The organism is Bradyrhizobium sp. USDA3010 (assembly GCF_056429065.1).
Window position 1 is genome coordinate 113,745 of record NZ_JBWJZD010000006.1, and the last position, 112,756, is coordinate 226,500.

The 112,756-nt window shown below is 65.1% G+C and carries 104 protein-coding genes (1 of these 104 running past the window's edge); 61 read left to right on the top strand and 43 right to left on the bottom strand.

Annotated elements, in window-relative coordinates:
• Window positions 1–41: the final stretch of an FAD-dependent oxidoreductase gene (locus AC066Y_RS12170; RefSeq protein WP_478274066.1), read on the top strand. 1,048 nt of this gene lie to the left of the window's left edge; only the last 41 of its 1,089 coding nucleotides appear in the window; its start codon lies off the left edge, out of view; its stop codon occupies window positions 39–41.
• Between the two features lie 9 nt (window positions 42–50).
• Complete coding sequence (locus AC066Y_RS12175; RefSeq protein WP_478274067.1) at window positions 51–1,520, top strand: FAD-binding oxidoreductase; 1,470 nt, start codon at window positions 51–53, stop codon at window positions 1,518–1,520.
• A 15-nt stretch (window positions 1,521–1,535) separates the two neighbouring features.
• Here the strand turns inward: AC066Y_RS12175 and AC066Y_RS12180 are convergent, their stop codons facing one another.
• Window positions 1,536–3,371, bottom strand: coding sequence for a di-heme-cytochrome C peroxidase (locus tag AC066Y_RS12180; protein ID WP_478274068.1), 1,836 nt, complete (start codon window positions 3,369–3,371; stop codon window positions 1,536–1,538).
• Between the two features lie 260 nt (window positions 3,372–3,631).
• On the opposite strand from AC066Y_RS12180, the gene AC066Y_RS12185 reads away from it, so the two are divergent.
• Complete coding sequence (locus tag AC066Y_RS12185; protein ID WP_478274069.1) at window positions 3,632–4,312, top strand: alpha/beta hydrolase family protein; 681 nt, start codon at window positions 3,632–3,634, stop codon at window positions 4,310–4,312.
• 105 nt (window positions 4,313–4,417) lie between these two features.
• On the top strand, window positions 4,418–5,149 hold the full coding sequence (locus tag AC066Y_RS12190; RefSeq protein WP_478274070.1) for an aspartate/glutamate racemase family protein: 732 nt from the start codon (window positions 4,418–4,420) through the stop codon (window positions 5,147–5,149).
• Here AC066Y_RS12190 and AC066Y_RS12195 read toward each other — a convergent pair.
• On the bottom strand, window positions 5,141–5,923 hold the full coding sequence (locus AC066Y_RS12195) for an SDR family oxidoreductase (RefSeq protein ID WP_478274071.1): 783 nt from the start codon (window positions 5,921–5,923) through the stop codon (window positions 5,141–5,143). The genes AC066Y_RS12190 and AC066Y_RS12195 overlap by 9 nt on opposite strands.
• Before the next feature lie 40 nt (window positions 5,924–5,963).
• Complete coding sequence (locus tag AC066Y_RS12200) at window positions 5,964–6,938, bottom strand: ketopantoate reductase family protein (RefSeq protein ID WP_478274072.1); 975 nt, start codon at window positions 6,936–6,938, stop codon at window positions 5,964–5,966.
• 178 nt (window positions 6,939–7,116) lie between these two features.
• Here AC066Y_RS12200 and AC066Y_RS12205 point away from each other — a divergent pair, with 178 nt between their 5' ends.
• Window positions 7,117–7,917: an enoyl-CoA hydratase-related protein gene (locus AC066Y_RS12205; RefSeq protein ID WP_478274073.1), complete on the top strand. Its 801-nt coding sequence runs from the start codon at window positions 7,117–7,119 to the stop codon at window positions 7,915–7,917.
• 15 nt (window positions 7,918–7,932) lie between these two features.
• Here AC066Y_RS12205 and AC066Y_RS12210 read toward each other — a convergent pair whose 3' ends face one another.
• Together AC066Y_RS12210 and AC066Y_RS12215 are read right to left on the bottom strand one after the other, a co-directional pair.
• Entirely contained in the window at window positions 7,933–8,184 is a 252-nt protein-coding gene (locus AC066Y_RS12210; protein ID WP_478274074.1) for a hypothetical protein, read from the bottom strand.
• A 73-nt stretch (window positions 8,185–8,257) separates the two neighbouring features.
• Entirely contained in the window at window positions 8,258–9,142 is an 885-nt protein-coding gene (locus AC066Y_RS12215; protein WP_478274075.1) for a LysR family transcriptional regulator, read from the bottom strand.
• 113 nt (window positions 9,143–9,255) lie between these two features.
• Between AC066Y_RS12215 and AC066Y_RS12220 the strand changes: the two genes are divergently transcribed.
• The 4 genes from AC066Y_RS12220 to AC066Y_RS12235 all read left to right on the top strand — a co-directional run bounded on the left by AC066Y_RS12220 (window position 9,256) and on the right by AC066Y_RS12235 (window position 13,491).
• Complete coding sequence (locus AC066Y_RS12220; protein ID WP_478274076.1) at window positions 9,256–10,617, top strand: FAD-dependent oxidoreductase; 1,362 nt, start codon at window positions 9,256–9,258, stop codon at window positions 10,615–10,617.
• Between the two features lie 115 nt (window positions 10,618–10,732).
• Window positions 10,733–11,737 carry an ABC transporter substrate-binding protein gene (locus AC066Y_RS12225; RefSeq protein ID WP_478274077.1) on the top strand — a complete coding sequence of 335 codons (1,005 nt, stop codon included), beginning with the start codon at window positions 10,733–10,735 and terminating at the stop codon, window positions 11,735–11,737.
• Window positions 11,738–11,897: 160 nt separating this feature from the next.
• A complete protein-coding gene (locus AC066Y_RS12230) occupies window positions 11,898–12,671 on the top strand; it encodes an ABC transporter ATP-binding protein (RefSeq protein WP_478274078.1) in 774 nt (257 codons plus the stop codon).
• Window positions 12,664–13,491 (top strand): ABC transporter permease, encoded by an 828-nt coding sequence (locus tag AC066Y_RS12235; protein WP_478274079.1) that lies wholly within the window; start codon window positions 12,664–12,666, stop codon window positions 13,489–13,491. The genes AC066Y_RS12230 and AC066Y_RS12235 overlap by 8 nt, the downstream gene beginning before the upstream one ends.
• Before the next feature lie 183 nt (window positions 13,492–13,674).
• Here AC066Y_RS12235 and gtdA read toward each other — a convergent pair whose 3' ends face one another.
• Complete coding sequence (gene gtdA / locus AC066Y_RS12240; RefSeq protein WP_478274080.1) at window positions 13,675–14,715, bottom strand: gentisate 1,2-dioxygenase; 1,041 nt, start codon at window positions 14,713–14,715, stop codon at window positions 13,675–13,677.
• 105 nt (window positions 14,716–14,820) lie between these two features.
• On the opposite strand from gtdA, the gene maiA reads away from it, so the two are divergent.
• Genes maiA through AC066Y_RS12255 form a run of 3 tightly spaced genes read left to right on the top strand, consistent with a single transcriptional unit; the run spans window position 14,821 to window position 17,139 of the window.
• Entirely contained in the window at window positions 14,821–15,453 is a 633-nt protein-coding gene (gene maiA / locus AC066Y_RS12245; protein WP_478274081.1) for a maleylacetoacetate isomerase, read from the top strand.
• Entirely contained in the window at window positions 15,443–15,955 is a 513-nt protein-coding gene (locus AC066Y_RS12250; RefSeq protein WP_478274082.1) for a MarR family winged helix-turn-helix transcriptional regulator, read from the top strand. Before maiA ends, AC066Y_RS12250 begins: the two co-directional genes overlap by 11 nt.
• Window positions 15,955–17,139 (top strand): 3-hydroxybenzoate 6-monooxygenase, encoded by a 1,185-nt coding sequence (locus AC066Y_RS12255; protein ID WP_478274083.1) that lies wholly within the window; start codon window positions 15,955–15,957, stop codon window positions 17,137–17,139. Before AC066Y_RS12250 ends, AC066Y_RS12255 begins: the two co-directional genes overlap by 1 nt.
• A 187-nt stretch (window positions 17,140–17,326) precedes the next feature.
• On the opposite strand, the gene AC066Y_RS12260 is transcribed toward AC066Y_RS12255, so the two are convergent.
• The 5 genes from AC066Y_RS12260 to AC066Y_RS12280 all read right to left on the bottom strand — a co-directional run bounded on the left by AC066Y_RS12260 (window position 17,327) and on the right by AC066Y_RS12280 (window position 21,537).
• Window positions 17,327–18,937: a benzoate-CoA ligase family protein gene (locus AC066Y_RS12260; protein ID WP_478274084.1), complete on the bottom strand. Its 1,611-nt coding sequence runs from the start codon at window positions 18,935–18,937 to the stop codon at window positions 17,327–17,329.
• Window positions 18,934–20,064, bottom strand: coding sequence for an FAD-dependent monooxygenase (locus AC066Y_RS12265; RefSeq protein ID WP_478274085.1), 1,131 nt, complete (start codon window positions 20,062–20,064; stop codon window positions 18,934–18,936). The genes AC066Y_RS12260 and AC066Y_RS12265 overlap by 4 nt, the downstream gene beginning before the upstream one ends.
• Window positions 20,065–20,179: 115 nt before the next feature.
• Window positions 20,180–20,392, bottom strand: coding sequence for a hypothetical protein (locus AC066Y_RS12270; protein ID WP_478274086.1), 213 nt, complete (start codon window positions 20,390–20,392; stop codon window positions 20,180–20,182).
• A 110-nt stretch (window positions 20,393–20,502) separates the two neighbouring features.
• Window positions 20,503–20,724, bottom strand: a complete 222-nt coding sequence (locus AC066Y_RS12275; RefSeq protein ID WP_478274087.1) for a cysteine rich repeat-containing protein — start codon at window positions 20,722–20,724, stop codon at window positions 20,503–20,505.
• Between the two features lie 39 nt (window positions 20,725–20,763).
• Window positions 20,764–21,537: a cysteine rich repeat-containing protein gene (locus AC066Y_RS12280; protein ID WP_478274088.1), complete on the bottom strand. Its 774-nt coding sequence runs from the start codon at window positions 21,535–21,537 to the stop codon at window positions 20,764–20,766.
• A gap of 248 nt (window positions 21,538–21,785) precedes the next feature.
• Between AC066Y_RS12280 and AC066Y_RS12285 the strand changes: the two genes are divergently transcribed.
• A complete protein-coding gene (locus AC066Y_RS12285; protein WP_478274089.1) occupies window positions 21,786–22,943 on the top strand; it encodes an efflux RND transporter periplasmic adaptor subunit in 1,158 nt (385 codons plus the stop codon).
• 10 nt (window positions 22,944–22,953) lie between these two features.
• A complete protein-coding gene (locus AC066Y_RS12290; RefSeq protein ID WP_478274090.1) occupies window positions 22,954–26,124 on the top strand; it encodes an efflux RND transporter permease subunit in 3,171 nt (1,056 codons plus the stop codon).
• 235 nt (window positions 26,125–26,359) lie between these two features.
• Here AC066Y_RS12290 and AC066Y_RS12295 read toward each other — a convergent pair whose 3' ends face one another.
• Window positions 26,360–27,361 carry an NADP-dependent oxidoreductase gene (locus AC066Y_RS12295; RefSeq protein ID WP_478274091.1) on the bottom strand — a complete coding sequence of 334 codons (1,002 nt, stop codon included), beginning with the start codon at window positions 27,359–27,361 and terminating at the stop codon, window positions 26,360–26,362.
• A gap of 318 nt (window positions 27,362–27,679) precedes the next feature.
• Between AC066Y_RS12295 and AC066Y_RS12300 the strand changes: the two genes are divergently transcribed.
• Entirely contained in the window at window positions 27,680–28,969 is a 1,290-nt protein-coding gene (locus AC066Y_RS12300) for a dicarboxylate/amino acid:cation symporter (RefSeq protein WP_478274092.1), read from the top strand.
• A gap of 12 nt (window positions 28,970–28,981) precedes the next feature.
• Window positions 28,982–29,938 (top strand): amino acid ABC transporter substrate-binding protein, encoded by a 957-nt coding sequence (locus AC066Y_RS12305; RefSeq protein WP_478274093.1) that lies wholly within the window; start codon window positions 28,982–28,984, stop codon window positions 29,936–29,938.
• A gap of 143 nt (window positions 29,939–30,081) precedes the next feature.
• On the opposite strand, the gene AC066Y_RS12310 is transcribed toward AC066Y_RS12305, so the two are convergent.
• The 3 genes from AC066Y_RS12310 to AC066Y_RS12320 form a co-directional block, all read right to left on the bottom strand.
• The gene (locus AC066Y_RS12310) at window positions 30,082–30,309 is read right to left on the bottom strand and encodes a hypothetical protein (protein ID WP_478274094.1); all 228 of its coding nucleotides are present in this window, start codon (window positions 30,307–30,309) and stop codon (window positions 30,082–30,084) included.
• Between the two features lie 71 nt (window positions 30,310–30,380).
• Window positions 30,381–30,527, bottom strand: coding sequence for a hypothetical protein (locus tag AC066Y_RS12315; RefSeq protein WP_478274095.1), 147 nt, complete (start codon window positions 30,525–30,527; stop codon window positions 30,381–30,383).
• A gap of 218 nt (window positions 30,528–30,745) precedes the next feature.
• Window positions 30,746–31,000: a hypothetical protein gene (locus AC066Y_RS12320; RefSeq protein ID WP_478274096.1), complete on the bottom strand. Its 255-nt coding sequence runs from the start codon at window positions 30,998–31,000 to the stop codon at window positions 30,746–30,748.
• 200 nt (window positions 31,001–31,200) lie between these two features.
• Here AC066Y_RS12320 and AC066Y_RS12325 point away from each other — a divergent pair, with 200 nt between their 5' ends.
• Both AC066Y_RS12325 and AC066Y_RS12330 read left to right on the top strand, forming a co-directional pair.
• Window positions 31,201–31,557 carry a response regulator gene (locus tag AC066Y_RS12325; protein ID WP_478274097.1) on the top strand — a complete coding sequence of 119 codons (357 nt, stop codon included), beginning with the start codon at window positions 31,201–31,203 and terminating at the stop codon, window positions 31,555–31,557.
• 20 nt (window positions 31,558–31,577) lie between these two features.
• The gene (locus AC066Y_RS12330) at window positions 31,578–31,778 is read left to right on the top strand and encodes a hypothetical protein (RefSeq protein WP_478274098.1); all 201 of its coding nucleotides are present in this window, start codon (window positions 31,578–31,580) and stop codon (window positions 31,776–31,778) included.
• A gap of 33 nt (window positions 31,779–31,811) precedes the next feature.
• On the opposite strand, the gene AC066Y_RS12335 is transcribed toward AC066Y_RS12330, so the two are convergent.
• On the bottom strand, window positions 31,812–32,747 hold the full coding sequence (locus AC066Y_RS12335; protein WP_478274099.1) for an ATP-grasp domain-containing protein: 936 nt from the start codon (window positions 32,745–32,747) through the stop codon (window positions 31,812–31,814).
• Between the two features lie 297 nt (window positions 32,748–33,044).
• On the opposite strand from AC066Y_RS12335, the gene AC066Y_RS12340 reads away from it, so the two are divergent.
• The 3 genes from AC066Y_RS12340 (at window position 33,045) to AC066Y_RS12350 (ending at window position 37,300) form a co-directional block, all read left to right on the top strand.
• On the top strand, window positions 33,045–33,818 hold the full coding sequence (locus AC066Y_RS12340) for a ferredoxin--NADP reductase (protein ID WP_092119813.1): 774 nt from the start codon (window positions 33,045–33,047) through the stop codon (window positions 33,816–33,818).
• A gap of 249 nt (window positions 33,819–34,067) precedes the next feature.
• The gene (locus AC066Y_RS12345; protein ID WP_478274100.1) at window positions 34,068–34,937 is read left to right on the top strand and encodes a patatin-like phospholipase family protein; all 870 of its coding nucleotides are present in this window, start codon (window positions 34,068–34,070) and stop codon (window positions 34,935–34,937) included.
• A gap of 737 nt (window positions 34,938–35,674) precedes the next feature.
• Window positions 35,675–37,300 (top strand): FMN-binding glutamate synthase family protein, encoded by a 1,626-nt coding sequence (locus tag AC066Y_RS12350; RefSeq protein ID WP_478274101.1) that lies wholly within the window; start codon window positions 35,675–35,677, stop codon window positions 37,298–37,300.
• 10 nt (window positions 37,301–37,310) lie between these two features.
• On the opposite strand, the gene AC066Y_RS12355 is transcribed toward AC066Y_RS12350, so the two are convergent.
• The 5 genes from AC066Y_RS12355 to AC066Y_RS12375 all read right to left on the bottom strand — a co-directional run bounded on the left by AC066Y_RS12355 (window position 37,311) and on the right by AC066Y_RS12375 (window position 43,691).
• Window positions 37,311–38,777, bottom strand: a complete 1,467-nt coding sequence (locus tag AC066Y_RS12355; RefSeq protein ID WP_478274102.1) for an FAD-dependent monooxygenase — start codon at window positions 38,775–38,777, stop codon at window positions 37,311–37,313.
• A 255-nt stretch (window positions 38,778–39,032) separates the two neighbouring features.
• Window positions 39,033–41,024 (bottom strand): carbohydrate porin, encoded by a 1,992-nt coding sequence (locus AC066Y_RS12360; RefSeq protein WP_478274103.1) that lies wholly within the window; start codon window positions 41,022–41,024, stop codon window positions 39,033–39,035.
• Between the two features lie 307 nt (window positions 41,025–41,331).
• Entirely contained in the window at window positions 41,332–41,571 is a 240-nt protein-coding gene (locus AC066Y_RS12365; RefSeq protein WP_478274104.1) for a hypothetical protein, read from the bottom strand.
• Window positions 41,568–43,211, bottom strand: coding sequence for an NRAMP family divalent metal transporter (locus AC066Y_RS12370; protein WP_478274105.1), 1,644 nt, complete (start codon window positions 43,209–43,211; stop codon window positions 41,568–41,570). The genes AC066Y_RS12365 and AC066Y_RS12370 overlap by 4 nt, the downstream gene beginning before the upstream one ends.
• Before the next feature lie 177 nt (window positions 43,212–43,388).
• Window positions 43,389–43,691, bottom strand: coding sequence for a hypothetical protein (locus tag AC066Y_RS12375; protein ID WP_478274106.1), 303 nt, complete (start codon window positions 43,689–43,691; stop codon window positions 43,389–43,391).
• Window positions 43,692–44,028: 337 nt separating this feature from the next.
• Here AC066Y_RS12375 and AC066Y_RS12380 point away from each other — a divergent pair, with 337 nt between their 5' ends.
• Window positions 44,029–44,298, top strand: a complete 270-nt coding sequence (locus AC066Y_RS12380; protein WP_050403822.1) for a metal-sensing transcriptional repressor — start codon at window positions 44,029–44,031, stop codon at window positions 44,296–44,298.
• Between the two features lie 194 nt (window positions 44,299–44,492).
• On the opposite strand, the gene AC066Y_RS12385 is transcribed toward AC066Y_RS12380, so the two are convergent.
• Entirely contained in the window at window positions 44,493–44,756 is a 264-nt protein-coding gene (locus tag AC066Y_RS12385; RefSeq protein ID WP_173640237.1) for a hypothetical protein, read from the bottom strand.
• A gap of 147 nt (window positions 44,757–44,903) precedes the next feature.
• The gene (locus AC066Y_RS12390) at window positions 44,904–45,710 is read right to left on the bottom strand and encodes a creatininase family protein (protein WP_478274107.1); all 807 of its coding nucleotides are present in this window, start codon (window positions 45,708–45,710) and stop codon (window positions 44,904–44,906) included.
• Between the two features lie 145 nt (window positions 45,711–45,855).
• On the opposite strand from AC066Y_RS12390, the gene AC066Y_RS12395 reads away from it, so the two are divergent.
• From AC066Y_RS12395 to AC066Y_RS12435, 9 genes are all read left to right on the top strand, one after another.
• A complete protein-coding gene (locus AC066Y_RS12395; protein ID WP_478274108.1) occupies window positions 45,856–46,887 on the top strand; it encodes an ABC transporter substrate-binding protein in 1,032 nt (343 codons plus the stop codon).
• Between the two features lie 16 nt (window positions 46,888–46,903).
• Window positions 46,904–47,707, top strand: a complete 804-nt coding sequence (locus AC066Y_RS12400) for an ABC transporter ATP-binding protein (protein WP_478274109.1) — start codon at window positions 46,904–46,906, stop codon at window positions 47,705–47,707.
• A complete protein-coding gene (locus tag AC066Y_RS12405; protein WP_478274110.1) occupies window positions 47,704–48,492 on the top strand; it encodes an ABC transporter permease in 789 nt (262 codons plus the stop codon). Before AC066Y_RS12400 ends, AC066Y_RS12405 begins: the two co-directional genes overlap by 4 nt.
• Entirely contained in the window at window positions 48,492–49,475 is a 984-nt protein-coding gene (locus AC066Y_RS12410) for a 2-hydroxyacid dehydrogenase (RefSeq protein WP_478274111.1), read from the top strand. The genes AC066Y_RS12405 and AC066Y_RS12410 overlap by 1 nt, the downstream gene beginning before the upstream one ends.
• Entirely contained in the window at window positions 49,475–50,170 is a 696-nt protein-coding gene (locus tag AC066Y_RS12415; protein WP_478274112.1) for an AprI/Inh family metalloprotease inhibitor, read from the top strand. The genes AC066Y_RS12410 and AC066Y_RS12415 overlap by 1 nt, the downstream gene beginning before the upstream one ends.
• 198 nt (window positions 50,171–50,368) lie before the next feature.
• Window positions 50,369–50,740 (top strand): YciI family protein, encoded by a 372-nt coding sequence (locus AC066Y_RS12420; protein ID WP_478274113.1) that lies wholly within the window; start codon window positions 50,369–50,371, stop codon window positions 50,738–50,740.
• An 18-nt stretch (window positions 50,741–50,758) separates the two neighbouring features.
• Window positions 50,759–51,109, top strand: coding sequence for a YciI family protein (locus AC066Y_RS12425; protein WP_028341793.1), 351 nt, complete (start codon window positions 50,759–50,761; stop codon window positions 51,107–51,109).
• A gap of 16 nt (window positions 51,110–51,125) precedes the next feature.
• Entirely contained in the window at window positions 51,126–52,424 is a 1,299-nt protein-coding gene (locus AC066Y_RS12430) for an RNA polymerase sigma factor (RefSeq protein WP_478274114.1), read from the top strand.
• A gap of 71 nt (window positions 52,425–52,495) precedes the next feature.
• Window positions 52,496–52,873 (top strand): hypothetical protein, encoded by a 378-nt coding sequence (locus tag AC066Y_RS12435; protein ID WP_478274115.1) that lies wholly within the window; start codon window positions 52,496–52,498, stop codon window positions 52,871–52,873.
• A 91-nt stretch (window positions 52,874–52,964) separates the two neighbouring features.
• On the opposite strand, the gene AC066Y_RS12440 is transcribed toward AC066Y_RS12435, so the two are convergent.
• Window positions 52,965–53,402, bottom strand: a complete 438-nt coding sequence (locus AC066Y_RS12440; RefSeq protein ID WP_478274116.1) for a styrene oxide isomerase — start codon at window positions 53,400–53,402, stop codon at window positions 52,965–52,967.
• A 247-nt stretch (window positions 53,403–53,649) separates the two neighbouring features.
• Here AC066Y_RS12440 and AC066Y_RS12445 point away from each other — a divergent pair, with 247 nt between their 5' ends.
• The 4 genes from AC066Y_RS12445 (at window position 53,650) to AC066Y_RS12460 (ending at window position 59,221) form a co-directional block, all read left to right on the top strand.
• Entirely contained in the window at window positions 53,650–54,678 is a 1,029-nt protein-coding gene (locus tag AC066Y_RS12445; protein ID WP_478274117.1) for a putative zinc-binding metallopeptidase, read from the top strand.
• On the top strand, window positions 54,675–55,709 hold the full coding sequence (locus AC066Y_RS12450; protein ID WP_478274118.1) for a D-alanine--D-alanine ligase family protein: 1,035 nt from the start codon (window positions 54,675–54,677) through the stop codon (window positions 55,707–55,709). The genes AC066Y_RS12445 and AC066Y_RS12450 overlap by 4 nt, the downstream gene beginning before the upstream one ends.
• Before the next feature lie 892 nt (window positions 55,710–56,601).
• The gene (locus AC066Y_RS12455) at window positions 56,602–57,534 is read left to right on the top strand and encodes a L,D-transpeptidase family protein (protein WP_478274119.1); all 933 of its coding nucleotides are present in this window, start codon (window positions 56,602–56,604) and stop codon (window positions 57,532–57,534) included.
• A gap of 130 nt (window positions 57,535–57,664) precedes the next feature.
• The gene (locus tag AC066Y_RS12460) at window positions 57,665–59,221 is read left to right on the top strand and encodes a serine hydrolase domain-containing protein (RefSeq protein ID WP_478274120.1); all 1,557 of its coding nucleotides are present in this window, start codon (window positions 57,665–57,667) and stop codon (window positions 59,219–59,221) included.
• A 440-nt stretch (window positions 59,222–59,661) separates the two neighbouring features.
• Here AC066Y_RS12460 and AC066Y_RS12465 read toward each other — a convergent pair whose 3' ends face one another.
• On the bottom strand, window positions 59,662–59,838 hold the full coding sequence (locus AC066Y_RS12465; protein WP_478274121.1) for a hypothetical protein: 177 nt from the start codon (window positions 59,836–59,838) through the stop codon (window positions 59,662–59,664).
• Window positions 59,839–60,186: 348 nt separating this feature from the next.
• Between AC066Y_RS12465 and AC066Y_RS12470 the strand changes: the two genes are divergently transcribed.
• Entirely contained in the window at window positions 60,187–60,330 is a 144-nt protein-coding gene (locus AC066Y_RS12470; protein WP_375786535.1) for a hypothetical protein, read from the top strand.
• A 121-nt stretch (window positions 60,331–60,451) separates the two neighbouring features.
• Here the strand turns inward: AC066Y_RS12470 and AC066Y_RS12475 are convergent, their stop codons facing one another.
• From AC066Y_RS12475 to AC066Y_RS12490, 4 genes are read right to left on the bottom strand one after another with little or no spacing between them, the layout of a single operon-like run.
• Entirely contained in the window at window positions 60,452–61,207 is a 756-nt protein-coding gene (locus AC066Y_RS12475) for a GntR family transcriptional regulator (protein WP_478274122.1), read from the bottom strand.
• A gap of 6 nt (window positions 61,208–61,213) precedes the next feature.
• A complete protein-coding gene (locus AC066Y_RS12480) occupies window positions 61,214–62,194 on the bottom strand; it encodes a Gfo/Idh/MocA family protein (RefSeq protein ID WP_478274123.1) in 981 nt (326 codons plus the stop codon).
• Complete coding sequence (locus AC066Y_RS12485) at window positions 62,191–63,078, bottom strand: NAD(P)-dependent oxidoreductase (RefSeq protein ID WP_478274124.1); 888 nt, start codon at window positions 63,076–63,078, stop codon at window positions 62,191–62,193. Before AC066Y_RS12485 ends, AC066Y_RS12480 begins: the two co-directional genes overlap by 4 nt.
• Before the next feature lie 19 nt (window positions 63,079–63,097).
• Window positions 63,098–64,057 carry a Bug family tripartite tricarboxylate transporter substrate binding protein gene (locus tag AC066Y_RS12490; RefSeq protein WP_478274125.1) on the bottom strand — a complete coding sequence of 320 codons (960 nt, stop codon included), beginning with the start codon at window positions 64,055–64,057 and terminating at the stop codon, window positions 63,098–63,100.
• A gap of 137 nt (window positions 64,058–64,194) precedes the next feature.
• On the opposite strand from AC066Y_RS12490, the gene AC066Y_RS12495 reads away from it, so the two are divergent.
• The 3 genes from AC066Y_RS12495 (at window position 64,195) to AC066Y_RS12505 (ending at window position 67,381) form a co-directional block, all read left to right on the top strand.
• Complete coding sequence (locus AC066Y_RS12495) at window positions 64,195–64,584, top strand: carboxymuconolactone decarboxylase family protein (protein ID WP_478274126.1); 390 nt, start codon at window positions 64,195–64,197, stop codon at window positions 64,582–64,584.
• A gap of 60 nt (window positions 64,585–64,644) precedes the next feature.
• The gene (pcaB, locus tag AC066Y_RS12500) at window positions 64,645–66,006 is read left to right on the top strand and encodes a 3-carboxy-cis,cis-muconate cycloisomerase (RefSeq protein WP_478274127.1); all 1,362 of its coding nucleotides are present in this window, start codon (window positions 64,645–64,647) and stop codon (window positions 66,004–66,006) included.
• 118 nt (window positions 66,007–66,124) lie between these two features.
• Window positions 66,125–67,381 carry an aminopeptidase gene (locus AC066Y_RS12505; protein WP_456759403.1) on the top strand — a complete coding sequence of 419 codons (1,257 nt, stop codon included), beginning with the start codon at window positions 66,125–66,127 and terminating at the stop codon, window positions 67,379–67,381.
• Between the two features lie 162 nt (window positions 67,382–67,543).
• On the opposite strand, the gene AC066Y_RS12510 is transcribed toward AC066Y_RS12505, so the two are convergent.
• The 6 genes from AC066Y_RS12510 to AC066Y_RS12535 form a co-directional block, all read right to left on the bottom strand.
• A complete protein-coding gene (locus tag AC066Y_RS12510) occupies window positions 67,544–68,476 on the bottom strand; it encodes a GNAT family N-acetyltransferase (RefSeq protein ID WP_478274128.1) in 933 nt (310 codons plus the stop codon).
• Between the two features lie 11 nt (window positions 68,477–68,487).
• A complete protein-coding gene (locus AC066Y_RS12515) occupies window positions 68,488–69,537 on the bottom strand; it encodes an amidohydrolase family protein (RefSeq protein ID WP_478274129.1) in 1,050 nt (349 codons plus the stop codon).
• A gap of 83 nt (window positions 69,538–69,620) precedes the next feature.
• Window positions 69,621–71,009 (bottom strand): MFS transporter, encoded by a 1,389-nt coding sequence (locus AC066Y_RS12520; protein WP_478274130.1) that lies wholly within the window; start codon window positions 71,007–71,009, stop codon window positions 69,621–69,623.
• A gap of 34 nt (window positions 71,010–71,043) precedes the next feature.
• Complete coding sequence (locus tag AC066Y_RS12525) at window positions 71,044–71,505, bottom strand: MerR family transcriptional regulator (protein WP_478274131.1); 462 nt, start codon at window positions 71,503–71,505, stop codon at window positions 71,044–71,046.
• A complete protein-coding gene (locus AC066Y_RS12530) occupies window positions 71,505–72,500 on the bottom strand; it encodes an aldo/keto reductase (RefSeq protein ID WP_478274132.1) in 996 nt (331 codons plus the stop codon). The genes AC066Y_RS12525 and AC066Y_RS12530 overlap by 1 nt, the downstream gene beginning before the upstream one ends.
• A gap of 121 nt (window positions 72,501–72,621) precedes the next feature.
• Window positions 72,622–73,437, bottom strand: coding sequence for an MBL fold metallo-hydrolase (locus AC066Y_RS12535; RefSeq protein WP_478274133.1), 816 nt, complete (start codon window positions 73,435–73,437; stop codon window positions 72,622–72,624).
• A gap of 173 nt (window positions 73,438–73,610) precedes the next feature.
• Between AC066Y_RS12535 and AC066Y_RS12540 the strand changes: the two genes are divergently transcribed.
• Window positions 73,611–74,549 carry an alpha/beta fold hydrolase gene (locus AC066Y_RS12540; protein WP_478274134.1) on the top strand — a complete coding sequence of 313 codons (939 nt, stop codon included), beginning with the start codon at window positions 73,611–73,613 and terminating at the stop codon, window positions 74,547–74,549.
• An 8-nt stretch (window positions 74,550–74,557) separates the two neighbouring features.
• Here the strand turns inward: AC066Y_RS12540 and AC066Y_RS12545 are convergent, their stop codons facing one another.
• Together AC066Y_RS12545 and AC066Y_RS12550 are read right to left on the bottom strand one after the other, a co-directional pair.
• Window positions 74,558–76,078, bottom strand: coding sequence for a permease (locus tag AC066Y_RS12545; protein WP_478274135.1), 1,521 nt, complete (start codon window positions 76,076–76,078; stop codon window positions 74,558–74,560).
• Complete coding sequence (locus AC066Y_RS12550) at window positions 76,075–76,827, bottom strand: ABC transporter ATP-binding protein (RefSeq protein WP_478274136.1); 753 nt, start codon at window positions 76,825–76,827, stop codon at window positions 76,075–76,077. Before AC066Y_RS12550 ends, AC066Y_RS12545 begins: the two co-directional genes overlap by 4 nt.
• A 293-nt stretch (window positions 76,828–77,120) precedes the next feature.
• On the opposite strand from AC066Y_RS12550, the gene AC066Y_RS12555 reads away from it, so the two are divergent.
• From AC066Y_RS12555 to AC066Y_RS12580, 6 genes are all read left to right on the top strand, one after another.
• Window positions 77,121–77,996 carry a branched-chain amino acid ABC transporter permease gene (locus tag AC066Y_RS12555; protein ID WP_478274137.1) on the top strand — a complete coding sequence of 292 codons (876 nt, stop codon included), beginning with the start codon at window positions 77,121–77,123 and terminating at the stop codon, window positions 77,994–77,996.
• 10 nt (window positions 77,997–78,006) lie between these two features.
• Window positions 78,007–79,158, top strand: coding sequence for a branched-chain amino acid ABC transporter permease (locus AC066Y_RS12560; protein WP_478274138.1), 1,152 nt, complete (start codon window positions 78,007–78,009; stop codon window positions 79,156–79,158).
• Window positions 79,155–79,913 (top strand): ABC transporter ATP-binding protein, encoded by a 759-nt coding sequence (locus AC066Y_RS12565; protein ID WP_478274139.1) that lies wholly within the window; start codon window positions 79,155–79,157, stop codon window positions 79,911–79,913. The genes AC066Y_RS12560 and AC066Y_RS12565 overlap by 4 nt, the downstream gene beginning before the upstream one ends.
• 10 nt (window positions 79,914–79,923) lie before the next feature.
• Window positions 79,924–80,703, top strand: coding sequence for an ABC transporter ATP-binding protein (locus tag AC066Y_RS12570; protein ID WP_173640269.1), 780 nt, complete (start codon window positions 79,924–79,926; stop codon window positions 80,701–80,703).
• Window positions 80,704–80,882: 179 nt separating this feature from the next.
• Window positions 80,883–82,721 (top strand): AMP-dependent synthetase/ligase, encoded by a 1,839-nt coding sequence (locus tag AC066Y_RS12575; RefSeq protein WP_478274140.1) that lies wholly within the window; start codon window positions 80,883–80,885, stop codon window positions 82,719–82,721.
• A gap of 136 nt (window positions 82,722–82,857) precedes the next feature.
• On the top strand, window positions 82,858–84,057 hold the full coding sequence (locus AC066Y_RS12580; RefSeq protein ID WP_092119682.1) for an ABC transporter substrate-binding protein: 1,200 nt from the start codon (window positions 82,858–82,860) through the stop codon (window positions 84,055–84,057).
• A gap of 125 nt (window positions 84,058–84,182) precedes the next feature.
• Here the strand turns inward: AC066Y_RS12580 and AC066Y_RS12585 are convergent, their stop codons facing one another.
• The gene (locus tag AC066Y_RS12585; RefSeq protein ID WP_478274141.1) at window positions 84,183–84,920 is read right to left on the bottom strand and encodes a transglutaminase-like cysteine peptidase; all 738 of its coding nucleotides are present in this window, start codon (window positions 84,918–84,920) and stop codon (window positions 84,183–84,185) included.
• A 594-nt stretch (window positions 84,921–85,514) separates the two neighbouring features.
• Here AC066Y_RS12585 and AC066Y_RS12590 point away from each other — a divergent pair.
• On the top strand, window positions 85,515–89,678 hold the full coding sequence (locus AC066Y_RS12590; RefSeq protein ID WP_478274142.1) for a VCBS domain-containing protein: 4,164 nt from the start codon (window positions 85,515–85,517) through the stop codon (window positions 89,676–89,678).
• Window positions 89,679–89,770: 92 nt separating this feature from the next.
• Window positions 89,771–92,005 carry a CHASE2 domain-containing protein gene (locus tag AC066Y_RS12595; protein ID WP_478274143.1) on the top strand — a complete coding sequence of 745 codons (2,235 nt, stop codon included), beginning with the start codon at window positions 89,771–89,773 and terminating at the stop codon, window positions 92,003–92,005.
• Between the two features lie 207 nt (window positions 92,006–92,212).
• Here the strand turns inward: AC066Y_RS12595 and AC066Y_RS12600 are convergent, their stop codons facing one another.
• Window positions 92,213–93,820, bottom strand: a complete 1,608-nt coding sequence (locus AC066Y_RS12600; RefSeq protein ID WP_478274144.1) for an ABC transporter substrate-binding protein — start codon at window positions 93,818–93,820, stop codon at window positions 92,213–92,215.
• 210 nt (window positions 93,821–94,030) lie between these two features.
• On the opposite strand from AC066Y_RS12600, the gene AC066Y_RS12605 reads away from it, so the two are divergent.
• The 7 genes from AC066Y_RS12605 to AC066Y_RS12635 all read left to right on the top strand — a co-directional run bounded on the left by AC066Y_RS12605 (window position 94,031) and on the right by AC066Y_RS12635 (window position 101,436).
• Window positions 94,031–95,683, top strand: a complete 1,653-nt coding sequence (locus tag AC066Y_RS12605) for an ABC transporter substrate-binding protein (RefSeq protein WP_478274145.1) — start codon at window positions 94,031–94,033, stop codon at window positions 95,681–95,683.
• Window positions 95,684–95,881: 198 nt separating this feature from the next.
• Window positions 95,882–96,835, top strand: a complete 954-nt coding sequence (locus AC066Y_RS12610; protein WP_176528672.1) for an ABC transporter permease — start codon at window positions 95,882–95,884, stop codon at window positions 96,833–96,835.
• Between the two features lie 74 nt (window positions 96,836–96,909).
• Window positions 96,910–97,788, top strand: coding sequence for an ABC transporter permease (locus tag AC066Y_RS12615; protein ID WP_478274237.1), 879 nt, complete (start codon window positions 96,910–96,912; stop codon window positions 97,786–97,788).
• Window positions 97,789–97,791: 3 nt separating this feature from the next.
• Window positions 97,792–98,865: an ABC transporter ATP-binding protein gene (locus tag AC066Y_RS12620; RefSeq protein WP_478274146.1), complete on the top strand. Its 1,074-nt coding sequence runs from the start codon at window positions 97,792–97,794 to the stop codon at window positions 98,863–98,865.
• Window positions 98,862–99,053, top strand: coding sequence for a hypothetical protein (locus AC066Y_RS12625; RefSeq protein ID WP_092119665.1), 192 nt, complete (start codon window positions 98,862–98,864; stop codon window positions 99,051–99,053). The genes AC066Y_RS12620 and AC066Y_RS12625 overlap by 4 nt, the downstream gene beginning before the upstream one ends.
• Window positions 99,050–100,462 (top strand): amidase, encoded by a 1,413-nt coding sequence (locus AC066Y_RS12630; protein WP_478274147.1) that lies wholly within the window; start codon window positions 99,050–99,052, stop codon window positions 100,460–100,462. Before AC066Y_RS12625 ends, AC066Y_RS12630 begins: the two co-directional genes overlap by 4 nt.
• Entirely contained in the window at window positions 100,459–101,436 is a 978-nt protein-coding gene (locus AC066Y_RS12635) for an ABC transporter ATP-binding protein (protein ID WP_478274148.1), read from the top strand. Before AC066Y_RS12630 ends, AC066Y_RS12635 begins: the two co-directional genes overlap by 4 nt.
• Here AC066Y_RS12635 and AC066Y_RS12640 read toward each other — a convergent pair.
• Entirely contained in the window at window positions 101,433–102,341 is a 909-nt protein-coding gene (locus tag AC066Y_RS12640) for a LysR substrate-binding domain-containing protein (RefSeq protein ID WP_478274149.1), read from the bottom strand. The two genes, AC066Y_RS12635 and AC066Y_RS12640, sit on opposite strands and share 4 nt — an antisense overlap.
• A gap of 112 nt (window positions 102,342–102,453) precedes the next feature.
• Here AC066Y_RS12640 and AC066Y_RS12645 point away from each other — a divergent pair, with 112 nt between their 5' ends.
• From AC066Y_RS12645 to AC066Y_RS12655, 3 genes are all read left to right on the top strand, one after another.
• On the top strand, window positions 102,454–103,254 hold the full coding sequence (locus tag AC066Y_RS12645; RefSeq protein ID WP_478274150.1) for an acyl-CoA thioesterase domain-containing protein: 801 nt from the start codon (window positions 102,454–102,456) through the stop codon (window positions 103,252–103,254).
• Between the two features lie 143 nt (window positions 103,255–103,397).
• The gene (locus AC066Y_RS12650; RefSeq protein ID WP_478274151.1) at window positions 103,398–105,149 is read left to right on the top strand and encodes a type I secretion system permease/ATPase; all 1,752 of its coding nucleotides are present in this window, start codon (window positions 103,398–103,400) and stop codon (window positions 105,147–105,149) included.
• Window positions 105,146–106,468, top strand: coding sequence for an HlyD family type I secretion periplasmic adaptor subunit (locus AC066Y_RS12655; RefSeq protein ID WP_478274152.1), 1,323 nt, complete (start codon window positions 105,146–105,148; stop codon window positions 106,466–106,468). The genes AC066Y_RS12650 and AC066Y_RS12655 overlap by 4 nt, the downstream gene beginning before the upstream one ends.
• Before the next feature lie 315 nt (window positions 106,469–106,783).
• Here the strand turns inward: AC066Y_RS12655 and AC066Y_RS12660 are convergent, their stop codons facing one another.
• Entirely contained in the window at window positions 106,784–107,260 is a 477-nt protein-coding gene (locus tag AC066Y_RS12660; RefSeq protein WP_478274153.1) for a CinA family protein, read from the bottom strand.
• 173 nt (window positions 107,261–107,433) lie between these two features.
• Between AC066Y_RS12660 and AC066Y_RS12665 the strand changes: the two genes are divergently transcribed.
• The 3 genes from AC066Y_RS12665 to AC066Y_RS12675 are packed head-to-tail and all read left to right on the top strand — an operon-like array spanning window position 107,434 to window position 110,030.
• Window positions 107,434–108,510 carry an amidohydrolase family protein gene (locus AC066Y_RS12665; RefSeq protein ID WP_478274154.1) on the top strand — a complete coding sequence of 359 codons (1,077 nt, stop codon included), beginning with the start codon at window positions 107,434–107,436 and terminating at the stop codon, window positions 108,508–108,510.
• Window positions 108,507–109,616, top strand: coding sequence for an amidohydrolase family protein (locus AC066Y_RS12670; RefSeq protein ID WP_478274155.1), 1,110 nt, complete (start codon window positions 108,507–108,509; stop codon window positions 109,614–109,616). The genes AC066Y_RS12665 and AC066Y_RS12670 overlap by 4 nt, the downstream gene beginning before the upstream one ends.
• Window positions 109,617–110,030, top strand: a complete 414-nt coding sequence (locus tag AC066Y_RS12675) for a Rieske (2Fe-2S) protein (protein WP_076832577.1) — start codon at window positions 109,617–109,619, stop codon at window positions 110,028–110,030.
• Window positions 110,031–110,190: 160 nt separating this feature from the next.
• Here the strand turns inward: AC066Y_RS12675 and tcuB are convergent, their stop codons facing one another.
• Complete coding sequence (tcuB, locus tag AC066Y_RS12680; RefSeq protein WP_478274156.1) at window positions 110,191–111,294, bottom strand: tricarballylate utilization 4Fe-4S protein TcuB; 1,104 nt, start codon at window positions 111,292–111,294, stop codon at window positions 110,191–110,193.
• Window positions 111,295–111,310: 16 nt separating this feature from the next.
• Window positions 111,311–112,711, bottom strand: coding sequence for an FAD-dependent tricarballylate dehydrogenase TcuA (gene tcuA / locus AC066Y_RS12685; RefSeq protein WP_478274157.1), 1,401 nt, complete (start codon window positions 112,709–112,711; stop codon window positions 111,311–111,313).
• Between the last annotated feature and the right edge of the window lie 45 nt (window positions 112,712–112,756).

Genomic DNA, 112,756 nt, shown 5'->3' on the forward strand with positions numbered 1-112,756 from the left:
TCCACGCGCCGATCGTCAACCCGGCAATTCCCGAGGTCTGAGGGTTCGCCATGGAACATCCGCTTCGCGTCGACGAGTTCTTGCCTTCCGATGCGCCGGTTGCCGCCGCCGACGCCGAGATCGCCGCGCCGCCGGCGGAGGGCGTGGCACCGCTGCCGCCATTGCCGAACCTGCCGGCGACCGACGTTCAGTTCCTGCGGCCGCAGGACGCGCACTATGCGGACTACCTGCCTGCCGCGAGCAAGCGCAAGCAATTGGCGCCGGCGCTGCGTGCGGTCTGCAAGACCGAGCACGCGGTTGCCGTGATGGTCGACTGGGTGCGCAGCAACGGATTGAGCTTCGCCGTTCGCTGCGGCGGGCATTCCTATGAAGGCCTGTCGCAATCGTCCGGGGTTGCGATCGACGTGCGCGGATTGCAGCAGATTGTGGTCGACAAGGCCTCGAACCTGGTCACGGCAGGCTCCGGCGTATCGCTGTACGAGCTCTATTCCGCGTTGGCCGCCCAGGGCCTCGCACTGCAGGCAGGGAGTTGCCCGACCGTCGGTATCTCCGGCCATCTCACCGGCGGCGGCCACGGCCTGCTCGCGCGCTCGCATGGACTGACCTGCGACGGCCTGCTGCAGGCGAATGTTGTCGACGCCCAGGCGCGTGTGCTGCAGGCCAATGCGACATCCGAGCCGGACCTCTGGTGGGCCTGCCGCGGCGGCGGTGGTGGCAGCTTCGGTATCGCGACCGAGTTCAGGATCGAGGTGTTTCCCTTGAAGACGACGCGGGTGTTCGGTGTCTCCTGGAAACTGTCGCAGGCCCACGCCGCGCAATTGTTCGCCGCCTGGCAGGACTGGGCGCCGAATGCGCCGTCGAACATCACCTCGATCATGAAGGTCGGCCCGGCCGGCCACGGCCTGATCACGATGCGCTGCATTGGCCAGTCGGTCGGCAGCGAGAGCGAGCTGCGCAGCGAACTCCGGCGATTGACGGCGGTGCGGCCGCCGTCATCGGCGCTGTCGGTGCAATCGCTCGCCTTCCTCGATGCGGTCAAGCACTTTGCCGGACCGCTTGCCTATGAGTCGGTGCTGATGAAGGCGAAGTCGGACTATGTGCTGACGCCGCTCGCCTCCGATGGCATCGAAGCCATGATGGCGGCGGTCGCGCCGATCGCGCCAGGCGGCATCGTGCTGCTGTGCGATTCCTATGGCGGTCGGATCGCCGATGTTGCCGCCGACGCCACCGCATTCCCGCGCCGCGCCGGCACGCAGTACTGTATCCAGTATTTCTCGAGCTGGAGCCGATCCGCCGACACCGCGGCGCATCTCGGTGACGTCGCAAGGATCTATGCGGCGATGCGCCCATTCATGCCGGGCGCGTCCTACGTCAATTATTGCGACCTCGACCTCGACGACTATGCGTCAGCCTATTGGGGCGACAACCTCGCCCGCCTGGTTGCGGTGAAGCAGCAATACGATCCCGATGATTTGTTTCACCACGCCCAAAGCGTGCCGCCCAGCGTCCCGACGGCATGAGGAGCAGGCCGAAGCTCAAAGCGTCTTGATGAACTCGATCAAGGCGCGGCGCTGGTCTTCCTTCAGCTCCGGCCCGATCACGCCGAGGCGCTTCTCGTTCGAGAATTCGTGCCCGGAATTGCTGTTGCCGCGTTTGCTGGTGTCGAGCACGAAGGCGTTCTTGATGTTGTCCTTCCAGACATGGCCGAGATCCTTGGGGTCATACTCCCGGTTGCCGAGATAGAAGGTCGAGGGACGATCCTTCACCGGCGACAGCAGCGCGTAGATGGACGGCACCGATCCGTTGTGCAGATAGGGCGGGGTCGCCCAGATGCCGTTGAGCGGCCGGACCTTGTAGGCGAGCGGCGCCTGGATCTCGTTCGGCCGGTAGCCGTTGATGCGCTTGCGGTCCTCCGGCGGGGTCTTGTTCTGGTCGTACCAGTAGTCGACGGTCTTCTCGACCAGTTCGCCGAGTGCCGGTCCGAAACCACCGTCCTTGATGTTCAGATTGGCGGGCGTCTCGACGGTGCGGCTCGCAAGGCCTTCGGCCTGCGCGCTGTCGGTACCGATATGGCTGATCGGAATCATCTCGACGTCGAGCAGCGGCTGGCCGGCGTCGTTCTTGATCCAGCGCTTCTTGTCCTTGAACAGCGCAAAGGCTTCGCTGGCTGGCAGCGCCTTGCTGTCGATCGCCGGGCCATGGCAGCCCTGACAATGCGTCTTGTAGAGTTCGCCGCCCTTCTTCGCGAGATCCACGTTGATCTGCCCCAGGATATTCTCCGGCCATTTCGGCGACGCCAGGCCGCCAAAACCCTTGTCCTCGCTGGGCGGCTCGCCAGCGATCATCCGCTCCATCTCGTGCAGCACGTCGATCCGCGCGCTGGATTTGAACAGGCCCTTGGACTCGTCGAGCAGATTGAGCTCGGCGCTGACGCCGAGCGCCTCGCCGGCATTGCGTACCATCGGCTGCATGATCGAGCCGTCATACTGCACCCAGCTGAACCACGGCGCGTTCCAGATCCGCGGGAAATGCACCGGCGCCGAATGCGCGGCGTAATTGTTCGGATTGTTCAGGTCGATCGAGAACACCTGGTTGCCGATCCGGTTCAGCGCGTCGAGCCGTGCATAGCCTTCCTCGACGCTGTTGGCGGCGACCTTGTTCTCCAGCGAATTGATGTTGGCGTATTGCTTCAGCACGAGATCGAGCTGGCCGCGCAGCGCCATGCGCTCGTCGAGGCTGGCATCCTTGCCGAGGATCTCGTCGGCGAAGCGCGAGAAGCGGCCCGGCCAGAACCGCGTCAACAGCAGCGAGACGCCGACGCTCTTCTGGAATTCGAACAAATTGGTGTTGGCGGGCCCGCCGTCGATCACGATCTCGGTGCCGCGGTAGCTGAAGCTTCCGGTGTGGCAGGCGGAGCAGGTCAGCCCGACCCCGTTCATATCAGCCTTGCTATGCGGGTTGCGCCAGGGCGCGCCGTTGGCGTCGGCCATCGGGCCGCTCGGCGCAAAGCCGATCGGCAGTGCATCGGGGCTACCCGGAATCACGGTGTCGGGAATAAAGCCGAAGCGGCCGAGATAATTGGTCTCGCTGAGCCGCGGTGCCGCAGTGAGCAGCGGCCAGACCGTCGGCTGCTCCAGCGCCATGAACCATTCAAGGGGAATGCCGAAAGTCCGCGTGCCCTGGTCGGCGTGATAGAACCAGCGCAGCCGTTCGGCGCTGACATTCTGATCCAGCCACACCGTCTTTGCCGGCGGCTGGTAGTCGACGACCTTGACGCGGAAGCCGCTCGCCACCGTCTCGATATCGTCCTTGAGGTAGAGGACGCCGGCGACAATCAGCAGCCCGATGAAGAAGATCGTCTTGCGAGGCATGCCCCGTCCCCCAATTCGCGGTACCCGCGCGTCATATGGATGAGATATTAAAAATCGCCGAAACAGGTTCGCGTTAAGCGTGTGATGCGCTGCGCGCCATCCTACAGTGGCGGCTGTTGGTCTAACAACGGAAATGTTGCAGAGGAAATCTCGATTGGCTGTGAGCCAGTTCACTTGCGGCGTGCTCTCCTCGGCGGCATTTGCGCGCATGGCTGCCTGCGGCTAGAAATGACGGAGCAACTATTCCTCGAGATGTCATCTTGAACGCGCCAAGTGCACAACCGCTCACCATCACGGTTTCGGACGACAGCGCGGTGTCCGCACTGCTGCTGCGCCCGGCGCAGGCCCGTAGCGCCTATGTGTTTGCGCATGGCGCCGGCGCCGGCATGGCGCATGCCTCGATGGAGACGATTGCGGTCGGCCTCGCCGAGCGCGGCATCGCGACCTTGCGCTATCAATTTCCCTACATGGAGAAGGGCAGCAAGCGGCCCGATCCGCCCGCTGTCGCGCAGGCGACGGCGCGTGCCGCGGTCGCGGAGGCCGCGCGCCGTTGCGGCGAACTGCCGCTGTTCGCCGGCGGCAAGTCGTTCGGCGGACGCATGACCTCGCAGGCGCAGGCCAAAGCGCCGCTCGCCGGCGTGCGCGGGCTGGTGTTCCTCGGCTTTCCCCTGCATCCCGCCGGCAAGCCGTCGAGCGAGCGGGCCAAGCACCTCGCCGAGGTCAAGGTCCCGATGCTGTTCCTGCAGGGCACGCGCGACGCCTTGGCGGAGCTCGATCAGCTCGAACCGGTGGTGAAGGCGCTGGGTGCGCGTGCCACGCTGCAGTTGGTGCAGGAGGCGGATCACTCCTTCCATGTCCTGAAGCGCTCCGGCCGCAACGACCGCGAGGTGATGGCCGAGGTGCTCGATGGCTTCGCGGCCTGGGTCGCGAAGCATGTGTAGGTGCGTAAGCCCGGATGCAGCGAAGCGAAATCCGGGGCCGGCCTTTCCGCTTGTGACACCGTTCCGGATTGCGCTTCGCTGCATCCGGGCTACTAATCTCGTTCCATGACCAAAATCCTGATCGTCAATCCCAACACCACCGCGTCGATGACCGCTACGATCGCGACCGCCGCGCGGGCGGTTGCCGCTGATGGTACCGAGATCGTGGCCGTCACATCGTCGATGGGACCCGCCTCGATCGAAGGCTTCTACGACGAGGCGTTCGCCGTTCCCGGGCTGATCGAGGCCTTCCTGAAAACGCCCGACGCCGATGCCGGCATTATCGCCTGCTTCGACGACACCGGGCTTGACGCCGCGCGGTCGCTGGCGCGTTACCCGGTGGTCGGCATCTGCGAGGCGGCGCTGGTCACGGCCGGACAGATCGCAAAGCGCATCGGCATCGTCACCACGCTGCCGCGCTCGATCGTGCCGCTGGAGGAACTGGTCCGCCGCTACGGCTTTGCCGACCGCGCCACGGTCACCGCCTGCGACGTCGCGGTGCTCGATCTGGAGAAACCGGGTTCGGGTGCGAGGGAGAAGCTGGAGGCGGAGATCGCCCACGCGTTGGAGAAGGGCGCCGACGCCATCGTGCTCGGCTGCGCCGGCATGGCTGATCTCGCCCATGAGCTGTCGGCGCAATTCGGCGTGCCTGTCGTGGACGGCGTGGCCGCCGCGGTGAAGCAGGCGGAAGCGCTCGCCGGCCTCAAGCTCACGACCTCGCGCCGCGGCGCCTACGCTACGCCTGCGGCGAAGACCTATTCCGGGCTCTTAGGGAAGTTCGCTCCGCCGTCAGCCTGACGCCGCACCGCCATAGATCCGGTCGCGCAGGCGGCGCATGCCGGACAGCCAGCGCTCGCGATTGGTGGCCTTGCGCTGCATGTATTCCTGCACCTGGGGATGCGAGAGAATCAGGAAGCGTTCCTCGGCCATCGCCTCGATCACCATCCGTGCCACTTCGCCGGGCTGCAGCACGCCGTCGACGCGCTCCGCGCTCGGGCCCGGCGTGGTCATCCCCGTCTGCACCGATTGCGGGCAGAGCACGGAGACGCGGATGCCGCGATCGCCATACTGGATGGCGAGATGCTCGGCGAGCGCGACCGCGGCGTTCTTGGTCACGCCATAAGGCATCGAGTTCAGCGAGGCCAGCAGCCCCGCCGCGGACGCCGTATTGAGCAGATAGCCGGAGCCGCGCGCGAGCATGCCGGGCACCAGCGCGCGCGCCGCAAACACGTGGCTCATCACATGGACGCGCCAGCTCACATCCCAGTCGGCATCGGACGCGGCTTCCTGTCCCTTGCGCGACAGCCCGGCATTGGAGAAGAACACGTCGACCGGACCATACTTGTCCTCGGCTGCGGCGATCAGCGCCTTGACGTCCTCCTCGAGCCCGACATCGGCGGTGACCGCAAGCCCGTCGATATCGCCGGCGACGCTGGCGAGCCGGTCGCGCGAGGTTTTGAGGTCGGCGACCACGACGCCGCGAGCGCCGGCGTCGGCATAGGCCCGCGCCACCGCTTCGCCGATCCCGCTCGCGCCGCCGGTGACGATGCAGACCTTGTCCTTGACTTGCATGGTTCGATATCCCTGCTTGTTAGCGTCATGGGGCGGATTGTCAGCTCTGATGGAGCCCCTTGTCACGCGCCTTCTGGATCGCGAGCGCGGCCATCAGGTCGAGCATCGGGGTCGGAAGGTTAGCTGCGCGGGCAAACGCCGCCGGTGCACGCACCAGCACATCGATCTCCATGGCGCGGCCGAGCTCGTAATCCTGCAGGATCGACGGCTTGTGGTCCGGCGCCGGCCCTGAGCGGGTGACGCGCTTGACCTCCGGAATGTAATGCGTCGCCACCGCATTGGCCTCGTCGAGCAGGCGCGGGATCACGTCCTGCATGTCGGGATCGTCGCGGACGCCGCGTGCGGTCAGCCCGGTCAGCAGGCAGAGCACCGACATCGACATGTTGGTGAGTAGCTTCGACCAGATCGTCTCGCGGATCTCCTTGACCTCGGGCGATTCGATCGCGGCGTCATTGAGCGCCGCACGCAGAGTGGCGATGCGCGCTCTCTGGCGATCGTCGCATTCGCCGATCAGGAGGCGGTTGCGATCTGGCGACAGGTTCGCCACCACGCCGGGCGCAACCACTTCATTGGAGGAGAAGATCACGCCGCCGATGATCCGCTCTTTCGGGATCGCGCTGCGCAGGCGCCCGCCGGGATCGAGGAAGCCGAGATCGGGGATGGCGGGATGCTGCGGCGGCAGGCCGAGATCGTACCACCAGGGAATGCCGTTCTGCGCGAACACGATTGATGTGTCGCGCTGAAGCAGCGGCGGAAGCCCCGTTGCGAGCGCGGTGATGCCGGTGGCCTTCAGCGTGCTGATGACGACGTCCTGCGGCCCCAGCTCGGCAGGATCGGCCGACGCCTTCACCTGCGCGGTCACGCTGCTCTCGCCGACCTTCAGCGTCAAGCCGTTGGACCGGACCGCGTCGAGATGCGGTCCGCGCATCACGCAGGACACATCATGGCCGGCGCGTGCCAGCCGGACTGCGAAGTGGCTGCCGACGGCGCCCGCGCCGAAAATGCAAATACGCATGAGTGGAACAAGTCCTTGCAACGTGCCGCGTCAGTTTCCACAAGCGCAGGGCATTGCGCAACCCGCCATGCATGCGGCGCGGCCGCGCGCGCTCGAAAGTGATGGATCAAGCCAGCTCCTCTCGCCATAGTGCAAGGCTGGTACAAGGCAACAGCAATGCCGAACGAGGGAGAACGTCATGTCGGCCAGCCCAGTCCTGTGGAGCCTCGATGCGCGCGGGGTCGCGACCGTCACGCTGAATCGCCCCGAGGTCAACAACGCCTATGACGGCGCGCTGATTGCGGGCGTGCTCGCCGCGATCGACGATCTCTCGAGCAAGCCGGTGCGCGTCGTCGTGCTGAACGGCAACGGCAAGCATTTCCAGGCCGGCGCCGACCTGAAATGGATCAACGGCGTGCGGCCGAAATCGTCGGAGGAGAACGAGGCGGCGTCGCGCGCCACCTTCGAGGCAGTGCAGTGCCTCAACACGCTGCCGGTCCCGACCGTGGCGCTGGTGCAGGGCGGCTGTTTCGGCGGCGGCACCGGCGTGATCTCGGCCTGCGATATCGTGATCGCGGCCGATAACGCGCTGTTCTCGATCACCGAGGTGCGCTGGGGCCTGACGGCTGCGATCATCATCCCGCAGCTCTGTGATGCGATCGGCGTCCGCCAGGTGCGCCGCTACGCGCTGACCGGCGAACGTTTCGGCGCTGAGGACGCCCGCCGCATCGGCCTGGTGCACGAGGTGGTGCCGCTGGCCGATCTCGAAAGCGCGGGCGCCAAGGTCGTGGAGCAGCTGCTCGGCAACGCGCCGGATGCGATGGCCGAGACAAAGAAGCTGGCGATGGAAAGCTCGTTCGGCGGCATGGGCGTCGACGATGAGGCCTACAAGCGTCTCGTCCAGCTGCATTCCGCCAGGCGGCAGACCGCCGAGGCCGCCGAAGGGCTTGCGTCCTTTGCCGAGAAGCGCGCGGGCCGCTGGGGTAGCGGCGGGGCATAGGCCCGGCCGCCCAGCTCAACAACCCCGGCAGATGCCGCGCATGCTGCGATAGACCTCTTCGTCGTCGCGATGCATCTGCTGCAGCGATTCGAATGTCCTGGATTCGCTCGACTGGGTGATCGTCGGCTCGGGCTTGCGCTTGGCCGCCAGTTCCTGCTCCTGGCGATGGTAGCAGGCTTCGCGTTCCGGCTTGGCCTCGATGAACCGGCAGGTCTCGATCGCCGCCGCCGGTCCAGCGGCGAGGATGAGGCCAAGCGACACTGACATCAGGAGTTTCAAAGCGGGCGATCCTTTCGTCCTTGTCTCGGGTCGGCGTGCAGGGGGCAAGACTGCCGCCGCATCAAAGCGATTGCGACAGCGACTTTTTCAGTGTCTTCAGCAGTGCCTGCACCGCGGCGGCATTGATGCGGCGCTCGGGAACGGCGGCCTTCACCCACAGTTCCGGGATCGGAAACTCGGTGAGGATCGGCTGCAACGCACCGTCGCGCAGCGCGTCCGCGACCAGATAGTGCGACAGCAGCGCGATGCCGTTGCCGGCGATCGCGCTTTGCGTCAGCACGCGGCCCTCGTTCGACGAGAGAATCGGGCGGACCTGGACATTGATGCGGCCGCGCGGTCCCTCGAACGGCCATTCCGGCCCGGTCGGCAGGAAACTGAGGCAGCGGTGATCGACCAGGTCGCGCGGATGTTTCGGCGTGCCGTGCTTCTTCAAATACGCCGATGAGGCGCACAACAGCCGCGGCAGCCGGCACAGCGGCTCGTCGACGACGCCGCCGAAGGAATGCGGGAAGGCGCCGATCGCGATGTCGAAACCTTCGGTCACCGGATCGACCGGACGGTCGATCATCACGATCTGGAGCTTCACGCTTCTGTTCTGTTTCTGAAAGACCGTGAAGGCATCGGCGAGCCGCGCGACCGTCAGCGAGGTCGGCGCCTTGACGCGCAGATGATCGGTGAGATCGCGCTGCTTCTCGCCCATCCGCGACAGCAGATCGCCGACATCTGCAACCACGCCGCGGGCGCGATGCACATATTGCTGCCCGGCCTCGGTCAGCCGCAATTGGCGGGTCGAGCGGTGGAACAGCGCGGTGCCGATCCGCTCCTCGAGCTGGGTGACGCGCTTGGCGACGACCGACGTCGCGACGTTGAGCTTGCGCGCCGCGGCGGAGAAGCCGCCGGCGTCGGCGGTGGCGAGGAAGGCTTCGAGGTTGACCAGCGTATCCATCTGCCGTCTGACTTTTCTCGATTCGCGAAAGCTGATTACAGTATTTGGTGGATTGTACTGCAATCCGCATCAATTCATAGTTGGCCCAATCAACTTTGTTCAGGGCGGAAATGATGCGAGCGAGCACGATCGAAGAACCTGCGCGGCAGGTCCCGGTCTATGGCGAATACGACGTGGTGGTGCTTGGCGGCGGTCCGGCCGGCATCGCGGCAGCCGTCGGCGCGGCGCGCGCCGGACGGCGGACCCTCTTGATCGAGCGCTACGGCTTTCTCGGCGGCATGGGCACCGCGGCGGGCGTGACCAATTTCTGCGGGCTGCACGCCAACATCTTCGGCGAGATGCATCGGGTGGTGCAGGGCATCGCCTCCGACCTGCTGGCGCGGATCGACCGGCTCGGCGGGTTGAACGCGCCGCATCTGATCCTCGGCAAGATCCTTGCGCAGGCCTATGACACCGCGGCCTACAAGATCGCGGCCGACGATCTGCTGGCGCATCACAAGGTCGATATCCTGTTTCACGCGCTCGGCGCCGGTGTCGTGATGGATGGCGCACACATTCGTGCGCTGATGGTGGAAACCAAGGCCGGCCGACGGGCGGTGCGAGCCGGCATCTTCATCGACTGCTCCGGTGACGGCGACCTCGCGGTGTGGGCCGGCGCGCCCTATGAGGTCGGCGACAACCAGGGCGGCATGCTCTATCCCTCGATGATGTTCCGCCTCAACGGCATCGATCCGGCCAAAGCAGGCGATGCGTGGCGGACCATCCCGGCGCTGATGGCGCAGGCCGAGGCCGCCGGCACGCATAAATTCCCGCGCAAGTCCGCGATCGTGCGGCCGCAGAAATCGCAGATCGAATGGCGGGTGAATTTCACCCAGGTGACACGAAGCGATGGCGGCGCCATCTCGGGCATCGATCCTGATGAGATGACGCGCGGTGAGATCGAGGGCCGCCGTCAGGCGGTCGAGGCCTTTGCGTTCCTGCGCACGGTGCCCGGCTTCGAGAATTCCTACATCGTCGATCTGCCGCCGCAGCTCGGCATCCGCGAGACGCGCCGCGTGATCGGCGGCTACATGCTGTCCGGCGAGGACGTGCTGGGGTGCGCCTCGTTCGAGGACTCGATCGGTGTCAACGGCTGGCCGAAGGAATCGCACGTGCCGGGCGACGTGATCTTCGAGTTTCCGCCGATCCCGGAAAGCCGCGGCTATAACGAGTTGCCGTACCGCATGCTGGTGCCTGACGGCGTCGACAATCTCCTGGTCGCCGGCCGCTGCGCCTCGATGACCCATGAAGGGCAATCGGCGGCGCGCGTCTCCGGTGCCTGTTTCGTGATGGGCGAGGCGGCGGGAACCGCGGCGGCGATGGCACTGTCGGGCAATACGATTCCGCGCGACATTTCTGTCGAAAAGTTGCAACAACAGCTTGGCAAGCAGGGCGCGTTCATCGGCCGCGATCAGGCCGTGCCTGAAGGAATCTAGAGCGCTTTCAAGCGAAGTGGACACCGGTTCGCGTGAAGAAGATGCGTCAAGACAGGAATCTGGAGCCCCGTTCCGATCTAGTCGGAACGGAAAGGGCTCTCGGCGGAGGACGGCAATGAAGGGTTGGGCGCGGCTCGCACTCGCGGGTCTCTTGGTGTGGGCCGCGAGTGGCGTCGCGCGGGCCGATGATCTCCTGAAGGCGAGGGTCGGCGTGTTGCGTCTGTCGTCGTCGGCGCCGGTGTTCATCGCGCAGGACAAGGGCTATTTCCGCGACGCCGGGCTCGATGTCGAGCTGAAGTTCTTTGACGCGGCACAGCCGATCGCGGTCGCGACCACGTCGGGCGATGTCGATTTCGGCATCACCGCGTTCACCGCGGGGCTCTACAATCTCGCCGGCAAGGGCACGCTGAAGGTGATCGGCGGCATGAGCCGCGAGAAAGCCGGCTATCCCCTGATCGGCTATTTCGCCAGCAACAATGCCTATGCCGCAGGCCTCAAGACCCCGAAGGATCTTGCCGGCAAGCGCGTCGCGGTGACCCAGGTCGGCTCCAGCTTCCACTATTCGCTCGGCCTGCTCGCCGACAAATACGGCTTCAAGCTGTCCGACGTGAAGATCGTGCCGCTGCAATCGCTGTCGAATGCGGCCGCTGCGCTCAAGGGCGAAACCGTCGACGCCGCGCTGCTGCCGGTCTCGACCGCGCGGACGCTGATGGATTCGGGCGGCGCGAAGTTCCTCGGCTGGGTCGGCGACGAGACGCCATGGCAGTTAGGGGCCATCTTCGCTTCGCCGAAGACGCTGACCAACGCGCCGTTGGTGACCAAGCTGCTCAACGCGCTCACCCGCGCCGACCATGAATACCACGACGTGATCCTGACCGCGATCAAGGACGGCGTGGTGCCGATCAACGAGAGAACAAAACCGCTGCTCGAGATCATCGCCAAATACACCAATCTTCCGGTCGATCAGGTGGTCGGCAACTGCGCCTATGTCGATCCCGACGGCAAGCTCGACGTGAAGAACGTCGACAACCAGATCAAATGGCTGCAGGAGCAGGGTTTTGTGGACAAGGGCTTCGACGCCGGCACGATCATCGCCAAGGATTACGTGAAGGCGGATTGATGGTAGACCGCACACACCACTCTATCACCGTCACCCTGAGGAGCGCGCACTTGCGCGCGTCTCGAAGGGTCGACGGCCCGGCTGCATCGGGGCCGTGCATCCTTCGAGACGCGCTTTGCGCTCCTCAGGATGACGGTTCGAGCTGGGAAAGCGGGGCAATATGGACCTGATCGCCGACCATATCAGCCATCGCTTCGGTGCACTCGACGTGCTCGACGATGTCTCCTTCACGGTTCGCGCCGGCGAGATCGTCGCGATCGTCGGGCCGTCGGGCTGCGGCAAGAGCACGCTGCTGTCGATCCTCGGTGGCCTGCTGCGGCCAGCCGCGGGCGCCGCCGAGTTACGCGGTGCGCCGCCGGCCGGCAGCCTCAATCCGTTGACTTTCGTGTTCCAGGATTTTGCTTTGCTGCCGTGGAATACGGTCGAGGAGAACGTCGCGTTTCCGCTGCTGCACACGGCCTTGAGCGCCGGCGAGCGTCGCGGCGTGATCGACGACGCGCTGCGCCGCACCGGACTGTCGGACTTTCGCGCGGCCTACCCGAAGCAGCTGTCCGGCGGCATGCGTCAGCGCGTCGGCATCGCGCGTGCGCTCGCGGTGCGCCCGGCGATCCTGCTGATGGACGAGCCGCTGTCGGCGCTGGATTCGCAGACCCGCGAGCTCCTGATGGAGGATTTCGTCGGTCTGCTCGCCGACGGCGCGATGGGCGCGGTCTATGTCACGCATAATCTCGAGGAGGCTGTGCGGCTTGCCGACCGCGTCGTGGTGCTGTCGCGCCGCCCCGGCCGCATCAGGGAGATCGTGACCATCCCGATGACGCGCGCCGAGCGCGGCGCGCCGGATGCCCGCGCGCAGTTGGCCGCCTTGCAGGGCGAATTGTGGTCGCTGATCCGGAAAGAAGCGATCGATGCCGAGCGCGAGGTCCAGCATGCTTGACCGCTCCCCGCAGGAGACGAAGCCCCAATCGGCGGAAGCGACGCGGCCGGTCGCGTTTCGCGGCGCCGGCTTCACGCCTGGCGGCAGCCGCTATGCCGGCTGGATCGCGCTCGCGCTGGTCATCGCGGTCTGGCAGCTCGCCGGCAGCGCAGGATGGGTCAATCCATTGTTCCTGCCGGCACCGTCGGCGATCGCGGTTGCGATCACCAAGCTCGCGATGTCGGGGGCGCTGTGGCAGCACCTCTCGTGGTCGATCATGCGGATCGGCACCGGCTGGATCATCGGCACGGCGGCGGGCGTCATTGTCGGCTTCGCGATCGGGCTGTCGACCATGGCGCGTGGCGTCGGCATCACCTTCATCTCGGCGCTGTTCCCGATTCCGAAGATCGCGCTGCTGCCGCTGCTCATCCTGTGGCTCGGGATCGGCGAGGAGCCGAAGATCGCGACCATTGCGCTCGGGGTGTTCTTCTCGACCGCGATCTCGGTCTATAGCGGCGTCGACGCGGTGCCGCGCAATTTGATCCGGATGGCGCAAAGCTTCAATGTGCCGTTCCACGCCATCGTGCGCCGCGTGATCTGGCCGGGCGCGCTGCCCTCGATCCTCGCCGGCTTCCGCATCACCGCGTCGGTCGCGCTGTTGCTCGTCGTCAGCGCCGAGATGATCGGCGCGCAATACGGCATCGGCGCCTTCGTGCTGCAGGCCGGCAATCTGATGCAGACCGATCAGCTGCTCGCCGGCGTCGTGATCCTGTCGCTGTTCGGGCTTGCGGTGGGGAAGCTGATCAATCTGCTCGAGACGCGGCTGCTGCACTGGCGGTGAGACGCACTCTGCGAACCACAATGCACGCTGTCGTCCCTGCGAAAGCAGGGACCCATATCCACAGGATGTCGTTGTTAGAAGCGGCTGTGGCCCCAGCACCTCGAACAACAAAACCCTGTGGTTACGGGTCCCGGGTCGCGCTCCGCTTGCCCGGGACGACAGCATTACACTTTGCTGCGCCTCTTACGCGTTGCCCCTGTCCTCGCGGAACAGATCGAGCTTCTGCTGCACCGGGCGGTCGGAGAACGAGAACAGCACGGAGTCGGCGTCGGCCTCGTGGGTGACCCAGTGCCAGCTCGGCACCACGAACAAATCGCGCGGTCCCCACTCGAAAGTCTGGTCGCCGACCCGGGTGCGGCCCTTGCCCTCGATCGCGGCGAACACGGTGGCATCGGTCGACCGATAGCGCGCGGTCTTGAAGCCCTTCGGCAGCAGCTGGATGAAGGTGCCGATGGTCGGCATCGCAAAATCGCCGGTCTCGGGGTTGGAGAATTTCAGCTTGAGGCCGTGGCAAGCGTCCCATTCGTCGCCGACCCTGGCCTTCTCCAGCGCCTCGCGGGTGTATTCATAGGGATAGTTGAAGATCGGCGAGGTCTTCGAGGTCCGCTTCTGGTCGATCGGCAGCAGATTGTGGCCGTAGCACGCGAAGCTGGCACCGGCGGGCTTCGAGATCGACTGCTGATCCTCCTTGGCGCCTTCGGCGAACGAACAGTCGAAGAACTGCACCATCGGGATGTCGAGCCCATCGAGCCAGAACATCGGCTCACTGGTTTCGTTGGAATGGTCGTGCCACGTCATCGACGGCGTGATGACGAAGTCGCCCGGCGCCATCGCGGTGCGTTCGCCGTCAACGGCGGTGAAGGCGCCCTTGCCCTCGAGCACGAAGCGCAGCGCGGACTGGGCGTGACGATGCGCGGGGGCGATGTCGCCCGGCACCACCATCTGCACGCCGGCGAAAAGCGAGGTCGTGATCCTGGACTGGCCGCGCAGCCCCGGATTTTCCAACACCAGCACGCGGCGCTCGGCTTCCTTGGCCGTGATCAGCCTGCCGGCCTCGTTCATGTAATCGCGGATCTGGTCGAACTTCCACAGATGCGGACGGCAGGCGCTCCTTGGCTCCGGCGTGATCAGATCGTTCATCACGTTCCAGAGCGCCGAGAGGTTTTGGCCGTCGATCTTCTTGTAGAACGCCTCGCGCTCGGGCGTCTTCTGCACGGCTTCCATGGCAAGCCTCCCATCATTCTTGTCGGTTCAGTTGATTGACAGTATACTTACAATATGGCTAGCGTCAACGAACCAAGCCAATGAGGAAATGCAAGGGAGGTTCCGATGAAGCTGCATGGCTATTTCCGGAGCAGCGCGTCCTACCGGGTCCGGATCGCCCTCAATCTGAAGGGGCTGACGCCGGAGCATCTGCCGCATCATCTGCGCAAGGGCGAGCAATGCGCGCCGGCCTATCTCGCGATCAATCCGCAGGGGCTGGTGCCGACGCTGGAGAGCGATGCCGGCGCGATCCTCACCCAGTCGCTCGCGATCATCGAGTGGCTCGACGAGACCCATCCCAATCCGCCGCTGCTGCCGAAGGATCCGCTGCGGCGCGCCAAGGTGCGCGCGTTCGCGCAGGCGATCGCCTGCGACACCCACCCGGTACAAAATCTCAAGGTGCTGGCGCGGCTGCGCCAGCTCGGCCTGCCCGAGGCACAGGTGACGGAATGGGCGGCCTGGGCCAATCGCGAGGGCCTGTCGGCCTGCGAGACCCTGATCGCTGAGGAGGCCGGGCCGTTCTGCTTCGGCGATCGGCCGACGCTCGCCGATCTCTGCCTGGTGCCGCAGCTCGCCAATGCGCGGCGCTTCGGCGTCGACGTGTCGGCCTATCCGCGCCTGCTCAAGGCCGAAGCGGCCGCAAAACAAGTCAAGGCGTTCGCCGATGCCGCCCCGGACAAGCAGCCCGATGCCGAATAGCAAGCCAAGACCCGTCACCATGGACGCGGTCTACACCGCGCCCGGCTATCTGTTCCGGCGCATGCAGCAGATCGCGGTCGCGCTGTTCATCGAGGAGTGCAAGGCGTTCGACCTGACGCCGGTGCAATATGCCGCGCTGGTCACGATCTCGACCCATCCCGGCATCGACGCCACCCGGCTGTCGGCGGTGATCGCGTTCGACCGCTCCACGCTCGGCAATGTGATCGAGCGCCTGCAGGCCAAGGAATACATCGTGCGCAAGCCGGCGCCCGAGGACAAGCGCGTCAAGCTGCTCTATCTCACCAAGGCCGGCGCTTCCGTGCTCAACGACATCATGCCATCGGTCGACAAGGCGCAGGCGCGGATGCTGCAGCCGCTGAAGCCAGCCGATCGCAAGACGCTTCTCTCGCTCTTGACCCAACTTGTCGACCTCAACAACGAGGCCTCGCGGGTGCCGTTGCGCGCCGAGGATGCGCTCGAACATCTGGGGAGGTCGGTTTGATGGCTGAGACGAGACCTGTCCTGATCGCGGGCGGCGGCATCGGCGGCCTCGCCGTGGCGCTCGGGCTCGCGCAGAAGGGCATTCGCTCCATCCTGCTGGAGAAGGCGGCCGTGCTCGGCGAGATCGGTGCCGGCATCCAGCTCGGGCCGAACGCGTTCCACGCCTTCGACTATCTCGGCGTCGGCGAGGCCGCGCGCAACATGGCGGTCTATATCGACCAGCTGAGGCTGATGGATGCGCTGACCGCCGATGAGATCACCCATATCGATCTCGGCGATGCCTTTCGCACGCGGTTCGGCAATCCCTATGCCGTCGTGCATCGCGGCGACCTGCACGGCGTGTTCCTGCGCGCCTGCCAGAATCATGAATTGATCGAGCTGCGCGTGTCCAGCGAGGTGACAGGCTACGAGCAGGATGGCTCGTCGGTGACTGCAAAGCTCGCCAGTGGCGAGCGCATCACCGGACGCCTGCTGATCGGCGCCGACGGGTTGTGGTCCAACATCCGCAAGCAGGTGACGGCAGATGGGCCGCCGCGTGTCTCCGGCCACACCACCTATCGCTCGGTGATTCCGACCGAGCAGATGCCGGAGGATCTGCGCTGGAACGCGGCCACGTTGTGGGCCGGCCCGAAATGCCACATCGTGCATTATCCGCTGTCGGGCTGGAAGGTGTTCAACCTCGTCGTCACCTATCACAACGATGCGCCGGAGCCGGTCGCCGGCAAGCCGGTCTCCGAAGACGAGGTGATGAGGGGCTTTACCCACGTCCATGAGCGGGCGCAGAGCATCATCCGCCATGGCACCAACTGGAAGCTCTGGGTGCTATGCGATCGCGATCCTACCGAACGCTGGATCGATGGCCGCGTGGTGCTGCTCGGCGACGCCGCGCATCCGATGCTGCAATATTTCGCGCAAGGCGCCTGCCAGGCGATGGAGGACGCGGTGTGCCTGTCGCACATGCTGGCCAATCACGACGATCATGCGGTCGCGCTGGATGCCTACCGTGCGCAACGCTTCCCGCGCACCGCCCGCGTGCAGCTGATGTCACGCGCGATCGGCGAGCACGTCTACCATCCCGCTGGCGACCACGCCCGCATCCGCAACGCGATCATGAGCGCGAAGTCGCAGGCCGAGTGGTGCGACGATATCGCGTGGCTGTACGGCGGGACGGGGTTGGGTAGCTAGCTGCTCGATGTGAGATACGCGACACGCGCCACATTCCTGGTGTCGTCCCGGACAAGCGAAGCGCGATCCGGGACCCATAACCACCGATGGCTGTTGTCATAGCAGGCTGAGGCCCCAGCCTTCGCGCCACAGACATTTGTGGTTATGGGTCCCTGCTTTCGCCGGGACGACAGCGAGTGTGTGGCTGTCACATCCGCATCACCGCCTGGCGATCGATCTTGCCGGTGCCGGTTTTCGGCAACTCGTCGATGAATTTTACCTCGCGCGGATATTTGTACGGCAACAGCTTCGCCTTGACGTAGTCCTGCAGCCGCCGCGTCGCCTCATCGGTGTCGAAGCCGCCTTTGTTCATCACCACCACGGCGCGCAGCGTCATGCGGCGGTCAGGCAATTCGGCGGCGTAGACGGCGCATTCACGGACGTCGGGGTGATCGGCAAGACACAGCTCGACTTCCAGCGGATAGACCCACTGACCGGAGATCTTGATCAGATCGTCGGCGCGGCCGCGGAAGAAGTGGAAGCCGTCGCTGTCGCGCACAAAACGGTCGCCGGTGTAGATCCAGCCGTCCTCGCGCACGGTCTCGGCGGTCTTGTCCGGCCGGTTCCAGTACAGCGGGGTCGCGGAATCGCCGCGCACCCACAGGATGCCTTCCTCATTGTCGCCAACCTCGCGGCCGTCGCTGTCGCGCAGCATGATCTCGTAGCCGGGCACGCGCAGGCCCGCGGCGCCGAGCTTCTTCTGCTCCGCGCGATTGCTGAGATAGACGTGCAGCACCTCGGTCGAGCCGAGCCCTTCGATGATCTCGAGCCCGGTGAGCCGCCTCCAGCCGTTGAACACCTCGGCCGACAGCACCTCGGCGGCCGAAACCGCCATCCGCAGCGAGGAGAAGTCGGCTTGCTCGGCGCCTTCGGCCTTGGTCAGGGTGATGTAGAGCGTCGGCAGGCCGAAGAACACGGTCGGCCGGTACTGCGCGATGGCAGCGAAGATCGCCGCGGGCTTTGGCTGGCCCGGCAGCAGCAGCGTCGCGGCGCCGACGGAGAAGGGAAACGTGATCGAATTGCCGAAACCGTAGGCGAAGAAGATCTTCGGCACCGAGAAGCAGATGTCGCCGGGCTTGAGCTTCAGCACGTTGCGGGCAAACGCCAGCTCGCTATAGGCCATGTCGTGCTGCAGATGCACGATGCCCTTGGGGCGGCCGGTCGAGCCCGACGAATACATCCAGAACGCCATCTCGTTGCGGTGGGTGTCGGCCGCGTTGAGCTCGGTCGGAAACGCATGCAGCCAGTCGCCGGCGTTGCGCGTTTCGGCAACGGCGTGATCGCCGGCGGCACCATTGACCACGACCAGCGTGCGCAGCGGTGTGTCCTTGCAGGCCTCGGCGCTGAAGCGCGAACAGAACTCGGCATCGGCGACGGCGACCTGCGCGCCGGCGTCGGACAGATAGAATTGCAGCAGCTCCGGCGTCGTCAGCGTGTTGATGAGCAGCGGCACGAAACCGGCGCGCACCGCGCCGAAGAACGCCGCCGGATAGGCCGGCGTGTCGTCGAGGAACAGCAGCACGCGGTCGCCGCGCTTTAGCCCGAGCGATTGGAATGCATGGCCCCAGCGCGCTGCGTCAGTGCACAGCTCGCGATAGGTCCGCGTGCCGGCGGGACCGGTCAGCGCCAGGCGGTCTGCATTGCCGTTGCCGAGATTGTCGAACAGGATGCGGCTCGCATTGTAGCGCTCGGGGATCGCAAAGCCGATCTCGCGCGCACCGGGGTTGTCCTGCGGAACCAGGTCGGCGATCCCAGTCATGAGCGTCCCTTTGCGGCCTCAAAACGGGCCATGAAGGCGGGAGACATCGCGCGCAATCGCGCGTCGTCGATCCGGCCGGAACGGGTGATGTAGCTGTAGGCGAAATCCATCAGGTCGCGCTTCATGTGCGCGGGGAAATGCTCGTACCAGTCGGCGCTGGTCCGCGCCGCGGTAACGAGCTTCTTCACGATCGGCTTGCGCTCGGCCTCGTAGCGGGTAAGCGCAGCGGTAACGCCGGTCTCCGTCTCCAGCGCCTTGGTCAGCGCGATCGCATCCTCGATCGCCAGCCGGGTACCCGAGCCGATCGAGAAATGCGCGGAATGCAGCGCGTCGCCGATCAGCACCATGTTGCCGTGCGACCAGCGCTCGTTCCAGATCCACGGGAAATTGCGCCACACCGATTTGTTCGAGATCAGTCTGTGACCGTCCAAGGTCGCGGCGAATACGTCTTCGCAGATCGCCTGCGATTCCTCGATCGTCTTGTCGGCGAAGCCGTAAGCTTCCCAGGTCGCCGCGTCGCACTCGACCAGGAAGGTGCTCATGTCCTTCGAATAGCGATAGTGATGGGTGTTGAAGTTGCCGCGGTCGGTCGCCACGAAGGTCTGCGACAGCGTCGCGAAGGGCTTGGTGGTGCCGTACCAGGCGAACTTGTTGGTCGAATGCGTAACCGACGCGCCGAATGCGGTCTCGAAGCCGCGGCGAACCATCGAGTTCAGCCCGTCGGCGGCGACGATCAGGTCGTAACCCCTCAGTTGCTCGACCGATTGCACCACGGTGTCGAAGCGCGGCGTGACACCGGTGCTGCGCACGCGCTGCTGCAGGATCGTCAGCAGCGCCAGCCGGCCGATCGAGGAGAACCCGACGCCGTCGATCTCGACGCTCTCGCCGCGCAGATTGAGCGTGATGTTCTTCCAGCTCTCCATCTTTGGGGTGATGGCGTCGACCGTCTCGGGGTCGTCGGCGCGCAGGAACTCCAGCGCCTGCTCGGAGAACACCACGCCGAAGCCCCAGGTGGCGCCGGCGGCGTTCTGCTCGAACAGATCGATCTCGGCGTCAGGATGACGCTTCTTCCAGAGATAGGCGAAATAGAGCCCGCCGGGCCCTCCGCCGATCACGGCGATCCGCAACGTCTGCCTCCCAGATTGACAGTGTACTTACAATTTGGGTCCACACTAATCGCCCTCTGGCGGGAACGCCAGAGGGAAAATGTACGCGGCGACTACAAGCGTGGCGGCGAACGCCTCAGTAGCAGCGGCGGACCTTGACCCCGTCGACCCAAATCCAGCGGCAGCCGGCGACGACGGGCTTGCGGACGACCACCGCGCCGCGCGTGCTCGCGCATCCGGCACGATAGGGGCCGCGCCCGCACACGACGGCGTTGGCATCGGAGGTCTCGAAGATCATGGTCGCGGCAAAGGACAGCAGGGCCGCGGCGATCAGCAATAATGAGCGCATGATATTCCCTCTCCCGGGGTGAGGTTTCGTTGGCCTGTGGGCGACAACAAGGTGCTGCGGCTCCGTGCCCGGCCAATCGCCGGGCACCTATCGTCTCACCGCCTGCGCGGCTATTTCTTTTCCGCTGCCGCCAGCACTTTCTTGCAGGCCGGCGTCAGCTTGTCGCTCTCCTTGGCAAGACAGGCGATGATGCGCCCGCCGCCGGGCTCCACGCTCTTGCAGAACTTCTCGTAGTCACCCATGCAGGCGTCGCGTTGCGCTGACGTCAGCTCCTGGGCGTAGACGGCGGATGAGCCGCAGAGCATCGCGGCGGTCAGGACAAGACGCAGCATTGATCGCTTCCTTTTCCGATCAGTCGCGTGACAACAGGATCACCGCGCCGCGAACGGCGCCAGCACATCGCGGCACGCCGGCGACAGCGAGGCGGCATTGGTCGCCAGGCATTGCACGATCCGCCCGCCGCCCGGCTGGACGCCGCCGCAGATCGAGCGGACGTCGGCGCCGCAGGCCGAGCGCAGCACGAAAATCTCTTCGCGCGGTCGCAGCGGCCGCAACGCGATCACCGCCGGCGCGGCCGCCGGAGCCGCGGCCGGTGCTGCCGTTGTCGCGGCACCCGCGGCGCCACCGCCGCCGGCGGCCGCCACGGCCTTCTCGCAGGCCGGCGAAAGCTTCTCCTTGTTCTTCTCGAGGCACTGCAGCGCCGGCGCACCGCCGGTCGGCACGCCCGCACAGACCTTGGGATAATCGGAACGGCAGGCGCTGCGGATCGCGGAGATCTGTGCGCTGCTTGGCTTTGCTGCCGCGGCCTTCGGTGCCGCCGTCTCCGCAGGCTTGGCCGCCGTCGCCGCCGGAGCCGCGTCGGTCTTGGCTGCTGCGGGCGCAGCGGCCGGTGCTTCCACGGCCTTCACGGCGCTGGCGCAGCCGGGCGCAAGGCTTGCCATGTTCTTCTGCAGGCATTGCAGTGACGCTTCGCCGCCGGGTGGAACGCTGGAGCAGTGTGCGATGTAATCGTTGCGGCATTGCGACTTGATGGCGTCGCGCTGCGCCTGGGTCGGCGCCTGCGACAAGGCCGGTGCGGTGCTCATCAATGCCGCAAGCGCGAGCCATGCGGAGAGCCTCGTTGCACGTGTCAACGCGTTGATCATTTGAATAAATCCTCTCGTCGGGCCGCAAGCTTCCGGCTCAACTGAATTGCGTTCTGAAAAAGTCTTGCTGTAACAACCTCGGCGAGCGCCATCATTTTCGCTTTCGAGTTCCGCCGCAAGCGGATTGTTGCTATGGATGATGCAGGCGAATTCTTTGCTCGCCACGACGTCTTTGAATTAAGTCATTTGAATCGAGGCTCGAAATGAGGCATGCGCGCGCATCGGCACATTTCAGTCAGAGCGATTTTGTGCGGCTGCGAAATGCACCGCTTCCGCGCATCGCCTTCGTCGTATCGGCCTTTGTCAGTTTAAGTGCCTGCGAGCAAAACAGTTTTGTTGCGCCGCCGCCGCCCAAGGTCGAGGTCGCGCCGCCGGTTCAGCGCGCCATCACGCGCTACCTGGACGCCACCGGAAACACCGCGCCGATCAAGACCGTCGACCTGGTCGCGCGTGTGCAGGGCTTTCTGCAGTCGATCAACTATCAGGACGGCTCGCCGGTGAAGGAGGGGACCACCCTGTTCACGATCGAGCCGGAGACCTACAAGCTGAAGCTGGAGCAGGCGCAGGCCGCGGAAGTAGGCGCGCAGGCGACGCTCAAGCAGGCCGAGGCCGACTTCAAGCGCCAGGTGGATCTGGTGCAGCGCCAGGCGGTCTCGCAGGCGACACTCGATACCTCGACCTCGACCCGGGACAACGCCCAGGCCAGCCTGCAGCAGGCCCAGGTCAACACCAAGATCGCCGCGGTCAATTACGGCTACACCAACGTGGCCGCGCCGTTCGACGGCATCGTCAGCAACCATCTGGTCTCGGTCGGCGAGCTGGTCGGCGTGGCCTCGCCCACCCAGCTTGCCACCATCGTGCAGCTCGACCCGATCTACGTGAATTTCAACGTCAATGAGCAGGACGTGCAGCGGGTGCGGGACGAGGCGCGCCGCCGCGGCATGACCTTCAACGATCTCAGGCAGTTGCCGATCGAGGTCGGGTTGCAGACCGAGACCGGCTATCCCCACAAGGGCAAGCTCGATTATCTCTCGCCGACGGTCAGTCAGTCGACCGGTACGCTTGCCGTTCGCGGCCTGGTGCCGAATCCGGATCGCGTGCTGCTGCCGGGCTTCTATGTCCGCGTTCGCGTCCCGATCGACAAGCAGGACAATGCGCTGCTGGTGCCTGACGTTGCGATCGGCAGCGACCAGGGCGGCCGCTACGTGCTGGTCGTCAATGCCGACAATGTGGTCGAGCAGCGCAAGGTGACGACCGGTCCGCTCGACGAGGGGTTGCGCGTCATCGAGAGCGGGCTGAAGGCGGACGACCGCGTCGTAACCGCCGGACTGTTGCGCGCGATCCCCGGGCAGAAGGTCGATCCGCAGGTGCAGAAGGCCGAGACGGCGCCGGCACCGGCCAAGTGAGGGGCGCGCCATGATCTCGAAATTCTTCATCGAGCGGCCGGTTCTTTCCAACGTCATCGCGATCCTGATGATCCTGATCGGCGGCGTCGCGCTGTTCAATCTTGCGGTCGCGCAATATCCCGATGTGGTGCCGCCGACGGTCCAGGTGACGACGCGCTATCCCGGCGCGTCGGCAAAAACCGTGATCGACACCGTGGCGCTGCCGATCGAGCAGCAGGTCAACGGCGTCGAGGACATGCTCTACATGCAGTCCTACAGCGGCGCCGACGGCACCTACACGCTGACGGTGACCTTCAAGATCGGCACCGACCTCAACTTCGCGCAGGTGCTGGTGCAGAACCGCGTCTCCTCGGCATTGTCGCAACTGCCGACCGCGGTGCAGAACCAGGGCGTCACGGTGCAGAAGCGGTCGACCTCGATCCTGCTGTTCGTGACGCTGACCTCGCCGAACAAGACCTACGACAGCCTGTTCCTGTCGAACTATGCCACCATCAACATTCGCGACGAGCTGTCGCGCCTGCCGGGCGTCGGCAACGTCACCGTGTTCGGCGCTGGGCAGTATTCGATGCGGGTGTGGCTCGATCCGAACAAGCTGCAGGCACGCGGGCTGATGCCGCAGGACGTCATCCAGGCGATCCAGCAGCAGAGCCAGCAGGTCACCGCAGGTCAGGTCGGTGCGCCGCCCGCGCCGCAGGGGCAGGCGTTCCAGTATACGCTGAACGTCAACGGCCGGCTCGACGATGCGAGCCAGTTCGAGAACATCATCGTCAAGACCGGCAATGTCGGCGACGTCATCCGTGTCCGCGATCTCGGCTCGGTCGAGCTCGGCGCGCAGACCTACAGCCAGGTGTTCTCGCTCAACCAGAAGCCGGCCACCGGCATCGGCGTGTTCCTGTCGCCTGGCGCCAACGCGCTGCAGGTCGAGAAGGAAGTGCAGAAGAAGGTGGCGCAGCTCGCCAGGCAGTTCCCGCAGGACATCAAATACGACACGCCGTTCGACACCACCAAATTCGTCCAGGCCTCGATCGACGAGGTCTACCGGACGCTGATCGAGGCCGGCCTGCTGGTGCTGGTGGTGATCCTGGTGTTCCTGCAGGACTGGCGGGCGATGCTGGTGCCTGCGACCACGGTGCCGGTCACCATCATCGGCGCGTTCGCGGCGATGGCCGCCCTCGGCTTCACCATCAACCTCTCGACCTTGTTTGCGATCGTGCTGGCGATCGGCATCGTGGTCGACGACGCCATCGTGGTGGTCGAAGGGGCCGCGCACAATATCGAGCGCGGCATGTCCGGGCACGATGCCGCGATCAAGGCGATGGACGAATTGTTCGCGCCGATCGTTGGCATCACGCTGGTGCTGATCTCGGTGTTCCTGCCGGCGGCCTTCCTGCCGGGGCTGACCGGCCGGATGTACGCGCAATTCGCCCTGGTGATCGCGGCGACCGCGCTGCTCAGCGCCGTCAATGCCGCGACCCTGAAGCCGACGCAATGCGCGCTATGGCTGCGCCCGCCGGTGCCGCCGGAGCAGCGCAATTTCTTCTACCGCGGCTTCAACGCGGTCTATGACCGGGTGGAGCGGGGCTACGCGCGGATGATCGGCGGCATCGCCGGTCACGCCAAGACCTCGGTCCTCGTCGCGCTGATCCTGATCGGAATTGCCGGCTACGGGCTGTCACGGGTGCCGACTGGCTTCATTCCGATCGAGGACCAGGGCTATCTGCTGGGCGCGGTGCAGTTGCCCGACGGCGCCGCGATCGATCGCACCCAGCGGGTGCTCGATCAGGTCACCGAGATCGCCCGCAAGACACCGGGTGTCGAGCAGGTGGTCGCCATCGCCGGCATCTCCGCGCTCGACAACTCGTCGAGCCTGGCCAACGCCGGCGTCGCCTATGTGATCCTGAAGGATTGGGGCGCGCGCGGCCCCGGCGAGGATCTGCGCTCGCTGGTCTACGGCCTCAACGACAAGCTTGCGGTGATTCCGGAGGCACGGATCCTGGTGATCCCGCCGCCGCCGATCCAGGGCATCGGCAACGCCGCCGGCTTTGCCATGCAGGTGCAGCTCCGTGACGGCAACGCCGACTACGGCAAGCTGCAGGCGGTCACCGGCGCCATCGTCGGCAATGCGCAGACGCAAAGCGCGCTGCAGCGGGTGCAGTCGTCGTTCCGCTCGATGGTGCCGCAGTTCGACGTCCAGGTCGACCGCGTCAAGACCGAGACGCTGCACGTCACCACCGACCAGATCTTCTCGACGCTGTCGTCGTATCTCGGCGCGAGCTACGTCAACCAGTTCACCAAGTTCGGCCGCACCTTCCAGGTCTACACCCAGGCCGATGCGCAATACCGCCTGACGCTGCGCGACATCGAGAACATGATGGTGCGCAACAGCAATGGCGACATGGTCCCGCTCGGTACCGTGGCGAAGATCACCCCGTCGGTCGGGTCGTCGCTGATCAGTCTCTATAACCTCTATCCGTCCGCGACCATCATCGGCCTGCCGTCGCAGGGCTACAGCTCCGGCCAGTCGATGACGCTGATGGAGGAGATCGCCGCGAAGACGCTGCCGCCGGGGACCGGCTATGAGTGGACGGCGATGTCGTACCAGGAGAAGGAGGTCGGCAGCCAGATCTACCTCGTGTTCGCACTGGCGCTGCTGCTGGTCTACCTCGTGCTCGCCGGACAATATGAGAGCTGGTACGCGCCGATCTCGGTGATCCTGGCGGTGCCGCTGTCGCTGCTCGGGCCCATGCTGGTGCTGACGTCACTTCGGATCGAGAACAATCTCTACACCCAGATCGGCACCATCCTGCTGATCGCGCTGTCGGCCAAGAACGCGATCCTGATCGTGGAGGTCGCGCTCGAGCATCACATCCGCGACGGCAAGCCGGTGCTAGAGTCGGCGATCGACGCGGCGCGCGCCCGGTTCCGGCCGATCCTGATGACGTCGTTCGCCTTCATCCTCGGCGTGCTGCCGCTGGTGCTCGCGACCGGCGCCGGCGCCAACGCCCGCAAGTCGATCGGCATCACCGTATTCTCGGGCATGATCGCCTCGACCTGCCTCGCGGTGCTGTTCGTGCCGGCGTTCTTCGTCGTGGTGCAGAATTTCGAGAACAGGCGCAAGGCGAAGAAAGGCAAGGCGCCCGCGCCGCAAGCGGCCCCGCAGGCATCGGGCACGGTGCATTAGGGCCGCGCGCGAATCCTATCCCCGTCACCCTGGGGAGGCCGCGAAGCGGCCGTCTCGAAGGGTCGACGAGCCACCCGCCGGGCCGTGCATCCTTCGAGGCGCGCAAGTGCGCGCACCTCAGGATGACGGGATTAGCTGCGTAGGGTGGGTTAGCCGGAGGCGCAACCCATCGTTCTCGGTCCGGACGATGGCGGGTTACGCTTCGCTATCCACCCTACGGCATCGCGCTCAGCGGCTACACCCTCACCATGCGCTTGCCGCGGTTCTCGCCGGCCAACAGCCCGATCAGCGCCTGCGGGGTGTTCTCGATGCCGTCGATGACGTCTTCCTGGACCTTGAGCTTGCCCGAGGAGACCCAGGATTGCAGGTCGGCGAGCGCGGCATCGCGCTGGTCCATGTAGTCCATCACGATGAAGCCCTGCATGATCAGCCGCTTCACCACGATCAGGCCGGGCACGCCGCGCGGGCCGTGCGCGGAGGGCACGCCGTCATATTGCGAGATCGCGCCGCAACAGGCGATCCGGCCGCGATTGTTCATCTGCGCCAGGCAGGCTTCCAGGATGTCGCCGCCGACATTGTCGAAATAGACGTCGATGCCCTTGGGCGCCGCTGCCCGCAGCGCCTTGTAGGTGGCGCCGTCCTTGTAATCGACCGCGGCGTCGAAGCCGAGCTCCGAGGTCAGCCAGTGGCACTTGTCCTTGCCGCCGGCGATGCCGACCACGCGGCAGCCCTTGATCTTGGCGATCTGGCCGACGATCGATCCGACCGAGCCGGCGGCCGCCGACACCACCACGGTCTCGCCCTCCTTCGGCTTGCCGACATGGAGCAGGCCGAAATAGGCAGTCAGGCCGGCAATGCCGTAGACGCTGAGCAGATGCGTCATCGGCTCGAGCTTAGGCATCCTGGCCAGGTGCTTGGCGGGCACGGCGGCATAGTCCTGCCAGCCAGTGTCGCCGAACACGATATCGCCCGGCTTCAGGCCGGGGTCATTCGACGCCACCACTTCGGCGATGCCGCCACCGGCCATCACGGTGTTGGCCTCCACCGCAGCGCGGTAGGTGGCGCCGTGCATCCAGGCGCGGTTGGCGGCGTCGAGCGAGATGTAGCGTGTCCGCACCAGCGCCTCGCCGTCCTTCGGCGCGGGGACCGTGCCCTTGGTCAGGCGAAAATGCTCGGGGCCAAGCTTGCCGGTCGGCTTTTCAACAAGCAGGATCTGGCGATTGACGGTGTCGTTCATTGGCGGTGTCTCCCCTCGCGTTGGTCGTTTCGCATGCATTTTGACTGCGACGCGCGCAGCGTGTTGCACAGATTGTGCGCTGCACGAACGCTAGAGCATTTTAGAGCGAAGTGGAAACCGGTTCGCGTAAAGAAAATGCGTCAAAACATGAATCTGGAGCCCCGTTCCGATTCATCGGAACGGAAAAGGCTCTGGTCCGCGCGCTGGCATTCCACAACGGGAACATATCGGCAAAGTCCCGCGCGGCGCGAAGCGTGTTGCGTAGCTGCGTAAATCTGCCACACTTGCCCTTCGCCGGGAACTTACGGGGGTAAGAGAATGTCGAACAGGTTTACGCAATACATCCTGCTTGCGATGGTCCTTGGCATCGCAATGGGAACGATCGTCTTCAACTACTTTCCTGACAGCCGTGCCGAGATCGCAGCCGACGTCAACCTGATCGCAATGCTGTTCCTGCGCCTGATCAAGATGATCATCGCGCCACTCGTGTTTGCAACCCTCGTCGGCGGCATCGCCCATATGGGAAGCGGCGCCAAGCTCGGGCGCATCTTCGCCAAGACCATGGGCTGGTTCGTCTCCGCCTCCTTTGTCTCGCTGCTGCTCGGCCTCGTGATGGTCAATTTGTTGCAGCCCGGCGCCAATTTCCCCGGCACGCTGCCCGACAAGGCGCAGTCGACCGGCCTGCCGGTCTCGGCCTTCTCGATCGAGAAATTCCTGACCCATCTGATCCCGACCTCGATCGCGGATGCGATGGCGCAGAACGAGATCCTGCAGATCGTGGTGTTCGCGGTGTTCTTCGCGGTGGCGCTCGGCGCCATGCCTGAGCGCGCCAAGCCGATCATGAGCCTGATCGACGATCTCGCCCACATCATGCTCAAGGTCACCAGCTATGTGATGCTGTTCGCACCGATCGCGGTGTGGGCCGCCATCATGGCGACCGTTTCCAAGAACGGCCTCGGCGTGCTCTGGAAGCTGATCGTCTTCATGGGCGGCTTCTATCTGTCGCTGCTGATCCTGTGGGGCATTCTGGTGATGGTCGGCTTCGTCGTGATCGGGCCGCGCTACAGCCATCTGCTGCGGCTGATCCGCGAGCCCCTGATGATCGCGTTCTCGACCGCCTCCTCGGAGGCGGCCTACCCGAAAACGCTGGAGGGGCTGAACAGGTTCGGCGCCTCCTCGCGGATCTCGGCCTTCGTGCTGCCGCTCGGTTATTCCTTCAACCTCGACGGCACGATGATGTACTGCACCTTCGCGAGCATCTTCATCGCGCAGACCTACCACATCGAGATGTCGCTCGGCACGCAGTTCGCGATGCTGGCGACCTTGATGATCACCTCGAAGGGCGTGGCCGGCGTGCCGCGCGCGTCGCTGGTGGTGATCGCCTCGACGCTGTCGCAGTTCAACATCCCCGAGGCCGGTTTGCTGATGATCATGGGCATCGACACCTTCCTCGACATGGGCCGCAGCGCCACCAACGTGATCGGCAACTCGCTGGCCACCGCCGTGGTCGCGAAGTGGGAGGGCGAGCTGAAGGCCGAGCACGAGCTCGGGCCCGACGACGCGGTGCCGCAGGATGCGGTGCCCGGCGCCGTGATGGCCGGTCATTGACGGGAGGGATGCATGCATCGCGCCCGCTGGAGGCCGATACGGGCTGAGGCGCCTCTCCTGCCGACAGGCCTGCTGTCAGCATGTCTGCTGGCGGCAAGCCTGCTGATCGGACCGGTGTCCGCCCAGCCGGCGGGCGAGGGGCTCAGCCCCACGCTCGCCAACATCAAGGCCACGCACGCGGTGCGGATCGGCTATCGCGAAAGCTCGCCGCCGTTCTCGTTCCTCGATCACTCCAACCGGCCGATCGGCTACAGCCTCGAGCTGTGCGATGCGATCGTCGACGAGATCGCGGCCGAGGTCGACGACGCCAATCTCAAGATCGAGTACGTCAAGGTGACCTCCGACGACCGCATTCCCGCGGTCGTCGACAAGAAGATCGATCTCGAATGCGGATCGACCACGGCGAATGCCGAGCGCGGCAAGCAGGTCGCATTCTCGCCGCTGATGTTCGTGGCCGGCACCAAGCTGATGGTGCCGAAGGCCTCCGGCGTCAACCAGGTCGCCGACTTGAAGGGCAAGGCGGTGGTGGTGACCAAGGGCACCACCAACGAGCAGGCGATGCATAATGTCGACGCCAAGCAACAGCTCGGCCTCAACATCGTGACCGCCGGCGACCATGAGCAGTCCTACCAGATGCTGGTGGACGGCAAGGCGGATGCGTTCGCGACCGACGACATCCTGCTCTACGGCCTGATTGCGCGGCACAAGTCGCAGGATAAATTCCGCGTCACCGGCGACTATCTGTCCTACGATCCCTACGGCATCATGTACCGCAAGGGCGAGCCGCAGATGAAGGACGTGGTCGAGCGCGCGTTCCGCAAGCTCGCCTCGAACCGCGACATCATCCCGCTCTACAACAAGTGGTTCGTCGCCCGCCTGCCGACCGGCGAGAAGCTCAACGTGGCGCTCTCACCGCAGCTCGAAGACGCCTTCAAGGCGCTCGACGATTCTGCGGGCGGAGCGAACTAGCCTGAAGTCCGGCCTCTCTCCTTGCGGGAGAGGCCGGATTGCGTTGCAGACGCAATCCGGGTGAGGGGTCTTGCGCAACGCGCGCGGCTTTCCAAGTGGTTTTCCAAGTGGTCCCGAACTGTCCCGACGAAGCGCGACTTCGCTCACCGCCAATAGCGATGCGACAAATCCAGGCACTGCCGGACCCAGAACCCGTTCACATGGATCAGCTGGCATGGGCTCGGCGGCGGCTCCTTGATGATCGGATAGCCGTGGATGTCGATATTCGTCGGGGCCGTGACGCCGCGCCAGAACACGGCGTTGGCGGCCGGAGGATCGAAGGCGGCGACGAACGCCGTGATCGCGAGGAAGCTCAAAACAAGTTTGCGCATAATCTGTATCCGGATCGATTAATGCGCATCAGCGTACTCCCTTGAGCGGGATGGGCAAGCCGCTGAATGGATCAAAATGACGGCGAGAATTTCGCGGCAAGCTGCACCGCCGCACGCGCGTAGCCGCCGTGGACCGCCATAGAAGCGAGGGCAACGATGCCGACCGCCGCCAGAACAACCATGACCTGGAAGATCGCGCGTCCAAGGATCGCTCCCATCAAAACTCCATTGATCCGGCGGGCATCCTGGCTCGAGTTTCCGCGCCGCGATCTCTGGAGCATCATCGGCAGGCGAGATTCCGCTGTTGAAGTCTGCGAACTCGTCGCTTCACCAGCTAAAGCGCGATGAGATCGGGTTGAATCGTCATCGCGCTTTAGCTCTTTATTTGAGCATGATTCTTTTCGGAAAACCGCTTCACACTTTTCCGGATCATGCTTTAGTGTCGCTCCGCGACAAGCCGATCGACCTGCTGCTTGAGCTCTGCTTCCATCTCGGAAACGATATCGTGCGGCAGGCGAGCGCCGAGCGAACCGGTCGTCGCTCGCTCCATCGCCTGATGCCGCATGTCATTGGCATCCGGGACCGGGTCTTCGACCCGTCGTCGAGAGGATAGATAGCTGGGCGCGCCGGCCGCCGCGTCGGCTTTGTAGGGTTCAGAAGAATCCTGATCCGACCGTACAACGTTCTTCATCAGCTTTGCCTCCTGGCAAGACTTCCTTTCCCCAGGCCCGAACCATCCGGCTCGCCCCTCATCAATGACTCGGCGACCTCGAATGTTGTTCCGCTCGGAACTTGCAAACGTCCGCCGGAACCTGCCGTTTATCGAGCCCGGAACCAGAACAATAAGCGTCCTCAGTCATTGACACTGGGGTTGACCGTTTGGAGGTTGCCATGGGCTACGCGAGGTCAATTCACCAAACCGCAATTGTGGTCGAAGACGACACAATCCAGCGCGACATGATTGCGCTGTTGTTGAAAGAGGGGCATTTCGACGTCATCCAGTGCGAAGATGCCGAGACGGCAGCGCTGGCCATCAAGATGCGTCACCCGTCGCTGCTGGTCACCGATATCAAGCTCACGGGCAGAATGAACGGCATCGAACTCGCACAATTGGCCCTCGATTGCGACCCACGCGTGCGCGTGCTCGTGATTTCGGGTCTGGCTCCGCCCAGCGATCTGCCGGACGGCGTCAAATTTTTTGCCAAACCGGTTTATCCAGCCGCCCTGCTGCGCGAGCTGACGTCGTAAGCCCTGTCCGACAGAGACATATGCAAGACGATCCCGAGATCGATTGGCACCGCGAGCAGATCACGAAGAATCGTGAACTGCTCGCGGAGTTGCAATCCGGAAATAGGGCAGGTGCTGACGTGTTTCCGGAGACGCAAGCCGAGATCGACCGTCTCACGGCGCAGATCGAGCAGTCGGAACTGATCGTCGCCGCCTACGAGAAAGAGCACCCGCGAGAATGATCGGGGGCTCAAGGGAAACGCGCCGCACGTCGCTTAGGCGAACACGGCGTCCAGCGCCGCCGAATACGCCGCCTCGACCAGCGCCGGATGGCGGCGGCCCAGTGCCTCCATCTTCACGCCCGAATTCACTTCCAGCACCTGCCACGCGCCATCAACGTGCACGACGTCGATGGAGGCGAAGCGGATGCCGACGGCCTGCGCGGCCTCGATCGCGAGCGCGACGCAGGCCTCGCGTGTCGCAACATCGGTGAGCAGCACCGGCTCGGCGCCGGCATCGAGATTGTGCCGCCAGTTCAGCAGAAGCCGTTCGCCGGCCGGCGGAACGGCGTCGAGCGCGGCGGCATCGAAATCCTCGGAGAGGGCCTTCAGCTGTTCGGCCGTCGCGGTCGCCTGCGCCAGCGCGCGCAGCGAGTGGACGCCGTCGCCGACCACCGACGGCCGTGTCTTGCGGTAGACGATCAGCGCGCGATCATCGAGCAGCACGACGCGCACCTCGTCCTTGATCTCGACGTAAGGCGAGATCGCAAGGCTCGGATGCGCGGCGAGGATGCGGGCGACCGCCGTCTCCAGCTGCGTTCGCGTCGTCACGCGGAAGACGAGCTCGCCGGATGTCCCCTCATTGGGTTTGACGACGAGGCCGTGCGGATGCTGCGCGAGCAGGAGCGACATCGCATCCAGCGAGTCCGATCCGGGGATGTGCTTGCTGAGCTTGCTGCCGAGAAACAGGCTGTGCGGAATGGCGGATATGCCGGCCGATGCCAGCACTTCGGCGCAGGCCGACTTGTCGTTGGCGACCTGATGCGCGACCGCGCTGTTCAGCCCGATATCGTAGCCGATCGCGAGCCGCCGCGTGTCGCGCTTGGTCATGATGACCAGCCAGCCGCCGGACCGCACCTCGACGGCAATGGCGTGCGCCAAACAATATTTTTTGATGGTTTCCAGGAAGATTCGCTGGCTGATCAGGACCACGAGATCATTTTCCCTTCACCGCGGCTTTCGCAGCAATTAATTGCCAGATCGGCGCCGATCTCAGCAAGTAAATTACCTGCAGCATGACGTGTTAACGATGTCGCGGTTGAACCTCCGCGCGAAATCGAACGACTGCCATTCTGAGATCGCAATTGCACGCCAGTTGATCTTGACTATCTCATGCATTGGCGCAATGGACACGCGAGATCTTCAATGATTTCGGCCACTTCAGCGCCGTCGCGAGCAGTCTAGAAATCAAATCATTCTAAATCTGATCAGTCGAGAAAACGAAAACCCATGAGCGCGTTCTATCGAGAGAAAGTTCTTTCTGTTCAGCACTGGACCGATACGCTTTTCAGCTTCCGAGCGACCCGCGATTCCGGTTTCCGCTTCCAGAATGGCCAGTTTGCCATGATCGGCCTCGAGGTCGATGGCCGGCCGCTGCTGCGCGCCTATTCGATGGCGAGCGCCAATCACGAGGAAGAGCTCGAGTTCTTCTCGATCAAGGTGCAGGACGGCCCGCTCACCTCCAAGCTGCAGAAGATCCGCGAGGGCGACACCATCCTGGTCGGCCGCAAGGCGACCGGCACGCTGATCACCGACAATCTGATCCCCGGCAAGCGGCTGATGCTGCTGTCGACCGGCACCGGCCTTGCGCCGTTCGCGAGCCTGATCAAGGACCCCGAGGTCTATGATCGCTACGATCAGATCCTGCTGGTGCATGGCTGCCGCCAGGTCTCCGAGCTCGCCTATGGCGAGGAGCTGGTCGCCAAGCTGCGCGACGACGAGCTGTTCGGGCCGCTGCTGTCGGAGAAGCTCTCCTACTATCCGACCGTGACGCGCGAGCCGTTCCGCAATCGCGGCCGCATCACCGACCTGATCACGTCGAACCAGCTGTTCACCGACCTGCATCAGGGGCCGCTCGACATCGAGACCGACCGCATCATGATGTGCGGCAGCCCGGCGATGCTGGACGAACTGAAGCAACTGTTCGAGACCCGCGGCTTCAAGGAAGGCAGCGGCAACACCCCCGGTCACTTCGTGATCGAGAAGGCGTTCGTCGAGCGCTGATCTCTGTCGTCCCGGGCAAGCGAAGCGCGACCCGGACCCATAACCACCGTTGCTGATTGGACGAAGGCTGGGGCCCCATCGAGCTCCAGCCTTTTGCATTTGTGGTTATGCGTCCTGGCTCCTGTGCGCAATTGCGCACTAGGCCGGGACGACGGCGGTGTTTGTGGTGCGCACCATTCCCCGACTGCTATAAATCCCACCAACGTCGCGCAGCCGTATCCTGAACGCGGCGATCCAGGGAGCAGCACCTTGTCCATCACCGATCCGGATGCCCCGAAGACCGCCTTTGTGTTCGCCGGCGGCGGCAGCTTTGGCGCGGTTCAGGTCGGCATGCTGCAGGCACTGGCCGCGCATGGCGTCGCCGCCGACATGGTGGTCGGCTCCAGCGTCGGCGCCTTGAACGGCGCGTTCTATGCCGGCGACCCGACGGTGTCGGGCGTGGCACGGCTGGCCGAGATCTGGCGCGGCCTGAACCGGCAGGACGTGTTTCCGGTGAGCTGGCGGACGCTGGTGGGCTTCCTGTGGCGGCGCGACTTCCTGATCCCGCATGACGGCGTCCGCAAGTTGATCGACGATTACATCCCGTTCCGCAATCTCGAGGACGCGCGGCTCCCGATCCATATCGTCACGACGGACATCATCAGCGGCGACAGCGTGGTGCTGTCGGAAGGCTCGACCGCGGAGGCGATCATCGCATCGACCGCGATCCCCGGCGCATTCACGCCGGTGCACTACCGCGATCACTACCTCGCCGATGGCGCGATCTCCAGCAACACACCGGTCCGCGTCGCCGTGAAGCATGGGGCAAAGCGCTTGATCGTGCTGCCGACCGGATATGCCTGCGCCAACCAGGCGCCACCGGTCGGCGCGCTCGCCAATGCGCTGCATGCGCTGACGCTGTTGATCGCCCGGCAGCTCGTCAACGAGCTCGAGAATATCAGTCCCGATGTCGAGTATTTCGTGGTGCCGCCGCTCTGCCCGCTGGTCGGCTCGCCCTACGATTTCTCCCGGACATCCGATCATATCGCCCGGGCCCTCGACACCACCAACGCGTGGCTCGCCAGCGACGGCCTGAAGGCGGGGCATATCCCTCACGAAATGCGGCCGCACGACCATTGATGCGAACAGTGCACTCTCCTCACTCTCCCGCTGTCATCGCCCGGCTCGACCGGGCGATCCAGTACGCCGCGGCTCCTCGGCTCAAGCACTGTAGTCTCTGGAATACTGGATCACCCGCATGCGCGGGTGATGACACCGCGCGGTGTGACGCCTTGAATCGCGAGCCGTCCTCATCGTCGTCCCTGCGAAAGCAGGGACCCATAACCACAAATGCTAGTTGTTGGGCGATCCTGGAACGAGTCCCTGCAACAAGGTCCGCCGCGGCGTATGGGTCCCTGCTCCCGTGCGCAATTGCGGACTAGGCAGGGACGACGTGTGGAGGGGCCGCGGACTCAATGGCGGGCGTCTCGAAGGATGGCCGCAGGGAATCGACGCGGCAGGGCTTTCCCATATGCGATAGCCGCGGGCGTCTGCACGATTTCTGGATAATGGAAGAATGCCAGTGATTTGCCCGACGAGTCAAGTTGCCGTGTCCGCCGGCTACTGTGCATGGGGTTGTTTTCGATATTTTGGCAGTGCGCCCTGCCCGCAAGCGGGGGAGGGGGTGCAGTCTTTGTGGAGCTCCACTGCGTTGCACTGCAAAAGGCGATTTCGTTTCAATTTGACTGGTGCCGTACCCGCCCATCCGGGCGGTTGTCACATCTGTGACTGCTCGGCCGTATAACCGTAGTGCACTTGTTCCGCGAGTTGGATTAGCTTACGGCCGACAGGGTATTCAAGGCAGACCGGGGGATTTGATGGATACGTTGCTGCTTCCGTTCTCGCCGCGCTTCATCGTGCTGACGATCTGCGCCGTCGTCACCGCGCTGCTGCTGCTGGTCGGAATTTTCGACCACAAGGTCTTCAAGATCGTTGTGATCCCGCTGGCGATCTTCGGCGCGCTGACATTGCTCGGCATCCGCGACCTGACGCAGAAGAACCACGCGGTGCTGCGCAACTACCCGATCTCGGCGCATGTCCGCTTCCTGCTCGAGGAAATCCGCCCCGAGATGCGGCAGTATTTCTTCGAAAGCGAGAAGGACGGCATGCCGTTCTCCCGCGACACCCGCGCGGTAGTCTATCAGCGCGCCAAGGCGGTGCTCGACAAGCGGCCGTTCGGCACCCAGGAGGATGTCTATCGCGAGGGCTACGAGTGGATGCACCATTCGGTGGCGCCGAAGCCGCGTGCCGACGAGAAATTCCGCATCACCATCGGCGGCCCCGACTGCACCAAGCCGTACTCGGCCTCGGTCTTCAACATCTCGGCGATGAGCTTCGGCGCGCTCAGCCCGAACGCGGTGCGGGCGCTGAATGCCGGCGCCAAGAAAGGCGGTTTCGCCCACGACACCGGCGAGGGCGGCGTCAGCCCCTATCACCGCGAGATGGGCGGCGACATCATCTGGGAGGTCGGCTCCGGCTATTTCGGCTGCCGCAACCGCGACGGCACCTTCAATCCGGAGCTGTTCGCAAGCGTCGCCGGCGACGACCAGATCAAGATGGTCGAGCTCAAGATCAGCCAGGGCGCCAAGCCCGGCCATGGCGGCGTGCTGCCGGCAGCGAAGGTCTCCGAGGAGATTTCCAAGATCCGGGGCGTGCCGATGGGCGAGGACTGCATCTCGCCGGCCTATCACAAGGCGTTCTCGACGCCGCTGCAGATGATGGAATTCGTGGCGCAAATGCGCAAGCTGTCCGGCGGCAAGCCGGCCGGCTTCAAGATGTGCATCGGCCATCCCTGGGAATTCCTCGCGATCTGCAAGGCGATGAAGGAGAGCGGGCTCTATCCCGACTTCATCGTGGTCGACGGCAATGAAGGCGGCACCGGCGCTGCGCCGCTCGAGTTCATGGACCATCTGGGCATGCCGATGCGCGAGGGCGTCAGTTTCGTCCACAACGCGCTGATCGGCATCGGCGCGCGCGACCGCATCAAGATCGGCGCCTCCGGCAAGATCGCGACCGCTTTCGACCTGGCGCGCGCGATGGCGATCGGGGCCGATTGGTGCAATTCGGCGCGCGGCTTCATGTTCGCGCTCGGCTGCATCCAGTCCCTGAGCTGCCACACCGATCGCTGCCCGACCGGCGTCACCTCGCAGGACCCGATCCGCAACCGCGCGCTCTACGTGCCCGACAAGATCGAGCGCGTGTACAACTACCACCACTCGACCCTGCACGCGCTGACCGAGCTGCTCGCCGCCGCCGGCCTCGAGCACACCAAGGATCTGCGCCCGATCCACTTCTCGCAGCGGAGCTCGACCACCGACGTCCGCACCTTCGCACAGCTTTACCCGGCGCTGCGCCCGGGCGAACTGCTCGAAGGCACCCAGGATCCCCGCTTCCGCGACGCCTGGGCGATGGCGCGCGCGGATTCGTTCCAGCCGGCGGGGTAGAGGCGCCCAGCTACGCTGGCGCGCCGAACCATTTGGTCAGCGCCTCGGCGAGGCCCGACTGACTCCGGTCTCCGACCCACGCCACGTAGCCATCGGGCCGGACCAGCACCGCGCCGGGCGCCGCAACCGTTCCGAGCGCCGGCAGCTCCCACGTGCCGGCGCAACCGGCGTCGACCAGCTGAACCCGGTCAGCCCATCCCGTGATGTCGAAGCTGCCGGGCTCGCCAAAGTTGAGCAGCACCGGCCGCGCGCCGTGCAGCAGCGCGAAGACCGGCAGCGGGCCGCTCGTCGTCACCAGATCGAGATCGGGCATGCGGCGTCCGAGCAGCGGATGGCCGTCGCCGAGATCGTAGTGCAGGTCGAGGCCCGACATCATCGCGGCGAATTTTCGGCGCGGCTCGTCCATGCGCAGCAGTTCGGAGACGATCTCGTGCAGCGCCTTGCTGCGCGCGTCGGTCCGGTTGAGCGCGACATGCGCCATGGTGTTGCGCAGCACGCGGGCCGCCACGGGATGCCGCTCGGCCTGATAGGTGTCGAGCAGGCCGTCCGGCGATGTCAGCTTGACCACCTGGGCGAGCTTCCAGCCCAGGTTCACTGCGTCCTGCACGCCGATATTGAGACCCTGTCCGCCCATCGGCGGAAGCACGTGGGCGGCATCGCCGGCCAGCAGCACGCGCTGCTTGCGATAGGTCACGGCCTGCCGCGTCATGTCGGTGAAGCGTGATATCCAGACCGGGCTGTGGATGCCGAAATCGGTGCCGTACACCGCGACCAGCCGCTCGCTGACGTCACCCAGGGTCGGCTCCCTGTCGGTGCCGAGTTGCCGCTCGGTCAGTACGAGCCGCACCCGTTCACCGTCTTCGACCTTGCCGATGGCATAGATGCCGCCGTCGTCCTGGCGAAAGCCCCATTCCGGTTCGTCCGATGTCTCGGCCTCGGCGATCAGCCAGCTCCTGGTCGGATCCCATCCGGCGAATTCGATGCCGGCCGCCTCGCGGACGATGCTGCGGCCGCCGTCGCAGCCGACCAGATACCGTGCGCGGAGCACCTGGCCATCCGACAGCGCGACGCCGACGCCATCCTCGTCCTGCGTGAAGCCGGTCACCTCGCGCCCGTGATCGATCGGCACCTCCAGTTCGTCAGCCCATTCGCCGAGCACGCGCTCGATATGGTTCTGCCGCAGCCCCAGCGTGAAATTGCGCCGGGTCGGGAAGTCGCTGATCCCGAGCGGAACCAGATGGGAGTGGAACAGCACCGCCGGATGGCGCGTCCCCAGCGCGACGAAGCGGTCGCCGATGCCGCGCTGATCGAGCACCTCGATGGTGCGCGCGTGCAGACCGCCTGCTCGCGCGCCGATCAGGTCCGGATTCTCGCGCCGCTCGACAATCGCAACATCAACACCGGCCAGCGCCAGCTCGCACGCCAGCATCAGCCCGGTCGGCCCTCCGCCGGCAATCACCACAGCATGTTCCCGCATCGCGCACTCCTCCGTTCGATTGGGCGGGCGTTCTACGGGATGACCCCGGGCTTGCGGCAAGCCCGGGGGGTCTACATATATCTGAGTGGGGAGAGGGCGCTGGCCGTCCGAACCAATTCAGCCGTCATTGCGAGGAGCCCGCGACGAAGCAATCCATGCTTCTGCGTGCGCGGAGCTATGGATTGCGCGCAGCTGGCGACGCAAATTCACTGTCGTCCCGGCGCAGGCCGGGACGACGTTGGGAGGTGGCGCGCCTCAGAACTCGCCGTGGATGCGGCCGGAGAAGATGTGCACCGGGCCGCGATCGGCGTTGTAGGCGGGGTTGGTGATGAACTGATAGTCTGCGGTCAGCGTCAGGCTCTTGTTCACCTGGTAGGCATAGTAGGTCTCGAAGATCCGCTCCGGACTGTAGTTGAGCGCGCCGTCGCCGATCAAAAGGCCGAGGCCGCCGGCGGCGATGTAGTCGCGATGCGCTGACGACAGTCCGTTGACCGCGCCGCCGATGCCGATCGTGTCGTTCGCCCGGCCCCAATAGCTGCCCTTGATCGACACGCCGCCGGAGACGCTGCGGTCGACGTCGGTGAACGACAGGATCTCGTTCTGGCCGTCGTTCCAGCTCAGGCGGCCGAACAGGCCGACATCGGTTGCGATCTGCTGCTCGCCGTTCAGGTAGAAGCCGTATTTCAGGTTGTCCTTGCGGATGCCCGCCATCACGGTGTTGATGTCGAGCGACGGGTCAGTGGCTTCGATCGCAAGCGCCTGGCTGTAATTGCCGGTGTTGCCGCGATTGCCGAACACGCCGACGCGCAGCTTGCCGGGCTGATCGAAGACCGAGTAGCGGCCCTCGAATTCCACCACTGCACCGCCGGTCTTGAACGTCAGCACGTCGGTGTTCGGTGCATTGGGCACCTGGAACACGCCGGCGCGCACCGCCCAGTCCTTGCGGTTGAGCTCGACCACGGCGCCGCGGGTGTAACCTGGCAGATCGGCCGGGAAATCGTAGGCGGCCGAGGCCCACATCGCCCAGTTCATGAAGTCCGCGCGCGGGTCCTTGGCGTAGGAATTGCCGTCGAAGAAATCGCCGACCGCAAAGCGTCCGGCGACGACCGTGAGGCGGTCGATGTCGCGCTTGCCCGCGATCTGGTTGGGACCGTCGGGGACGTCTTCCTGCTCGCCGCCGAAGCCGAAGGTCTGCTTGAGATAGTAGCGTTGCGGCCGGATCCTCGGATATTCGGCGCCGGCCTTCTGAGCCTCGCCGTTCGGGAAACCGGCGAGGCCGAGCGTGCCGTTGAGGCCGAAGCCCTGTGCGGTCTCCGGATTGAAATAGAGCTCGCCGCCTTCCCAGAGCCGCACGCCGAGAAACGCCGTCGTGGTCCAGGTTTGTTGCGCTTGCCCTGCGCCCGGAAGGCTGTTGGTGCCGCTATAGGGCGCGCGGAACGACGGATAGCCCTGGGCGATCAGCGTGGTCTGCCCATGCACGCTCCAGTCGCCGGAGTCCGGCAGCACGGACCGCGTCGGCGTCGCCGACCAGGGTGAATCGCCGAGCTGGTAGTTCAGGCCGAATTTCAACAGATGCAGCCGCGGGTCGATACTGACGCCGGGCATGCCGAAATCGTTGAGACCGAGCGTGCGGCGCGACAGGTCGACGTAGTCGTATTCGAGCTTGGCCGTCCAATTGCCGCTTAGCGCAAATTCGGCGCCGGCGCCGACAGTCCAGCCGGTCTGATACTGGCCGGGCTCCGAGATCACGTTGCCGGCGGCATCGTTGACCCTGACCTGGCTGCGTCCCCAGGCGAAGCCACCCGTGATGTACGGCATCCAGCTACCAAAGCTGTAACCGGCGCGGCCGCGCACAGTGCCGACATAGTCGATCGACGAGTTGAAGGGGCCGAGCCTGCGCCGCGGCAGATCGACCGGGCCCACGAATGTCGCATCGGCCTCGACGCCGAGCACGAAGCGGTTTGCGAACTGGTGATTGTATCCGACCTGGAAGCCGCCGATCCCTCCCGTGACACTGTGAGGAAAGAAGACGCCCTGCAAGGGAAGCGGATTGGTATCGGGACCGAGGCTGCCGTCGCCATAGCCGACATGGCCGCCAACGTAAAAGCCGGTCCAGCTATAGACCGCCGCGTTCATGGCCGGTGACTTGACGGCCATATCGGCCGCGGCTGCCGGCGTGCCGAATGCCGCCGCGCCGAGCGCTGCGCCGGCGGCGATCCGAACCCGGAAGAGACGGACGCAGGTCATGACGCGGCTTTCCGCGAACGGTTGGCGGTTTCGCCCGGCATTGCAGATTTGGCGGCCACTTGCCACCCAAGATTTGAATTCATCGCCCGCCGTCCCCGGTCCGATCCGTGTCGTCCCATCCAAAGCCAGATCAGCACCTAGCATCCCCTGTGGCTTGTTGCAAGTAATTCGCAATAGCAACTGAGGCGCGCCGGATACCTCTCCGATTTGCACGCCGCTATGACAGTCGCGTAACACGCCGAGGCTGTGGGCCTCATCCGCTGCGAACGCCCGCGCATCTGTGGCAAATCGGTCGAGAACCGACCGTTCAATCGACGCCACCATTGTCTTTGTCCCTTGTCTTGATGAATGCCGGCTGCGATGGCCTGCCGAGCACGACCCTTGCGCCGGCCCGTTCGACACATCGCGCCATCGACAGCGCCGTCCGCAGCTCGGCGCCTGAAATCTTGCGTCGCTGATAAAGCGCGGTTGCGCCGCGCAGGATGGCGCTTGCCAGCCTGAACAACACGATCGCGCCCCATCTCCGGCCGCGGCCAAGCGCCGTCACGCCCCCACCGTGGCGAGCTGGACGATGCGCAGCAGCACGAGGCCGGCAGCGACGACCAGATAGCCGCGCAGCACCAGCATCCAGATCCGGCTCAGCGGGCTGAGCCGTGCCGGCGGCAGCCGGTCGAGCGGCGGCATCCGCCAGGTGTCGCGGTCGAACAGCGGCGGCTTGTGCGTGAAGCGGGAGGACGCGCGACCGTGCGACAACATCTCGTACAGCTTGACTGCCGCAGTGACCGCGAGCGCGAGCAGGCTGCCGCCGACCAGGATGCCGATGATCCAGTGCTCGCTGAGATCCGGGAACAGCACCGCGGCAGTCAGGATCACCGACAGCATCACGAGGCCCGCCACCACCGCGCCCGTGAACAGGTTCAGCCAGGTCGAGTTGATCCAGGGCCCGAGGATGTGGCGGTCGTTGCACAGCAAGAGCAGGAACACGGTCGCGCTCGGCAGCAGCACGCCGGCCAGCGTCTGCACCGCGTTGGTGAGCAGTCCGAGCGGCGTGCCCGGCGTCAGCACCAGCACGGCGGCGAGCACGATCAGCCCGCAATAGACGCCGTAGAAGCCCTTCGCATCCCATGGCTTGCGGTGCAGCGAGTGCTTGACCGCGAACACGTCGCCGATCGCATAGGCCGTCGAGAGGGAGACCGCGGCCGCGCCGATGATGCAGGCATCGAGCAGTGCGAAGGCAAACAGCACCGCCGGCAGCCGGCCGGCATATTTCTCCAACCCGACCGCTGTCCCCAGCGCGTCGGTGTAATTGCCGAATTCGGGCTTTCCGGCGAATACCTCGGCGCAGAACGAGATCATCGCCACGGCGCCGACCACGACCAGCACGATGCCGATGCACAGATCCATCCGCTCATAGCGGATGAAGCGCGGCGTGATCCGCTTGTCGACGATGTAGCTCTGCTGGAAGAACAATTGCCACGGTGCCACCGTGGTGCCGACGATGGCGACGATCAAAAGCATCACCTCGCTGAGCTTGGCGTCCTTGGGCATCTTCGGTACGAAGAAATCAGCCGCGATCTGCCCGACCGGCGGATGCACCATCAGGATAATGGGCACCAGCAGCAGGCTGCCTGCGACCAGCACGATGCCGAAGCGTTCGAAACGGCGGAAGTCGCCGGTCGAGACCGCGAGCATCACGATAACAGCCGAGGCCAGCACGCCCCAGAACTGCGAGACGCCGAGAAAACGAAGCGCGAAGGTGATGCCGATGAATTCGGTGACGATGGTCAGCGCGTTCAGCACCAGGAGATCGATGACGCTGAAGGCGCCCCAGAACTTGCCGAAGCGCTCGAAGATCAGCCGCGCATGGCCGACGCCGGTGACGGCGCCGAGCCGCACCACCATCTCCTGGTTGACGTAGAGCACGGGGATCAAAAGCAGCAGCGTCCATAGCAGCGTGGTGCCGTAATTCTGACCGGCCTGGGTGTAGGTGCCGAACGCGCCGGCGTCGTTGTCGCCGACCATCACGATCAGGCCGGGGCCGACGATCGCCAGCAATGTTTTCAGCCGGGCCAGCAGCGTCGCGCGCGGCGCAGTGTCGGCGCGCGCGATGCTGCCGAGCGCGCCGTGGATGTCGCCGGCATGCGCGCTATCGAGAATGGCGGTCTGGGCGGTCTTGCTTTCGGTCATTTCGCGTCTCCTCGCCGCCGTTCGGGCACGGCGGGAGGGACGCAGGCGTCGTCAGGCGCGCACGTCTCCGCTGCCGTGAGCAGCGGCATTTCCAGGTGTGGTGCAGTTCAGGAATCCCGTTGCAGCGCCCGACAGCCGCGCAACGGGGCAACTAGGTCCTTCGTCCATATCGGCCTCCTAAGCGCACAGCCGCGGCTTCGCCGCGGCGCGACGCGCGCTTGTTGCACGCGGGCCAAAATGCCGGCCCGCGCGTCGCTGCTGTTCAAAGTCGCCGCCGGTGTCGTCGATGGTCCACCGGCACTCCAGGCGGCCGTCGATCAGGACCCAATGACAGGCCGGGGTTGGACGCCGGCGATCCGCCGGGCGGCGAAAACCCGGCAGGTTGTCATTGGAATAGGTGGCCGCCCGCGGCGGGATCTGCCGCGGCTCGACAACGCGCCGCGGGCGCGCTTGCCGGAATTTTGCGAGCTTTTCGAACATCGCTCACCTCCACTTCCGCTGTCGCGCGGCAGGCCGGTGAGGAGCAGGCGGTTACGTGAGACGTGACCACCCATCCACGCAGGCGAAATCTGCGCGATCAGTCTTGCTGTGTTGCGGCGTCAATAGTCCCGTCAGCGGTCTACTGTCGCCTGAGTTGCTACTGCCCATGTGCCTTCTGTGTTGGCTCGTGGTCGGGTTGGTGTCCGGGGTCAGACCCCGGTGCGGAACGCATGTTCCGACAATTGGGCACTACGCCTGCCACAATGGCCTGTCAAGCCGATTCCGCTATCCTCCGGGGAGGATCACGATTATCCTCCAGGGAGGATAGGAGAACCGAATGTCAGACGACCATCCGCACGCTGCGATCGCCCGGCGCCTGAAGCGCGCCAACGGCCATCTCGAGACCATCGTCGAGATGATCGAGCAGGGCCGGCCCTGTGCGCAGATCGCCCAGCAATTGCAGGCGGTGGAGAGCGCGATCGAGAGCGCCAAGAAGGCGCTAATCCACGATCACATCGGCCACAGCCTGGAGGAGACGCTGAAGGCATCGGGCCCGAAGGGCCGCAACGTGCTGCGCGACTTCCGGCTGATCGCAAAATATCTGTGATCGCCGCGTTCAAGAATTGACCCGCCCGGGGGATCACCGGACGGGTCGTGTGCGACACGGGGTGGATGAGGACCCGTGCCGAACGCAGGACCCGCAGCCCTAGAGCCTATTCGGCTCTAGATTCTTGTTTGACGTGTTTTCTTCACGCGAACCGGTGCCCACTTCGCTCGAAAACACTACGAAAATCCCGTCGATCAGTAGCAGGAGCGCACGCGGCCGATGTAGTTGCCGTAGGCGTCGAACTGGCGCACCCAGGCGCAGCGCCGATAGCCGCCGTCGTAATAGCCGTCACTGGCCGCGATCGCGCTGCCGACGATGGCGGCGCCGACGAGGCCCGCGCCAACGCCCCAGCCCCAGCCATACGGCTTGGCGTTGGCCTGCGACGTCGTGGACGCGATGGTGCCGGTCACTGCGAGCGCGGTGAGGGCGAGGGCGGCAAACTTGGTCTTGATCGACATGGGATACTCCATCCTGTTTGAGCGCGGCGCCGGTGTGGTCCGCATGCCCGTTGGACGGAGGCTTTTCGGTTCCGGTTCGAAGGCCGTGACGGAAATATGGTTTCGTGGATTGTTTCGTCGCCTCTGCCAGGACGAAGGAATTCCGGGTCAGCTGGCGCGAAATAAGCCCGGATCGAACCGGTCGACGTCGGCCAGCAGCTCGCAGAACGCGCGCGCGCCGTGCTCGAGCAGCTGCTCGCCCTTCGCGGCCGAGGCCTTGGTCGCATCGCCGATCGCGCCGCTCGGATTGAGGTCCTGCGCCTGCCAGGCGAACGGCGCCGGCCGCTGGGTCGACAGGAAGCGGTGGTCTTTCTCGATCTGCACGCTCGCGGGCTTGAAATCCGCGATCGCATCCTTGCGCACATGTTGCGGATACTTCGCCAGCATGATCGAGGTCTCGACCGCGCCGCCATGGATGCCGTGACGCAATTCGTCGGCATCGAACAGCCCGTCCGGCGTGCCGAAGCGCGACCAGCTCGTGGTCACCACCAGCATGCCATGTTGCGCGCGCAAATCCTGCGCCACCAGCTGCATCGCGGCGGAATTGCCGCCATGGCTCGTCACCATCACGAGCTTCTTGATCCCGGCGCGCGCCACGCTATCGCCGAGCGCCATCCAGCTGTTCAGCGCCACCTTGGTCGGCAGGGTCAGCGTGCCCGGAAAATCGATGTGCTCGGTGGAGATGCCGACCGGTTGCAGGGGCAGGAACGTGGCCGGGATGGCCGCCGGCAGCAGCTCCTGAACCCGCGCCAGATACGCCTCGCCAATCATGACGTCGGTTCCGAGCGGCAGATGCGGCCCGTGCTGCTCGGTCGCGGCCAGCGGCAGCACCGCGATCCAGCGCGCGGCCGCACCCTTGGCGAGGTCGGGCCAGTGGATGGCGGTCCAGTCACGGGGCGGAAGCGTCGAGGTCATCAAGCCAGTCGTTTCAATACAAGCGTTTCATGGGATGGATTTGCAGGCTAGTTTGTTTAACATCGGTGAGGCGTTCGCGTCTCCGGGCGCGACCTACGTCTTCCCGCCTTCCATCATGGGCCATAATGATCGACGGAGTCCAACCATGATCCCGGCCTTTTTGTCGCGAGCGTTAACCGCGGCCCTTCTGGCCGCCACCCTCGGCGTTTCCGTGGGCCTCCCTCCGGCGCGAGCGCAGACTCTGGACAAGGTCTCGTTCGGCACCAATTGGGTCGCCGAGGGCGAGCATGGCGGGTTCTTCCAGGCGCTCGCCGACGGCACCTACAAGAAATACGGCCTCGACGTGTCAATCGTGCCCGGCGGTCCCAACGAGAACAACCGCATGCTCTTGATCGCGGGCAAGCTCGACTTCTTCATGAGCGCGAACTCGCTGCAGACCTTCGACGCCGTCACCAACAACGTGCCGCTGGTCGCCGTCGCGGCGATGTTCCAGAAGGACCCGCAGGTCTTCCTGACCCATCCCGAAGTCAAGGTCAGCAAGATCGAGGATCTGAAGCCGCTGACGCTTTTGATCTCGAAGGAAGGCATCACCAGCTACTTCCAGTGGCTGAAATTCGAATACGGATTCGACGAGAACAAGGTGAAGCCCTACACCTTCAACCCGCAGCCCTTCATCGTGAACAAGCAGACCGCGATGCAGGGTTATGTCACCTCGGAGCCCTTTGCGGTGGAGAAAGCCGCCGGCTTCAAGCCGAACGTGCTCTTGCTCGCCGATTACGGCTTCAACTCCTATTCGACCTTGATCGAGACCCGCCGCGACCTGGTCGACAAGAAGCCTGACCTGGTGCAGCGCTTCGTCGATGCTTCCGTTGTCGGCTGGTACACTTACGTCTACGGCGACAACTCGGCCGGAAATGCCATGATCAAGAAGCTCAATCCTGAGATGAACGACGAGCTGCTCGCCTATTGCGTCGCCAAGATGCGCGAGCATGGCATCGTCGATTCCGGCGATTCCATCAAGAACGGCATCGGCGCGATGACCGACGAGCGGATGGCGAGCTTCTTCGACAAGATGGTGCGCGCCGGCGTGGTCAAGAGCACCATCGACTATCGCCAGGGCTACACGCTGCGCTTCGTCAACAAGGCGGTCGGCGTCGAGCTCAGGCCGAAGAACTGACGGGTGCGGACGCGCGATGGCGGAGCCTGCGTTGTCTGGACCTGATGCCGGATGGGCGGTGCGCCTGCGCGGCGTCACCAAGACCTATGACAGCGGGGTGATGGCGCTCGGGCTGCTCGACCTCGATGTTCGGCGCGGCGAGTTCGTCTCGCTGCTCGGCCCCTCCGGTTGCGGCAAATCCACCGCGCTCCGCCTCGTTGCGGGGCTTGCCACGCCGAGCGCCGGTACGGTTGAGCTCGCCCATCACGGCGCCGAGCCGCGCGGCAGCCACAGAGTAGGCTTCGTGTTTCAGGAGCCGACGCTGATGCCGTGGGCCAATGTGCGCGACAATGTCCGCCTGCCGCTGAAGCTCGCCCGGCTGCCTACGACCGACGCCGATGCGCGCGTCGAGGCGGCGCTCGATCAGGTCGGGCTTGCGGAGTTCGCGACCGCCTATCCGCGCGAATTGTCCGGCGGCATGAAGATGCGGGTGTCGCTGGCGCGCGCGCTGGTCACCGATCCCGATATCCTGCTGATGGACGAGCCGTTCGCCGCGCTCGACGAGATCACGCGCTTTCGCCTCAACAACGACCTGCTGTCGCTGTGGCGCAATTTGCACAAGACCGTCATTTTCGTGACGCACTCGGTGTTCGAGTCGGTCTATCTCTCGCAGCGCGTGATCGTGATGACGGCGCGTCCGGGCCGGATCGGCACCGAGTTTCGCATCACCTCGCCGGAGCCGCGCGGCGAGGAGTTCCGCACCTCGGCCGAATATGCCGCGTTCTGCCGCGAGGTCTCAGGCGCGCTGGCGCCGTCTTACGCAGGGCAGGCGGGCGCATGAAGTCTCCTCAAGGCCTCGTCCGCCTTCTGCTTCCGCTTGCGGTGTTTGCCGCGGGCCTCGTGCTCTGGGAGGCGATCGTCCGCGCCTATGGCATCCAGCCCTATGTGCTGCCGAGCCCGTTCCTGGTGCTGAAGACGCTGGTTGCGGACTGGCCGGTGCTGTCGCAATCGCTCGGCGTCACATTGCTGACCACGCTCGAAGGCTTCGCCGCCGCCGCGATCGGCGGCGTCGTGCTGGCGCTGTTGTTCAACCAGTCGAAATGGCTGGAATATTCGCTGTTCCCCTACGCGGTGGTGCTGCAGGTCACGCCCGTGATCGCGATCGCGCCGCTGCTGCTGATCTATCTGCAGCAGCAGACCGCCGTGATCGTCTGCGCCTGGATCGTGGCGTTCTTTCCGGTACTGTCGAACACGACGCTTGGTCTCAACTCGGTCGATCGCAACCTCGCCGGATTGTTTCAACTTTATGGCGCATCACGGCTGCAGACGCTGCTGCTCCTGAAGCTGCCCGCGGCGCTGCCCTATATCCTCGGCGGCCTGCGCATCGCCGGCGGGCTGTCGCTGATCGGCGCCGTGGTGGCGGAGATCGCGGCGGGCAGCGCCGGCGCCGGCTCGGGCCTTGCCTTCCGGATCGCTGAATCGGGCTACCGGCTGAATATTCCCCGCATGTTCGCAGCACTTCTGCTGCTATCGCTGGCCGGGATTGTCATCTATGGGGTGCTGGCGTTAGTTTCGCACCTCTTGTTGCGGCGTTGGCATGAAAGCGCGTTAGGAAAGGACAATTGATGGCCCCGATTTCTTCCGAAAAGATCGATCTGTTGATCTATGGACCGATCCGGCCAATCCTCGAAAACGGCTTTTCCGATCAATACGTGCTGCACCGGGCCGAGAGCCGCGGCGACCTTGAGCGCCTGACGCCCGACACGATGGCCAAGATCCGCGGCATCGCCGTCACCTATCACACGATGGCGACCGACAAGACCGCGATGGCGATGTTTCCGAAGCTGGAGATCGTCGGCAGCTTCGGCGTCGGCTACGACCACGTCGATTCCGCCTATGCGCGGGATCACAATATCGTGGTCACCAATACGCCCGACGTGCTGACCGAGGAGGTCGCCGACGTCGCGATGGGCCTGTTGATCGCGACGCTGCGCGAATTCGTCAAGGCCGACCGCTATGTGCGCTCCGGCCTGTGGCAGACCCAGAATTATCCGCTCAGCGTCGGCTCGTTGCGCGATCGCAAGATCGGCATCGTCGGCATGGGCCGCATCGGCCAGGCGATCGGGCGCAGGCTCGAGGCCTCGCGCGTGCCGGTGTCCTATCATTCGCGCAATCCGTCCAAGGATGTCGCCTACAAGCACTATCCCGATCTGATCGAGATGGCGAAGGCGGTCGACACCTTGATCGTCATCGTGCCGGGCGGCGCCTCGACGGCGAAGATGATCAACGCCGACGTCCTGAAGGCGCTCGGCCCGCGCGGCGTGCTGATCAATGTCGCACGCGGCTCCGTGGTCGACGAGCCGGCGCTGGTCGCGGCGCTGAAATCCGGCACCATCCTGGCCGCCGGTCTCGACGTATTCGCGGCCGAGCCGAACGTGCCGGACGAATTGAAGGCGATGCAGAACGTCGTGCTGCTGCCGCATATCGGTTCGGCCTCGGTGGTGACGCGCAATGCGATGGACCAGCTCGTGGTCGACAACATCAAGAACTGGTTTGCCGGCAAGCCGCCGCTGACGCCGGTTGCCGAAACGCCGGTGAAGGGGCGCTGATGTCCCTGTCCCGCTTCAACGTCGTGCTGCTCATGCTGCTGGCCGCCTGCGGTCCGGCAGCCGCGCAGGACGCTTCGACGTTGAAGAAGGACATGATCGGGCAGTGGGAGCTCGCCACCACCGAGCGCAGCAAGACCTGCGTCGTGACGCTGAAGAGCGATGCGACGCCGCAAGGTTTCAAGCTCGAGCTCGAGCCGGCCTGCGCCGCCGCGTTGCCTTTCACCAAGGACATCACGGGCTGGAGCATCAAGGGCCTCGGCGACATCGTACGGCTGCACAATGCGGCCGGCGAGGCCGTGATCGATTTCACCGAGGTCGAGACCGGCATCTTCGAGGGCATGCGCACCAATGAGGGTGTCTACATCCTGCAAAACCTCGCAGCTGCCCGCGCGCTCGCCAAGTCGATGGACCAGATGATCGGCGACTGGTCGATGGTCCGCGGCAACGGCCAGGCCATCTGCGCCCTGGTGCTGACCAACACCGACGCCGGCAACGACAATTTCCAGCTGTTCCTGAAAGGCAAATGCGATCCCGCGGTCGTAGCCTTCAATCCGACGCTGTGGCGGCTCGACCACGGCCAGATGATCCTGATGTCGCCCAAGGGCGAGACCTGGCAGTTCGAGGCCGATGACAACGCCCAATGGCGCCGCGTCCCCGACAGCGCCGACCCGCTGATCATGCTCCGCGAGCAGTAGGGGACGGCGCTGCCGCAAACTCCCTGTCGTCCCTGCGAGAGCAGGGACGACGATGGGGCGGGTACGATCTGCTTCTCGCTGGCCCCCGAAAATAAATCCGGAGCCCCTGTCGATCCGGCGGCTGCCGGATCGTCGTCTCCCATAGCGAGCCGATTTCACCGCGATTATCCCGTGGCTTGCCGCAAACAGGAGCATTTCATGCGCTTTATGTCGATCGTCACCTCGCCCCAGCCGCCGGCACAGCCGACCGCGGCGCTGCTGGACGCCATGCACAAGCTCGCCGACCGCGAGATCAAGGCCGGCCGCATGGTCGATACCGGCGGGCTGATGCCGCTCGCGACCGGCGCGCAGGTCCGCATTGTCGACGGCCATCTCAGCGTCGTCGATGGCCCGTTCGTCGAGGCCAAGGAAGTGATCGGCGGTTACGCGATCTTCGAGCTGGGCAGCAAGGAAGAGGCGGTGGCGCTCGCAGTCGAGTTCATGCAGCTCCACAAGGATCACATGCCCGGCTGGCAAGGCACCTGCGAGGTCCGTGCCTTCGCAGGTTTTGCCGGACAGTGTCCCGAGTGAGCCGGAGGAGGACGGGCGATGCGCTTCATGTATGTCCTGGTGGCCGAGAAGCCGATGCTGCCGAATCCGCCATTGAGGGAGGCGATCGGCAAGCTCGCCGAACGCGAGATCGCGGCCGGCCGCATGCTCGATACCGGCGCGCTGTTGCCGCGCACGGCGGGCGCGGAGGTGAAGATCAAGGATCGCAAGCTCACCGTCACCGACGGTCCTTTCATGGAGGCCAAGGAGGTGGTCGGCGGCTACGCTGTGTTCGAGCTGAAGGACAAGGAGGAGGCCGTGGCGCGCGCCGTCGAGTTCATGCAGCTTCATCTTGACCATATGCCGGATTGGGAACTGTCATGCGAGGTTCGCCCCTTCATGGAGTGCTGACGGTCGCCTCCGTCGCATGCCGGTGGTCGGCGTGACGGAGGACGAGATCAAGCGCACCATCCTCGGTGTGTGGCGCATCGAGCAGCCGCGGCTGATCACCAGCCTGTCGCGGATGCTGCGCGACGTGCCGCTTGCCGAGGATCTGACCCAGGAAGCGCTGATCGCGGCACTCGAGCACTGGCCGCTCGGTGGCGTGCCGGAGAAGCCGGGTGCCTGGCTGATGGCGACCGCCAAGCGGCGTGCGCTCGATCATATCAGGCGCAATCGCATGCTGACCGAGAAGCACGGCATGCTTGTGCATGATCTGGTGCGGGAGCAGGAGACCATGCCCGATTTCGATTCCGCGCTCGACGACGATATCGGCGACGAATTGCTACGGCTGATCTTCACCGCGTGCCATCCGCTGCTGTCGCGCGAGGCGCGCGCCGCGCTGGCGCTTCGGATGATCTGCGGCCTCACCACCGAGGAGATCGCGCGCGCCTTCCTGCAGGCGGAGGCGACCATCGCCCAACGCATCGTGCGCGCCAAGCGCACGCTGTCGGAATCCGGCCTGGCCTACGAGACGCCGCGCGGCGCGGCGCTGTCGGAACGGCTCGCCTCGGTGCTCGAGGTCGCCTATCTGATCTTCAACGAGGGTTACACCGCGGCAAGCGGCGACGAATGGTTGCGGCCGCAGCTCTGCAACGAGGCGCTGCGCATCGGCCGCGTGCTGAGTTCGATCGCGCCGCAGGAGCCGGAAGCGCACGGATTGCTGGCGCTGATGGAATTCAACGCCTCGCGGATGGCGGCGCGCACCGACGCGGCCGGCGAGCCGATCCTGCTGATGGACCAGAACCGCGCGCTGTGGGATCGCCTGCAGATCCGCCGCGGGCAGTTGGCGCTGGCGCGCGCCCGCGAGCTCGGCGGCGCCGGCGGCTTCTACGCGCTGCAGGCCGCGATCGCCGCATGCCACGCCGAGGCCGACACGCCTGACGCGACCGACTGGCGCCGTATCGCCGCGCTGTACGGCGATCTCGCTGCGCTGCTGGATTCGCCGGTGATCGAGCTCAACCGCGCGGTCGCGATCGGCATGGCCGAAGGGCCGGTTGCCGCGCTTGCGATCGTCGACGGTCTCGCCGACGAGCCGGCGCTGAAAGCCTATCATCTGCTGCCGAGCGTGCGCGGCGATCTGCTGCACCGGCTGAGCCGCTTCGCGGAGGCGCACACCGCGTTCGAGGCCGCTGCCGCATTGGCCGGCAACGCACGCGAGCGCGAGTTCCTCAAGCGGCGCGCCGCGGTCGCGGCACGCGCCGCGCAAGATCACGACGGCCGCTGAATGGCTTCGCGATTTCGACGCAAAGCGCCGGCATGTTCGCCAAACCCGCAATGCGTTAGGGAACCGCGTCCATGACCAAACCATCCGTGCTGGCGATCGGGCTCGACCCCACCTACGTCGATCTATCCGTCATGCCGCAGTTCACGCCCGAACTCGTGCGCAGCTACATCGACGCGCAGATCGAGGGCCTGCGGACGCTTGGCTACGATGTCGAAAGCTGCCTCATCGACCTCGGCGATACGGCCGAAGCGGTGACGGCGGCAGCCCTCAACGCGCGCCGCTACGATTGCGTCGTGATCGGTGCCGGGTTGCGCGAGCCGCCGGAGCGGCTGCTGCTGTTCGAGACGATCCTCAATCTGGTGCACCGGCTCGCGCCTGGCGCCGCCATCTGCTTCAACACCAACCCGGCCGACACCACTGCTGCCGTGCAGCGCTGGGTCAAGCCTTGAAGCGCGACAACATTGGGCAGAATCGTCATCGCGCTTTAGTTTCTTTGTTTGAGCATGATCTTTTCGGAAAACCGCTTCGCACTTTTCCGGATCATGCTCGCGGCGCAGCGCGCGCAGCCTTGCCGCGCAGCCCCCACAGCAGCAGGATCGATGCTGCGATGATCGCAAGACCGATTGAAATGAACCCGGCGGTCACCAGCGCCTCCTGCCACGGCGCGGCACCACGCCCGGCCGCAGTGACCGGCGACAGCGCGCCGGTTCCGAGCACGGCGGCGAGCGTCGTCACGGCCCAGTTGCCGTAGGTCCCGCACAGCAGCGCCCAGTAGGCTGCGACGCCTGCGCGGGGCGGCAGCCTGACCTCGCTCCAGATCGCGCCGACCGCGAGCAGGAACGTGCCGTTCATCACGCCTTCGAGATGTGCCGCGAGCGCCATCCGCACATTGCTGAAGTGCTGCTCGAGAAGGCCGGTCAACAGCCCGATCAGGAACAGGGCCATGCCGTGAAAAAGCAGACGCCGCCGATAATCCATTCTCGCCTCTCAAATGGCTTGCCTGAGAATCGGCCGATCATAGCAGAAAGTACGAAGGCGCCCCGCCGGCGATCTGGACCGTGGCCTGGGCTCTCCGTGTCCCGCCGACCCTGCGGCGGACGCACCGGGGCGGGGTTGATGCCAAGCGGCGCGGGCCGGAGTCCTGGCGGAAAAGTCCGGCGGTTGTTGCCGGCGGCAACCTGTGACACCATCCCGATTCCGGTTTGTTTTTTGACTTTGGAAGCCTATGCCGCGTCGCAAATATGCCTGGGAGAAGCTCACGGATGCGCAGTTGCTCGAGCAACGCCTCAGCAGTCTGAGGGTTGCTGTCGAAGGCACCTGGCTCGCGGATTGTGTCAGCACGCTCTACGAAGAGCTCGAAGAGCGCGGCATCCGGCTGCGGCCGCACACTTGGATCTCGAGCGAATGGTTCAGCCCGGCCGATGTACCCGGCATCGCCATTCCATTCTATCTTACCCATCCCCGCCTGATGAAGCTCGAGAAGAAGATGATGCTCGACGTCGAGGGCGCCTCGTGGTCCGAGTGCATGGCCATCCTCCGCCACGAGGCGGGGCATGCCATCCAGCACGGCTACCAGCTGCAACGCCGCCGGCGCTGGCAGCAGCTGTTCGGCCCATCGTCGCAACACTATCCGCGCTACTACCGGCCCAATCCGGCCAGCCGCAATTACGTCCAGCATCTGAGGCTGTGGTACGCGCAGAGCCATCCGGACGAGGATTTCGCCGAGACCTTCGCGGTGTGGCTGCGGCCGCGCTCGAACTGGCGGACGCGGTATGCCGGCTGGCCAGCGCTGAAGAAGCTCGAATATGTCGACGAGCTGATGGGCGAGATCGCAGGTGAGCGGCCGTTGCTCACAACGCGGGAGCGGGTCGATCCGCTGCATACGCTCAAGCAGACGCTGGGCGAACACTACAAGAAGAAGCAGGCGTTCTACGCCTTCACGCCGCCGAAGACCTACGACCGCGATCTGTCGAAGCTGTTCTCCGCCGATCCGCGGCATCAACGGCATCCGGCGGCCGCGGTCTTCATCAGGCGGCACCGCGCCCAGATCAGGCAGCTGGTCGCGCGGTGGACCGGCGAGAACCAGTTGACGCTCGATGCCGTGCTCGATGACATGATCCTGCGGTGCCGCGAGCTCAACCTGCGTGCCGTCGGCCCCGAGCAGAAGCTCGTGACCAATTTCACCATCCTGCTGACAGCCAAGACCATGCACGCGTTGTTCGGCCCGTCGCGCCGCAAATGGATCGCGCTATGAAACACTTTCGCATTCTGGTGCTGATGCACCCGGACTGTGTGCCGCCGGACTCCAGCGATGGATACTCCGCGCGGGAAATCAACGAGTGGAAAACCGAATACGACGTGGTGAGCACCCTGCGCGCGGCCGGCCATGAGGTGCGTCCGCTCGGCGTGCAGGAGGAAATCAAGCCGGTACGCGACGAGATCGACGGCTTCAAGCCGCACGTGGTGTTCACGCTGCTGGAGGAGTTTCACTACGACGTCGTGTATGACCAGCACATCGCGAGCTATCTCGAGCTGATGAAGATCCCCTATACCGGGTGCAATCCGCGCGGCCTGATCCTTGCGCGCGGCAAGGATCTGTCCAAGACGCTGGTGCATCACCGCCGCATCCCGGTGCCGGCCTTCGCCGTGTTCCCGATGCGTCGCAAGGTCAAGCGGCCGCCGCGGCTCGCACTGCCGCTGATCGTCAAGAGCCTGAGCAGCGATGGATCGCTCGGCATCTCGCAGGCGTCGATCGTCGATACCGATGAGAAGCTCGCGGAGCGCGTCGCCTTCATCCATGAGCGGATCGGAACGGCGGCGATCGCCGAGCAGTTCATCGAGGGACGTGAGCTCTATGTCGGCGTGATCGGCAACAACAGGCTGCGGGTCTTGCCGGTTTGGGAATTGAAGTTCGGCAGTATGGGCGGCCCCGCCGCACGCCAGATCGCCACCGAAAAGGTCAAGCACGACACCAGCTATCAGGAGCGGATCGGAATTGCGGACGGGCCGGCCGAGGATCTGACGCCGGAACTATCCGCCCATATTCAACGGCTGGCGAAACGCATCTACCGGACCTTGGGGCTCGATGGCTACGCGCGCATCGACTTCCGCCTGTCCACCAACGGCGTTCCATATTTCATTGAAGCCAACCCCAATCCCGAGATCGCGAAGAGCCAGGAGTTCGCGACAGCCGCCGGGCATGACGGACTGGACTATCCGGTTCTGTTGAACCGCATCGTGGCGCTCGGGATCAGCCGCGCCAAGGCCGGCGTATCCCTGGGCTGAAACGAAGCTCTCGATCCTTGTTTTGACGCATTTTCTTCACGCGAACCGGCGTCAACTTCGCTCGAAAACGCTTTAAAGGCTCCGCTGCATCACGTGGCGTCGTGCGTCCCTGGGGATGAACATCGCAAACGTTTCCCTAACGCGTGCCGCCGGCGTCGCGGCCGCAGTGGCTGTGGGAGCGGGTGCCGCCTTCGGACGAAACCCATCTGGCTCCGGCCAGCGCCGTGCAATCACGTCGCTCACCGGAGTCGCCCTGAGCAAGCCGTCGCTGCGGCAGGCATCGTAGACGTACAAAACGGCAAGAAAAATCGATACGACAACAAGGATCGTCCTGAAAATCGGCATTGTGATTGCGCCTTCTTGATTGAGGCGAACAATGCCCGGCGACGGTGAACCGCGCGTTTAGCGCGCCGGCCGATCGGCCGATACGGTTCCCAACTCATGAACGGAAGCTTGCGTAAACGGCTCGCTTACCAATGCCTTCAAGGTTGCGGCAACCAGCTTTCCTCACCGGCGGGAAAGAAGTCTCTGGCATCAAGAGACCAACAAGAAGACTGAGGAGGCACCATGTTCGTCGCCATTCGAGTCATGATCCTGATCGCCAGTGCTTACGCCGGCTCGGCCGTTGCAGAGATGCAGTTCGCGCCGCTGCCGAGCCTTGCGGCGTCGTCTGCGCGGTAGCACCGCCAAGCAATGTTCCGGCGCTTTACGCCGGTGCGGCGATGCCGCGATATCAGCTGTTCCACCGCAGAACTCGGCCGCTGTTTGCATTGGAACTTCGACGCTTTCCGTAACTTTACGGAATGGAGCCACGTTGGGACACGCGATGTTTCGACATTGTTTCGTTGCGCGTTTTGCTTTTGTACTTTTGCTTGTCTCCGCCGCGCCAGTGATGGCGGCGGGCCTCGATGCCGCTGCGATCAACGACGCAGTGGCGCCAACGGGAAAATTGCCGGGCAGACACCAGGTCAACGCCTCCATTGCCAAGCTTGAGATTCTGCTCGATCGCGCGCATTTTTCTCCCGGCGAAATCGACGGCAAGCTCGGCGAAAATGCGCTGAAGGCGCTGACGGCGTTTGCCGGGGCGAATGGACTGTCGTTCGACAAGGCCGTGACGCCGGACCTCTGGAGCAGGCTCGCCGCCGCCAGCGAAGGGGCCGCGATCGTCAACTACACGATCGCGGATGCCGACGTGAAAGGCCCCTTCCTGAAGCAGATCCCTGCGAAGATGGAGAGCATGAAGGACTTGCCCGCGCTGAACTACATCAGCCCGCGCGAAGCGCTCGCCGAGAAATTCCACATGAGCGAGGCGTTGCTTCAGGCGCTCAATCCGGGACAGAAGTTCGACAGGGCCGGTGACAACATTGCGGTTGCGAACGTTCTCGACGCCGGAGGTTCAGCGCCGGTTGCACGCGTCGAAGTCGACAAGACGCGGCAGACGCTCAGCACATTCGACGCAGCAGGGAAGCTCATCGCCGTCTATCCTGCAACGGTCGGCAGCACGGAGAAGCCGACGCCGAGCGGCACGTTGAAGGTGACGGCGATCAACAAGAACCCGATCTATCGCTATAATCCGAAATACAAGTTCAAGGGCGTCAAATCGAAGAGGCCATTCACGATCAAGCCCGGCCCGAACAATCCGGTCGGCTCGATCTGGATCAACCTTTCGGCAGAAGGCTATGGCATCCACGGCACACCTGATCCCGGCAAGGTCTCCAAGGCCGAGTCCCATGGCTGTGTTCGGCTCACGAACTGGGATGCGCAGCGAGTCGCGGCCGGTGTCGCGAAGGGAACGCCGGTCACGTTCGTGGAGAACTCGCGATAATGCGATTGACGCGGGAGGGACCGAGTCGCGCCGTCATCGCAAATCGCTGCCGACACTGCGGCACCGAGATTGACAGGTATGCTGGGGATCGCGGATGGTACGGCGACAGCCGCATCCTGACGGAGCGCCGATGCATCTCGCACGTTTGACCGTGTCGACGCTACGGGGGTTGTCGCTGGCCGCGCTGATCTGGTCAGGCACAGGCCGCGCAGAAGGGGCCGCCGATCCGGTGTGGCCGACCCGGCAGTGGCAGACGACGACGCCGGAAGAGCAGGGGATGGATTCCGCCGCGCTGGCACGGCTCGTCAACTTTGGCGCGGCTCACAGTTTCGATGGTCTCCTGATCGCGCGTCATGGACGGATCGTGCTCGACGCTTACTATGCGCCGTACACGCCGGAGATCCCGCATCTCTTCAATTCCGTCACCAAAGCGGTGACCGGCACGCTGGTCGCGATGCTGCTCAGGGACAATTTGCTCGACAGCCTCGACCATCGCATGGTGGATTTCTTTGCCGACCGCACCATCGCCAATCTCGATGACCGCAAGCAGGCAATCACGATCCAGACCATGCTCGACATGACCTCGGGGATGGCCTGGACGGAGGGCGTCGAGGGCGGCAGGCCCGACTCGCTGATCGAATGGGGGCGCAGCCCCGATGCGATCCAGTTCATCCTGGACCGTCCGATGGCGAAGGCGCCGGGCGAGGCGTTTGACTACAACACCGGCAATCCGCAGCTGCTGGCCGCGATCATCAACAAGGTCACCGGCGTGAGCGCGCGGGACTATGCGGTGACGAAACTGTTTCGCCCGCTGGGGATTGCCGCGCCCTACTGGCACAGTATCGGGCCGGGGCTGACGCAAGGCGGCGGCGGGCTTCTGCTCGCGCCGCGCGACGCCGCCAAGATCGGGCTGCTCTATCTGCATGACGGCGAATGGGAGGGGCAGCGGCTGCTGCCGTCCGGCTGGGTCGATCGCATCAGGCACGCGACGACAGAGATGCACGCTTCGTTCGATCCGTCCCTGCACTACGCCAATTTCTTCTGGGTGATGCCGAAGCAGCAGGCCTTCATGGCGGTTGGCGACCGCTGCCAGCTGATCATGATCTTTCCCGCGCTCGACATCGTCACGGTCGTGACCGCGCGCGACTACTGCTCATTCGGCAGGATTGCCGACGACATTTCCGGCGCCGTCAAGTCCGACACGGCGCTGCCGGTGAACTCCGCCGGCGGCAATCAGCTTGCCGCGGCGCTGCGCGATAGCGCGACGGAAAAGCCGTCGGCGGTTGGTGCGGTGCCCGAGACTGCGGCGGCCATCTCGGGCAAGACCTGGCGCTTCCCGGCCAACGGTCTCAATCTGCGGGCGCTGACGCTGTATCTGACCGATCCGTCCGCGCACTATGAGCTGGAAACAGCGACGCCGGATGCGGCGAGGCCGGTAATCAAATTGGCGGGACCGATCGGGCTCGACGGCACCTATCGTCTCGGCCAGCCAACGCCGCTCGGCGTGATGGCGCTGAAGGGGACGTGGCAGACCGGTGAGACGTTTGCGATCGACCTGCGTCTGGTCGGCGGCGATACCGACCGCAGATGGTTGCTCACGTTCGACGGCGGCAAGGCCAGGCTCAGCGGCAAGGATCGCTTCGGCCACGATGTGCAGGTCGATGCGGAAGCGCAGGGCGCGCAATAACGATTCGTCATTTTGCGGCGGCGCACGGTGCAATGACGGTGATGTGTGCACGCACCCCGGCCTTCCCTGCGCCCTCTGTTCAAGAGAGAGGGCGAAACAAAATGCAAAACTCGGACAAGGATGTCGCGAGAACGCGAAAGCGTGATCCACAAGCAGCGCCATAAATTCAGTGTCGTCCCTGCTTTCGCAGGGACGCCTGGGAAGGAGCCATGCACTCGATCACCGCTTTCGGCTTTCGCGGGTGATGGCACCGAACGAGCTGTTTGACAGGTCAATCGGACGTCTCCCCGTCGCGTGCAACGGCTTTGCCGTTGCGGCCTGAGCAGGCCCCCAGCACGACTGACGCACGCCAACGCGCACGCCGGCCATTGTCAGATGGCCGCGCGGATCAGCAATGCTACGGAGATTGTGCGCCCTCGAGTCGCGGCGCGGCAGCGCGCCTAGTGGTCGGTCTTCGGTGTCTTGGCTGCAAAGTCGAGGCCGAGCCGAAGCGCGCGCTCCTGGCGCTCTTCCGTCAGGAACTGCAGCTCCCGTTCCAGCGACCGCGCGACCTCGTCCTGCGTTTTCTGGGAGTGGCGGCGGGAGCCGCCGTGCGGTTTGGCCGGTTGGGCAGTCACGGGAGAACCCTTGTCATCGCAGTGTCACAGGCCCTGATGCCACGGCCGGAGTCCGGCGGACAATCAAAAAGAATTCAGCGGGCAGTCTTTGGAACGTTTGTTGTGCATCTGACTCAAATTTAAGCAGGAAATTCTCTAAGGCCTTGTCGCGAACGGCCAAGCCGTAGACCCGCGGTCTCATCAATTCGGATGAGACGGCCCGGTTCCCACGAAATCATTTCCGGATTCGCACGAAGACGTCCCGAAACCGACAAGGTCTAACCTTAGTAGCGTTGTGAAGGACGGGTGCCTGGTGAGACGCTGACGGTTGAGGTCGTAAGATTCATCGGTGCTCCTGAGACGTTGGGGATGATCTCGGAAATGAAGAAGCCGAATGCTGTGCCATATGTCTGGGCGGCCGCGCTGATCGCGGTCGTGATCTGGGGCGTGAGCGGAACCCCGCAGATGGCACATACCTCTGCCAGCAGCACGCATCTGGCTCGGGCGCGCTAGCGCGATTTCAAGCGAGGTGGCTTCCGGCTCGCGTCAAGACAACGCGTCTCCACAAAAGCCAGAGCGTTTTCGAGCGAAGTGGACACCGGTTCGCGTGAAGAAGACGCGTCAAAACTAGAATCTAGAGCTTCGGCCGCAGCGAGCGCTGCATATCCATCGTGTAGGTGTAGCGCCCTTCCGGGTGCGTGGTGATGGTGACCTCGAACAGTTCCTCGCGCAGGCCGTAGTAGCGGCGCACCACGGTGAGCGCCGGCGATCCGGTCTTGACGCCGAGTGCCTTGGCGATCGGCGCCGGCATGCCCCGCACGAAGATTTCCATCTGCGCGCGCTCGGTGACCTGGCCGTACATCTTGGCGATCTGCTCATGCACCGGGGTGCGGCCATGGTCGGGCCGCGTCACGACATCGGCGAACCGGCGCAGCACGTAGATCTCGGTCCAGCCGAGCGGTGCTGCGAACTGGTCGGAGCGGCGCACGGCCTCGATCAGGAACCAGCTCCTGCCGGGCTCGCATTTCAGGAGCGCAGCCAGCTTGCGGTCGGCGACGATGTCGCTGCTGCCGACCACGTCGCGGTAGGTCTCGTTGGAATAGCGCAGCCACTCGCCGAGCGACTTGACGCTGTGGGTGAACAGCACCGGCGGCTCGGAGGCGATCACCACCGAACCGAGGCCGGCGCGGCGTACGATCAGGCCCTGGTCGATCAGGATGCGCAGCGCCTCGCGCACGGTCTGGCGACTCGCCTGATAGCTCGCCATCAACTCGGTTTCGGTCGGCAGCAGATTGCCGACCGCGTAGGTGCCGAGACGGATGTCCTTCTGCAGCCCGGTGGCGATGTCGCGGTAGCGGGACGATCTCGCCCTCTCCGGTTGTTCAGACATGGCGGATCACTGGTATGCCATATGGCAGGCAACCGGATGTCCAGACTGCATCGACTGCAACGCGGCTTCGAACGCGGCGAGCGTTGCCAGCACATCTGCTTCGGGGACCGGGAACGGCTGCCTGCGTTCGACCGCGTCGGCAAAGGCCGCAAGTTCCGCGGTGAGCGTGTTGACCGCCGGATAGCGCGTCGTCGCAGGCGCCTCGCCGGATTTCCGTAGCACCATCGTCCCCTCGTCGAGCACCTCTGCGGATCCCTTCGTCCCGAACACATGCACGCGCCAATAGAACGGTGTTGCGCGGACCGTAGCAAGGGTTGCACTCACGCCATTCACAAATTCAATCGCTAAAGTTGCAGTATCGAGCGGCGGCGGTCCGGCCTCGCGTTCACTCAACCGGGCATAAACCTGTCGGGCAGGACCAAGGAGGCTGACGAAGCCGTCGAGCACATGCAGCCCCGCGCCGGTCAGCCCGCCGCCCGGCGACTCCTCGGGCGATAGCCGCCAGCCCTGCGTGATGCGTTGCGAGTTCTCGTTGCTATTGTGGCCCTCGACATGCAGGATCGTGCCGAGCTCGCCGCTGGCGACCATCGCGCGCAGCGCCTGCATCGACGGCCAGAACCGGCGGTTATGGCCGACCGCGAGCAGCACGCCGGCATTGCGGCAGGCCGCGAACATCTCGGCCGCATCGCTGCGCTTGAGCGCCAGCGGCTTCTCGCAAAACACCTGCTTACCGGCCGCGGCGGCCGCGATCACCTGGCTCCGGTGCAGCGAATGCGGTGTTGCCAGCAGCACGGCATCGATCTCGGGCTCGGCCAGCACGGCCTCCAGGCTGACCGCGGGCGACAGGCCATGCGCCGCGCAGAAGCTCGCGGCGGCGCTCATGTCGGGTTCCACCGCGCGGACGATCCTCAGTCGCGGCTCGCTCTGCGCAGCCTCGACCAGCGCGCGGCCCCAGCGGCCGAGGCCCGCGATCGCACAATTGATCATGAGTGGTCCCTGTCCTGATTGCGTCCGGCACGAATCGCCTCGATGACAGCGGCGCTGTCGCTGTCCGGGCCTCGAAGCGCGATCGCCTTGCGCAGCAGCTCGGCCTGTATCGAGGTCAGCGGCAGAGGCAGGCCGAGCCGGCCGGCCTCCTGCAGGATCAGCTCGGCGTCCTTCAAGGTCTGCGCGATATGCGATTGCGGCGCGAAATCCTGCGCCAGCATCTTCGGTCCCTTGCTGTCCATCACGGCGGAATATGCCGCCGATTGCCGCGCGGTCGCAAGGAAGCTCGCGCCATCGAGGCCGAGGCTCTCGGCGAAGGCGATGCCTTCGGCGAGCGCGGCGCGGTTGTTCTGCAGGATCAGGTTGATGGCGAGCTTGGTACGGCTGGCATTGCCGATCGCGCCGACATGGATGCGCTGCGGGCAGAGGATGTCGAGCGTCGCCGCGGCGGCGGCGATGACGTCGTGATCACCGGCGACCAACGCGGTGGCCGTGCCCGCGCGCACCTCGGCGCTGGTGCCCGAGATCGGCGCTTCGATGAAGGAGAGGCGCGAGCGTGCGGCGAATTCGGCAATCGCCGTGATCTCGTCCGGCGCGCAGGTGGTGGTGCAGATGACGAGCGGCGGCGGCGCGGCGTTCGCGAGGTCCGGCAGCAAGCCCGTGACCTGGGCCGCGTCGTACACCGCAATGACGATGGTCCGGCAGCGCGCCGCCACCTCGGCGGCGAAGGCCGCGAACTCGGCGCCGCTGGCCCGCAGCCCATCCGTCTTCGCCGCGTCGACGTCGAAGCCGATCACCCCGACGCCGGCGTCGATCAGCCGCGCGGAAAGCGCTGATCCCATCAGCCCCAGGCCAATCATGCCGACAGGTGTCTCGCGAGCCATGATGCGGCGGAGCTCTGGTCTATTGCGGCTGGATGCCGGCCGCCTTCACCTCCGCCGACCAGCGCACGACCTCGCTCTTGACGAAGGCGCCGAACTCGGCCGGTGCCAGCGGCGCCACCGTCACGCCGACATCGGCGAGCTTCTTCCTGGTCTCCGGCATTGCGAGGTATTTGGCGCACTCGGCGTAGATCTTGTTGACCACCGGTTCCGGCGTGCCGGCGGGTGCGAACAGCCCGTACCAGATGGTGGCCTCGAAGCCGGGCATCGCTTCGGAGAGCGCAGGCAGGCCGGGCGTCAGCTCGTTGCGGGTCGCCGATGTCACGGCGATCCCGCGCAAGGTGCCGCCCTGCATCTGCGGGATCGCGACCGAGAAATCGCCGAAGGTCAGGTCGATCACCCCTGCCATCACGTCGGTCATCGCCTGCGGCACGCCGCGGTATGAAGCTGCGATCAGCGACAGGCCGCCGCGCGACTGCAGCTGCGCGATCGAGATCTGCGATGCGCCGGAGCCGTAGCCGGCGGTGAGATTGGGGGTGGCCTTGGCGTAGGCGAGGAACTGCGGCAGGTCCTTGACCGCAAGCTTCGGGTTGACCAGCAGCACCATCGCCGTGGTGGTGGTGCGGATCACCGGCGCGAAATCCTTCACCGGGTCGTAGGGCAGGCTCTTGAGGGTTGCGACATTGCTGGCATGGGTGGTGTTGGTGCCCATCAACAGGGTGTAGCCGTCGGGCGCGCTGCGGGCGACTTCCTGGGCGCCGATGCTGCCGAGCGCGCCGGCGCGGTTCTCGATCAGCACGGTCTGGCCGAACGCATCCTGCAGATGCTGGCCGACCAGCCGCGCAACATTGTCGGGCCCGGCGCCGGCCGGAAACGGCACGATGATCCGGAGCGGCCGTTGCGGGAAATCGTCCGCTGCCCGCACCGGCAGGGCTGGAAGCGCAGCGAGCAGGACGACGAGCAGCCCCAGCCGTAACTTCATCCCGGTCCCCTCCGCTTCTGCTTTTGGCCAATTTATACGGACAAATGGCTCGGAAGCGCAAGCGTCGAGCCTGTCGGAATGTTGAGGTGCGACATATTTATCCGTATAAATAGCTCATACAGGGGAGCCAGACGACGATGGTGGACATCAGCGATCTCCATGCCCGCGGGCTGCGCCGGCGCCAGAAGATGTTCGGCGAGGTCGATGTCGCCAAGCGGATGGCGGCCGCGGGCGAATTTGGCACGCCGCTGCAAAACATCATCAATGCCTACGTCTATGGCGACGTCTGGGAGCGCAGCGGGCTGTCCGACCAGATCCGCAGCCTCGTGATGCTCGGCATCACCGCGGCGAGCAGCAAGCCGACCGAGTTCCGCGTCCATGCCAAGGGCGCGCTGGCCAATGGCTGCACCGCTGCGCAGGTACAGGACGTGCTGCTGCTGGTCGCGATGTATTGTGGCATTCCGGCCGCGATCGAGACCAGCAAGATTGCAGCCGAGGTGTTCGGCGAGGCGCCTGCGGAGGGGTAGGGCACGGGCCTGCGCCGTGATAGGGACGTTGCCGACTGCGACCGGCAACAGGATCTGCCCATGTCCGCCTTCCCGACCTCGACCACCGTGCTCGATTCCGTGCTGTTTCGCGATGCTTTCGGCACGCGCGAGATGCGCGAGGTGTTTTCCGACCTGCGGCTGCTCCAGCGCTATGCGGAAGTCGAAGTCGCGCTCGCGAAGGCCGAAGCGCGCTGCGGCGTAATCCCTGCGGAAGCGGCCGAGGAGATCGCAAGGCGCACCGATGTCGCCGCGTTCGATTTCGACCTGCTGCGGCAGGAGACCGACATCGTCGGCTACCCGATCCTGCCGCTGGTGCATCAGATGGCAAAGCAGTGCGGCGAGGCCGGCCGCTATGTCCATTGGGGCGCCACCACGCAGGACATCATGGACACCGCTGTGGTGCTGCAACTGCGCGACGGGCTGACAATCATCGAGGATGACATCGCTGCGTTGCGCGGCATCCTGGCCGATCTCTCGAAGAAATACCGCGACACGCCGATGGCCGGCCGCACCCATCTGCAGCAGGCGCTGCCGGTGACCTTCGGCTACAAGACCGCGATCTGGCTCGCCGCCTTCGATCGCCACGCCGCGCGGCTGGCGGAGCTGAAGCCGCGCGTGCTGGTCGGCCAATTCGCCGGCGCCGCCGGCACGCTGGCCTCGCTGGGTGACAAGGGCTTCGAGGTCCAGAACGCGCTGTGCGAGGAACTCGGCCTCGGCGTTCCCGTCTCCACCTGGCATGTCGCGCGCGACGGGTTGGCGGAAGCGGTGAATTTCCTCGCGCTGGTCACGGGGACGCTCGGCAAGATCGCGCTCGACATCATGATCATGGCGTCGACCGAATTCGGCGAGGTCTACGAACCCTTCGTGAAGGGACGCGGCGCCTCCTCGACCATGCCGCAGAAGCGCAACCCGATCTCGTCGGAGCTGATGCTCGCCGCTTCCAAGGCGGTGCGTCAGCATGCAGGTTTGATGCTGGACGCGATGGTGCAGGATTTCGAACGCGCCACCGGCCCGTGGCACGCCGAATGGATGGCGATCCCGGAAAGCTTCGTGCTGACCGCAGGCGCCCTGCACCAGGCCAGGTTCGCGCTTGGCGGCCTGATCGTCGACGAGAAGCGGATGGCCGGCAATCTCGACATCAGCCGCGGGTTGATCGTTGCTGAGGCCGTGATGATGGGCCTTGCGCCCGCGATCGGCCGGCAGGAGGCGCATGATGTGGTCTACGACGCCTGCCGTGTCGCCAACGACAGGGGTCTGACGCTGGCCGAGGCGCTGGCCGCGGATGATCGCGTCACGAACCGGATCGATCGGGCGACCATCAACCGTCTCACCGCGCCGAAGAACTATCTCGGCCTCGCGCCCGAGATGGTCGACAGGGTACTGACGTCGGTGAAGCGGTAAAATTCGCCGCAATTGCTCGCCGTCGCGTGATCGGGCGCGGCTGGCGGGAACCTTGCGGACGCGGATCGAATTGGACTACGAATCCTCAAAGCCCTCAAACGACACGGCCGGACACTTCATGACCGCACATCAACGCAACCTTTCCGCCTCGATCGATCCTGTAAAACTCGATCGGCTCGCCGAAGTCGCGATCAAGGTCGGCCTGCAGCTGCAGCCGGGACAGGATCTGCTGCTGACGGCGCCTGCGGCGGCAATGCCGCTGGTGCGGCGGGTGGTGGAGCATGCCTACAAGGCCGGCGCGGGTCTCGTGACCCCGTTCTTCTCGGACGAGGAGCTCACGCTGGCGCGCTACCGCTACGCCAACGACGCAAGCTTCGATCGTGCCGCGGGCTGGCTCTACGAGGGCATGGCGAAGGCGTTCGGCGCGAACACCGCGCGGCTCGCGATCGTCGGCGACAATCCGATGCTGCTGTCGGGCGAAGACCCGACCAAGGTGGCGCGCGCCAGCAAGGCCAATTCGATCGCCTACCAGCCGGCGCTGGAGAAGATCGTCAATTTCGACACCAACTGGAACATCATCGCCTATCCCAGCACGTCCTGGGCGAAGCAGGTATTCCCCGACGATGCCGAGGATGTCGCGGTGGCGAAGCTCGCGGATGCGATCTTCTCCGCGTCCCGGGTCGATCAGGACGGCGCCGTCGCCAACTGGGAGAAGCACAATGCCAGGCTGCGCGAGCGCACCGAATGGCTGAACGGCCAGCGCTTCCATGCACTGAAATATTCCGGTCCCGGAATGGACCTCACCATTGGCCTTGCCGACGGTCATGAATGGGAAGGCGGCGCGTCGACCGCCAAGAACGGCATAGTCTGCAACGCCAACATCCCGACCGAAGAGGTCTTCACCACGCCGCACTGCCGCCGCGTCAGCGGCCACGTCGTCAGCTCCAAGCCGCTGTCCTATCAGGGCACGTTGATCGACAATATCTCGGTCAAGTTCGAGGAGGGCCGCATCGTCGAGGCCAAGGCCTCGCGCGGCGAGGAAGTGCTGAACAAGGTGCTCGACACCGACGAGGGCGCGCGCCGCCTCGGCGAGGTCGCGCTGGTGCCGCACTCATCGCCGATCTCGAAGAGCGGGCTGTTGTTCTTCAACACGCTGTTCGACGAGAACGCCGCCTCGCATATCGCGCTCGGCCAGTGTTACTCGAAATGCTTCGTCAACGGCGACAAGCTGACGCCGCAGCAGATCGCCGAGCAGGGCGGCAACAAGAGCCTGATCCATATCGACTGGATGATCGGCTCCGCCCACACCGACATCGACGGCATCCACGCCGACGGCCGCAGCGTGCCGGTGTTCCGCAAAGGCGAGTGGGCGTAAGCGGCGACTGCCCACTCAGTCCCGTCATCCTGAGGTGCGAGCGGAGCGAGCCTCGAAGGATGCACAGCCCCGCCGGTGGCCGTCGACCCTTCGAGACGCGCTACGCGCTCCTCAGGGTGACGGGGATAAATCTGCTGTTGCCGGACTTACACTGCAGGCCGGCTAACGAAACCGCCGCTCGCGTGCCGCGATCAGCTCGCCGCGCGGTGCGCTGAAGCGGCAGGTCTCGTGCTGCGGCTTGAAGCCGAGCCGGCGGTAGATCTTCAGCGCGGGTGCGTTGCGGCTTGAGACGTTGAGCCAGCAGGGATGTTCGACCGATACGTCGTGTGCGGCCAGCACGCGATAGACCAGCAGCTGGCCGAGCCCGCGTCCTTGCCGTGCCGGATCGACGGCGACGGACTCGATCCACATCGAGTTCCGCTCCGGCTCGGTCAGGCAGAAGCCCGACATCTGGCCATCTTCCGACGCGATCCAGACTTCGCTCTCGGTCAGGACCTGCGCCATCTCCTCCGGCGAATACCTGCGGAACGCGGAGTCCGAGGCATAGGCGGCGTTATGGATCCGCGCGACCTCACCGGCGCAGGCGGTGACGTCCGAGGCCTGCTCGATGGTGGCGCGGGCGGCGGCAAGCGTGCGCGCGGGCTGCAACGGCTCGACGCATTTCATCCCGATCTCCGACTCGACATGCACGAAACCGAAGGCGGCGACGAAGGCCATTCCGGCCGGCCAGTCGGTGCTGACCAGCGTCTGGACGGTGAGATCGGGATCGGCGTCGATCGCAAGCACGTCGTCGACCAGCGCGAGGCCGATCCGGCGGCGCCGCATCTCGGGCGCGACGACGATCTTGAGGAACCGGGAATGATGCGCGCCCTGATCGCGCAACGATGATTCAGCGAGCCCGAGGAGCCGGCCGTTGCGTTCAGCAATGCGGAAGTCGCGGCCGCCGCGGTTCTGCGGCAGCTTCAGGAACTGGTCCCACTGCGGCAGCGTGACAGGGCCCAGCCGCGGTTCCACCGCAGCCGCCTTTGCGTAGAGTTCGACCACCGCTTCTGCATCAGCCTCACGAAGCGGCCGGATGGTGATGCTGTCATCCATGAGTCGCAAGTTTACCCGATATCGAGCCGATAGACATCCTTTGCCGTCTGCAAGAACAACGCCGTCTTCTCGGCTTCGCTATATTGTGATGCAAGCCGTTTAAAGGTGTTGAAGATCACCTGATAGCTGCACTGTCCCTTATCAGGTGGGAAGTTGCTTTCGAACATGCAACGGCTCGGGCCGAAGGCCTCGATGCAGGTCTCCACATAGGGCCGCCAGGCGGCGGCGAGTTCCTCCGACGAGGGCGGCCTGGGGCGCAGGTGGAAGTCGTAGCCGAGCAGGCACATCGCCAGTCCACCGAGCTTGACCACGACGTTCGGGCATTTGGCGATCTGCTGGATCGACGCCTTCCAGACCGGAAAGGTCTCCTCGCGCTTGCCGGCGAAGCGGCCGGTGCCGACCGGGCCACCGCAATGGTCGAGCACGATCCGGGTGTCGGGAAAGGCACGGGCGAGGTCGGTCAGCTCGCCGATCTGCGGGTGGAACAGCCAGGCATCGAAGCTGAGCCCGAGCGGCGCCAGGCAGGCGAACCCCCTACGAAAGGTGGCATCCAGCAAGATGCCCTTCGGGCGATTGGCATACATGTGCGCGACATTGGGGTCCTCGTCCCAGGCCGAGGAGTGGCGGATGCCGCGGAACCGGCCGTTGCCGGCGGCAATCTCCGCCTCGAGCACCGCCTTGGCCTGGTCGCCGATCAGAAGGTTAACGTGGCTGACGATGCCGGCGCAGATCGCCGCCTTGCCGTAGCCGCCGCTTGCCGCCATCGCCGCGACGCCGTTGGCGAACTCGACCTCGCCGACCGGGCGGAACGCCTCCGGCCCGTCGGCGCGATACATCGACCGGCAATCGACATAGACGGTCGCGACGATGTTGTGGCCCGAGGCGATGTCATCGCGCATCTCCTCGATCAGATAGCGCAGGCCCCCACGGTCCCAGAGATGATGGTGCGGATCGACGATCGGCCTGTTGGGATCGATGATCTCCTCGGTGTATTGGGCGAGCCAGTCTTCGCGCGGATTGGCATAGAGCCCGCTCGCAGAGGCGGGCAGAGTGCTGGCCATGGATGATGCTCCCGGTTCTTGCTCTTGTCGGCCGCCGATCCGATGTCGGCTGTGCGAAGGATAACGAGCCGCGCGCGAGCAGGTCAAATGCGCAGGCGTGGCGCCTCGTGCCCTGTCACCATCCACGCCACGCCGGCGCCAGCGAACTGGACGAGGCTTCCGGCGATCATCGAAAGCAGCAGGCCGTGGCTGCCGCCGCCTGACGCCGCGTAGCACGCGCCGAGCACCGCAACCCCGATCGTCGCGCCGCTGATCCGGGCCACGTTGATCAGCGCCGCGGCCGTGCCGGCCCGCGCAGCGGCGACGTCGCCGACGGCTATCGCCGAGAGCGGCCCTGCGGCGAGACCGAGCCCGAGGCCGGTGATGGCCAGTCCGAACTCGGCCAGGGCGATGTCCGGTCGCAGGCCACCGAGGCCAATCATCAGGAGGCCGACACCCATCAGTGTCACGCCGCCCGAGGTGGGCGCGCGCAGCCCGAGCTTTTCCGACAGCATGCCGGAGAACGGTGAGACCAGGACGAAGACCAGCGACATCGGCAGCAGCGCGGCGGCGCTTGCCGCGGCATCGAGCCGTCCGCTCGACTGCCACGCCAGCGGCAGCACGAAGACCATGCCGTATCCGCCGAATGTCATGCCCGTGGTGGCGATCATGGCGGCGCGGAACCGGCGTGCGCTGAAAATCTCCGGCGACAGCAGCGCCCCGGCCCCTCTCCTTCTTTCGACGGCGATCAGCAGGGCTACCGAAAGCGAAGCGACGATCAGTGCTGCGGTCATCGCGCCCGGCGCCGATTGTGCGCCGATCGCGGCATAGGTCAGGCTTCCAAGCGCCAATGCACCGCAGAGCTGGGCCGGAATGTCGACCGCGCGCCGCTGCGGGTTGACCGATTCCGGGATCGTCGACCCAGCCATTAGCACGACGAGCAGGCCGAACGGCACGATCACCAGGAAGATGCTGCGCCAGCCCAACCACGGGATCAGCAGCCCGCCAAGGCTCGGTCCCAGTGCCATGGCGACGCCGTTGCAGGCGGCCCAGATACCAAGCGCACGGGCGCGCTCCTCCGGCCGGTCCCAGACCACCCGGATGATCGCAAGCGAGGCCGGAATCATCAACGCACCGCCGGCGCCGGTGAGTGCGCGACCGACGATCAGCACCAGCGCGGATGGCGCGGCCGCGCACAGCAGCGATGCGCCGGTGAAGATCGCGGCGCCGCAGATCAGGATGCGGCGCCGGCCGTATCTGTCCGCGAGCATCCCGCCGGTCAGCAGCGAGACCGCGTAGACCAAATTGTAGCTGTCGACGATCCATTGCAACTCATCGACACCGGCGCCGAAATGATCGCCGATCGCGCGCGCGCCGAGATTGACGATGAACGTATCGATGTGCGCGATCGTGACGGCGAGGCACAGCGTCAGCAGCGTGAGCCGGTGCGATGCGCGCACGGCAAAGGGTTTACGCCGGAGTATATCGTCCATCGCGTATCCTGCTATCCGATGTTGGGTAGGGCGTTCAGGCCCTGGTGGCGGACCGCCTGGCGCGGGCGCGCTGCTGTGGCGAGACCTTGGGCCGCGTGCCTGCCGCGACCCACTCGTCGTAGAACTCGATCTTGGCGTCGACCAGCGCGAGCGCTTCGGTCCATTTGGCGATCATGGCCCGGACGCGGAGCTGGTGCTCGGCGAGCAGCGCGCGGCGCTTGCGCAAGGTCGCGCTGCCCTGCTTCACCAGCGTGGTATAGTCGCGAAGCTGCTTGATCGACATCCCGGTCAAGCGCAGCCGCTCCATCAGATCGAGCCAGCCGATGTGATAGTCGTTGTAGACGCGGCGGCGGCCGCGGTCCCTGACGACGCCGGGCATCAGGCCCTGCGCTTCATACCAGCGGATGGTATGCACGCTTCGGCCGGAGCGCCGCGCGATGTCGCCGATGTAGAGTGCGTTCGGCGTCGCCTGCAAATCGGGTGTCCGGGCGTCCATCACAGATAAACCGCTTTCATCGCGCCGGCCGGATAGCGCTCACCTGCCGCAGCGCCGGCCGGGATAGCTGCTGAAATCCGTGCCAGCTCGTGCGGCGAAAGCACCACGTCGAGGGCGCCGATGTTCTCGTCCAGCCGGCTGCGCTGCTTGGTACCGGGAATCGGCACGATGTCCTGTCCCTGAGCCAGCAGCCAGGCCAGCACGAGCTGAGCCGGTGTGCAATTCTTCTCGCGTGCGATCGTCACGATGCCGCTGACGAGATCGCGGTTGCGGGCAAAATTATCGCCGGCGAAGCGCGGATGGTCGCCGCGGCGATCGCCCGCGATGTCGGCCTGCGACTGGATCTGCCCGGTCAGGAAGCCGCGGCCGAGCGGCGAATAGGCGACGAAGGCGATGCCGAGCGCCCGCGTCGTTTGCAGGGTCTCCTCGGCCTCGCTGCGGTACAGCAGGGAATATTCGGTCTGCACCGCGGCCAGTCTGTGCACCTTGTGCGCGCGGCGAATGGTTTCGGGGCGCGCCTCGCACAGGCCGAGATGGCGAACCTTGCCTTGCTCGACCAGACGCGCCATCGCGCCGACCGTATCCTCGATCGGGACGTTCGGATCGATCCGGTGCTGGTAATAGAGATCGATGGTTTCGATGTTGAGCCGCTTCAGGCTCGCCTCGCAGGCTTCTTGGACATAAGCGGGCCGTCCGTCCACGCCCTGTCCGGTCGTGGTCTTCACCTGACCGAATTTGGTCGCGACCACGACCCTGTCACGCAGGCCCTTCAGCGCGCGGCCCAGCAATTCCTCGTTGTGGCCCCAGCCATAGAGATCGGCGCTGTCGAGGAAATCGATGCCGCGGTCGATCGCATAACGGATGAAGTCGGGCGTCGCCGTATCGTCGTTGGCGCCGTAGACGCCGGACAGTGACATGCAGCCGAGCCCGACGGCGGAAACCTGCGGGCCGTCATTGCCGAGCCTGCGGTGCGGGAGCTTGCTTGAAGGTGTCATGCGGTTGGTCCTCGTGGCCGGGTGTTGCCGGACGATCCCGAGTGAACAAGCTAGAGTATACTCTAGGTCAAGCGCGAAAAGTGCCGGCGCACGAAATCGTGTCAGGGGGCAGTCGGGCGCCTTATACGCCGTCGAGGATGATCACCGTCGGCGCCGCCGGCAGCGTGTCGCGCGAGATCCGCAAGGTGCCCTCACCGCCGCGGCGGTCGATCTCGAATTGCTGGCCGATCAGGCGCATGAATTCGTCGAGCGGGGTGGCAAAGCGGTGCATCGGCAGCACCACGGATGCACGCAGCCGCTTGGTGATCTCGGAGATGCCGTCGAGCGACATCGTATAGGTGCCGTCGATCGGCACCATCACGATGTCGAGCCGGCCGATCGCCGCGAAATGGCTGTCGTCGAGCTTGACGTGGAGGTGGCCGAGATGGCCGATGCACAGGCCGGCGACCTCGAAGATGAAGATCGAGTTGCCGTCCTTGATCATCTCGCCGCCGGAGTCTTCGCCCCAATAGCGGCGGATGTCGGTGGTGACGTTGCGGACATAGACGTCGCCGATCCGCATCCCGTAATGCGCGGCCTGGCCGTTCTCGCCCCAGCCATGCAGCACGTAGGGAATTTTCGGGTCGGGAAACAGCGTGTAATGCGTCTCATGCGCCCGGTTCATGGTCGCGACGTCGGGCAGCCGCCCGGTCCGATAGACGCCGTTGTAGTCGGTCGCGATCCTGAGGCCGCCGGGCGTGTCGATGTAATAGGTGGAATGGCCGGCATAGGTGATCGCGACCTCGTCGGCTTTGGCTGCGACGCGCCGGTCGTTCACCGGGGTGGCGCGTGGCGGTGCGTTGGCCATCGCCAGGCACTCGCTGCGCTGGGCATCCTGCGCCAGGGTGTGGCTGGTGGACGTTCCCAACAAGACGAGCGCGGCAAGCAATCTCAGCATGACCTGTTCCGCCTTCGGCGATATCCGCCGGCGTCAGACTATCGCGCAATTGGCGTGCCGTCATGATGAGGCGGCGCATCGCTCCATGGCGTTGGCTGCAATACGATCCGGGCGATTATTGCGTCGGGACGCGTTACCATGCTGCGCAGATCACAGCGATCAGGGAGTTTTGCGTGACTGACAATAGCTCCGCGCCGCGCGCACCATCCACCAAGCGGCTCGAGCCATTGCGCCCAGTCGACGCAGGCGTGCTCGACATCGCTTATTACGAGGCTGGTCCGGCCGACGGTCCCGCCGTCATGCTGATGCACGGCTTTCCCTACGACATCCATTCCTATGTGGATGTCGCCCCGATGCTGGCGGCCCAGGGTTGCCGGGTCATCGTGCCCTATCTGCGTGGCTACGGCCCGACGGCCTTCCGCGACAAGGCGACGCCGCGCTCGGGCGAGCAGGCGGCGGTCGGGGCCGACCTGATGGCGCTGATGGATGCGCTCGGCATCAAGCGCGCGGTATTTGCCGGTTACGACTGGGGCGGCCGCGCCGCCTCGATCGGTGCGGCGTTGTGGCCGGAACGATGCATCGGGCTCGTCTGCACCAATGGCTACATGATCCAGGATATCGCGAACGCTATGGTGCCGGCGCGTCCCGAGCGCGAGGTGCCGCTGTGGTATCAGTACTACTTCCAGCTCGAGCGGGGGCGGGCGGGGCTTGCCGCCAACCGGCGCGGCATCGCCAAGATATTGTGGGCGCAATGGTCGCCGAGCTGGGCGTTCGACGATGCGTGCTTCGAGCGGACCGCGGTCGCATTCGACAATTCCGATTATGTCGACGTGGTGATCCACAGCTACCGGCATCGCTACGGCGTTGTCGCCGGGGATCCGCAATATGCGGATTTGCAGCGGCGGCTAGACGCGCTGCCGGTGATTACGGTCCCCACCATCACGCTCGACGGCGCCGATGACGGCGTGACGCCTGCGCGCGACGGCAGCGCCAGCGCGGCAAAATACACCGCCCGCCGGGCGCATCGCGTGATCCCGGGCGCCGGCCACAATCTGCCGCAGGAAGCGCCGGAGGCGTTCGCCGCGGCGGTGATGGAGCTGGTGAAGGGCTAGCGTGGTTCCTACGCGCGGCGCGGGCTGATCTTCCAGGCGATCGCGAGCGTCAACAGCGTCAGGATGCCGCTGACGAACGCGGCCATCGGGATCGTCAGGGCCAGCGCTGCGGTTGCGGCCCAGCCGATCGAGGAGAAGGCTTCCGCGAAGGTGGCGATGCGGGAGGAGGTCTGGCGCCGGCGGAACTGGCTGCGCTTGGCCTGCGCGCGGAACCAGAGCTGGACCGCGGCGGCGGATGCGGTTGCGATGACGATCGCGATCGCCGTCACCGCGGCCTGCCCCGGCGAGGCGAATGCCAGCGCGGCGACCAGCGGCGCGAAAACGGTGGCGATCGCGAGCAGGACGACCTCGACCTTGGCGCGGGTCACGCGCGACGGCGGCAGCGGCGCGGTCGCCACCAGATCGGGCGCGTCCTCGCCCGAGATGGTCAGCCAGGCCAGTCCGCCGGCGAGCTGGCCTGCGGCCATCACGATGACCGGCGTGATCAGCACGATCGCGGTCGACGTGCCGGAGAAGCTGCGCCACAGCATCAGCGCCGGCGGCAGCAAATAGAGCATCTGCATCAGGCTCTGCGACAGCAGCCATGGATCGCGGCGCAGCAGCAGGAATTCCTTGCGCCGCAGCGCCTGCTGCCGCGAGCCGGTCCGGAACGCGCGGGCGCGTCCCTGCGTGACCGTCGCTGGATTGGCGGCGACGCGTGCGACGGTGTCGGCAAACCGCGGCGCGAACACCGCCATCACGACGCCGAGCAGCACGAGCGCGGTGGCGAGCAGCAGCATCATGATCTCGAGATCGCCAAGCGATGCGCGCGCCGGCCACCAGACGAGGCTGTCGAGGGCGGGGGCAATTCGTGCCGCGGTCTCCGAGGTCAGAAAGGCAAAGCGCGACAGCGTGCCGTAGGACAGCACGGCGACGACCTGCAACGCGATGACGAAGCCGGCGCCGATGACGGCGGAGACGATCTGTGCCACCAGCCGCGTCCGGCCCGGTCCGATCAGGCGAAACAGCAGCGCGGTGACGGCGATCGCCGCGGCAGCCGCCGATAGCCCGATCGCAAGGACGACGCCGAAGCCGGCAAGCCAGCGTGCACCGCCGAGATACACCAGCACGTCGATGAACGGCGTCGACAGCAAGAGCGCCATGCTGCTCACCGTCAGCGCGATCGCGGCGATCCGGATCGAGAAGATGTTGGTGAGTTTTGCCGGCGACGACATGATCAGATCGAGATCGGCGCGGGCGTAGAACACCCGCGTCACCGACTCGATCGCCTGCGAGAGCATCAGCGCCCAGGACAGGAAGATCGTCGCGGTCAGCGCGATCAGCGAGGACGGATCGAGCGGAAACCGCAGGTCGACATAGCGGGCGACCACGGCATAGGCCGGCAGATGCAGGATCGCCGCGAAGATCAGCAGGCCGATGACGGCGCGGTTGCGCCGGCGCCGGCCGCCGGTCATCATCGCCAGCCATTCGCGCCACGCCAGGCGGAATTCGTGGCGGGCGAACCAGGTGAGGTGGGCTGTCGAGCTCACGCGGCGGCCGCCTCGGTATCGACCAGCGCGATGAACATGTCCTCGAGGGTGGTGTCGTTGCGGCCGTTCTGCTCGCGCAGCTCGGCCAGCGTGCCCTCGGCGATCAGCCTGCCGGCCGCGATCACGCCGATCCGGTCGGCCATGCGCTCGGCGACCTCGAGAATGTGGGTGGTCATGATCACGGTGCAGCCGGCGCGGACGCGCTCCTGCAGCAGTCCCTTGACGTGACGCGCCGACAGCGCGTCGAGGCCGGTCAGCGGCTCATCGAGAATGATCAGGCGGGGATCGTGCACCAGCGCACCGGCGAGCGCCACCTTCTGGCGCATGCCCTTGGAGAAGCCCTCGCAGCGCGCGTTGAGATGCGGCTCGAGCCCGAGCGACACCAGGAGATTGCGCGCCGACTTCTCCGATGTGCGGGGATCGATGCCCCACAGGCCGGCGACGAATTCCAGATATTCGAGCGGCGTCAGCTTGTCGTAGATCATCGGCTCGTCGGACACCCAGGCCATGATCTGCTTGGCTGAGACCGGGTCGGCCAGCGCATCGATGCCGAGGATCGACACCGAGCCGGCATCGGGCCGCAATAGCCCCGCCACCATGCGCAGCGTCGTGGTCTTGCCGGCGCCGTTCGGTCCGAGCAGCGCATAGAATTCACCGACACGGACGGTGAGATCGAGCGCGTCGACCGCCGGACGGTCAAAACACTTGGTTAACCCTCGCACGGCGAGTGCGGACAGTTCCGAAGTCATGGTGCGTTGGCGATCCGGGAGTTCGCTCGTCGGTTGCGTAAGCTTGGACAAAAACCGTTTCGGTGCAGTGAATCGCACGGGGCAAATCGAACGCGATATCCGTATTAGTCCGTGCTGCGGCATATCTCCGCAAATGTGATGATACAGCCGGATCAGCGGTTTGTTGACAGGGATCGGCCCTTTTGGCTCAATCGGGGCGGACATAGGCAGCTTTCAGCGCTTCCGACACAAGGGCGCGAAGGCGGGATGCAACGAGCGATCGGGAAGAATCGCCGGGCATCGGGGAGGGAACGATGCTGGACTTTGTTCAGCAGCTCGTCAGCGGCATCGCGCTCGGCTGCGTTTACGGCCTGATCGCGCTCGGCTTCGTGCTGGTCTACAAGGCAACCGAGGTCGTCAATTTCGCGCAAGGCGATTTGATGATGCTGGGCGGCTTTTTCGCCTTCACCTTCATCGGCATGCTCGGACTGAATTACTGGGTCGGCTTCGCCGGCGCGGTGATCTGCATGGCGCTGTTCGGTATGCTGGCCGAGCGGCTGGTGGTGCGGCCGATCCTCGGCTATCCGCAGTTCTCCATCATCATGGCGACGATCGGGCTCGGCTATTTCCTGCGCTCGGTCTCCGGCATGATCTGGGGCACCGATGACTTCAAGATCGAGACGCCGTTCAGCCAGGGCGTCTTGAGGATCGGCAGCCTGGTGCTCGCCTATGACAAATTGTCAGTGATCGCGGCGACCATCATCCTGTGTGCGCTGCTCTATCTGTTCTTCAACCGCACCATGCTCGGTACCGCGATGCGCGCCAGCTCCGAGAACATGCTGGCTGCCTATTACATGGGCATCCCGGTCAAGCGCGTGGTCTCGATCGTCTGGGCGATCTCGGCGGCGGTGGCGACCTGCGCCGGCGTGCTGCTGGCACCGATCACCTTCATCCATTCCAATGTCGGCCTGGTGCTGGGGCTGAAGGCGTTTCCGGCCGCCGTGCTCGGCGGTTTCGGCTCGATCCCGGGTGCCGTGGTCGGCGGCGTCCTGATCGGCGTGATCGAGAGCATGGCCGGCTTCTATCTGCCGCAGGGCTGGAAGGACGTCGCGCCCTACATCGTTCTGCTCGCAGTGCTGCTGCTCAAGCCCGAGGGCCTGTTCGGCCTTCACGTCCGCAAGAAGGTTTGAGGGGTAACGCATGCGGTTTCTCTTCAAGACCGACTATGAAGACGACATCAGGCTGTTCCCGCATTCCGGCTATATCTATTCCTACGGCCTGCTGCTCGCGGTGCTGCTGATCGCGCCCTACGTGCTCTCAAGCTATCTGATGAGCCAGGTCGTCTTCGTCTGTATCTATGCGACCGTCGGCGTCGGGCTGTTGATCCTGACTGGCTTCACCGGACAGGCCTCGCTCGGCCATGCCGCGTTTCTGGCGATCGGTGCCTACACCGCGGCCTATCTGCAGCAATTCAACGTGCCGTTTCCGGTCTATTTCCTCGCCGCGGGACTGTTGACCGGCGTGGTCGGCGCGCTGGTCGGATTTCCGGCGCTGCGGCTGCAGGGCATCTATCTGGTGATCGCCACGATCTCGTTTGCCTTCATCGTCGAGGAAATCCTGGCGCGCTGGGAAAGCGTGACCCACGGCAATGAGGGCATGCGGGTCAAGACCATTCAGCTGCTCGGCACTACGGTGTCGCGCGACGGCCCGACCTTCTATTATCTCTGTCTCGCGGTGCTGGTGCTGACCATCGTCGGCACGCTCAATCTGCTGCGCTCGCCGACCGGGCGCGCCTTTGTCGCGATCCGCGACAGCGAGACCGCGGCGCGCAGCATGGGCATCAATGTCGCGCTCTACAAGGTGAAGTCGTTCGCGATCTCGGCGGCGATCACCGGCTTTGCCGGTGTGCTGTTCGCCCACAAGCTGTCCTTCATCTCGCCCGAGATGTTCACTTTGCAGCTCTCCATCGAGTTCATCATCGTGATCCTGATCGGCGGCACCTTCAGCCTGCACGGCGCGGTGCTCGGCGCGATCTTCCTGGTCATGATCGATCCGTTCCTGACCTACCTGAAGGATGATATGCCCGGCGTGATCAGCGGCGTCGCTGCCACGTTCGGCGCCGGCACGGAACGCGCGGGCCACATCCAGGATGCGGTTGCGGCGTTTGCCTCCGCCAACGGGCTGAAGGGCGCGATCTACGGCATCATCATCGTGGTGTTCGTGTTGTTCGAGCCGCTCGGGCTCTATGGCCGCTGGCTCAAGATCAAGCTCTTCTTCCAGCTGTTCCCGCTGTACAAGCGCGCGACCTTCAAGCGGCAGAAGATCTACGTGAAATCGGAGCGGAACCGATGAGCTATTTCCGCGCCGAGAACCTGTCCCTGCATTTCGGCGGCCTCAAGGCGGTCGATGCCGTCAGCTTCGCGGTCGAGAAGGGCGAGATCCTCTCGATCATCGGGCCCAACGGCGCCGGCAAAAGCTCGATCTTCAACCTGATCTCGCGGATCTATCCGCCGACCTCGGGCAAGATCTTTTTCGAGGATCAGGACATCACCCAGGAGCCGGCCTACGACATCGCCAGGCTCGGCATCGCGCGCACCTTCCAGAACATCGAACTGTTCGAGAATGCGACCGTGCTGAGCAACCTCCTGGTCGGCCGCCATCGCCATTCCACCACCCAGCTCTGGCAGGAGCTGTTGTTCCTGCCGAGCGTCCGGGCCGGCGAGAAGGCGCATCGCCGCCGGGTCGAGCAGGTGATCGAATTCCTCGATCTCGAGCCGTACCGCGACAAGCTGATTTCGGGGTTGCCCTACGGCGTGCGCAAGGTGATCGAATTGGCGCGCGCGTTGTGCTCGGAGCCGAAGCTGATCCTGCTCGACGAGCCGTCATCCGGCCTCAACGTCGAGGAGACCGACGACATGTCGTTCTGGATCCGCGACATGAAGAGCGAGCTCGGCATCACCGTGCTGATGGTCGAGCACGACATGACGCTGGTCAACCGAGTCTCCGACCGCGTCATTGCGCTGAACTACGGCCGCGTGCTGGCGATGGGCTCGCCGTCCGAGGTGCAGCACCATCCCGACGTCGTCGCAGCGTATCTCGGCACATGAGGATGATGCCATGAGCGCAGCAGACATCATCCTGAAACTTTCCAACATCGAGAGCTATTACGGGCCGATCATGGCGATCCGCGGCATCAGCCTCGAGGTGCCGCGCGGCCGGATCGTGACGCTGCTCGGCGCCAACGGCGCCGGCAAGACCACGGTCTTGAAGACGATCTCCGGCATCCTCGATCCGCAGAAAGGCTCGATCGAATTCCTGGGCAAGCCGATCCAGCGCATGGAGGCCGACCGGATCGTGCGGCTGGGCCTCAGCCATGTGCCGGAAGGACGCGAGGTGTTTCCATTCCTGTCGGTGCGCGAGAACCTGATGATGGGCGCCTATCTGCGCAAGGACCGCGACGGTGTGGCGCAGGACCTCGAACGCGTCTATGGCTATTTTCCACGGCTGAAGGAGCGGCTCGGCCAGCCGGCCGGACAGCTTTCGGGCGGCGAGCAGCAGATGCTTGCGATCGGGCGGGCGCTGATGAACCGGCCGACCTTGCTGCTGCTGGACGAGCCGTCGCTCGGGCTGTCGCCGATCCTGGTGAAGGAGATCTTCACCATCATCCGCCGCGTCAATGAGGAGCAGGGCATGTCGATCCTGCTGGTCGAGCAGAATGCCAAGATCGCGCTGGAGACGGCGCATTACGGCTATGTGCTGGAGATCGGCCGCGTCGTCATGAACGACACCTGCGAGCGGCTGTTGAATTCGCCCGATATCCAGGAATTCTACCTCGGCGCCAAGGAAGCGGGCGCGCGGGGCGAGCGGCGCTGGAAGAAGAAGAAGACCTGGCGTTGAGGGCTCGGCGTTGAGGGCTCGGCGTTGAAGTCGGCGCCGAAAAAGGTTGGCGTCGACTAAAGTTGGCCGAGGAAGGTTTGGCGCTGAGAGCGAGTTGGAGCTAGATTTCGGGCCTGCTTCGCGAACAAGACCGGCATTCCAGCCGGCGGGTGAGGCAAGCGGCAGAGGAGGGAGCGCGCATGGCAGGACCAGCGGTGCTGACGGTTGCCGACACGATCGCGAGGAGCTTTCTGCTCGCGGTGCGAACGCGTGGCGACAGGCCCGCAATCCGCGAGAAGAAGTTCGGCATCTGGCAGCCGACCAGCTGGCGCGAATGGCTGCAGATCTCCAGGGACATCGCCTTCGGCCTGCATGCGACCGGCTTCCGCCCCGGCAACGTCGCCTCGATCATCGCCAACGCGGTGCCGGAATGGGTCTATGCCGACATGGGCATCCTGTGCGCCGGCGGCGTGTCCTCCGGCATCTATCCGACCGATTCGGCGGCGCAGGTCGAATACCTCGTCAATGATTCCCGCACGCGGGTCATCTTCGTCGAGGACGAGGAGCAGCTCGACAAGGTGCTGACCTGCCGGTCGCGCTGTCCGACGCTGGAAAAGATCGTGGTGTTCGACATGGAGGGCCTCTCCGGCTTCTCCGATCCGATGGTGCTGTCGCTCGCCGAATTCACGGCGCTCGGCCGCAATCATGCGCAGGGCAACGACGCTCTGTGGGATGAAATGACCGGCAGCCGCACCGCCTCCGATCTCGCGATCCTGGTCTATACGTCGGGCACCACAGGCCCGCCCAAGGGCGCGATGCACTCCAACCGCAGCGTCACGCACCAGATGCGCCACGCCAACGATCTCTATCCCTCGACCGACAGCGAGGAGCGGCTGGTGTTCCTGCCGCTCTGCCATGTCGCCGAGCGGGTCGGCGGCTACTACATCTCGCTCGCGCTGGGCTCGGTGATGAATTTTGCCGAGAGCCCGGAGACGGTGCCGGACAATCTGCGCGAGGTGCAGCCGACTGCATTCCTCGCGGTGCCCAGGATCTGGGAGAAGTTCTATTCCGGGATCACCATCGCGCTGAAGGACGCGACCCCGTTCCAGAACTGGATGTACGCCCGGGCGCTTGCGATCGGCAACCGGATGACCGAGTGCCGGCTGGAGGGCGAGACGCCGCCGCTGTCGCTGCGGCTCGCCAACCGCGCGGCCTACTGGCTGGTGTTCCGCAACATCCGCCGCATGCTCGGGCTCGACCGCTGCCGGATCGCATTGACCGGCGCGGCGCCGATCTCGCCGGATCTGATCCGCTGGTATCTCGCGCTCGGCATCGACATGCGCGAGGTCTACGGCCAGACCGAGAATTGCGGCGTCGCGACCATGATGCCGGCAGACCGCATCAAGCTCGGCTCGGTCGGCAAGGCCGCGCCCTGGGGCGAGGTGATGATCTGTCCGAAGGGCGAGATCCTGATCAAGGGCGACTTCCTGTTCATGGGCTATCTCAACCAGCCGGAGAAGACCGCCGAGACGATCGACGCGAAGGGCTGGCTGCACACCGGCGATGTCGGTGCGATCGACAATGAGGGCTATGTGAAGATCACGGACCGGATGAAGGACATCATCATCACCTCCGGCGGCAAGAACATCACGCCGTCGGAGATCGAGAACCAGCTCAAATTCTCGCCCTACGTCTCCGATGCGGTCGTGATCGGCGACAAGCGGCCGTACCTCACCTGCCTGATCATGATCGATCAGGAGAATGTCGAGAAATACGCCCAGGACCAGGATATCCCCTTCACCAACTACGCGAGCCTGTGCCGTGCCCGCGAGATCCAGGACCTGATCCAGCGCGAGGTCGAGGCGGTCAACGCCAAGTTCGCGCGCGTCGAGACCATCAAGAGATTCTACCTGATCGAGCGCCAGCTCACGCCCGAGGACGAGGAGCTGACGCCGACCATGAAGCTGAAGCGCAGCTTCGTGAACAAGCGCTATGCGGCCGAGATCGACGCCATGTATGGCGCGCGGGCGGTTGCGTAGAGCATGATCCGGAAAAGTGTGAAGCGGTTTTCCGAATAGATCATGCTCAAGGAGAGAGGCGACGACGAGGAATTGGCGAGGGAGCGAGCAGGCCCGACCCTTCGCTCAACATGGGCCATGTAAGGAGGAGACTGCAATGTCGAAATCGCTGAAGGCGCTGGGCCTTGCGGTGAGCGCGCTGGCGCTGACCTGCCTGCCGGCCGCAGCCCAGACCAAGGTCACCAATGAAGGCATCTCGCCGACCGAGATCGTGATCGGAACGCATCAGGATTTGTCCGGCCCGATCAAGGTCTGGGGCGTCCCGGTGTCCAACGGCATGAAGATGGCGGTTGAGGAAATCAACGCCAGCGGCGGCATCAACGGCCGCAAGATCAAGATGATCCTGGAGGACAATGGCTACGACCCGAAGAAGGCCGTGCTGGCCTCGCAGAAGATGGTCGAGCGCGACAAGGTGTTCGCGATGATCGGCCCGATGGGCTCGCCGACCGTGCTCGCCGCGCAGGACATCCTGTTCGACGCCGGCGTGCTGCAGCTGTTCCCGCTGACCGCCGCCGAATTCACCTTCAAGTTCGATCCCGCCAAGCCGCAGGAGCGGCTGAAGTTCAACAACCTGCTGCCCTATGTCGAGAGCACGCGCGCCGCGATCAAATACATGATGGAGTGGAAGAACTTCAAGAAGCCCTGCATCATGCACCAGGACGACGAGTACGGTAAGAACGTGCTCGACGGCTTCACCCAGCAGCTCGGCGCGATGAAGGTGCAGCCCGCCTCGGTCACGAGCTACAAGCGCGGCGCCTCCGACTTCTCGGCGCAGGTCGCCAAGATGAAATCCGACGGCTGCGATCTCGTCGTGCTCGGCACCGTGATCCGCGAGACCATCGGCGCGATGAACGAGGCGAAGAAGCTCGGCTGGGACGTCACCTTCCTCGGCGCCACGCCGACCAACGTGCTCGAAGTGCCGGCGCTCGGCAAGGAAGCGGTCGAGGGCCTCTACGCCGCGTCGGGCTTCGAGATTCCCTACGAGGACACCGCCAAGGGCAAGGTGAAGGACTGGCTGGTCAACTACAAGAAGATGTTCAACAGCGAGGCCAACACGCAGGCGATCATCGGCTACAACGCGGTGATGACCTTCGCCTTCTACGCGCAGAAGGCGGGCAAGGATCTCACCGGCCAGAAGATGCTCGACGCGCTGGAGTCAGGCGACAAGTTCCTCGACATCTTCAGCTCGCCGCCGACCAAGTTCTCCAAGACCGATCATCTCGCCAACACCATCACCCAGGTGCAGCAGGTCAAGGGCGGCCGCTGGGTGCTGGTGAAGGATAATTTGATGTTCTGAGAGGCGGTCCACAACTCCGTCATTGCGAGGAGCAGAGCGACGAAGCAATCCATCCCTCCGTGGAGCGATGGATTGCTTCGCTTCGCTCGCAATGACGCAAAGGTAACTTGATTGTCGTGCTCAATTCACCGCCGCCACGCGGCCTCGGTGACGAGCGGTGCATCGACATAACGGCTGACGCCGTTCTGGTCGATCACGAAGGTCGGCCGAAAACTCCTGATGTCGGCGTCCTCGATCATCGCCATGCGGCGGTTGTCGAGCGTGAGCCAGTGGCCGTCGAGCCGCGCCGCGACCACGGCATGGTCCTCGCCACCGAGCAGGTCATGCATCACGACGATGCGCAAATCTCCCGGCGCGACGCCGGCCTTGCCGAGCGCCACGAATTTCGCGATCGCATAGTCCTCGCAATCGCCGCTTCCTCGAGCAAACGTGGCGAGCGGCGTGGCCCAGACGTCGGGCTCGCCATAAGTCGCAAGATCGCTGCCGGGGCGGATCGCCAGATTGATCGCGCGGTTGATCTCGCCGAGACGGGCGCGACCGGTGCGCGCGCGTCCGGCATCGACGATCGCCAGGAATCGCAACGCCTCCGGCGACGCACACCCCGCGCGATCGCTTTCGCAGGCTGCGAGCTGCACCAATTCGTCGGCAAGCTGGCGCTGCACGCCGAGCCATTTGTCGCGCAGGCCGCCGCCGGCAAGCAGGCTGGTCGACAGGCCGAACGGCTCGGTCGACTTTCTGAGCAGTGTCGCCGGGCCGGGCGAGAGCACCGAGGCGGCCTTGAGCTCGGCAATCGGCGCGGCCAAGGCCAGGCCGAAGCCCAGCATGACGGCGCGCAGCGCAAACGAGCGAAGCGAGTTACCCATGTGACACCCCCTGTCCGCTCATCGACGGGTGGATACTGCACCGCGCACGCGACCGGATCGTTTCATACCGGCAGCATGGCCAACGATCCCTTCGAATCGACTTAAGATGTGGGGAAACCGGACAGGAGGCTAAAGGGCCTGTGCTCCGGGTCCCGAAAACTTTACCGGTTTGTGAAACGAACCGGCGAACCTTTTTCCACCGCAAAACGCCTCATCGTTGCCCTCTGGTTAGCCCGGCCGGTCCGCGCACGGGATAGCTGCGATTTGTAAGCCAGGTCACAGCTTTAACCGGAAAAATGGGGTCAGATGCCCTCTCGGGGCTGCGGGGAAATAAAGGCAAGTAGAGAAATGCCAGTCAATACCACGAATACGTGGCTCAGTACCCATCTTGGCTTGAATCCCATCTCATGGTACCGTCAGGTAAGTCCGGACTACACGACTCATGAGAGAGTGAGCCAAGTCACACCCGCTCAAACCGCGCAATCAGAGCACCTTGCGAAAGCACAGGATGGTTTCGCCAAGCTTTATCCGATGATATGCAGGCGTAATCATTCGGGTATTCTACCAATATTAACCTTCGTGCGGTGATCCGCAGTGAACTTTGTCGAGAAATTCGACGGCCATTTGCCGAACGCGGACGCTTATGCCCGTGGATCGGTGCATGTCGACAGCGTTTCCACGCACGCTCCGCCCGGCGCGATCACGGTCGACGATGGGCAATTGCTGTTCACCGGCGACTTCAAGCGGACCGGGCTCGATCTCGTCATCTCGAAGGACGACCGGGAACTCGTCCTGCACGACTACTTCAAGGGCGGGAAACACGCGGCCCTGGCGTCGCCTGAAGGCGCGCATCTCACCGGCGACCTCGTCAACGCGCTCACCGGCTACACGCAATATGCCCAGGCCGGCGGCGCGGTGGAGCCGGCGAAGGTCATCGGCCACGTCACCAAGCTGGCGGGCAACGCCACCGCGATCCGCAATGGTGTCGCGATCGTTCTGAATCAGGGCGACAACGTCAACAAGGGTGACGTGGTGCAGTCCGGCGGCGACTCGACGCTCGGCATCACCTTCATCGACGGCACCGTGTTCGGTCTCGGACCGAATGCCAAGATGGTGCTGAACGAGATGATCTACGACCCGAACGGGTCGAGCAATTCGTCGCTGATGAGCCTCGTCTCGGGCACGATCTCGTTCGTTGCCGGCGCGACCGCCAAGCATGGCGACATGAAGGTCGATACGCCGGTCGCGACCATGGGCATCCGCGGCACCGCGGTGCTGGTCGAGATCGATTTCGACGTCCAGGGCGCGGGTGGCGTGCCGCCTGCCAAATTCCAGGTGCTGGTCGAGCCCGACGGCACCACCGGCTCCTACATCCTGTTCGACAAGACGACGCTCAATCCGATCGCGACCGTCGATCAGGCCGGCACCCAGACCATCGTCAACGGCCAGGGCAGCGTCAGCTTCGTCTCGTCGGCGCAACTGTCGACCGATGCGCAGAAGCTGATCTCCGATGTCTTCGCGCTGAAGTTCACCGACAATTCGAATCCCAACACCAAGCTCACGACGAACTTCACGGACAGCGTCGTCCCGGTCACGATCGGCCTGAAACTCGCGACCGGCGACGCCATCGTGCCGATCAGCTTTCTGCTGGGGTTGACCAACAATCCCGGATCGCAGCCCGCTCCCATCAAGTCCGACCACATCGCCGGACCGCCGCATGTCGTGACCCAGAATGGGGCGATCACCGAACAGGCGGGGCTGACCCACAGCGCGCTGCCCGACACGGTGAACGGCCAGATCACCTGGGTGGACGTCAATCTCGGCGACAAGCCGACTGCAACCATCAACTTCAGCACGTTCAGCTACCACGACGCCGGCGGCAACGACGTCACCTCGTCGCTGACGGCGGCGGAACAGGCGGCCATCGCGGCCGTCGAGGTCCCGGTGCTGCTCGACCCCAATCCGCTGAACAGCAACATCGGCTCGGCGACCTGGACTTACAGCCTTTCCGACGGCGCGTTCGATTTCCTCGCCGCCGGCGAAACGCTGACGCTCACCTATATGGTGCGCGTCGATAACAACTACGCGCTGAGCAACGAGACCGCGTTCAAGACCATCACCATCACGATCACCGGCACCAACGACACGCCAGTCGTGACGTCCTCGGCACAGGTCGGTTCGATCACCGAACTGCCGTGGACGACGAATTCCGCCGTGCCCGATACGGCGCATGGCACGGTGACGTTTACCGATGCGGATTTGACGGACGCGCATACGGTCGCCATCACCGGCGTCACCGCGACCGGCTTCACGGGCGGAATTCCCAACCAGGCCACCATGCTGAGCTGGCTGTCGCTGGGCACACTGACCGATTCGACCGACGGCGTGACGGGATCGCGCTCCTGGACGTTCTCGGCTGCCGACAAGAGTTTCGATTATCTCGCCGCCGGCGAGACGCTGACGCTGATCTACACGGTCCAGATCGACGACCATCATGGTGGCGTCGTCACGGTCCCGATCACGATCACGATCGTCGGCACCGACGACAAGCCGGTGATCACCTCGCCGGCCCAGGCGGCCGCCATCACCGAGGCCGAGGGCGTGACCGGTTCGGTGAATCCGGATAGCGCGTCCGGAACCGTGACCTTCACCGATGCCGATCTCAGCGACACCCACAGCATCACCGTGGCCAGTGTCACCGAAGCGGGCGTGACCACCGGGCTCCCCGATCAGGCGACGATCCTGAGCTGGCTCTCGCTCGGCACGCTGAAGGATACGACCGGCGGCGTGGCCGGATCCAATGCCTGGACGTTCTCGGCCGCCGACAAGAATTTCGACTATCTGGCGGCCGGCGAGAAGTTGACGCTGACCTACCTGATCCAGGTCGACGACCACCATGGCGGCGTCGTCACCCAGCCCGTCACGATCACCATCACCGGCACCAACGACACCCCGACATTCACGTCGGAACCGTCGACCACCTCGGTGCCCGAGGCGATCGGCGAGACCGGCTCGACCAAGCCGGACTTGGCCCAAGGCGTGGTGGCGTTTGCCGACGTCGATCTCAGCGACACCCATACCGTGTCCATCACCGGTGTCGCGGAATCCGGCACGACCACCGGCCTGCCTGAGGACAAGTCCACGGTCCTGAACTGGTTGTCGCTGGGGACGCTGACGGATTCGACCGGCCATGTGAACGGATCGCAGGCCTGGACCTTCTCGGCCGCGGACCAGAATTTCGACTATCTCGCCGCCGGCGAGACGCTGACGCTGACCTACACGGTTAAGATCGACGACCATCATGGCGGCGTGATCAGCCAACCGGTCACGATCACGATCGTCGGCAGCAATGACGCGCCAACCGTCACGTCGGAGCCGCAGACCGCCACCATTCCCGAGCAGACCGACACGACGGGTTCATCCAAGCCGGATGTCGCATCGGGCGTGGTGGGATTTGCCGATGTCGATCTCAGCGATACTCACACCGTGTCCGTCACCGGCGTGACCGAATCCGGGGCGACGGCGGGCCTGCCCGAGGACCAGTCCACCATCCTGAACTGGCTGTCGCTGGGGACGCTGACGGATTCGACCGGCCATGTGAACGGATCGCAGACCTGGACCTTCTCGGCCGCGGACCAGAATTTCGACTATCTCGCCGCCGGCGAGACGCTGGCGCTGACCTACACGATCCAGATCGACGATCATCATGGCGGCGTCATCACCCAGCCCGTGACGATCACGATCAACGGCGCCAACGACGCGCCGACGCTGGCCGACGTCAATGCCGGCACGCTCACCGATACCGCTGCTACCGACACGTTCGGCCCGCTCACCGGCGCGCTGCACGGCCATGACGTCGACGACGGCGAGACCGCGACGCTGACCTATGCCGCCCTCAATGCGGACCACGTCGCGGTCAACTCGCCGATCGCGGGCCTCTACGGCTCGCTCACGGTCAACCCGGACGGCACCTACAGCTATGTTCCCGACGCCGCCGCGATCAACGCGCTGGCCAAGGGCACCTATGCCGACACGTTCACCGTCGAGACGATCGATGCGCATGGCGTGCCCGGGACTGCGACGCTGACGGTCGATGTCGTCGGCGCCAACGACGCGCCGGTGATCCATACCGACAACATCAGCATCACCGACAATCCCAACGGGACCGAAACGATCTCCGGCCTGACCGTCACCGATGTCGATGCCGGCGCCAACGAGACCTTCACCCTGGCGGCCGCGACGAACCCCGGTTCGGGCAGCAGCGTCGCGCCGCCGGTGCTGCTCGGCCATCTCCCGGATCTCAACACCGCGCTCGGGTCGCCGGGCCTTGTCTACGACCCGGGCCAGACCCCGCCGGCGACCGACAAGATCGCGCTCTCCGTGACCGACGGCCATGGCGCGAGCGATACGGTCAACCTGATCTTCAACGTCCAGCAAAATCCGCCCCAGCCGGTGACGCTGACGGGCACCAGCGACAAGGACGTGTTCTTCGGATCGGGCTATCAGGACAAGTTCGTGTTTGCGCCGAACTTCAACCACGACACGATCCTGAACTTCACGCCGGGCCAGGACCAGATCGACCTGTCCACGGTCGTCTCGACAAGCACCTTCAGCAGCTGGTTCGATCAGAATGTGACGACGTCGCCGACGAATTCGGCGGATACGCTGGTTACGATCGACAGTGCAGACACGATCACGCTGCATAATGTCGTGAAGGCGAGTTTGTCGCAGAGCGACTTCATCATTCATTATACGTGATGGCGTCGACCCCCTGAAAAAGCCGGCTGGATCCTGCATTGCGCAACGTCTGCTCGATTGGAACAACTCGCCGCGCGTGATATCCAGACGGTATGAGACGGCTGAAGGCGATACGAAGGTGGTTCGGACGGCGCTTCGGCTATGCGCGGCTGGCCTGCGTGGCGCTTTTGATCGGCATTGCCGCGCTGCGGATCGCGGATCCGGCTCCGGTTCAGGAGCTTCGCGTCAGGACGTTCGACACCTTCCAGGTGATCGAACCCCGCCAGAAGACCGCGCGGCCCGTCACCATCGTCGATATCGACGAGAAGAGCCTCGCTGACCCCCGGCTCGGGCAATGGCCGTGGCCGCGGACGCGGCTTGCCGACATCGTCATCAACCTCACCCGGCTCGGCGCCGTGGTGATCGCGTTCGACGCGGTGTTCTCCGAGCCCGACCGCCTCAACCCCGATATCGCGGCCGATACGTTCAGCAGCCTTGATGAGGAGATGCGCGCCAGGCTGCGGCAGCTGCCGAGCAACGACAGCATCCTGGCCGACGCCATCAAGAACTCGCGTGTGGTGCTCGGCGAGTCCGGCGGCCCCAACGTGCGCGCCGACCTCAACGAAAAGCTGCCGGTCACCGGGCTTGCGATGCTCGGCGAGGAGCCGCAGAGCTTCATGTTCCAGTTTCCGGGATTGTTGCGCAACGTGCCGGTGCTCGAGGAGGCCGCGGCCGGACGAGGCCTGTTCACGATCAGGCCGGAACGCGACGGCATCGTCAGGCGGGTGCCGATGATGATGGTCGCGCAGGGCATCACCATGCCTTCGCTGACCTTCGAAATGCTGCGGGTGGCGGGCGGCTCGGGCACCATCCTGATCAAGGCCGACAAGGCCGGCATCCAGAGCCTCGGTATCAAGGGCTTTGCGATCCCGACCGATCTCTATGGCCAGCTCTGGATCCACTACGCACGGCGTGACCCTTCGATCTACGTCTCGGCCGTCGACGTGCTGGATGGGCGGGTCCCGCCGGACCGGATCGCCGGCAAGCTGATCCTGATCGGCACCTCCTCAGTCGGGCTCAACGACATCAAGACCACGCCAGTGACGCCGGCGATGCCCGGTGTCGAGGTTCACGCTCAGGTGCTGGAGAGCGCGCTGACCGGCGACGTGGTTTCGCAACCGAACTACGGCATCGGCATCGAGTTCTTCGCTGCGCTGATCATGGGGCTCCTGGTCATCGCCTTCGCGCCGAAGTTCGGCCCGATCACGCTGGTCGTCGTCGGCGGGTTGTTTGCCTCGGTGCTGATCGGCACCTCCTGGTATTTCTACTCCCAGCACCGGCTCCTGATCGACTTCACCTATCCGCTGATGTCGACCACGGCGATCTATCTCACCCTGATCTTCTCCGCCTTCGTGCGCGAACAGCAGCAGCGCCGGCAGATCAGGTCGCAATTCGTGCAGTACATGTCGCCCGCGCTGGTCGAGCAGTTGGCGCAGGCGCCGGAGCGGCTTGTGCTCGGCGGCGAAGAGCGCGAGATGACCATCATGTTTTCGGACATGCGCGGCTTCACCACGATCTCGGAAACCTACAAGAGCGATCCGCAGGGCCTCACGGCGCTGATGAACCGTTTCCTCACTCCGCTTTCCAACGCGATCCTTGCTCGCAAGGGCACCATCGACAAATACATGGGCGACGCCATCATGGCGTTCTGGAACGCGCCGCTCGACGACAAGCAGCACCAGCTCAACGCCTGCGACGCCGCGCTCGACATGCTGGAACGCGTCGACGACCTCAACCGTGAGCGCGAGCGGGAGGCAAAGGAGGGCGGCCACATCTATGTGCCGCTCAACATCGGGGTCGGTCTCAACACCGGCACCTGCGTGGTCGGCAATATGGGGTCCGATGTGCGCTTCGACTATTCGGTGTTCGGCGACAGCGTCAATCTGGCCTCGCGGCTGGAGGGGCAGTCCAAGGAGTACGGCTTCCCGATCATCGTGGGATCGAAGACCGCGCTCGCGGTGAAGGAGAAGTTCGCGATCCTCGAACTCGACTTCATCATGGTGAAGGGCAAGAAGGAGCCCGAGGTGATCTATGCGATCGCCGGCCGCGAGGACGTGGCCGGTTCCGGCCGCTTCCAGCGGCTGCGCAACCTGACCATCGAAATGCTCGCCTGTTACCGCAGCCGTGACTGGGACGGTGCGCTCGCCGCGATCGAGCGTGGCCGCAAGACCGACGAGGCGCAGACGCTGCAATATCTCTACCGCCTCTACGAGGCGCGCATCCGCGCCTTCCAGAAGGAGCCTCCGCCGGACGATTGGGATGGCGCCTTTGCGTTGACGACGAAATAGGCGACGCAAAACCGGCGTTGTCCCTGCTGACGACGAAATGGATGCCACAAACGCAGTGTCGTCCCGGCGAAGGCCGGGACCCATACGCTGCGGCCGGCGCAAAGGGCAAGCGGCCAGACGGCTTTCCAACAACGCCTGGTCGTGATTATGGGTCCCGGCCTTCGCCGGGACGACGGTGGAGAGGTTTACGCGGCGACGACCAGAGACCTACTCCAGTCCGATCTGCGTCAGATCCTGGAACCAGTGCTGCGCCTGCACGAAGGTCTTCACCTTCGGCGACAGCGCGTGCGGATTGGTGTCGTGCACCACCCACACCAGCGCGGCATCGTCGACGATCAGCGCGTGCGCCTGCGCCAGCAGCGCATCCTGTTTCGCGCTGTCGAAGGTCTGTTTGGCCTCGTCGATCAGCGCGTCGACCTTCGGATTCTTGTAACCGCCCCAGTTGACGCCCGTCGGCGCCACCTGGCCGGAATGGAAGAAACGCACGATGGCGTAGAGCGGATCCGAGGTGACATAGGCGATGTTGTTGGCAGTGATGCCGGCGTTCATCTCGTCGGCGGCGCCCTTGCGCCAGTGCGAATAGAGTGTCTCGAGCTCGACCACCTTGAAGTCGATATCGATGCCGATCTCCTTGAAGCTCTGCTGCAGGAATTCGTTCATCGGCAGCGACAGCATCTGCCCGGTGCCGCCCTGGGCGATGATGAAGGTGGTCTTCAGCGGCTTGTCCCTTGAATAGCCGGCTTCCTCCACCAGCTTTTTGGCGGCCGCGAGGTCGTATTTCAGTTCGAAGCTCGGCTTGCCGAACCACGGGCTCGACGGGTCGACCTGGCCCTTGGCCGGCTTGGCCAGGCCGTTCATCAGGCCAACCACCGCATCGCGGTCGATCGCGAGGTTGAGCGCCTTGCGCAGGCGGATATCGGTCCAGGGCGAACCCGGCAGCACGCTCAAATGATAATTCCAGACATGCGGCGTCACATTGTCGACGATTCTCATGCCGGCGGCCTTGAGCTGCGGCACGGCGTCGGGCGCCGGCGTTTCGATCAGGTCGACCTGACCGGCCAGCAGCGCGTTGGTGCGGGTCAGCGCCTCCGGCATCGGGATCAGGATCATCTTGTCGACCTTCGCCAGCCGCTTCTTGTCCCAATAGTCCGGGTTCTTGGTCAGCTCGGCGAGTTCGCGCGGCACCAGCTTGGTCAGCTTGAACGGGCCGGTGCCGGAGGGCTGGCTGGCGAACTTGTCCCAGTCCCTGCCGAGCTTCTCATATTGCGCGGGGCTCGAGACCAGGAACCAGAGCATCTGGTAGGGGAAGAAGGAGTCGACCGTCTTGGTCGTGATCTCGATGGTCTGGTCGTCGATCTTGGCGTAGCTCGCGACCGAGGGCAGCCGGGTCTTGACCTGCGCGCTTTGCCGCTTGTCGAATTGCGGTGCCTTGTCGTTCAGCACCTTGTCGAGATTCCAGATCACCGCGTCGGCGTTGAAGTCGCTGCCGTCGTGGAATTTGACGCCCTTGCGCAAGGTGAAGCGCCACTTGGTCTTGTCGTTGTCATCGACCTTCCATTCGGTCGCAAGCCCGGGCACCAGTTTGCCCGGCCGGTCGGCAACGTCCATCTCCCAGGCCACCAGCGGATCGTAGATCGTGTAGGCGGTGAACTGATAGGCGCCGGCGCCGCGATCGGGCTGGCCGGTCGTCAGCGGAATGTCAGCCATCGAAATGCCGTAGCGCACAATGGACTCTGCTCGCGCTGAGGTAGCCGGCCAGCCCGCGGTCAGGGCGAGCGCCATTGCCGCCGTCAGGATCGAATTGCGCGCGCGCATATGAAGGCTCCGTTGGTGGGAAGTCGGGGCCAAATCCTGCAAGCATGATGCCAGAATAGGCATCTTCGCACGGTTCAGGCGCGAGGTGGGAAGAAATGACGCGCCCAGCGGTTATTTGCTGAAGAACTATTCCCCTTGGCACAGGCATTGCATACGCTTGCCCAAGAAATAATCACTAAAACGTCACCAGACTTCGAAGGGGTTGCTCAGATGCGTAACAGGAAGACCAATGCGACGGCGATCATGCTGGCGCTTGCGATCGCCAATTGTGTGCCGGCGATCGCCAGCGCCGAGACCGTGCTGCGCATTGGCATGACTGCTGCCGATATTCCGCGCACGCTGGGGCAGCCCGACCAGGGTTTTGAGGGCAACCGCTTTACTGGCCTGACGATGTATGACGCGCTCACGATGTGGGACCTGTCGTCGTCGGACAAGGCGAGCGCGATGATCCCGGGCTTGGCGACCGAGTGGAAGGTCGACGATGCCGACAAGACCAAGTGGGTCTTCAAGCTGCGTCCCGGCGTCAGCTTTCACGACGGCTCACCGTTCAATGCCGACGCCGTGGTCTGGAATGTCGACAAGGTGCTGAAGCAGGACGCGCCGCAATACGATGCGAGCCAGGTCGGCGTCACCGCCTCGCGCATGCCGACCTTGGTCTCGGCGCGCAAGATCGACGACATGACGGTGGAACTGACCACCAAGGAGCCGGACAGCTTCCTGCCGATCAACCTCACCAATCTGTTCATGGCGAGCCCGGCCAAGTGGCAGCAATTCTACGACAAGGCCGAAGGTGCCGACGCCAAGGCGAAGTCGCAGGCCGCGTGGGCGGCGTTCGCCAAGGACGCTTCGGGCACCGGCCCGTGGAAGATGTCGAGCTTCACCCCGCGCGAGCGGCTCGAGCTGGTGAAGAACGAGAATTACTGGGACAAGGCCCGCGTGCCGAAGACCGACAAGATGGTGCTGTTGCCGATGCCCGAGGCCAACGCGCGCACTGCGGCGCTGCTGTCGGGCCAGGTGAACTGGATCGAGGCGCCGGCGCCCGACGCGCTGCCCGAAATCAAGCAGCGTGGCTTCAATCTTTATTCCAACGAGGAGCCGCATGTCTGGCCGTGGCAGTTCTCCCGCGTCGAAGGATCGCCGTGGAACGACATCCGGGTCCGCAAGGCCGCCAATCTCTGCGTTGATCGCGAAGGGCTACGTGACGGCCTGCTCGCGGGGCTGATGGTACCGGCCAGCGGCACGTTCGAGCCCGGCCATCCCTGGCGCGGCAACCCGACCTTCCAGATCAAGTACGACAAGCCGGCCGCGCAGAAGCTGATGCAGGAGGCGGGCTTCGGTCCGAACAAGAAGCTGACGGTCAAGATCCAGACCTCGGCGTCGGGTTCGGGCCAGATGCTGCCGCTTCCGATGAACGAGTATCTGCAACAGGCTTTGGCCGAGTGCTACTTCGATGTGCAGCTCGACGTCATCGAGTGGAATACGCTGTTCACCAACTGGCGGCGCGGCGCCAAGGATCCGTCGGCCAACGGATCGAATGCGACCAACGTCACCTATGCGGCGATGGATCCGTTCTTCGCGCTGGTGCGCTTTCTGCAATCGGGCATGGCGCCGCCGGTCTCGAACAATTGGGGCTTCATCAACAATCCGAAGTTCGATGAGCTGGTGAAGAAGGCCCGCCAGACCTTCGAACCGGCGGCGCGCGACGCCGCGCTCGCCGAACTGCACGCCGCCTCGGTCGACGATGCGGCGTTCCTGTACGTCGCTCACGACGTTGCGCCGCGCGCGATGAGCCCGAAGGTCAAGGGCTTTGTGCAGCCGAAGAGCTGGTTCGTCGACTTCTCGCCGGTCTCGGTCGTGCCGTGAGATAACGCGCGGTGCTCTTAGATACCCTCTCCCCTTGTGGGAGAGGGTGGCTTCGCGAGAGCGAAGCAGGGTGAGGGGTTGTCTCCGCGGGCGCTCCTCGCTGAAATGAAATGACTGTATCCGCGGCTAGAACCCCTCATCCGGCGCGCTCTGCGCGCCACCTTCTCCCACAAGGGGGGAAGGAAGAAAGAACCCAACGTGCTCGCCTATACGTCCAGACGGATCGTCTACGTCATTCCGATCGTGCTCAGCGTTGCGCTGGTGTGCTTCCTCTTGGTGCACATCACGCCAGGCGATCCGCTGGTCGCGGTGCTGCCGGCCGATGCCTCGCAGGAACTCGCCGCGCAATTGCGCAGCGCTTACGGCTTCGATCGCCCATTGCCGGTGCAGTTTGGCCTGTGGCTGTGGCGCGCGATCCATGGCGATCTCGGCAATTCGATCGCCACCGGGCGGCCGGTGCTGTCGGAAGTGATGCGTGCGGTCGGCAACACCGTGATGCTGGCGATTGCGGCTGCGATGATCGGCTTCACGCTCGGCCTGCTGTTCGGGCTGATCGCCGGCTACTTCCGCGACACCTGGGTCGACAAGGTCGCGACATCAGTTGCCATCGCCGGCGTCTCGCTGCCGCATTACTGGCTCGGCATGGTGCTGGTCATCATCTTCTCGGTGCAGCTCAACTGGCTGCCCGCGGTCGGCGCCGGGCCCGGCGGCTCCGGCGCCTGGGCGTGGGACTGGGAGCATCTGCGCTATCTGGTGCTGCCGGCGATCACCACCTCGGTGATCCCGATGGGCATCGTCACCCGCACGGTGCGCGCGCTGACCGGCGACATCCTGAGCCAGGATTTTGTCGAGGCGCTGCGCGCCAAGGGCCTGCGCGAGACCGGGGTATTTCGTCACGTCATCAAGAACGCGGCCCCGACCGCGCTTGCGGTGATGGGTCTGCAACTCGGCTACATGCTGGGCGGCTCGATCCTGATCGAGACGGTGTTCTCCTGGCCCGGCTCGGGCCTGTTGCTGAACTCGGCGATCTTCCAGCGCGATCTGCCGCTGCTGCAGGGCACGATCCTGGTGCTGGCGCTGTTCTTCGTGCTGCTCAACCTCCTGGTCGATATCGCGCAGGCCGCGATCGATCCGCGCATCAAGCGGAGCTAGAGCATGATCCGGAAAAGTGGAGACCGGTTTTCCGCGAAGATCATGCTCCAACTAAGAGTCTTCCCATGAGTGCGATGTCGGATACTGCATTGCAGGCCGCGCCCGTGACCAAGGCGCGCGGCTACTGGGCGACCGTTGGGCGCCGCATCAGGCGCGACAAGGTCAGCATGGCCTGCGCCATCATCCTGGCTCTGATCTTCGCCTCCGCGCTGCTGGCGCCATGGCTGCATCTCGCCGATCCCTATCAGGGCTCGATGATCCGTCGTCTCCGCCACATCGGCACGCCGGGCTATCCGCTCGGCACCGACGAGCTCGGCCGCGACATGCTGGCGCGGCTGATCTATGGCGGACGGCTGTCGCTGGTCATCGGCATCCTGCCGGTGATCCTCGCCTTCATGATAGGCACCTCGCTCGGCCTCGTCGCCGGTTACGTCGGCGGCAAGCTCAACACCGCGATCATGCGCACCGTCGACGTGTTCTACGCCTTCCCGTCGGTGCTGCTGGCGATCGCGATCTCGGGTGCGCTCGGCGCCGGCATCACCAATTCGATCGTGTCGCTGACCATCGTGTTCGTGCCGCAGATCACCCGTGTCGCCGAAAGCGTCACCACGGGCGTGCGCAACATGGATTTCGTCGAGGCGGCGCGCGCGTCCGGTGCCGGTCCCTTCACCATCATGCGCGTCCACATGCTCGGCAATGTGCTCGGCCCGATCTTCGTCTACGCCACCGGCCTGATCTCGGTGTCGATGATCCTCGCCGCCGGTCTCTCCTTCCTCGGGCTCGGCACCAAGCCGCCGGAGCCGGAATGGGGCTTGATGCTGAACACGCTGCGCACCGCGATCTATGTCAATCCATGGGTCGCGGCGCTGCCGGGTGCGATGATCTTCGCGGTCTCGATCTGCTTCAATCTGCTCAGCGACGGCATGCGCAGCGCCATGGACATCAGGAACTAAGGCATGAGCGAAGCCAAACTTTCCGTCGATATGCTGGAGCCGGTCGCCGATATCGGCGGCGCCGCGCAGCCGCTGCTGCAGGTCAAGGGACTGACCAAGCACTTCCCGGTGCGCGGCGGGCTGTTCAGCCCGCGCAAGACCGTGCGCGCCGTCGACGACGTCAGCTTCGCGGTCATGAAGGGCGAGACCGTCGGCATCGTCGGTGAATCCGGCTGCGGCAAGTCGACCACTGCGCGGCTGTTGATGCACCTGATGGCGCGCGATGCCGGCGACATCATCTTTGACGGCCGGCAGGTCGGCCCGGCGCTCTCGCTGCGCGATTTGCGGCGCGGCGTGCAGATGGTGTTCCAGGACAGCTACGCCTCGCTCAACCCGCGCCTCACCATCGAGGAATCGATCGCCTTCGGACCAAAAGTCCATGGCATGGCCGATGATACGGCGCGGACGCTGGCGCGCGAACTGCTCGGCAAGGTGGGCTTGCGGCCGGAGATTTTCGCCAACCGCTATCCGCACGAAGTGTCCGGCGGCCAGCGCCAGCGCGTCAATATCGCCCGCGCGCTCGCGCTGTCGCCGCGGCTCGTGATCCTCGACGAGGCGGTTTCTGCGCTCGACAAATCGGTCGAGGCGCAGGTGCTCAATCTGCTCGCTGACCTGAAGCGTGAGTTCGGCCTGACCTATCTTTTCATCAGCCACGATCTCAACGTGGTCCGCTACATCTCCGATCGCGTGCTGGTGATGTATCTCGGCGAGGTCGTCGAGCTCGGCCCAGTCGACTCGGTCTGGGAGGCGCCAGCGCATCCCTATACCCGCGCGTTGCTGGCGGCGATGCCGTCATCCGATCCCGACAGGCGCACCGAGGTGCCGCCGATCTCGGGCGATCCGCCCAATCCGATCGATCCGCCGGCCGGCTGCCGGTTTCACACCCGTTGCCCGTTTGCGGAGCCGCTCTGCGCAAACGACACGCCAAAACTCAGCGATCTCGATACAATGGGCCATCAAGCGGCGTGCTACATGGCCATTGCTGGCTCGGGGCACAGCCGCGCGCCGGCAAAAGCACAAGGAGAAAACGCGGCATGACCAGACCAACTCCCAAAGACGTCAAGGTGATCGCGCACGTCGCCGACGTGCCCGCCGATGACGATGTCGCCACCCGCATCGCCAACTCGATCGGGCCGGCATTCGACGGCTTCGCGCCGATCTCCGGCACGCTGCCGTTCGATCTCGAACCCGCGAGCTTCCTGCTGGCCCAGAAGGTGTCGAAATGAGCACCGAACCGGCCCTGATGACGCTGACCGCGGTCGCCAAGGCGATTGCTGACAAGAAAGTCTCTTCGCATGAGGTGACGCGCGCCGTGCTGCATCGCATTGCGGAATGGCAGCCGCGCCTCAACGCCTATATGGCGATCGAATCCGAACAGGCGCTTGCGGCCGCCACCGAGGCCGATGCCGCGCTCGCCAAGGGCAACAGCCGCGGCCCACTGCACGGCGTGCCGCTGGCGCACAAGGACATGTATTACGAGGCCGGCAAGGTCGTGACCTGCGGCTCGCTGATCCGCCGTGACTTCGTGCCGAAGACGACCGCGACCGCGTTGCAGCGTCTGAAGGATGCCGGGCAGGTCCGGCTCGGCTCGCTGCAGATGGTCGAGTTCGCCTATGGGCCGACCGGCCACAACGTGCATTACGGCGCGGTGCGCAATCCCTGGAACGTCGAGCACATCACCGGTGGCTCGTCGTCGGGCTCGGGCTCGGCGGTCGCCGCGCGGCTCACCTTTGCTGCGCTCGGTTCCGACACCGGCGGCTCGGTCCGCATGCCCGCGCATTTCTGCGGCGTCACCGGCCTCAAGACGACGGTCGGCCGCGTCAGCCGCGCAGGCGCGATGCCGCTGTCGCAGTCGCTCGATACCGTCGGTCCGCTGGCGCAAACCGCGGAGGATTGCGCGCTGCTGCTCGGCCTGATGGCCGGCGCCGACCCTGAGGATCTGAGCGCGTCGACGCAGCCGGTGCCCGATTATCTGGCCGCGACAAGACAGTCGCTGAAGGGTCTCAAGATCGGCGTGCCGACGGCGTTCTATGTCGACGACCTCGATCCCGAGGTCGCGCGCATCCTCGACGAGACGGTGGCCACCCTGAAGAAGGAGGGCGCCGAGATCGTCAAGGTCGAGCTGCCCGATCAGCGCCAGCTCAGCGCGGCGTCGCAACTGGTGCTCGCGGCCGAGGCCGCGGCCTACCACAAGCGCTGGATGATCGAACGGCCGCAGGATTACGGCGCACAGGTCCTGATGCGGCTGCAGAACGGCCTCACCATTCCCGCGGTCACCTATCTCGAGGCGATGCGCTGGCGCGGACCCGCGCTCGCTGCGCACAACGCGGCGGTCAGCGGTGTCGATGCGGTGATCGCGCCGTCGGCCCCGGTGCCGGCGCCGACGATCGCCGAGAGCGACGTCGGCAATGGCCCGGGCGCTGAAGCGGTGATTCAGCGGCTGACGCGGTTCACCCGGCCGGTCAACTATCTCGGCCTGCCGTCGCTCTCGATCCCCTCGGGCTTCACCAAAACGGGTCTGCCGGTCGGCATGCAGCTGATCGGCCGCTCCTTCGAGGAAGCGGTGTTGCTCCGGATCGGTGCCGCCTTCCAGCGCGCGACCGACTTCCACGCCAGGGTGCCCAAGCTCGCATGACCAGTCTCGTCGAGATCAACAACCTCAACATCCGCTTCACCGGAGATCGCACGGTCCATGCCGTGAACGATCTCAGCCTACAGCTCGGCGAGGGCGAGGTGTTGGGGCTGCTCGGCGAGTCCGGCTCGGGCAAGAGCGTGACGCTGCGCGCGCTGATGCGGCTGTTGCCGAAGAAGCGCACGCAGATCACCGGCAGCGTCAATGTGCTCGGCCGGGACGTGCTGGCGATGGATGACGAGGCGCTGTCCGCATTCCGCGGCCAGACCGTCTCGATGATCTTCCAGGAGCCGGCGCTGGCGCTCGATCCGGTCTACACCATCGGCCGCCAGATCGCGGAGACGGTGATGCGCCACGAGGGCAAGAGCGAGCACGACGCCACGGCGCGCGCGCTCGAGATGCTCGAAGTGGTGCGGATCCCGTCCGCGAAACGAAGGCTCGATTCCTATCCGCATGAGATGTCGGGCGGCATGCGCCAGCGTGCGATGATCGCGCTGGCGCTGGCCTGCAAGCCGAAGATCCTGCTCGCGGACGAGCCGACCACCGCGCTCGATGCCACCGTGCAGATCCAGATCCTGCTGCTGCTGCGCGAGCTGCAGCGCGAGTTCGGGATGTCCGTCATCTTCGTCACCCACGACATCGGCGTCGCCATCGAGATCTGCGACCGGGTCGCGGTGATGTATGCCGGCCAGATCGTGGAGCAGGGCGCCTTGCGCGATATCGTGCGCACGCCGGTTCATCCCTATGCGAAGGGCCTGCTGGCCTCGACCATTCACGGCGCGATGCGCGGTCAGCGGCTCGAGACCATTCCTGGCACGCCGCCCTCGCTCGATCACGCGCCGGCCAGTTGCTCGTTTGCGCCACGCTGCAAGTTCGCCGAGCCGCGCTGCAGTGAACAATTGCCGCCCAGCGTGCAAACCGCGCCCGGGCATCTGGCGCGCTGCGTTCTCGCAGAGCCGGCAGTCGCCGCGGTCTAGCCCGCCCGCGCCACCGCGTCGGCGATCCAGCGCCGCACCGCCGCGATCCGCCGGTCCCGCGCCTGCTCGGTGCGGGAGATCAGGTAGATCGTCTCGTGATGCGCGGCCTCGAACGCAAACGGCGCCACGAGCCGCTTGCCGAAGCCCGGCCGCGCCTTGATCAGGGGTGCCATTGCGAGTGCCACGCCGAGCCCGTGTTCCGCAGCCTCCAGCATCGCCGGCACGCTGTCGAGCCACAGATGCCCGCGCGGGGCGAGATGCGGCAGCCCGGCCTCCTTCAGCCAGGCCGGCCACGCCCGCGGTTGCGTCGTGACATGAATCAGCACCTCGCGGGACAGGTCCGCAGGGCTCCGAAGCCCCGCCTTGACCATCGCCGGCGTGCAGACCGGCAATCCCCTGACCTGGACCAGCGGCTCGACCTTCAGCCCGGCGGCATGTTCCCGCCCGTAGCGGATCGCGACATCGACGCGCGAGCCGTTGAAGTCGGCATATTGGTGCGTGGCCTCGATCCGCAGCGTCAGTTGCGGATGCCTCCGCTTGAACTCCGGCAGCGCCGGCAGCAGCACGGCGCTGGTGAAGAACGGCAATGAGCTGATCCACAGCTCGCCGCTGGCCTCGCCGCGTTGCCGCAGCATGTCGCGGCTCGCCTCCTGCAGCGTCGCCAGCGCGGCCGACACCTTTGCAAGGTAACGTTCACCGTCCGCGGTCAGCCGCACCGAGCGCGCCCCGCGGATGAACAGCTTGGTGCCGAACTGCTGCTCCAGTCCGCGGATCTGATGGCTGATCGCCGACGGGCTCAGCGACAGGTCGCGCGCGGCACGGCGGAAGCTGAGCTGGGTTGCCGCGCGCTCGAAGGCGAGCAGCGCCGGCAGCGGCGGGATGGCCCGTGGATCCGGGGCATCCAATGGGTGAATCCTGTTCACCTGAAGTGATGAATGGCCTTTTGTCATGGCCGCTATTCTTGGATCAGATTGCCCCTACGCTCAATCCTGCTCACCTCAAGGGATCTCATCCGCCTTGGCTATCTTCGAACCGCTCGCCACGCCGCATCACTGGAAGCCGGCCGCGCTGGCGGCGGGGCCGTTCGCAGGCCTCCAGGGCGGAGCGGTCGCAAGCCTCTTGACCGCCGAGGTCGAGGCGATGGCAGGTCCGCGCAACTGGGGTACCGCGATATCGGCGTCGGCCTGGTTCCTGCGGCCGACGCCGATGGCGGAATTGCGCACGCAAGTCGCCGTCGTGACCGAGGGCGGCCGGGTCAGCGTCGTCGACAACACCCTGTGGCCGGCCGGCGAGGAGCAGCCCTGTGCGACGGTGCGCGTGACGCTGTCGCGCGAACGTGCGGTCGAGGTCCCCGGTTTTCACAGCAGCGCAGCCAACCCGGTGGATCCCACGGTCTTTCCGTTGCACAGCCCGCACGCGGTCCATGGCCGCAGCTGGTTCATGGACGCGATGGAAGCCCGTGCCGGTGGCGATGTCGCCTGGTTTCGCATGCATCATAGCGTGACTGCGGATGCCGGCCCGCTGGCGCGCGTGCTCGGTCCGGCCGACTGGACCCACGGCATCGCGCGCCCGGTGCAGAATGTGGTGGCCGACCCCAATCCGAACCTTGCGGTGCAACTGTTCCGGCCACCGCGTGGCGCGTGGATCGGCGTTCGCGCCGAGGCCCGCTGGCGCCCGGAGGCCGGGCTCGGCGTCGGCAGCGGGGTATTGCTCGACGTGGATGGCGAGATCGGCCGGGTCTCGATGTCGGTCATTCTCGTGCCCTTTCCAAGAAGCGCACCCGCCTCGAGCCCGGGTTCCGCGGCCGATCAACGCTAATTATTCCTTCAACTGTCTGTGGCATCACAAAAATAGGCCGCGAACCATGCTTTGGTTGGCGCGACTTGAAATGGACGGTGGTCGCAAACGTCTGTACAACGTGGTGATCACGTAACTCTTTTGATTTGCAGAGATCGGTTTTTATGGCAGTCGCGCCCGCTGTCCGGCGTTCCGAACTGGCTGAGGCGCTGCGCGCATGCCGCAGTGCCTTCATCGGCGTTGGCCTTATCAGCTGCATGATCAACCTGCTGTATCTGACAGGTTCGATGTTCATGCTGCAAGTCTACGACCGCGTGCTGCCGAGCCGCAGCGTTCCGACCCTGGTCGGCCTCGTCGTCATTGCCGCGGTCCTCTACATGGCCCAGGGCGTGCTCGATTTGCTGCGTGGACGGATCCTCGGCCGCGTCGGCACCTCGCTCGACGAAGCGCTCAATGCGCGGGTGTTCGACACCATCGTGCGGCTGCCGCTGATGGCCGGCAACCGCAGCGAGGGCCTGCAGCCGCTGCGCGACCTCGACAATGTGCGTTCCTTTCTCGGCAGCATGGGGCCCGGGGCGTTCTTCGACCTGCCCTGGCTGCCGTTCTACATGCTGATCTGCTTCGCATTCCATTGGTTGCTCGGCGTCACGGCGCTGGTCGGCGCCGTCATCCTGGTGACGCTGACGCTGATCACCGAATACATGTCGCGCACGCCGGCCAGGGAAGCGATGTCGCTCGCGGCGCGGCGCAACGATCTCGCCGCCTCCAGTCGCCGCAACGCCGAAGTGCTCGTGGCGATGGGCATGGCCGGGCGGATGAACAAGCGCTGGAACGAAGCCAACGAGGAATATCTGTCCGGCAACCAGCGTGCGAGCGACGTGAGCGGAGGGCTCGGTGCGGTCGCCAAGGTGCTGCGCATGATGCTGCAGTCGGCCGTGCTCGCGGTTGGTGCCTATCTCGTGATCCACCAGGAGGCCACCGGCGGCATCATCATCGCCGGCTCGATCCTGAGCGCGCGGGCGCTGGCGCCGGTCGATCTCGCGATCGCGCATTGGAAGGGCTTCGTCACCGCGCGGCAGAGCTGGCAGCGTCTCAACCGCCTGCTGCAGCAGATTCCGGCGCGGCCGGAGCAGACGCTGCTGCAGGCGCCGCAGAAGAAGCTGTCGGTCGAGGCGGTGACCATGGTTGCGCCGGGCGACCAGCGCCCCATCGTGCAGGATGTCACCTTCGCCGTCGAAGCCGGCAGCGGCGTCGGCGTGATCGGCCCGAGCGGGTCCGGCAAGTCGTCGCTGATCCGGGCGCTGGTCGGCGTCTGGGTGCCGGCGCGCGGCAAGGTACGGCTCGACGGTGCCGCGCTGGATCAGTGGTCGTCGGACCAACTGGGCCGCCATGTCGGCTATTTGCCGCAGGACGTCGAACTGTTCGCCGGCACGGTCGCGCAGAACATCTGCAGGTTCGATCCCGACGCCAAGTCCGACGCTATCATCGCGGCGGCCAAGGAGGCCGGCGTGCATGAGATGATCATCAAGATGCGCGAGGGCTACGACACCCAGGTCGGCGAGCAGGGCACTGCGCTTTCCGCCGGTCAAGCGCAGCGCGTCGCGCTGGCGCGCGCGCTCTACGGCAATCCGTTCCTGATTGTGCTGGACGAGCCGAACTCCAATCTCGACAGCGAAGGCGACGAGGCGCTGACCCGCGCGGTGCGTGGCGCCCGCGAGCGCGGCGCCGTCGTCATCGTGGTCGCACACCGGCCGATCGGCATCGAGGGCGTCGACCAGCTGCTGGTGCTCAAGGACGGCCGCATGCAGACCTTCGGGCCGAAGGAGACCGTGCTCGCGCAGGTGCTGCAGCGCGTCGCGCCGCCGGCGCCCACGCCGATCAAGATCGTCGCCGACGCGGGGGCGACCAAGTCATGAGCGACCGCATGACCGATCAGCCGCGCAACGCACATGCTTCGATCAAAAAGCACCTCGTGGTCGGCCTCGTCGTGGTCCTGGTGCTGGGCGGCGGCGTCGGTGGCTGGGCCGCGACGGTGCCGATCTCGGGCGCGCTGATCGCGCCGGGCTCGGTGGTGGTCGATACCAACGTCAAGAAGGTGCAGCATCCGACCGGCGGCGTCGTCGGCGAAATCCTGGCGCGCGACGGCGACACGGTCAAGGCGGGCGACGTCGTCGTGCGTCTCGACGAGACCGTCGTGAAGGCGAGCCTTGCGATCGTGGTCAAGACGCTGAACGGTCTCTATGCGCGTGCGGCCCGGCTCCAGGCCGAGCAGCAGGGCCTCGACAAGATCGCGTATCCGCCGCAGCTCACCGAGCAGGCGAGGGATCCCGACGTCCGCGATATCATGGCGAACGAAACCAAGCTGTTCGAGGTCCGCGTCAACGGCCGCGCCGGCCAGAAGGCGCAGCTGCGCGAACGCGTCACCCAGCTCAACGAGGAAATCGCCGGCCTGCAGGCGCAGGAAACCTCCAAGGACAAGGAGATCGCGCTGGTGCAGCAGGAGCTGGTCGGCGTCCGCCAGCTCTATGAGCAGCATCTGGTGCAGCTCACCCGCCTCACCACGCTGGAGCGCGACGCGGCGCGGCTCTCCGGCGAGCGCGCGCAGTACATTGCGTCGCGCGCCCAGGCCAAGGGCAAGATCACCGAGACCGAGCTGCAGATCATCCAGGTCGACAAGGACATGCTCTCGGAGGTCTCGAAGGACCTGCGCGAGGCCAACGACAAGATCGGCGAGTTCGTCGAGCGCAAGGTCACCGCCGAAGACCAGCTCCGCCGCATCGACATCCGTGCGCCGCAGGACGGCGTGGTGCTGCAATCGACCGTCCACACGGTCGGCGGCGTCGTCACCGCGGGCGATGCCATCATGATGATCGTGCCGAGGGCCGATGATTTGTCGGTCGAGGCCAAGGTCAATCCGCAGGACATCGACAAGCTCCAGGTCGGACAGAAGACCGTGCTGCGGCTCTCCGCCTTCAACCAGCGCACCACGCCGGAGCTGAACGGCGTCGTCACCCGCGTCTCCGCCGACGTCAACACCGACCAGCGCACCGGGCAGAGCTATTACACGATCCGCGTCTCGATGCCGCCCGAAGAAGTCGCGCGCCTCGGCAGCGAGGTGAAGATCATCCCCGGCATGCCGGTGGAAGCCTTCGTCCAGACCGGCGACCGCACCATGATGTCGTACCTGATGAAGCCGCTGAGCGACCAGTTCATGCGCTCGTTCCGCGAGAAGTGAGTTCTCGCAGAAGCTCTCGTAGCCCGGATGAAGCCAACGGGTCGCGCGAACGCGCGCCCGATGACAGGCTGCGCGAAATCCGGGGACGGTCATGCGGCGGATGCAGCTGCCCCGGATTGCGCTTCGCTTCATCCGGGCTACTGCTCTTCGCTAGATTGCAAGCTCCTTCCCATGTCGTCCCTGCGAAAGCAGGGACCCATAACCACCGTCGATCATTGCTGCGCACGGCTGTGGCCCCAGCGTTTTTTAACGCCGGCAGTTGTGGTTATGGGTCCTGGGTCGCGCTTCGCTTGCCCGGGACGACACCGGGGGCAATCACAGATTCTTCAACAGCAGCTCCAGCGCCGCCTTCGCGAACGCCCGCATGTTGGCCTGCCGGTCGCCGCTGGCGGTCTCCAGCGTGATCACCTGTTGCTGGGGACCTGCGACCGCCATGCAGCTGTGGCCGGCGGCATCGCCGTAGCGGTTGCCGGTCGGGCCGGCGGCGCCGGTTTCCGACAATCCCCAATCGGTCGAGAGGCGCTCGCGGATCTGGCGCGCCAGCAATTGCGCGTAGGGTTCCGACGACGAGCGGAGGCCGCGCATGGCATCGTCGGAGATGTCCATCAGCGCGCGCCGTGCATCGCGGGTGTAGATCACGCCGCCGCCGAGGAAATAGGCCGATGCGCCGGGCACGGCGAGCAGCGATGCCGAGATCAGTCCGCCGGTGGAGGATTCCGCGACCGCAATCGTCTGCTTGTTCGCGATCAGCTTCGCGGCGACCTGCTCGGCGATGGATATGAGTGCGTTCATCGGCGCTCTTTCTCGTTGCTTGCCATGAAAATCCTGTAGGGCGTTCTGCCTTCCTAGCACACCACACCGGCCCCTGCCGAGTTGCGGACCGCAGCCCGGCCTGATTGAATATCGGACAACAACCAAGCGGCGCCCGACAAGTTGTTGTGAGAGCGTGCGCCGGAGGAAACACCATGACGTTGCCGATCGCGGGTGGCGTGGATTGCGATCTGCATCCCGCCGTGCCTCACCTCACCAGCTTGCTGCCGTATATGAACGACTACTGGCGCGACCAGGTGACGACGCGCGGCATGACCGACCTGATCTCGCAATCCTATCCGACCAATTCGCCGATCGCCTCGCGGCCGGACTGGCGTCCCGCCCAGGGCAAGCCGGGTTCGAGCCTCGCCGACATGCAGCGCCAGGCGCTCGACCGGTTCGGCACCGCCACCGGCATCTGCAATCCGCTCTATGGCGTGCAGATGGTGTTCTCCGAGGACATGGCCGATGCCTTCTGCCGCGCGCTGAACGACTGGCTGGTCAAGGAATGGCTCGACAAGGACGATCGCCTGCGCGGCTCGATCGTGATCCCCGTGCCGAGCATCGAGAAGGCGGTCGCCGAAATCGAGCGCTGTGCGCAGGACAAGCGCTTCGTGCAGGTGCTGATGCTCGTGATGGGCGACATGCCGCTCGGCAAACGTCATTATTGGCCGATCTACGCCGCGGCCGAACGGCTCGGCCTGCCGATCGGCATCCATGCCGGCAGCAACTATCACAACCCGCCGACCTCGGTCGGCTGGGGCTCCTATCATATCGAGGACTATGTCGCGCAGGCGCAGGCGTTCCAGACCCAGCTCACCAGCCTGATCGTCGAGGGCGTGTTCGCGCGCCATCCGAACCTGAAAATGGTGATGCTGGAGTCCGGCTTCACCTGGCTGCCGCCGTTCCTGTGGCGGCTGCACAAGTTCTGGCGCGGCGTGCGCATGGAGACGCCGTGGGTCGACCGCGCGCCGCTGGAGATTGTGCGCAGCAACATCCGCTTCTCGCTGCAGCCGGTCGACGCGCCGCCGGACGGCGACACCCTGAACCGGCTGTTCGACCATATGCAGTCGGACGAATTGATCCTATTCTCGACCGACTATCCGCATTGGCAGTTCGACGGTGACGAGGTGCTGCCGAAGGGGTTGTCGCAGGATCTGGTCCGCAAGATCATGATCGACAATCCGCACGCGACCTATCCGCGCTTGCAGGTGAAGGAGACGACGCCATGAACATCCAGATTCGGGAACGTCCCGACGCGGCTGCGTCAGCTGGCATCAAGACCGCGATCGCCGATTGCGACATCCATCCGGCGCGCGCGACCAAGGACGAGCTGCATCCTTATCTGGCCAAGCGCTGGCACAGCCATCTCGAAACCTTCGGCGTCCATCCCTATCAGGGCATGATGGAAGGCCCGCCCTATCCGAAGGCGCAGCCCAATGCCTCGCGCCGCGATGCCTATCCGCCGGAAGGCGGCCCGCAGGGCTCGTCGCTGTCCTTCATGCAGAAGCAGCATCTCGATCCCAACAATGTCGCGCTCGGCGTGCTCAACCCGCTCAACACCGGGCAGGGCATCCGCAACCAGGATCTCGCGTCCGCGATCTGCGCGGCGATCAACGACTGGCAGATCGAGAAATGGACCAGCAAGGACTCCCGCCTGAAGGGCTCGGTCGTCGTCGCCAACGAGGACGGCGTGTCGGCCGCGGCCGAAATCCGCAGGCGCGCAGGCGATAGGAATTTCGTCCAGGTGCTGCTGCTGAGCCGCAATGTCGAGCCGCTCGGCCAGCGCCGTTACTGGCCGATCTATGAAGCAGCCCAGGAGGCCGGCCTTCCGATCGGCGTGCATGCCTTCGGCTTCGGCGGCAACCCGATCACCGCGTCGGGCTGGCCGAGCTATTACATCGAGGAGATGGTCGGGCATTCGCAATGCCAGCAGACCGCGCTGGCGAGCCTGGTGCTCGAGGGCGTGTTCGAGCGTTTCCCGAAACTGAAGATGGTGATGGTTGAGGCCGGGTTCGGCTGGGCGCCCTCGCTGGCGTGGCGGCTCGACAAGGTGTTTGCGCGGCTGCACGCCGAGGTGCCGCATCTGAAGCGCAAGCCGTCGGAATATATCCGCGATCACATCTGGTGGACGACGCAGCCGATGGAGGATCCGGAGAGCCGCGACCATCTGTTCCAGACCATCGAGTGGATCGGTTGGGACAAGCTGTTGTTCGCGACCGACTACCCGCACTGGGATTACGACGAGCCGTCGCGCGTGCTGCCGGCCGGCGTCAGCGACGCCAACCGCCAGGCATTCTATCTCGACAATGCGAAGCAGCTGTACGGTATCTCATAGATGACGCGTCACGTGATCGCCCCGGTGGACGAGCTGCCGCCGGGGTCGCGAAAATTCCTCGAGATCGACGGGCGGCCGATCGCCGTCTTCAACGTCAAGGGCGAGTTCTTCGGCCTGCTGAACCGCTGCCCGCATCAGGGCGCGGCGCTGTGCGAGGGGCCGCTGATCGGGCTCGCCTCGTCGTCGGACCCCGGCGAGATCGAATACACCAAGCTCGGTGAGATCCTGCGCTGTCCCTGGCACGGCTGGGAGTTCGATATCCGCACCGGCCAGTCCTATTGCGACCCGCGCCGCTTCCGCGTGCGCGCCTATCCGGTCAGCGTCGAGCCGGGCACCAATGTGGTGAAGGGGCCGTATGTCGCCGAGACCATCAAGGTCGCGGTGGAAAGCGACTACGTGGTGGTGGATTTGTAATATCCGCCGCGCTGGCGCCACGCGGGAGGTCCCGTAGGGTGGGTTAGCCGACTACGTCCGCCGTAGCTCAACGAGCGAAGGCGGAAGGCGTAACCCACCATCTTCTGCGCGGCACGAAGTCGGTGGGTTACGCTTCGCTAACCCAACCCTACATCCTTACTCATTCAGCCATCATCTGCCGTTCGCGCGCGTAGCGCACCAGCGCGACGAAGCGGTAGATGCCGTGCACGAATTTTCCGTAGGGCATGGTGATGAACAGCGCGAACACCACGCCGAGATGCAGCGCCAGCAGCGGGCCCATCGCGGCGCTCTCGCGCCACAGCAGCAAGGCAAGGCCGGTGACGCTGGTCAGGAACAGCATCAGGATGAACGCGGTGTCCATGCCCATCTGCTGCTCGTCGACCAGCACGCGGTCGCGCTTCCATTTCTCCGACAAGAGCCCGATCGGGCCGACCACGAGGCCGATGCCGCCGAGCGTGCCGAGCACGACCGGCAGGTCCCACCACGCATAGGGCGCTTCGCGCGCCAGCAGATAGTGGTACAGCGTGCCGACGCAGGTCGCGGCGAAGCACAGCACGAAGCCATAGAAGGTGAAGTGGTGATACAGCTTGCGGCGGTCGGTCGGGTGGTCGTCCTCGTTGAAGCAGCCGACACCGCCGCCATCGAGATAGCGTAGCTCGCCGGCGTCGCGGACCGCCTGCAACAGCGACTTCGCGTCCGTTTTCATGCCGATGGGCTCGCCGATCGCGCGCCAGAATGCGCGCACGCCCATCACCAGCGCGAGCATCGCATAGAGCAGGGCGGCGCCGAACAGCAGCGCCATCGCATTATGCGGCATCAGCTTGTAGAACGCGCCGGGGCCGGTGTGGATGCCATAAAGCACGCCGCGGTCGTTGATCGCGGCGAAGCCGAAGATGAACGCGGCGACGCTGAGCGCGGCGATCAGGCTGATGACGAGGCCGTTGCGTGCAAACGCGCCGGCAAATGCGCGCGGCCAGGCATAGGCGGCATAGGATTCCGCGCGTGCCATCGCCAGCGTCTTCGGGACATTGACGTTGAACTCGTGCGGCGGCGAGAACTGGCAGTCGGTGTAGCAGGCGCCGCAGGCATGGCACAGATTGGCGAGATAGTTGAGGTCGCCGTCGGAGAAGGCACGGCGCATCTCCATCGCGGGAAACACCGCGCACAGGCCCTCGCAATAGCGGCAGGAATTGCACACCGTCATCAGACGGTCGGCTTCCTGCAAGATCCTCGTCCCGTGCATCGCGCCAGTCCCGTCCTCAGTTCCGCGCATTCTTCGCCGCTTCCCGCCCGGCGACGCGGCCGAACACGCTGCCGATGGTCATGCCGATGCCGGCGGCGTACCCCTTGCCGAGCACGTTGCCGGCCATGATCTCGCCGGCGGCGAACATGTTGGCCGACGGCTTGCCGTCCTTCATCAGCATCCGCGACTGCTTGTTCACGCGAGTGCCGAGATAGGTGAAAGTGATGCCCGGCCGCACCGGATAGGCGAGATAGGGCGGCGTCTCGATCCTGCGCGCCCAATGCGTCTTCGCCGGCGTGATGCCTTGGGTAGCGCAGTCGTCGAGGATGGTGTGGTCGAACGTGCCGGGCTGCACCGCGGCGTTGAAATCGGTGATGGTCTTTTCCAGCGCTGACGCATCGAGCTCGAGCTTGCCGGCGAGCTCGGCGATCGTTGCGCCCGCGATCGGCGGAAACAGCGTCGGCATGAAGCTCGTCACGACGGTCGAATCGAAGATGATGTAGGCGATCTGGTCCGGCTGCGCGGCGACCAGGCGGCCCCAGATCGCGTAGCGCTTCGGCCAGATGTCCTCGCCCTCGTCGTAGAAGCGCTCGGCGTGCTTGTTGACGACGATGCCGAACACGACGGAATCGTGGCGGGTGATGATGCCGCCATCGAATTTCGGCGCACGGGCATCGATCGCTACCGCATGGCACTGCGTCGGATCGCCGATCTCCTGCACGCCCTTCGCGAGCAGCATCTTCAGGATCGCGCCGCGGTTATAGGGCGTACCGCGAATCAGGAAATTGTCGGCAGCCTCGCCCCAATATTCCTTCAGCCACTCGATATTGGCTTCGAAGCCGCCCGCGGCCGCGACCAGCGTCGAGGCGCGCACCTCGGTCTTGCCGCCGACCGGCTGTTTCAGCTGCGCCGACAGGAACATGCCGTCCTCGATCTTGAGATCGATCACCTCGGCGTCGTAGAGGACGTCGACGCCGAGCTCCTCGGCGGTGCGATAGAGCGCGTTCAGCATCGCGCGGCCGCCGCCGAGGAAGAACGAGTTGGTGCGGCCAAGGCTGAGCGTGCCGCCGAGCGAAGGCTGCCAGCGCACACCCTGTTCGACGATCCAGTTCAGGATGTCCTTGGACTCGTGGATCATGAAGCGGGCCAGTTCCTCGTCGGTCTGGCCGCCGGTCACCAGCAGCAAATCCTTCCAGAATTCCTCCTCGGTGTAGGGGCCGGTGAGGATCTCGGTCGCCGCGTCATGGGCGCAGCGCATGTTGCGGGTGTGGCGGGTATTGCCGCCGCGGTAGAATTTCGGGGCGCCCTCAAGCACCAGCACGGAGGCGCCGGCGCGCCGCGCGCTGATCGCAGCGCAAAGCGCGGCGTTACCGCCGCCGATCACCAGCACGTCGAACCTGCGTGTCAGATCAACCATGCGCTCTTGTTATCGTTGTTGGCATGGAAAGCAACACGGCCGGAC

Excerpts from the sequence above, each read along its gene's own strand:
- AC066Y_RS12175 (WP_478274067.1), top strand. The coding sequence starts at position 51 with ATGGAACATCCGCTTCGCGTCGACGAGTTCTTGCCTTCCGATGCGCCG.
- AC066Y_RS12180 (WP_478274068.1), bottom strand. The coding sequence starts at position 3,371 with ATGCCTCGCAAGACGATCTTCTTCATCGGGCTGCTGATTGTCGCCGGC.
- AC066Y_RS12190 (WP_478274070.1), top strand. The coding sequence starts at position 4,418 with ATGACCAAAATCCTGATCGTCAATCCCAACACCACCGCGTCGATGACC.
- AC066Y_RS12195 (WP_478274071.1), bottom strand. The coding sequence starts at position 5,923 with ATGCAAGTCAAGGACAAGGTCTGCATCGTCACCGGCGGCGCGAGCGGG.
- AC066Y_RS12200 (WP_478274072.1), bottom strand. The coding sequence starts at position 6,938 with ATGCGTATTTGCATTTTCGGCGCGGGCGCCGTCGGCAGCCACTTCGCA.
- AC066Y_RS12205 (WP_478274073.1), top strand. The coding sequence starts at position 7,117 with ATGTCGGCCAGCCCAGTCCTGTGGAGCCTCGATGCGCGCGGGGTCGCG.
- AC066Y_RS12210 (WP_478274074.1), bottom strand. The coding sequence starts at position 8,184 with ATGTCAGTGTCGCTTGGCCTCATCCTCGCCGCTGGACCGGCGGCGGCG.
- AC066Y_RS12215 (WP_478274075.1), bottom strand. The coding sequence starts at position 9,142 with ATGGATACGCTGGTCAACCTCGAAGCCTTCCTCGCCACCGCCGACGCC.
- AC066Y_RS12220 (WP_478274076.1), top strand. The coding sequence starts at position 9,256 with ATGCGAGCGAGCACGATCGAAGAACCTGCGCGGCAGGTCCCGGTCTAT.
- AC066Y_RS12225 (WP_478274077.1), top strand. The coding sequence starts at position 10,733 with ATGAAGGGTTGGGCGCGGCTCGCACTCGCGGGTCTCTTGGTGTGGGCC.
- AC066Y_RS12230 (WP_478274078.1), top strand. The coding sequence starts at position 11,898 with ATGGACCTGATCGCCGACCATATCAGCCATCGCTTCGGTGCACTCGAC.
- AC066Y_RS12235 (WP_478274079.1), top strand. The coding sequence starts at position 12,664 with ATGCTTGACCGCTCCCCGCAGGAGACGAAGCCCCAATCGGCGGAAGCG.
- gtdA (WP_478274080.1), bottom strand. The coding sequence starts at position 14,715 with ATGGAAGCCGTGCAGAAGACGCCCGAGCGCGAGGCGTTCTACAAGAAG.
- maiA (WP_478274081.1), top strand. The coding sequence starts at position 14,821 with ATGAAGCTGCATGGCTATTTCCGGAGCAGCGCGTCCTACCGGGTCCGG.
- AC066Y_RS12250 (WP_478274082.1), top strand. The coding sequence starts at position 15,443 with ATGCCGAATAGCAAGCCAAGACCCGTCACCATGGACGCGGTCTACACC.
- AC066Y_RS12255 (WP_478274083.1), top strand. The coding sequence starts at position 15,955 with ATGGCTGAGACGAGACCTGTCCTGATCGCGGGCGGCGGCATCGGCGGC.
- AC066Y_RS12260 (WP_478274084.1), bottom strand. The coding sequence starts at position 18,937 with ATGACTGGGATCGCCGACCTGGTTCCGCAGGACAACCCCGGTGCGCGC.
- AC066Y_RS12270 (WP_478274086.1), bottom strand. The coding sequence starts at position 20,392 with ATGCGCTCATTATTGCTGATCGCCGCGGCCCTGCTGTCCTTTGCCGCG.
- AC066Y_RS12275 (WP_478274087.1), bottom strand. The coding sequence starts at position 20,724 with ATGCTGCGTCTTGTCCTGACCGCCGCGATGCTCTGCGGCTCATCCGCC.
- AC066Y_RS12280 (WP_478274088.1), bottom strand. The coding sequence starts at position 21,537 with ATGATCAACGCGTTGACACGTGCAACGAGGCTCTCCGCATGGCTCGCG.
- AC066Y_RS12290 (WP_478274090.1), top strand. The coding sequence starts at position 22,954 with ATGATCTCGAAATTCTTCATCGAGCGGCCGGTTCTTTCCAACGTCATC.
- AC066Y_RS12295 (WP_478274091.1), bottom strand. The coding sequence starts at position 27,361 with ATGAACGACACCGTCAATCGCCAGATCCTGCTTGTTGAAAAGCCGACC.
- AC066Y_RS12300 (WP_478274092.1), top strand. The coding sequence starts at position 27,680 with ATGTCGAACAGGTTTACGCAATACATCCTGCTTGCGATGGTCCTTGGC.
- AC066Y_RS12305 (WP_478274093.1), top strand. The coding sequence starts at position 28,982 with ATGCATCGCGCCCGCTGGAGGCCGATACGGGCTGAGGCGCCTCTCCTG.
- AC066Y_RS12310 (WP_478274094.1), bottom strand. The coding sequence starts at position 30,309 with ATGCGCAAACTTGTTTTGAGCTTCCTCGCGATCACGGCGTTCGTCGCC.
- AC066Y_RS12315 (WP_478274095.1), bottom strand. The coding sequence starts at position 30,527 with ATGGGAGCGATCCTTGGACGCGCGATCTTCCAGGTCATGGTTGTTCTG.
- AC066Y_RS12320 (WP_478274096.1), bottom strand. The coding sequence starts at position 31,000 with ATGAAGAACGTTGTACGGTCGGATCAGGATTCTTCTGAACCCTACAAA.
- AC066Y_RS12325 (WP_478274097.1), top strand. The coding sequence starts at position 31,201 with ATGGGCTACGCGAGGTCAATTCACCAAACCGCAATTGTGGTCGAAGAC.
- AC066Y_RS12330 (WP_478274098.1), top strand. The coding sequence starts at position 31,578 with ATGCAAGACGATCCCGAGATCGATTGGCACCGCGAGCAGATCACGAAG.
- AC066Y_RS12340 (WP_092119813.1), top strand. The coding sequence starts at position 33,045 with ATGAGCGCGTTCTATCGAGAGAAAGTTCTTTCTGTTCAGCACTGGACC.
- AC066Y_RS12350 (WP_478274101.1), top strand. The coding sequence starts at position 35,675 with ATGGATACGTTGCTGCTTCCGTTCTCGCCGCGCTTCATCGTGCTGACG.
- AC066Y_RS12355 (WP_478274102.1), bottom strand. The coding sequence starts at position 38,777 with ATGCGGGAACATGCTGTGGTGATTGCCGGCGGAGGGCCGACCGGGCTG.
- AC066Y_RS12360 (WP_478274103.1), bottom strand. The coding sequence starts at position 41,024 with ATGACCTGCGTCCGTCTCTTCCGGGTTCGGATCGCCGCCGGCGCAGCG.
- AC066Y_RS12370 (WP_478274105.1), bottom strand. The coding sequence starts at position 43,211 with ATGACCGAAAGCAAGACCGCCCAGACCGCCATTCTCGATAGCGCGCAT.
- AC066Y_RS12375 (WP_478274106.1), bottom strand. The coding sequence starts at position 43,691 with ATGTTCGAAAAGCTCGCAAAATTCCGGCAAGCGCGCCCGCGGCGCGTT.
- AC066Y_RS12380 (WP_050403822.1), top strand. The coding sequence starts at position 44,029 with ATGTCAGACGACCATCCGCACGCTGCGATCGCCCGGCGCCTGAAGCGC.
- AC066Y_RS12385 (WP_173640237.1), bottom strand. The coding sequence starts at position 44,756 with ATGTCGATCAAGACCAAGTTTGCCGCCCTCGCCCTCACCGCGCTCGCA.
- AC066Y_RS12390 (WP_478274107.1), bottom strand. The coding sequence starts at position 45,710 with ATGACCTCGACGCTTCCGCCCCGTGACTGGACCGCCATCCACTGGCCC.
- AC066Y_RS12395 (WP_478274108.1), top strand. The coding sequence starts at position 45,856 with ATGATCCCGGCCTTTTTGTCGCGAGCGTTAACCGCGGCCCTTCTGGCC.
- AC066Y_RS12400 (WP_478274109.1), top strand. The coding sequence starts at position 46,904 with ATGGCGGAGCCTGCGTTGTCTGGACCTGATGCCGGATGGGCGGTGCGC.
- AC066Y_RS12405 (WP_478274110.1), top strand. The coding sequence starts at position 47,704 with ATGAAGTCTCCTCAAGGCCTCGTCCGCCTTCTGCTTCCGCTTGCGGTG.
- AC066Y_RS12410 (WP_478274111.1), top strand. The coding sequence starts at position 48,492 with ATGGCCCCGATTTCTTCCGAAAAGATCGATCTGTTGATCTATGGACCG.
- AC066Y_RS12415 (WP_478274112.1), top strand. The coding sequence starts at position 49,475 with ATGTCCCTGTCCCGCTTCAACGTCGTGCTGCTCATGCTGCTGGCCGCC.
- AC066Y_RS12420 (WP_478274113.1), top strand. The coding sequence starts at position 50,369 with ATGCGCTTTATGTCGATCGTCACCTCGCCCCAGCCGCCGGCACAGCCG.
- AC066Y_RS12425 (WP_028341793.1), top strand. The coding sequence starts at position 50,759 with ATGCGCTTCATGTATGTCCTGGTGGCCGAGAAGCCGATGCTGCCGAAT.
- AC066Y_RS12430 (WP_478274114.1), top strand. The coding sequence starts at position 51,126 with ATGCCGGTGGTCGGCGTGACGGAGGACGAGATCAAGCGCACCATCCTC.
- AC066Y_RS12435 (WP_478274115.1), top strand. The coding sequence starts at position 52,496 with ATGACCAAACCATCCGTGCTGGCGATCGGGCTCGACCCCACCTACGTC.
- AC066Y_RS12440 (WP_478274116.1), bottom strand. The coding sequence starts at position 53,402 with ATGGATTATCGGCGGCGTCTGCTTTTTCACGGCATGGCCCTGTTCCTG.
- AC066Y_RS12445 (WP_478274117.1), top strand. The coding sequence starts at position 53,650 with ATGCCGCGTCGCAAATATGCCTGGGAGAAGCTCACGGATGCGCAGTTG.
- AC066Y_RS12450 (WP_478274118.1), top strand. The coding sequence starts at position 54,675 with ATGAAACACTTTCGCATTCTGGTGCTGATGCACCCGGACTGTGTGCCG.
- AC066Y_RS12455 (WP_478274119.1), top strand. The coding sequence starts at position 56,602 with ATGGCGGCGGGCCTCGATGCCGCTGCGATCAACGACGCAGTGGCGCCA.
- AC066Y_RS12460 (WP_478274120.1), top strand. The coding sequence starts at position 57,665 with ATGCATCTCGCACGTTTGACCGTGTCGACGCTACGGGGGTTGTCGCTG.
- AC066Y_RS12470 (WP_375786535.1), top strand. The coding sequence starts at position 60,187 with ATGATCTCGGAAATGAAGAAGCCGAATGCTGTGCCATATGTCTGGGCG.
- AC066Y_RS12475 (WP_478274122.1), bottom strand. The coding sequence starts at position 61,207 with ATGTCTGAACAACCGGAGAGGGCGAGATCGTCCCGCTACCGCGACATC.
- AC066Y_RS12480 (WP_478274123.1), bottom strand. The coding sequence starts at position 62,194 with ATGATCAATTGTGCGATCGCGGGCCTCGGCCGCTGGGGCCGCGCGCTG.
- AC066Y_RS12485 (WP_478274124.1), bottom strand. The coding sequence starts at position 63,078 with ATGGCTCGCGAGACACCTGTCGGCATGATTGGCCTGGGGCTGATGGGA.
- AC066Y_RS12490 (WP_478274125.1), bottom strand. The coding sequence starts at position 64,057 with ATGAAGTTACGGCTGGGGCTGCTCGTCGTCCTGCTCGCTGCGCTTCCA.
- AC066Y_RS12495 (WP_478274126.1), top strand. The coding sequence starts at position 64,195 with ATGGTGGACATCAGCGATCTCCATGCCCGCGGGCTGCGCCGGCGCCAG.
- pcaB (WP_478274127.1), top strand. The coding sequence starts at position 64,645 with ATGTCCGCCTTCCCGACCTCGACCACCGTGCTCGATTCCGTGCTGTTT.
- AC066Y_RS12505 (WP_456759403.1), top strand. The coding sequence starts at position 66,125 with ATGACCGCACATCAACGCAACCTTTCCGCCTCGATCGATCCTGTAAAA.
- AC066Y_RS12510 (WP_478274128.1), bottom strand. The coding sequence starts at position 68,476 with ATGGATGACAGCATCACCATCCGGCCGCTTCGTGAGGCTGATGCAGAA.
- AC066Y_RS12515 (WP_478274129.1), bottom strand. The coding sequence starts at position 69,537 with ATGGCCAGCACTCTGCCCGCCTCTGCGAGCGGGCTCTATGCCAATCCG.
- AC066Y_RS12520 (WP_478274130.1), bottom strand. The coding sequence starts at position 71,009 with ATGGACGATATACTCCGGCGTAAACCCTTTGCCGTGCGCGCATCGCAC.
- AC066Y_RS12525 (WP_478274131.1), bottom strand. The coding sequence starts at position 71,505 with ATGGACGCCCGGACACCCGATTTGCAGGCGACGCCGAACGCACTCTAC.
- AC066Y_RS12530 (WP_478274132.1), bottom strand. The coding sequence starts at position 72,500 with ATGACACCTTCAAGCAAGCTCCCGCACCGCAGGCTCGGCAATGACGGC.
- AC066Y_RS12535 (WP_478274133.1), bottom strand. The coding sequence starts at position 73,437 with ATGCTGAGATTGCTTGCCGCGCTCGTCTTGTTGGGAACGTCCACCAGC.
- AC066Y_RS12550 (WP_478274136.1), bottom strand. The coding sequence starts at position 76,827 with ATGACTTCGGAACTGTCCGCACTCGCCGTGCGAGGGTTAACCAAGTGT.
- AC066Y_RS12555 (WP_478274137.1), top strand. The coding sequence starts at position 77,121 with ATGCTGGACTTTGTTCAGCAGCTCGTCAGCGGCATCGCGCTCGGCTGC.
- AC066Y_RS12560 (WP_478274138.1), top strand. The coding sequence starts at position 78,007 with ATGCGGTTTCTCTTCAAGACCGACTATGAAGACGACATCAGGCTGTTC.
- AC066Y_RS12565 (WP_478274139.1), top strand. The coding sequence starts at position 79,155 with ATGAGCTATTTCCGCGCCGAGAACCTGTCCCTGCATTTCGGCGGCCTC.
- AC066Y_RS12570 (WP_173640269.1), top strand. The coding sequence starts at position 79,924 with ATGAGCGCAGCAGACATCATCCTGAAACTTTCCAACATCGAGAGCTAT.
- AC066Y_RS12575 (WP_478274140.1), top strand. The coding sequence starts at position 80,883 with ATGGCAGGACCAGCGGTGCTGACGGTTGCCGACACGATCGCGAGGAGC.
- AC066Y_RS12580 (WP_092119682.1), top strand. The coding sequence starts at position 82,858 with ATGTCGAAATCGCTGAAGGCGCTGGGCCTTGCGGTGAGCGCGCTGGCG.
- AC066Y_RS12585 (WP_478274141.1), bottom strand. The coding sequence starts at position 84,920 with ATGGGTAACTCGCTTCGCTCGTTTGCGCTGCGCGCCGTCATGCTGGGC.
- AC066Y_RS12595 (WP_478274143.1), top strand. The coding sequence starts at position 89,771 with ATGAGACGGCTGAAGGCGATACGAAGGTGGTTCGGACGGCGCTTCGGC.
- AC066Y_RS12600 (WP_478274144.1), bottom strand. The coding sequence starts at position 93,820 with ATGCGCGCGCGCAATTCGATCCTGACGGCGGCAATGGCGCTCGCCCTG.
- AC066Y_RS12605 (WP_478274145.1), top strand. The coding sequence starts at position 94,031 with ATGCGTAACAGGAAGACCAATGCGACGGCGATCATGCTGGCGCTTGCG.
- AC066Y_RS12615 (WP_478274237.1), top strand. The coding sequence starts at position 96,910 with ATGTCGGATACTGCATTGCAGGCCGCGCCCGTGACCAAGGCGCGCGGC.
- AC066Y_RS12620 (WP_478274146.1), top strand. The coding sequence starts at position 97,792 with ATGAGCGAAGCCAAACTTTCCGTCGATATGCTGGAGCCGGTCGCCGAT.
- AC066Y_RS12625 (WP_092119665.1), top strand. The coding sequence starts at position 98,862 with ATGACCAGACCAACTCCCAAAGACGTCAAGGTGATCGCGCACGTCGCC.
- AC066Y_RS12630 (WP_478274147.1), top strand. The coding sequence starts at position 99,050 with ATGAGCACCGAACCGGCCCTGATGACGCTGACCGCGGTCGCCAAGGCG.
- AC066Y_RS12635 (WP_478274148.1), top strand. The coding sequence starts at position 100,459 with ATGACCAGTCTCGTCGAGATCAACAACCTCAACATCCGCTTCACCGGA.
- AC066Y_RS12650 (WP_478274151.1), top strand. The coding sequence starts at position 103,398 with ATGGCAGTCGCGCCCGCTGTCCGGCGTTCCGAACTGGCTGAGGCGCTG.
- AC066Y_RS12655 (WP_478274152.1), top strand. The coding sequence starts at position 105,146 with ATGAGCGACCGCATGACCGATCAGCCGCGCAACGCACATGCTTCGATC.
- AC066Y_RS12660 (WP_478274153.1), bottom strand. The coding sequence starts at position 107,260 with ATGAACGCACTCATATCCATCGCCGAGCAGGTCGCCGCGAAGCTGATC.
- AC066Y_RS12665 (WP_478274154.1), top strand. The coding sequence starts at position 107,434 with ATGACGTTGCCGATCGCGGGTGGCGTGGATTGCGATCTGCATCCCGCC.
- AC066Y_RS12670 (WP_478274155.1), top strand. The coding sequence starts at position 108,507 with ATGAACATCCAGATTCGGGAACGTCCCGACGCGGCTGCGTCAGCTGGC.
- AC066Y_RS12675 (WP_076832577.1), top strand. The coding sequence starts at position 109,617 with ATGACGCGTCACGTGATCGCCCCGGTGGACGAGCTGCCGCCGGGGTCG.
- tcuB (WP_478274156.1), bottom strand. The coding sequence starts at position 111,294 with ATGCACGGGACGAGGATCTTGCAGGAAGCCGACCGTCTGATGACGGTG.
- tcuA (WP_478274157.1), bottom strand. The coding sequence starts at position 112,711 with ATGGTTGATCTGACACGCAGGTTCGACGTGCTGGTGATCGGCGGCGGT.